The following is a 100329-nucleotide window of genomic DNA, read 5'->3' as shown; positions in this document are numbered from 1 at the left end:
GGCGTCCAGGTCAAGTCCGGCTCAGCGAGCGGGTCGAGCGACTACTTCCGGTCCCCTTGTAAGAACCCTGACGGGGTTGTGGAGGGGTGGTGGCACCGGGAGAGGGAATCGAAGCATTTCGACGCTTGGATCCGCCATGGCCTTGCCGTGATCTTGGTGCTCCATGACTTGGACACGAGCACGTCGTACTGGGCGCAGGTCACGCCCGAGGACGTCCGCAGCACCGGCAAGGGTTTCAAGATCTGCGTTCCCGCCTCCCAGGTTATCGACGAGGAGCACTTGCCCGCGCTCCTCGAGGTCGCGGCCAGCAAACGTGCCCCGGCGTCATGGGAGGGCTCGGCGTGGTTGCGCAGTGGAGCCGCCGTCAGTCCGGGCGACCGCCTGCGACACGCCCTGCTGGTTCCGCGGTTGGTCGCGGCCGCATCGCAACGTGGGCTTCGCGCATGCGATCGGCCCGGAGGAAGCGCTGGCGCTGCTGGCTCAGGTCCGGATCGCCGATCTGGACCATTTTGCCTCCAGGCACTCCAGCGTTCCCTCGCTGGAGGAGGCCGGCAGGTCAGGGAGCTGGCAGTGGCAGCTTGTCGCCGCGTACGGTGCGGTGCTCCTGGATGGCGATACAACCGCCGTGACCGGGCTCATCTCCTCCGCTCCCGGTCCGGCCGAGCGCACTGCCGCCACAGTCGTCGCGGCGTGCGCGCTGCTCGAAGACGAGAAGTACGCGCAGGCTCTCCAGTTGCTTACCGCCGAGATCGATCGCGACGAGGCCGAACCGGCGGACTTCGCCTGGCTTCTGGTCCAGCGCGCCCGCGTGCGAACGGAGTTGGCCGACGACCACGGCGCCGGGGAGGATGCCGCGCTGGCGCGCATCACCGTGCTCCTCGCCCCAAAGGACCCCACCACATCAGCCGTCGCGGCGGCAGCCGCCGAGTCGATCTTCCGAGCCGCGCCTTGGGATGAAGGTGAGCTCGAAGCGTTCATCACCGCCAGCGATACGGCCGCCTCGTGGTGGCGCACCCAGAACCTGGCCAGCGCCTACGAGCAGGCCATGGACCGAACGTTCGACCACTGGGCCCAAACCGGCAGTATCGGTCTCGGCCAAGGCAATCCTGTCTACAACGAACTCGAGGCCGCCCGGTGGACCGCCAACCTTTCTGCCCATGTTGGGGCTTGGCGGGCCTGCACCAGTCTGCTAGCCCGACAAATCCTGCTCGACGCCGAGCAGGATCAGGACGGCCAGGGAGACGAAGAGAGCGGTAACGCCCTGGGCCTGTTGCGGATCAGCGGCGACGTCTCGGCGCTGACCAAGGCGGTGCAGCAACTGCGGCGGCTGGGGCCGGTCGCCCCGGTGGTGCGCACGGTCCGGTCGGTGGTGGCGCAATCATGGTCGGTGCGGGCATTCCGCGCTCATCTTGAACTGTGGGAGCACGCAGGCGACCTTCTTGAGGCTCCGGCTGCCGACGCCGCAGCGGCCCACTGCACGGCCCTGTTCAACGGGGGCGTGCAGATCCCGCCGAGCGTGTCGGCAAACACGGACGTCGCGCACCATGCCCTGCTCGCCCTCGGCGGCGTCCTTGAAGCGGCGACCACCACCGTCCACGAGCAGGTGCGCGACCTGCTCGTAGCACGGGCTCCGTGGGCCCGGCCCGCCTTGGCCCAGCCTGTGGTCCAGCTGATCTTCCGCCTTGCCGACGACGTCTTCCACGCGCCCTCCGCCCGGGACGAGTGGCGCAAGGCCGCCCTACGGCACACCGGCGAGCTGAACGGGATCTGCGTCGCGATGCTCGGCCGGATCGCCCACACGGACTCCGAGGCGCGAACAGCGCTGATTGAGCAGATCAAGGCGGGCGACTTCGCCGCGCTGGCCGCCGTGGGAGAGGTCACCACCCTTGGCGCAGATGTCGGCCAGCATGCAATCTCGCGCCTGACGCAGGAGATCCGCGCACTGCTGACCGGTCTCGACCAGGGCCAGTGGCGGATGCGCACGATCGACGACGCGCGCGCCCTGGCCGTCCTCAACATCGCGTACCCGCAGCACGCCCGCTGGGATGAGATCGTCGAGCTGGTGGGCCATCCCGAGGCACCTGGCGACTACAAACGAGGGGTCTGCCTTCTCCTCTCCCGGAACACCGAACAGATCCCGGATCAGGTACGCGAAGACCTCGCCACCGCACTGCGACGCGCGGTCGACAGCGCTACCCCGCCTGCTGGGCCGCCATCCGGATTCACCGAAGTCGGCGGCGCCGAATCGTGGCTGGCCACCGCACTTGGCCTGCTGACCCCCGAACAGCAAGCGGCCTGGCGCGCCCGGCTGCTAACCGGAAACTGGCAACAACGGGCCGACGCAGTCTTCTTGATTCACCTTTTGCACCGGCCCGAGGACACCCCGCTCCTTCTCGCCCTGCTGTCCGATCCGCACCACAGGGTGCGGATCGAAGCCGCCTACGAGATCGCATCCCGCGCCAAACAAGAGACACCCGATCTGGACGCCCGTGCCGGACTGCGCCGCGCGGCCAGCGACACGTCCGTCGTGATCCCCCAGGCGGTCGCTCAGGCCCTCGCCGACACCACGATCCTCAACGAGGACGTCCAGGACGCCATCGCCACCGTCAAGAATCACCCTTCCGCGACAGTCCGTCGGCTCGCCTGTCGACGGACCAGGTCATCGGCCACCAGCCCGTGAGCGACTGCGGGGAGCGGGCGATGCAGCTGCTGCGCGAACATGCCCTGGCGGCCCGGGTCCCGACCAACGTCGGGACCCGGGCCAGAAAGGCCGGGGACCGCGGGCTCGCCCTACAGGCCCGCGCCCTGCGCAAACCGCCCACGGCCGCCTGGATGGCCAACCAGCTCACCCGCCGGCACCCCGAGCAGATGTCCGCGTTCACCAACCTCGGCCGCTCCCTGCGCCAGGCCCAGGAGCAGCTCTCCGGTGACCAGCTCCGCGAGCTTCTCGCCCAGCGCCGCCAGCTCGTCGCGGCGCTGGTGGCCCAGGCCCGTGAGGACACCCGGGCGGCCGGGCACCAGATCGGCGACGGCCCCGACCAGGAGCTCGCCGAGACGCTCCAGGCCGCCCTCGCCGACGACCAGGCCGCCCGCGACCTCACCGCGGGCGGCTGACCACTACGCTTCACCCCGTCTCCTCCCCCATCTTCCCGGCCGCCCCCGTCGGCCGAACTAGCACGGCGGCCGTGGCCGCCGCCCCGGAGCGGCCCCACCCCCCAGAAGAAGCCGCCCCGGGCGGCCCCAAGGCAGTCCGAGCTACTGGAGCAGCTTCGTCTCGACGCCGACCGGCTGCGGAACGAGACGGCCGACGCCGAGGAAGACGCCTGGACCACCGAAGACCAGGCCTAGGAGCTCGACCGTCATGCCGAGGTCGCCGAACATGACGCGGGCGTTATCTGGGGTTGCCCAGAGGGTTCAGACATGTGAGGGACAAGGCCAGTTTGCCCGCGTGCCTTACGGATATCTGAGGGTTCGTGAGGCAAGTACGGCACGGTGGCCTGCAAACGTTTCGGTCGAAACTCTTGCCCGCTCGCATGGCGTGGACGGCGCTGTCGTAGCGGGCGGCGCCGTCGCCGGGGGGATGCCGGTGGTGGCGAGCGCATTCTTCACGCCCTAGGAGCGTGGGTCAGTAAATGTGTTGACGGGGACGGGCGGCTACCAGCCAAGATCGTTTTCATGCATCCCGAGATTTCCTTCGTTGAGAAGCCGACACTCACCGGCGAGCGCGTGGTTCTGCGTCCGGTCTGCATGGCCGACGCGCTGGCCGCAGTGGCGGCCGATCCTGAAGCGGATCGGCTGACCGGTACCCACGAAACGTTCAGCCTCGAAACGCTGGAACGCTGGTACGGCTCCCGCGCCGAGCATCCCGATCGGCTGGACCTGGCGATGGTTGAGCGAACCACTGGCGTGTGCGTCGGTGAGGTCGTCCTGTCGGACCTTGATGTCCACAACCGTTCCTGTTCATTCCGCATCAGCCTGTTCGACCGCCGGTCCTTCGGCCAGGGACTGGGTACCGAGGCGAGCCGGCTGATCCTCGGCCACGCCTTCGAAAGCGTTGGCCTGCACCGGATCGAGTTGCTGGTCTTCGCCTTCAACCCGCGCGCCCGCCACGTCTACGAGAAGATCGGGTTCATCCACGAGGGAACCCGACGTGACGCACTGTGCTGGAACGGCGAATGGATCGACGGGCATACGATGGCCATCCTCGCCGATGAATGGGTCGCGCATCGCGGCCACCCGCACCCGGCGCGGTGACTCCCAGGCACGCGAAGATGAGCTGTGTCTGTTGGTGAAGATGGTCTGTTCAAGCTGACTCCGGTAGCGCCTCGGCCGAAGCCCCGTCCGGCGGCGGTGGACAAGCGGTTTCGGACGTTCGACCCGCACCAGGTGTTGCTGCTGCCGCCGTCGCTGGACGACTGGCTGCCCGAGGACCACCTGGCCCGGTTCGTCGCCGACCTGGTCGACCAGGCGCTCGACCTCTCGCCGATCCTGGCCGACTACACCGAAAAGCGCGGCTACCCGCCCTACGACCCGCGCCTGATGGTGCGCCTGCTGATCTACGGCTACACCACCGGCGTCCGCTCCTCCCGGGCGATCGAGCGCCGTTGCGTGGACGACGTTGCGTTTCGGTTCCTGGCCGCCGACCAGGCCCCCGACTTCCGCTCGATCGCCCGGTTCCGCCGCCGCCACCTCGATGCGCTCGCCGACCTGTTCCTCCAGTCTCTGCATCTGGCGCAGAGGCCCGGCATGGTCAAGATGGGCCGCGTCGCCCTGGACGGCACGAAACTGGAGGCCAACGCCTCCAAGCACAAGGCCATGAGCTACGGGCGCCTCGTCGACAAAGAGGAGCGTATCGAGGCCGAGATCGCCCACCTGGAGGCCAAGGCCGCCGCGCTGCTGGCCGACGCCGAGGCCACCGACACCGCGGAGGACGAGCGGTTCGGCCCCGACGGCAAGGAGGTCGACCTGCCCGCCGAGCTGGACCGGCGCGAGAAGCGCCTCGCACGGCTGCAGGCCGCCCGCGCGCAGATCGAGGCCGAGGCCGCCGACAAGGCTCGCAAGCACGCCGAGGCCAAGGAACGCCGCCGCCAGGCACGTGCCGGCACCAGCGACGAGCAGGCCGCCGCCGACGCCGGCGAGAAGGCCGCCAAGGCGGCCCGCCCGAAGCCGAAGGCCCAGGCCAACTTCACCGACCCCGACTCGCGGATCATGAAGAACAGCGACGGTGCCTACATCCAGGCCTACAACGCCCAGGCCGTCGTGGACGAGGCGCATCAGGTGGTCACCGCCGCCGACGTGACGACCAACGCCTCGGACGCGCTGAACTACACTGCCATGCTCGACCAGTCCGCCACCAACACCGGCCTCCACCCCAAAGCAGGCCCTCGTCGACGCCGGATACTGCTCCGAGACCAACCTCGAAGCCGCGAAAGACCGCCAACTTGCCTGCGGCACCGAAACGTTCATGGCCACCGGCCGGCTCGGCCGCGACGAGCAGGTCCCACCCGCGCCCCGCGGACGCATCCCCAAGAACGCCACGCCCGAGGAGCGCATGGCCCGCAAGCTGCGGACCAAGCCCGGACGGAAGGCCTACAGCCGCCGCAAGGCCATCGTCGAACCCGTCTTCGGGCAGATCATGACCTGCCAGAACGGCCGCCAGCTCCTCCTACGCGGCGAGGACGGCGCCCGAGGAGAGTGGCGTTTGCTCGCCGCCTGCCACAACTTCCGCAAGGCCTTCCGACACGTCGGCACCGCCGGACTCGCCGCGGCGACCGCCTGACCGGCCCGGGCCACCGACCCCCTCGGGCCACTTCCCCGGCAGACAGGACCGGCCACCCGCGCGGCAGGCACAGGCCGGGCGACCACAACCGACCTCGGCGACCACGATCACCCGGTCAGTTTCCGGTTACTGGGACACGCTCCTAGGCGAGCGTGGCCGGTGGATGTGTGTGGGTCCACCAGATCGCCAGGCTCTGCTGGAGCAGGTGCTTGTGGATCGCGCTCTGCTCCAGGCCGGCAGCCTGCAGCGCGTTTGTGACCTCGGGCAGCTCGTCCTCGGTCACCACGAGGTCACCCATGACAGGCCGATGGGCAGCATGTAGATCGGGCGGGGCAGGATGGTGTGGTCGCTGTGGGTGATCAGCTCCTTCATCTGCGGTCCCACCCGGCGAGCTGGCCCGGGTCTCCGTGTTCGCGCGGGTGCGCATCAGGGGCCGAGTGATGTTGGCGAGGCGCGCGAGTGGAGAGGCTGTAACTGCCCCAAGAAGGAGCGGGAGCTAAGGTTGGCGCGTGAATGCATACGTACCGTTGATGCAGACTCTCGCGTGGGTGCTGCTCATCGTCGGTGTCATGGTCGCGTTCCGTAAGCAGCTCACGGTCGTCGCTCACGAGATTGCGCGGCGTCTGCAAAAGGGCGGCGGCTTCGAGTTCGGAGTCGGTGTGTTGTCGGTCAAGCTGGCCGAGCTGCGCGATGAACTTCCTCACTACCAGTCAGAAATGGCCCGTGAGGCGGCACCCGTTCCTGTACCCGAGGTCAACCATAATATCGAGGGCCTTCCTGATCCCGAATCCCCTGGGGCTTCGGCTGTGTGGGAGCAGTACCGCCTCCAGTTGAATGAGAAATCGCGCGGGATCCAGCTCGCTCACGTCATCAGTCCGTCAAAGGTGCCGAGGCAGCGCTTCGACGTGTTCGTCTATCTCGTTACATCCCGGACTGGCAGCCTTGACGAGGTGGAACGAGCGCAGTTCTTCCTTGGGAGGCGCTGGGGGAACCGTGTCTTCGATGTGCTGAACGAGGGCGGGCGGATCGGCTTCTCCACAGCCGCGTACGGATCCCCGCTGTGCGCCTGCCGGGTCGTGTTCAAAGACGGGAGCGACGTGGTCCTGAGCAGATTCCTCGACTTCGAGATGGCGTCCGTGTTTGAGACGAACGATCAGATCGCACCTGGAGAACGTCCTCGATCGTGATGAGTCGGGCATTAGCGTCTGCTCTCTCACAGCCAGAGGCCGAGATCTGGGCGAACGGGAGAGCTGATCGCGTGGCTGAGTTCTGGGTTGGGGAGCGCCGGTACCCGTCGCATGACGACATACCGCAACACGGAGGCGTAGCCGGTAGTCGCAGGAGATTTCGCGGGCCGGCGGGGACTTCTGGACCCGCAGGTCCTCCAGCACCATCCCGCCTCCCGCAAACCATCCAACGTACTTGCCAGATGATCCCGGGCAGTCGGCCAAAGCTGCCGGGAGGAGCCTTACATTCGCCCTGATGAACCATCAGGTTGCGTCATTGGTGGTCAGTAAACTGAAGCTTCAACAGGTGGTGCTCCATGCTCTCCGCGGGCGCGCACGGTGAACCGCCGACCAGGCCCAGCCGCACCCGAGGTCGTCCAGCCGTCCACGTCCGGCGTACAACGCGGTGAACGCCCACCCTCCCCCTCTCCCCGGACCGGCCCAGCAGGGTCGGTCAGCTGCCGCCGATGCCGTCCAGCCGCCCCGTGTACGCCACCGCCGCGGGCTTCTTCGCCCCGGCCACCGGGCCCGCCGCCTTGGCCGGGCGGCCCAGGGCGAAAGCGGCGTACCCGCCCACGGACAGGCCGGGCTTGATCGTGACGCCCTGCGATACGACGGTCAGGTCCTTTCTGGGTAGCGGTACCCGGGAGATGACACCACCCTGAAGGACGTCGGTAAGCGAGACCTGAACGTGCCTCATGTGACAGAACGTCTGATTCTGCGCTGACCTGCGAGATCAGGTTGACAACCCCAGATAACAGTGGAGGCCAAGGCCGTCGTCAAACGCGCCCGCGCGGCCCTCGAGACGGCCGAAGCCGACTTCGAAGCCGCTGCGGCCACCGCCCGGACGGCACGCGAGCAGGCGAAAGCCGCAGCGCGGTAAGGCCCAGCCCGGCGCAAGCTGGCACAGTTGGACGCCCGGGCCGCGAAGAGTCTCGAGTAGCAGCGTTCGCGCACCCTCAAGGCCAGGCCGGCCGTACGCGAGCTGCAGGCCGCCGCGTGGGCGAGGGCGTACGGCACCAGGTGCTGCTCGGCGCGCTCGCCAAAGGCGGATTGGAGGTGCGGCACCTGCCAGCCGCCGGGTGGGAGCCGGCGCTGCTGGAGGCACTCGACCTGGCGGCCCGGTACGGGCGCGGCGCATACGTCGACGAGGGCCAGGCGCCCGACGGGGAGCCGCCCGTCCGAACGGCACCGGGGTGAGGTTCGGGCCATCGTCGGCCAGCAAGAGCCCCCGCTGCTACGGTTGAACCGTCAGCGGCACCCAGCCTAGCCGGGTCGACGGGCGGTGCTCACCAACGGTGAGACCGCGGAGGCCGCCAAAAGACGAAGTGCCCCGACCAATTGGGAGTTGGTCGGGGCCTTCTTCGTGTCGGGATCTCTGCTCAGCGGTCTCCCGCCCTGTCCCTCTCGGGGCCGCCCGACGCCGGTGGCACCGTCAGCGGACGATCCCGATGATCACCCCCACCACCGTCGCCACGCCGCTGATGACCCCCATATTGCGGCGGAGCCACCGGCCTAGCATCTGGTACCAGTTCGGATTGTTGCGCCCCATAAAGCGGGCCCCTCCCCACTCGGTTCGGCCGGACCTTCCGGCCTGGTGTGGAAGTGGTGGAGCCTGCCGCAGGAGCGACGAGAAGAACGTTAGGCCATCCGAGCGGAAGAAGCCCGACTCCGGCCAAAGTGGTCCCCCGATGGGTGCATACCGGCCGCAAAGGTGGGTATGACGCACGACATTTTCGCCTTGGGTTGGGTGACCATCCCGCCCGCTGATCTCCGTCGGACCGGTACCGCGCCGGGCGGAGCCGACACCGGCGGAGGCGCCCGATCGATCGTGCCGTTTCGGCGCCATGACGGCGGGTCATGCGGTCACGGTGGCAACCAGCTCGGCCGTGCGGCGGAGATCTCCTGGTCGACGTACCGGCTCCGCCGCGTCATCTCGCTGTCGCTCATGCCATTCCAACTGGTGGACAGCGGTGCAGGTCAGGCGGTGTCGGCGATCCGCTGGACCTGGAGGTCGCGCACTCCGCACTCGGGGCCGCAGTCGAACGCGACGACGTACGGGCACGGGGTCGGGCAGCGGCGCACCAGCGTGACGACGCCCTTGGTGCCGGCCGGAAGGTTGGCCCAGGCGCGGGCGTCCTTCGTAGTACTCCTCGTCGGCCAGGTCCTCGCGGGTCCAGGACGCGCGGTGGCCCGGACCCGGTGGTGGTCCGTTGCTGGTCAGCTGCCGGTGGCGTCGGTGGTGATGGTCTGCAGGGTGTCCAGGAGGGCGGTCTGCTGGACTGTCAGCTTGCCGTCGGTGCGCGCCTTATCCTGCTTGCGCAGCCACGCACCGGGCCTGAACGCCGGGTCCGCCTCGCCGCCGGTGGGTCGTGTCCCGCTTGGTGGTGTAGCCGATCATTCGGTGGGCGTGTTGGTGGTGTTGGGTAGTGCGGGGGCGCTTTCGGGGAGCTTGGCTGGGTAGAGCGGCCTGACTCCCGGCCCGCCCTTCCCCGGCAGCGCCATGCTTCAGCCGCACCCACCCGTACCGGTACGCCGGTCCGGGGTGCATGCTCGGCATCGGCCCGGGCGTGCCCGGCGGGAGAACGGGGCGGCAGCAGCCGGGGAACTGATCAACCACCAGCCGAATGGGCCCGGAGGACGAGCGGGACGTGGCCTCCAAAGATGCTGACGGTTACCGGCAGCGAGGCCCACCACGAATCTGACATGCGGGCCGGGGTCAAGGCGCACGGCGTACCTGCCGAGCCCTACTGCAAGGAGTCGGAAGGACCTTGACCGCGGGACGGGATCGCCGCCGGTGCACCGGGCGAAACCCGGTGGCGTCGCAGCGATGAGTTTGCGGGTTCCCGCACGTCCAACCCTCCGACCGAGCCAACCAATCATCGGGAGCAAGGCATGGGCCTCATCCACATCGAGCTGTTCGCAACCCTCGACCTCGTCGGGCAGGCGCCCGGCGGCCCCGACGAGGACCCGGTGGGGTTCCCGTTCGGCGGCTGGCAGGCACCCCTGCTGGACGATGTCGCCGGGGCGCAGATCGGCGCCGCGTACGAGGGCACCGACGCCCTCCTGCTCGGCCGGCGCACATATGACATCTTCGCCGCCTACTGGCCGCACCAGGAGGGCGGCCAGGACAACCGGATCGCCACGCTCTTCAACAGCGTCCCGAAGTACGTGGCCTCCCGCGGCAGGCCCGACCTCTCCTGGGCCCCATCCGTGCAGCTCGGCCCGGATCTGGCCGGCGCGGTGCGCGAGATCCGTGACCGGCACGAGCACGTGAAGGTCGTCGGGAGCCTGAACCTGGTGCAGACCCTCCTGCGCGAGAAGCTCTTCGACCGTCTCGACCTCTGGGTGCACCCGATCGTGCTCGGCGTCGGAAAGAAGGTGTTCGACACTGGCGCGGTACCCACGAACGTCACACTCCTCGAACCGCCGGCAGCCAGCCCCAAGGGCACCGTGTACCTGCGCTACGGGCTCGCCGACGGCACACCCCGGACCGGCGACATGAGCGCACCCGATCGCGGTACCGGGCGCAACGACTGAACCCGCCCCCACGCCAGACGGATCCGTATCGCCGCCAGCGCATCCGCCAGGCCGGTATTCCCGTCGCGGCGTCGGCAGTTCGAGGAGCCAACGCCGCGACGCCAGAGAGGTCACCGCCGTCATGCAATGGTCCGCGAGATCCCGCCGGCATGTCGCAGGCGGCCGAGCGGATCCGTATCCCCGTCCTGGAGGCCGACGCCCCACGCAACCCGGAGGGTGCCCGGCGGCGCGTCATCGGCAGCCTCGCTCCACAGGTTGAAGGCAGCCACGACGGGTGAGCGGTCGCAGGGCCGGTCCTGCGGGGCGGCCGGGCGGGCGCCGGCCACGGACCGCGCCGGGAGGCGGGAACACGGACGTCGGCCGCCCTCTGCGGTACGGCCTCACTCGCGACCCCGCCGCGCAGCCCCCCGCCCGCGCGCGAGCCACTCATCGGCCTCCTCGCGCTGCGCCGGGGTCACCCGCTGGCCTGCGGACTTCACCGTCATGGACAGCGATTCCACCAGGCCCCGCACGCCGCGGGTCGGCAGCTCGTTCCCCAGCCGCCGCAGAGCACCGATGATGTCCCGCATCCGCCGATGCGCGACCCCCGGCGGATCGGAGACCTTCGGTGCGCGGGTCGTGGCGCAGTTGACGCGCTTTCCTCGCGTCGGCCTCATAAGCCCTCTCGGCCTCGCGGTCCCATGAAGCCCTGAGCCGCTGGTGCTCGAGGAACTCCTCCGCGCACGTGGCGATGACGTGCTCCGCCCGGTCCCGCTCCCGGGTGGCCTGCGTGTCGGCGCGTGCCGGCCAGGTGCGCACCGCCCCGACCTCACGGTCCCGCACAGCCTCCCACAGCTGCCCGAACACCCCGTCGCGGACATCCGGCGGGCGCGCCAGCCGGGCCGCAGCCCGGCCAACAGCACAGCTCGCCCGCCAAGACGCGAGCGGATCGCCGGCGCCAACCCCGCACAACGCATGACACACCTCTTGGACCAACTTCCCTCCTCCAGGACTGCACCGGGAGCGGGACGCCGCCGCCGCGCCCATCGTCGCGCGAATCCCGTAGGGTCGGCCAATGGCGAAGTACTTCGACGTGCACCCGCAGACCCCCCAGCCGCGCACCATCAGCACCGTGGCCGACAGCCTCCGCTCCGGGGCCCTCATCGCGTACCCGACCGACTCCTGTTTCGCCCTGGGCTGCCGCATGGGCAACCACGACGGCCTCGAACGGATCCGGTCGATCCGGCGTCTCGACGACCGCCACCACTTCACCCTGATGTGCGAGAACTTCGCCCAGCTGGGGCAGTTCGTCCACATCGACAACAACGTCTTCCGCGCCATCAAGGCCGCGACGCCGGGCAGCTACACCTTCATCCTCCCCGCCACCAAAGAGGTCCCACGCCGCCTGATGCACCCCAAGAAGAAGACAGTAGGAGTCAGGATCCCCGACCACACCGTCACCAAGGCCCTGCTCGCCGAACTCGGCGAGCCCCTCGTCTCCAGCACCCTGCTCCTCCCCGGCGAGGACGAACCGATGACCCAGGGGTGGGAGATCAAGGAGCGACTCGACCACGTACTGGACGCCGTCGTGGATTCCGGCGACTGCGGCACGGAACCGACAACGGTCGTCGACTTCTCCAGCGGCAGAGCGGACATCATCCGCCACGGGGCCGGCAACCCCACGCGCTTCGAGTGACGGGCCGGGCCGGCTGAGAAAGCTGTCAGGGTCAGGGTGCCGCCGAGGCCGGAGTCTGCGGCGGCGACCTTGAGGACGCCGAGCGCGCCGAGGACATCGGCGCGCAGCGCAGTCGTGAACCGTTCGGATAGTTGACCCCATGCCGGAACACGACCCGATGGTGGTGTCCGGTGTGGCTCATCGTTTGGCAGCGGCACTACGCCCCGCCGGCCCCGTCCGGCCTCGTAGGTGCTCGGTCAGAGACCGGATCAGTGCGGCGGCGAAGCCGACAGACATGGAATCCCGGGCTGACGCGCAAATTGATGAAATTGGGGACCTCGGGGCCGTCAAAAACGGTGTCGTACGCGGCTTCGCCGGGCCCGTGGCAGCGATCCGGCGCCAGTTTGCGACCTCGGGATCGACCGTCTCCAGGCAGGCTCTCACCCGCCCGTCTACGCACTCGGCAAACATGGTCTGACCTGGTGTTTTCCAGAGATTCGCCTAGGCTGAGGAGTTCTGCTGGACAGCATCGGAGGGGACATCATGAGCGAGGAAGCCAGCAAGTACGACGCCAGCCAGATCCAGGTGCTGGAGGGGTGGGAAGCCATCCGGAAGCGGCCTGGGATGTACATCGGCTCGACCGGTGAACGCGGCCTGCGCCACCTGGTGTTCGAGGTCGCCAACCGGGCTGTGAACGAGGTCCTCGCCGGCCACGCCAGCTGCGTCGCCGTCACTCTCACATCCGACAGCGGCGTGTGTGTCGCCAACGATGGGCGGGGCGTCCGCATCGGCGAAGCGGGGGACACGGGCATCTCCAGCCTCGAAGCCCTGCTGACCCGCATGCAGACCGGGGCGGGGCCCTGCGGCCGCCACGACGTGACGCTCGGCTTCTGCGGGGTGGGACCCTTCGTCGTAAATGCCCTGTCGAGCCGGATGACGGCCGAAGTACGGCGTGGGGGAGCCCGCTGGGTTCAGGAGTACGCGCGTGGGGTGGCCGTCACCCCGCTCACCGAGGCGGGCACGTCGACCGGTAGCGGGACCACCATCACCTTCTGGCCCGACGCTGACATCTTCGGAACCGCGGAGTACTCGTTCGACGGACTGGCCGAGCGTTTCCGGGAACTGGCTTTGCTGAACCGGGGCTTGGAGATCTCTCTGACCGATCAGCGCCGACCGGGCGAGGCCCGGTCGGCGCGGTTCCGGTACCCCGACGGCGCGCGGGACTTCGTGGCCATCCTTGACGAGCAGAAGGAGGAACCCGTTCATCCGCACATCATCGGCTTCGAGCGGGAGGAACCGCGGATGGCGGGGACGGTGGAGGTGGCCCTGCGTTGGCGTGCCTCCCACGACGAGCGGGTCCGGAGCTTCGCCAACAGCCGGCCCACTGAGGGCGGCACACACGAGCGCGGCTTCCGCGACGGGGTAGCGGCCGCAGTCACCGCATACGCACGGGAGCGGCGGCTGCTGACTGCGACGGATCCCGACCTTGACGCCGATCGGATCGGCGAAGGTCTGACAGCAGTCGTGTCGGTGAAGCTGGACCATCCCGAGTTCGAGGGCTCCACGCGCGGCTGGCTGGGTAACGCCGCAGTGGGCGCCTGCGTCGAAGAGGCCGTCCAGGAACACCTCGGCAAGTGGCTGGGAGGTCACTCGGAACAGGCCGCAGCCGTCATCGACCGGATCATCCAGGGCGCCCGGCGGGACTGACCAGGAACAGGCCGCCCTGCCGGTCCCCTGGAATCGGGGCCGGCAGGGCGGCCTGCAGCACACGGCGGTCGACCCTGGGCTCGAAACCGTCCAGCGGGTCCTATCCATCGACATGTCACACCTGGTGTGCCGCTGATAGCTCAGAAGCCGTTGTCGTACCGATCAAGGAACTTGTCGATCGAACGGAAGTCCCGATTGGGTGATCGTCGAGCGGTTGGCGCATGAAGGTAGGGCCTCCTGCACAGCTCAAGGGTGTCGAGTCCGTGAGCAAAAAGCAGGAGGCCCTGGTGTTGCAGTCTGTCGTGCGCGTGCTGGTTGCGTCCAACTCCCGCGTGTCGTTGTGTGATTGCCTCGCGCATGTGTACGGGAACGCGGCTGATCGGCCAGAGCGCCGGCCGCGGTATCCGTCGGACATGACGGACACGGAGTGGGCCGTGGTCCGGGCATCGCTGCCGGTGCCGGGGTGGCTGGAGGGGCGGGGCGGCCAGCCGGAGGGCTATTGCCACCGACAGATGCTGGATGCCGTGCGGTATCTGGTCGACAACGGCATCAAATGGCGGGCGATGCCGGCGGACTTCCCCGCTTGGGACCGGGTCTACGCCTTCTACCGACGCTGGCGCGACAAGGGCCTGATCAAGGAGCTGCACGACCGGCTGCGCGACAAGGTTCGGCGGGCCGAGGGCCGGGATCCGGAGCCGACGGCGGGGATCATCGACTCGCAGTCGGTGCGGGCCGCCGCGTCGGTGCCGGCCGCAACGCGCGGATACGACGGCGGGAAGATGGTGCCGGGCCGCAAGAGGCACATCGTGGTGGACTGCCTCGGGCTGCTGCTGGCCGTGCTGGTCACCGCCGCGAACGTCACCGACCGAGAGGCGGGTGCGAGCCTGCTGGCCCGGCTGCGGGCACGGTACTTCCGGCTGACGCTCGTGTGGGCCGACGGCGGCTACACCGGAAGCCTGGTCGACATCGCCGCGAAGGCTTGGCGCATCGCGTTGACGGTGGTCAAACGCAACCACGACACTGCGGGCTTCAAGGTGCTGCCGAAGAGGTGGCTGGTGGAACGGACATTCGCGTGGCTGATGCGCTCACGCCGCCTGGCCCGGGACTACGAAACCCGCACCGACACCGCCGAGGCGATGCTGCTGTGGTCGATGACCATGGTCATGAGCCGCCGCCTGGCCCGCCGGTCCAGCTGAACCGGCCCGGCGTGTCCTCGGCCAGCCAACCCCTGGCCACCAGGCGTTTGGCGCGAGACCGCACCGCACCCTCGATCTTTGCCGGGGCCAGCTCCAGCCCCAGCGCGGCCGCGATCTCCTGACAGCTCATCGATCCGCCTTCGCCGGCATGCTGCCGATCAGCCAGCAGATTGACGATGCGCTGATACTCCACCGCCAGCACGCTCGGCGCGAGCCCGGACCGCCACACCGGCACGACCGAACGGCCCGGCGCCGCCCCGGACGCGGGAGCTGTCTCCGCGGCCTGCTGCCCCTGCGATTCCGCCAGGACCCGGTCGACCCTTTCCCGGGCGATCGTCCATCGCTCCCAGTCCGTCTCCGCGTCCCGCAACTCGGCCACGATCCGGTCCACTTCCTCGCGCAACGACTCCACCCGCTGCCGAGCGGCCAACTCCCGCTCCTCCAGCAATCCCATCACCGACGCCACCCCGGCACCTCCACCGCGAGACAACCCGATGGACCAACCCTGCCGCGCCGCCACGGACTCTATGCCTGGCCTGCGGAAACAAGCCGATCACGCCCGATAAGACAACGGCTTCTCAGTCCTGTTTTGATGGGCCGGGCGCGGAGCACCGCGCCAAGTCTCTTCCCGTCCACCCTGCCCCCGCATGATCGTCCTGCCTGTCCTTGGCGAGTACACCACAGGGCGGCTTCTGCGGAAACTGCCGATGTTTCTGCCAGCGCCTTCTGCCTGGTCATCAAAGCCACGCTCACTGAAGGATGAGCCACGCCTCAACGCCCTTACCTACAGCCATCACGTGGCGGACGGGGGCTGGGCACCGACCTGGGCGGGGTGCGTCTCGCGCTTTCCCGCTCGTGGAGAAGGGGTGAGCCATTGTCTGCGCCGACTGGCTTCGTGCCGGGCCTCACAGCCCGGCCCGTGGCCACGCATGGGAGGACCGAGTCGGGCTACGACGGCCCCCAGTCATCCGCACGTGCCTCGCCGACCACCACCACTACCGCTACATCACCGCCACTGACCTCCCTCTCGGCACTCCCGACTTCAGAAAGCGATTCAACATGGCGATCAGTAACAAGCTGAAGGCTGCTCTGGCGGCGCTCCCCCTGCTCGCCGGCGTCGTCGTCCTGGGCCCGGTGTCATCGGCCCAGGCCAGTGACTGCCCCGAGTACGACTTCGGCGGGCTTAACGTCTGGGGCCCGATGCCGGGGCAGAGCGGAAACGTCGGGCTCGGCGGCGGCAGGGTGAGCTACCTCGGCGGTACGTGCCGGTTCTTCCAGGCGTACATGAACGTCCAGGTCGGCGGCTACGGCGGGAGCGGCTGGAACGTCTCTCTGGATACCTGGGACGAGATCGGCCAACACCGCGATTCCATCTCCGGCGTCCCGAACGGGAACACCCCCTACATCCAGACCCGCGCGATCAATATCGACTGGCCCGCGGCCAGCCCGAAGGGGTTCTCGATCTACCTGAAGTTCGACTACAACGGCTGCCACGTCAACCAACTGTTCGACTACCACGAGTACAGCAACGGATACGACTCCGGCAACCACACCGTCTTCTGCACCCCGTGACGTTCAGGGCAACGCTGTTGTTCGCCGCGGTCTGCACCTGTAGCCCTCTTGGGACAGCGCTCGATCACCCGCACGATGGCAGCGTCCCATCCGCGCTACGGGTCGCGCGGTGAGGGCCCGCACAGACCAACAACCGGAAGCAAGGTGGTCATGAACGGACCCAGCTACCGGCCGAACAAACGCTCCAAGAACCCTGGCGACAAGCCGCCGTGCGCCTAGCGATCCCGCTCGGTCACGTTCCACCGCCGCGGCAGGTCCTCGCCGCAGAAAACGCAGATGAAGTCCTCCTCCCGCACGATGTTGAGCTCCCGGCAGGAGCGGCAGCCGCGGAAGACCACCTCGTGCGTGAAGCCGGACGGGCGCGCGATCCCGATCCGGTCCAGGGCCTTGGCCACGGCCGGCCACGAGCTGACGTCCGGGCAGTAGCCGGTCGACTGGTTGCTGACCTCCTCGACCGTCCACTGCCCGGGCTCCTCACGGAAGCTCATCTCGCCGGCACTCAGCACCGCTTCGCCGCCGGCGCACACCACGTGCTCGCTGCGGCGCGGAGCCAGTCGCAGCACCCCGTCGGCATCGACGACGAACGTGAACGGCTCGGCCATCGCGCAGCCGCGGGGTGGCCTCGGCCTGCATGCGCACCCGGCCGCTGCCCGCCGCGCTGCCCCCGGACCGGCTCACCGGGCTGCTCAACCGCCTGCCCGACCCGCGCACCCGCCTGTCCGCGGCGCTGGCCGCCGTCCACGCACTCGGCTCCCACACCCAGCGCCACCTGCTGACCGAGCACCTCGACCCCACCCGCGGCCGGCTCACGATCCGACGCCCCGGCCGGCTCGACCACACCGTCTACCTCGACGAGGCCCGCCACAGCGCCGACCCCCTCGACCTGGTCCGCCTCTTCGACATCTCCCCCGGCACGGCCATGCGCTACATCAACACCGCCCACCCTGCTGGACCGCCACCGTGACCGACGGGATCAAGGACCGCAGCTGCGGGAGCGGCGCGGGCCAGCGTGATCATGTCCGGTAACAGCCTGATGCCACCAGGTGATGGTGCGTCATGACCTTGGATTCGCGGGCGGGCCCGGAATCGACGCCTTTCGCCCCCGAGTGCGAAGGGCGCCGCCCATGCCGGGTCTTCGAACTTAACCGTGCCCGGTGGCCACGGTCCGCTGTCAGGGTCTTGACGGGTGCAGAACGCCCGTGACGCTCTGTGATTCTTCGAGTTGCGACGCTTGAAGGATCACGTGAAGGGCCACGGGCTTGTCCAACGATACGACGCGGCTGTTCGGCTTGGTCGGGGTGGAGGTGGTCGGCGTCGAGGTCGGCGCCGACGACATTCCGATGCAGGCCCTGGTCACCTGCGATGAGCAGGCCCGATGCTGCCCCGACTGTGGGGTGCGGTCCGGGCGGCCGCACTCCTGGGTACGCACTCGTCCGCGGGACCTGCCCGTGGCCGGGCGGCGAACCGGTCTGACCTGGACCAAGCGCCGATGCCGGTGCGTCAACGAGCAGTGCCGGCGCAAGACGTTCACCGAGGCGCTGCCGTCGATCCCACCGCGGTCGCGGTTGACGTCGCGGCTGCGTACCTCGGTCGGGGAAGCGGTCGCCGACCGCGGAAGAAGGGTGGTGCAGGCCGCGCGCGACTTCGAGGTGTCGTGGCCGGTGGCGAACACCGCGTTCACGGCCGCGGCCGAGGCTGCGCTGCCGAAGGACACGCCGCCGGTGACGCACCTGGGGATCGACGAGACCCGACGCGGGAAGGCGAAGTTCCGCCTGGTCGAGGCGCCCGACGGCGGTGAGATCTGGGAAGTCGTCGCCGACCGGTGGCATGTCGGGCTGGTTGACCTGGTCGGCGGTGCCGGGCTGCTGGAGCAGGTCGAGGGCCGCACCGCGGCCGAACCCTGATCGGGAGATGCATAAATGGTTCATATAAAGCTGCTATGCTTCAGGCGTGAGTCGCCGAGACGCCGCGCACGGCGCTTCCGATGCCATCGGGTCAGCCCTCTACGGTCTGGCCACCAGGGCCGTGAGACGCCTTCCCCGCGACATGAGCCTGACGTCCGCCGCCACCTTGGCCACCCTGGACAAGACCGGCCCGCGACGGATCACCGATCTGGCGGTGGTCGAGGGCGTCACCCAGCCCGCGATGACCGTCCTGGTCCGGGTGATGGAGGAATCCGGGCTGGTCGAGCGGAAGGGCGATCCGTCCGACAAGCGGGTCACGCTGGTGTGCCTGACCGAGGCCGGCGCGTCGTACGTCCGGACGCGACGCCAGGCGGGCGTCGACGCGTACGCGCGGTTGATCGACGAACTCACCGGTGACGAGGTCGAGGCCTTGGCAGCAGCCCTTCCGGCGCTGCTGCATCTGGCGGAGCTCGAAAGCCACGCCCGAGAGGAGTCGGACCGGTGACCGCGGCCCAGGCTCATGACCAGCCCATGAGCACTGCCCTGATACGTTCCGAGGCACGTCTGCTGGTCCCCGCCCTGATGTTCATCGCCCTGGTCGTGGCGGCGGTCGCCAGCCTCGGGACGCCGCTCATCACCAGCGTGGCGACCACGTTCCACGTCTCCCTCGACAGCGCGCAGTGGACGCTGACCGTCGCGCTACTCAGCGGCGCCGTCGCCACGCCGGTCCTGGGCCGGCTCGGAGCCGGTCCGCACCGGCGGGCCACGATTCTCGCCACGCCGGCGGTCGTCGTCGTCGGCAGCGCGCTCACCGTGCTGCCGCTGCCGTTCGCCTGGCTGCTCGTGGGCAGAGCGGCCCAAGGCGTCGGACTCGGTCTCACGGCGCTGATGATGGGCGTGGCCCGCGACCATCTTCCCGAGGAGCGCAGCGCGGCCACGATCGCCCTGATCTCAGTGGTCTCCATCATCGGAGCCGGAGTCGGCTACCCGCTGGCCGCACTGCTCGCCGAGCTCGGCGGACTGCGGGCCGCCTACGGCCTCGGCCTGCTCGTCACCGCCATCGCCTTCGTGACCGCGTGGCGCTCCATGCCCGAAGCCCCCGAAGGCCGCTCCGCCCACGTGAACGTGGCCGGTGCGCTCGTCCTGGCGGGTGGACTGCTCCTCGTCCTGTTCCTGGCCGGCGAGAGGAGCCTGTGGAGCCGACACCTCGCCGTGGCGGTGACCCTTGCCGTCGCCGCCGTACTCCTGCTCTGCGTCTGGACCGTTTCCGAACTGCGAACCACGACGCCCCTGGTCGATGTGCGGGCGGTGCGGCACCCGGCGGTCGCCGGGGCGAACCTCGCCATGTTCGTCGGCGGGATCGGCATGTACCTCCTGCTCACGCTCATCACCCGGTACGCGCAGACGCCGCACGGCGCCGGCTACGGCTTCGGGCTGACGACCTTCGTCGCCGGGCTGGTCCTCATCCCGTTCTCGGTGCTGGGGTTCGTCGCCGGCAAGCTCACGCCGCGGGTCCGCGAACGGATCGACGGCCCCCTGCTCCTGGCCGGCAGCGCCGCCATCGTCGGCGGCGGGTTCGTCCTGTTCGCCACCGCCCGGTCCAACCTGGCCGAACTGCTCGCGGCCATGGGCGTGCTGGGCTTCGGCGTCGGCGGCTTCTCGGCCGCCATGCCCGGTGTCATCCTGGCCGTCACCCCCAAGAGCGAGACGTCGAGCGCCATGAGCTTCAACTACGTCGTCCGCAGCGTCGGGTACTCCCTGGGCAGCGCCATCGGCGGCCTGATCCTCGCCGCGGGCACCGGCCCCGGCCACCTCTTCCCCGACGACAGCGCCTACACCACCGCGGCGCTGGTCGGCATCGGCGCCATGGCGATCACGACGCCGACAAGCCTCGCTCTCGCCCTCCGACGCTCGTCCGAGACCAACCCGTAAGTCAGATGCACTCATCCCAACACTGGAGGTTCCATGCCCAAGGGCTACTGGGTCAGCGTCTACCGCACCATTTCAGACCCTGAGAAGCTGGCTGCTTACAACAAGCTGGCCGGTCCGGCCGTCAAGGCCGGGGGCGGCCGGACCTTCGCCCGTGGCGGTCGGGTCGTGGCGCATGACGCCGGACTTGCCGAGCGCACTGTCCTGATCGAGTTCGACAGCTTCGAGCAGGCCGTCGCGGCGCGCGAGAGTGCGGCCTACCAGGAGGCGCTGGTCGCCCTCTCCGACGGCGTCGAGCGCGACTTCCGCATCGTCGAAGGCATCGACTGACCGAGGTCCAGTCGGATCCTCACTGAGGGCTCACAGAGCTCCAAGAGGCTCGACTCGCCGAGGTGCTGTGCAACGGCAGCTACACCCTCACCCCGCTCGGCCACGACACCCGCGAGGCCCTGAGTTCGGGTCACCGAGTGGTCGCAGCGGTGGGCTGCCGAGCTTGCCGACGCCCCGCCCACTGCCGCCGAGGGTGCCGGCTACGGCCGGCGCAACCGGTTCTGACAGCGGTCCGCGCGCGGGACACCTCAGATGTTCGGCCCGTAACCACAGGACTGGAGACCACGGACCATGACAGAGTTCCCCTCACAGGCGGCGCGAACCGCCGTCGCCGCTGCCCTGGCCGAGGACGAGTCGGGCCAGGACATCACCACCGCGTGGAGCGTTCCCGAAGGCCTGGCGGCCGTGGCCGAGATCCGCGCCCGGCAATGCGGCATCGCCGGCGGTCTCCCCGTGGTCGCCGAGGTCTTCGCCCAGGTCGACCCCGAGGTCACAGTGGAAGCGCTCGTCCCCGACGGCGCCCGGCTGACCGGCGACGATGTCCTGGTGCGCCTGTCCGGCTCGGCGCGCAGCCTGATCACCGGGGAGCGTACGGCGCTGAACTTCCTGCAGCGCATGTGCGGCATCGCGACGCTCACCGACCGCTACGTCCAGGCCGTGGCCGGGACCCAGGCGCGCATCCTGGACACCCGCAAGACGGCGCCGGGCCTGCGCGCCCTGGACAAGTACGCGGTGACCGTCGGCGGCGGCCGCAACCACCGGCTCAACCTCGCGGCGATGGTGCTGCTCAAGGAGAACCACATCGCCGCGGCAGGCGGCGTGACCACCGCGATCGACGCGGTCCGGCGCGGGATGGCGCGCACCGGGCAGAAGGTGGAGACCGATGTCGAGGTGCAGACCGTGGCGCAGGCCGTTGAGGCCCTCGATGCCGGGGCCCGCTGGATCATGCTCGACAACATGCCGGTGGCCGACATCGAAATGGTCGTGAAATTCCGGGCCGAGCGTGCCGAGGCCTCCCGGATCCTGCTGGAGGCCTCGGGCACCGTCCGTCTGGACAGCGTCCGCGCCATCGCCGAGACGGGAGTCGACCTCATCTCGGTCGGCGCGTTGACGCACAGCGCGCCCGCGCTGGACCTGACGATGCTGCTGACGACCGACCCGGTGCCATGCCCGAGGTAGTGGTCATCGACGCGTGTCAGCGGCAGGGCCGGGGCGGCAGCCCGACCGCTGTTCTCGACGAAGCGTCGTTCACCGACGAGGAGCGATGCCGCATTCCCGGGGAACTGGGCACTTCGCACGCCGTCTTCATCCGCGCCACCGGAGTTGAGCGCGGCCGTCCCTCGTACTCGCTCCGGTTCTTCACCGCCGAAGGCGAACTGCCTGCCTGCGGCCACGGCACCGTCGCGGCCCTGGCGCTGCTCGCGATACGCGAAGGCGGCAGCGACCACCACGCCGTGCTGTGTACGACGAGCCGCAGCTTCGAAGGCCGGGCCATCCGAAACCGCGACAGCGTGACAGCGTCGTTCGACCCGGGCCCGGTGAACCTGCGCGTCGTCCAGGCACCCGAGCTAAGGGCGGTCACAGCCGGCCTCGGCCTGGCTGACGAAGCCGTCGTCGGCAACGCCTGCGTGGCCTCGAACGGGCGGCCGAGGCTTCTCCTGCCAGTCCGATCGCGCGCCGCGTTGGCCGACCTCTCCCCAGACTTCGCCCTGCTACGTGCCGCCTGCGACCGCTACGGCCTGTTGGGCTGCTACGCCTACTCGATCCCGGACCGGCACGGCCGGGCAGCCGCTCGGATGTTCGCCCCGTCGATCGGCGTCCCCGAGGACATCGCCAACGCCAACAGCACAGCCTGCCTGGCCGCGCACATGGCCCGATTCGGCACGGACCGCCTCACCGTCGACATGGGCGATCTCCTCGGCAACCCATCCACCATCACGGCAACAATCGACAACACCCACCTGGAACACCCAGTCCGAGTTGGGGGCCAAGCAACTCTCGCACGAACAGTCGTGCGTCAAGCTTGACGTTTGACGTCCACCTAGTTCGACCGGCAACTGGAGCAGGGCGGCCCGCACCACCGGGCCGTCGAGCTCGTCCCGGTCGAAGCGGTGGCGCACCGACGCGCTCGCCGGAAGGTCCGCCGGCACCACCCGGCGCATGTCCAGCCCGCAGGCGCGCTCCGTCGCCACCCGGCCCGCTTTCCGCCCCAGGATCCGCTCGACCGTCGCCGACGGAGTCGCCGCCAGCTGCCCGACGGTGGTTAGCCCGAACCGTTCCAACGTGGCCGCATGCTTCGGGCCGATCCCATCCAGCGCCCCTACCGGGAGCGGTTCCATGAACCACCGCTCATGGCCGGGCTCCACCAGCAGCACGCCGCCGGAGCCGGGCACCCGGGCCGAGGCCATCGCCGCGGCCGCCCGCGTGCCCGCCACGCCGATCCGCACGTCCCGGCCCAGGAGCGCGACCACCCGCAGACGCAGCAGCTCCGCCAACTCCTCAGGCGACCGGTTGAAGTAGCCCTGTGCTCCCCGCAAATCCACCAGGGCCGCTCCCGGCGGCAGGGCCTGCACCACCGGCGAGATCCCACCAGTGCACCGAGGAAGCACCCGTACTCGTCCGGGCCGGGGAAGCCGCAGCAGCGGACATGAAGCACCTGCTGCCCACGCCACCCCGTCACCACGGCCACCCCCCGACTCCAGCGTCCACGGATCGGCCATGCGACCGACCCGGTGCTGACCTCCGAGGCCGGGAGCACCCCCTGCCGCGAACCCGACGCTTGAACCCCACTTCCGGATGCAACTGGCCATCGGGTCTCTGCTCAATCTGCTGCGGGAATCGACGAACCCACTGGCTTCGTGTGGGCCCGGCGCCGATCGCGGCGGTCAGGCCGTAGCGGGCGAGCAGGCGGGTGGCGAGCAGGTCGGCGATGCCGGCGGCGTCGCGCTGGAAGTAGGCGAGGGCACCGGTGACATCGAGGACCGCGGCCTCCGGGGGCAGGGCCTGTACGACGGGGGTGATGTCTGCGAGCACGCCGAAGAGCTCCCCGTACAGCGCCAGCGGCGGCCGGTTCAGACGCAGGTGGAGGATCGTGCGGCCGGTCATCCTGCGCTCCCGGGGTTCTCCTGACACGGGAATGTGTCTCAGCGGTGACGCGGGGATGACCTACCTGGCTCCGCAGCCGCCCGCTGGGCTCAGCCGGCGGAACCGTCGCCGCACCGTCTGAGTACGAGCACCCATGTACCCATGCCGCCCTGAGTACGCGGGCCGATGCCCGCTGGGCGCGGTGCCGGAAGGCTGGACGCATGACACGCCGACTGCTCCTGCTCGCCTCGCTGCTGCTGTTCACCGCCGGCTGTGGGGTGGTGCCGTCCTCCGAGGACGAGGCGACGGACGCCGCACGGGAGGTGGCCAGGAAGGCGGGCCAGCAGCTCTACGGCCAGCGCCCGCGCACGGCGGAGGAGGTCGGCCGCGCCGCTACTGGCATCAACGGGGTGGAGGTACTGCGGCTGACGGGTACCTCGACACACGACGGGGACGGCATCGACGTGGTCGTCCGCACGTCCGGTTCGGCGACCAGCGGGGGGCTCGACCCCAAGGAGGTCACCGTGCGGCGCTGTTTCGCGGTCCGGGTGTCGCCGAAGTCGGAGTGGCGCGAAAATCCCCGCGACGTGGACTGCCCGGACAGCCCTCCGCTGGCCTTCGCCCCACCACCCGAACCGCCCCGGCTGCCGTACGAGGAGCTGCGCGCAAAGCTTCCATGGGTACCGGAGGGCGGCCGGGTGGACGAGGCCGAGGTACGCCGTACGCTCGCCGCCCTGGACCTGCACCCGGCGATCCATGCCGAGGTGAAGGCGGACGGCGGACGGGTCGGCGTTCTCCTGGCGGTAGAGGGCAACGGCTTCGACCCGCAGGACTGCCTTCTTGCCCGCGTGAGCCCCGGCGTCAACGACGTCTGGGCACCGCCCCGGATGCAGCGGATGCCCGGAGAGGGCGGCTGCACCGTCAACAATGCGCTGAACCCGCAACCGGCGCCGCACTGAAATCCGCCCGCGGAGCCGTCCTGGACCGCCTTTCCGCCGGAGCTGCGCGTGCGGCCCGAGCGGAGCCCGGCGTCCTGCGGTCGGCTACTCCCCCGTCGGGCCAGTGGGGATCGCCGTGGTGCGGTGCTGGCGGTGGAGCTCGTCGATCTGCAGGAGCAGCTCGCGGGGGGTGGGTGTCGGGGGCGAGGGTGTCGAGGGCGCCGATGCGGGCGAGGCGTTCGGCGATCGGGTGGGTGGGGCGGGCGCGCGTCCAGAAGTCGGGGATGTCGCTGTAGGGGGCCTCGGCGGCGGTGCGTTCGGCGATCTCGGTGGTGATGCCGTGGACGTCGGCGAGTGAGACACGGAGTCCGAGGCGGCCGTCGGGCAGTTGCTCGGTGCGGTAGGTGGCGGCGGAGTGCTGGACGTCGACGGGGAGGATGGGCACGCCGCGACGCCGAGGCCTGGGACGACGCCGCCAGGCTCGGGTAGGTTCGGGGTGGCCGAGCTCGGCCACCCGGTCCCTGGTCTCGAAGGAGTCGTCGTTGCGGTGTCGGCCAGCAAAGGCGCCCGCACACGTCTGGCCCCAGAGGGCCGGTCCGTCTCGGGTCGGCTGCCCGGTACGCCGCACGCCACCAGACCAACAGCTGAGCCTCAGTGGACCGGCTGTACCGGCGCGTCGAGGGCAGCCTCGTTGGCGTGCGGCAGAGTTGGAGTGTGCACCCTAAAACTTGGTCTCGGGTTGCTGCTGGCTACAGCTCCCGGGATCGGGCGTAGTGGGCCTGCCCGATCTCCTTGCCGGACCACGCATGCTCGAACAGGTCGGTCCCACACTGGCTGGCGAAGCGAGCGCATGACGAGTGATGGCGACACGACCGGGCCTTGTAGCGGTCTGTACGTACCGCTACGCTGCCTCCATGAAGCAGCTGAACGTCCGACTCGATGACGAGGCCCACGAAGCGCTAGAGCAGCGCGCCGAGGCCGCTGGCATGACCCTTCCGGACTACGCGCGCAAGGTCCTCGCCGAGGAAGCCGATGAGCGCCGCGCGCGGTTCCTCACCGCAGCCGCCCACTTCTCCCAGGCCTGGGGTCCTGCATTCGAGGCTGAGTTCGGTCCGTATCCGCAGAGCAACAGCAAGCCGGCGAACGCGGCATGATCCTGCGCGTCGACCGGGCATGGCTACTGGACATCGCCCACCAGTTCCTGCCCCGGGATCCTGACATCACCGATTTTGGCTCGCTGGCAGCAGCCGTTGCCCGGCATGTCGATGAGGTCATGGACGTGCCGGTGTACGGAGGCGTCAACCAGCGTGCGGCCGCTCTCATGCATCAGCTGGTTCGGGTGCCGGCGCTGGAGTTTGGCAACGAGCACTTCGCCGCCGTTGTCGCGGCCTCCTACCTGAGCGCCTCCGGGGTGATCGTCACTGCGGAACCGAAGCAGGCCGTTGAGCTGGCCGGCCGCATCCGGAACGGACAGGCAGACGTACGCGACGTCGCCGAGGCAATCCGGTCCTGGTACCGCTGACGGTCAAGGAGCGAATCCTGCCGCTGCCGACCATGGTCGCCGAGCTCCTCGACACCCACACCGCCAACCGCACCGAGCACCACCTGCTGCTCGACCGTCCGGGCGTCCCACTGGACCGGCACGACATGGCCCGGGCCGTGGCACGGATGGGCCGCTGATGACGCTGCTTGAAATTCCTCAGGTGCTGCTGGTGAGTGGGCTAAACGTGCTGGTGTTGGTTCCCCACCCTTCGGGTGGTGTGGGTCGGCGTGTCGGGATGAGCAGGGTGGTGGGCGGCAAGTCTGCGTGAGCAAGGGTTGGGCCTCGTCGGAGGGGCTGGGTGTTCACGGTGGAGCGGGCAGTCCTCGCCCAGGTCAGCGACCGGGCACCGTGCAAGACCAAGACCCGCCGCCCGCTGTCGCCCGCAGCACTCGCGGAGGCCGAGCGACTGCGTGCACAAGCGGTCACCCGGGGCAGCACGGCCGAGCGGGTCGTGATCAACCTCGACACCTATGCTGCCGTGGCCGACCGGCTGCGGACCGCACCCACACCCGAGGAGGAACCCGGCAAGTGAGCACGTCACCAGCCCAGATGAGTGAAGCACGCCGCTATGCGCAGCTGCGGGCCCACCTTTCCTACCTGAAGCTCAACGACGCGTTCGAGGCCCTGCCGCGGGTGCTGGACCAGGCCCGCGGCGAGAACCTGTCGATGACGGCCGCACTGGAGCGGCTGCTGGAGATCGAAGTCGAGGCCACCGAGGCCCGCCGCCTGGCCGCGCGGGAGCGGTTCGCCTGCCTGCCCGAGCCCTGGACATTGTCGGACTTCGACTTCTCCGCCCAGCCCGGCGTCGACGAGAAGCTGATCCGCGACCTGGCCACCCTGCGGTTCCTGGACGACGCGTCAAACGCACTGTTCGTCGGCCCGCCCGGCGTCGGCAAGACGATGCTGTCGGTCGCGCTCGGCCGGGCCGCGGTCGACGCCGGCCACCGGGTCTACTTCACCACCGCGGCCGAGCTCGCGGCCAAGTGCCACAAGGCCGCACTTGAGGGCCGCTGGAAGTCGTGCATGAATTTCTTCGCAGGTCCCAGGCTTTTGATCGTGGACGAGCTGGGCTATCTGCCGTTGCCCGAGGACGGTGCCTCGGCACTGTTCCAGGTGATCAACCAGAGGTATCTGAAGTCCTCGACGATCTTGAGCACCAACGTCGGCATCGCCGACTGGGCCTCGGCGTTCGGGGACGCGACGGTCGCCGCGGCGATGCTGGACCGCCTCCTGCACCGGGCCACCGTCGTCGGCATCGACGGCCCGTCCTACCGGCTCCGCCACCACCAGTCCCACGCCGAGACGCTTCGCCAGGGAGTGAACGCCCGTGTCTCTTGAACCCACTATCCCCGCAGGCGAGTTGGACCGGACCTGCCCCGAGTGCGGCGCCGGCTTCGCGGTCGACTCGGTGACCAGCCGCCGCAAATACTGCTCGCCGGCCTGCCGCGAGAAGGGATGCGCGCACCTGCCCAAGCAACGGGTCTGCCCGCAGTGCGACAAGGAGTTCACCACCGACGTGAGCCGGAAGAGGAAGTTCTGCTCGGCCGAGTGCCTGGTCGCGTTCCGTCGCAGCAAGGAACAGCAGGAGGCCCGCCTCTGCCCGGTCTGCGACAACCCCTTCCAGGCCGCGAAGACCGTCCGCACCGTCTACTGCTCGATGCTCTGCCGCCAGGAGGCCGAACGCGCCCGTGACCAGGCCCTCAACGAGGAACGGGACCGCCGCCTCGCCCAGACGGCACCGCCCGCACTACCGGCCCGGATCGAGTTGCCTCCACCTCCGTCGCCACCGGGCCGCGCGAGCACGCGGCAGCAGGCACCGGCCCGGGACCCGCTGGAGCCGACCGCGACCCGGAACTGCCCGCACTGCCAGCAGCCGATCACGATCGTCGCGCTGCTGGCCACCCCGGAGGCCGCCCGGCCGACCATGCCCCATCACCGCACCGACGTTGTCCCTCTGCGGCGGACTCCCTGAGCAGGCCTTCCGTCTGTCCCCGGCTCACACGTCGAGCTGGGGACAGGCCCGAGGGTCCTACCCGTCAGCTGGCAGTGTGGACCGCAAGCGCTTGATCGTCCGCAGGATCTCGGTCCGGTTCTTGGCTGCTTTCAACCACGTGGGCAGTCGCTCGACCAAGCTGGCCGGGGCCCAGGGCATGACTTCTCCGCGCTCGCGCAGCTTGGCTGCCACATAGGCATCCAGCAGGTCGAGATGGCGCACGTTATAGGCCCAGAGCACATGGCCGCTGCAGTCCGCCTGCAACCACACCGGACGCTGGAAATAGGGATCGATGGGGGCACCAACGACAGCGGAGTCGACGATCTGATCCTTGAAGAAGCTGCACTCCTTGCAGCGCAGCCGTCGATGAAGGTTCTGGGTTTCGGAGGCAGTGGCTTCCCCATCGGCGAGAGGCCCAGGGTGAGGCGTGACGGCAGCACAGCCATCGCACCGAGGACAGCGAACCAGCACCTCATCGAGGAAGTCATACCCGAATTTGCGCTCGCGCCGATCTCGAAACCGGCCACCGGACGCCGCTGCATTCCCAGTCACCCGACCAGCCTGCCAGAAGGAGATCTCCGCGCAGGGCAGACACCTGTCTCCCCGGCGGCAGGCCCAAACGTGCTCCATACAGATCACCAGGGCCCGGCGACCTTCGGCCGCCGGGCCCTGCCGCTGATGCTGGTCGCTCCCGATCAATCCCCACACCGTTGAAGCCCGAACGAACTGAGGCGGGCAGCACCCCTGGCCGTTTTCGACCATCCTCATCACCGCCACGCCGGCGTGCTGACCCCTTACGTCTTCCGCGGCAGCCGGATCACCCACCTGCTCGACGCCAAGGTGAGCTGGGCGCGGGACGTCGATCTACATGCCGGGCGCCGACGGTGACATCCTCCCCATCGCGCTCGACCAGATCGCGCCCGGGGTGGAGGGGTCGGCGAGCGCCGGCGTTCATGCCGACGGTCCTGCGGAGCAGAGACTCCTCCATCTCGCGGGCCCGGGCCTGTCGTATCGCCTCCTCCCGCCGTGCCGTATCGGCCTCGGCGGCGGCGGTGGCCTGTGCAGGTGCCGGCCGTGGGTCAGCGCGGCGGTGACGGCGAGGATCGAGGCGAGCATGGTCGCCATGGCGACGATCTGGGTACGCGGTTCGTAGGCCCTGGCGGAGGTGGCGGCCACTTGGCCGCCAGCCAGCGGGTCATCAGCAGCCAGGACGGAGCGTCGGCCACGGCGGCAACACACGCGGCCATCCGGGCGGAAGCCTCTTCCGGGCACGCGCCGTACTCGGTGTGGACCAGCTCAGCCCGCTCCAACTCCGCCTGGCAGGTGCCGCAGATGATCGGGCCGCCGTCCAGCAGACCATGGGTGGCCTGGATACGGCGCGGGCCTTCCTCATCGCGCTGGCCACCGTGCGCGTCGCGCAACAGGTGGGTAAGGCACCGGCAAACGGCGGCCACCAAGTGCGGCTGCCACCGCCACCCCGGAAACTGGGTTGGTGATCATCGTCGTACTCCTCGAACCCGAACTCGTCCGCGCTTCTGCGATGGGTGACACCACGGACTACGTCGAGCGCGTGCGTGCCGTACATGCGGCGCCGGCCGACCCCGCCGCACCCGGGGATCCTGGCGACCTGACGTTCTGCGGCATGGACACCGGCCGGATGCAGAGGAACCCCTACAAGGCGCCTCGGCCCGGTGCGACGTGGTACCCGCCCAAGTGGCAAAGCAAGGTGTGCTCGGCCTGCGACAGAGTCCTCGCCGCATCCTGAGGCCACACGGCGCCCGGGCCACCAGAACGGGAAGCGGCCGGGCCCGACACCAATAGGCTCCGAGCCCGCTCAGGGGACCATCCTGACCGCCGGGCACCCGGTGTACGACACCTACGTCGGCAAGCCATCTTGCTCCTGACGACCTGTGGGAGCGGATAGCCCCCTTGCTGCCGCCACGTCCCGTGAGGCGGCACCGCTATCCGGGCCGGTCGCCGGTGTCGGACCGGGCGGCCCTGGCCGGCATCGAATACGTGCTGCGCGAGGGCGTCGCCTGGCGGGACGTGCCGACCCGGCTGGTCGGGTGCCGGTGTGACCAGCTGGCGTCGGCTGCGGGACTGGACCGAGGCCGGCCTTTGGCCACGCCTGCACGAGGTCCTGCTCACCGAGCTGAGGGCGAGCGGCAGCCTGGACATGGACGACTGCGCGATCGACGGCCCCCACATCAGGACGCTGAAAGCGGGGACCAATGTCGGCCCTTCGCCCGTCGACCGTGCACGTCCAGGCTCCAAGCACCACGTGATAGTGGACCGGCACGGCACCCCGCTGGCCGTGTCGCTCACCGGCGGAAACCGCCACGACGTCACGCAGTTGATCCCGCTCCTGAACGCGATACCCCGCATCCGGGGCCTGCGCGGACGGCCCCGCAACAGGCCGCAGATCGCACGTCGCGGCACCGCTCACGGCTCCGGACTCGGCAAGACCCGCTGGGTGGTCGAGCGAACCTTCGCCTGGCTCCACCAGTTCAAACGGCTCCGCACCCGCTACGAGCGCCGAGCCGACCTCCAACAGGGCCTGCTGGAACTGGCGGCCAGCATCATCTGCCTCCGCCGACTCCGGAGATCATTCTGAAATGATCAGTCGGTGAAGCGGCCGAGGACCTGGATATTCTCCGGGCGCACCCAGCGGGCCTCCTGAAGGTTGACGCGGCCGCGCAGGTGACCGAGGTTGTCCCGGGTGGGTGGGCCGGCGGCGAACAGCGCGGCGGTGTCGTCGTCGGCGGGAAACACACAGGCAGCCGAGACGTCGGCGAAAGGCATCGACGGGTCCAGGTTGACCACCGGAATGCTGCCACCCTCGGCCGCCGCACGCTCTTCGACCGGGATCACGGTGTCGTGAACGCCCTCGTAGAACCATCGCAGCGGTGAGGGGACCCGCATCACGATGAACCGCGGCTGCACGTCCGCGGGCACTGTGAGCTTGGTCGTCCCCTCATCGTCGAACCCGGTGAGACCGCCCCACTCGACGTCCTGCAGGATTGCTCGGCCGACGGCAAAGGTGGCCAGCGCGGCCCTGGGAAACGGCCTGGCCATCGCCGCCGGGCCGGCCTGCTGTACCGGCGGGATCCACATCTCCTCCTGCCGCACACGGCCGCCGGCCGCCCTCAGCTGCGGTGTTCGCTGCCAGTCCCGGCGGGCCTCGTCCTTGGTCACCCCGCTGCCCGTCTCCAGGTGGCTGAACACCGGCCCTGGCTGGATCAGGCTCTCGCTCGGCGCTTCGACCTGGCTGTAGACGAGGACCACCAGCGTGAAAGCGTTCGGATGGGCAGCACGGTTCCGTGCCACCTCCGGTGCGATCGCGTCCAGCGCCTGCTGTGCCCGCTTGCCCTGGATGTGATCGTTGATCAGGTTCGACACGAAGTTGATTCCTTGGAACGCGACGAAGATACCCCCGATGGCGGCCGTACCCTTCGGTGACGGCCCGGCCTCGATCGGCGGCTCACTCGGGGTGCCCACCCTGGCGTCGGTACTCGACCTGCCGCCGGAGCCCGCCTCGCCTTCTGCCGAGCGCGTTCCACCCTGTGGGGTTCCCGTCGACCGGGTGCCAGCCGCGGGCGGGGCTGTGGGAGCCGGGCGCGGTGCGGGCTGGTTGAGGTCGCGGAACTCCACCCCCTGGTTGGCAAGGGTGCCTGTCACACCGGTGGACCTGCCACCCGCGTTGGTGACGATCAGCCTGACGGAGCCCGGCAGGCGCTGGCCGGTCTGCAACGCCGTACGCGCGGCGGACAGGGCTGTGCGAATCTCGCCGATGCGCGGCACATCGTCGAATCGGGGCTCGGCCACCAGGGTGGTCAGGTCGCCGATGTTGCGCTGCAGGTTCGTCGTCAGCGCGGTGGCACTGGACACGTTCCCCTGCCGGGCCAAGGACTTGTTGTCCAGCAGGTGAATCTCCAACGGTCCGCCGGTGCGCACCGCCACACCGTCGAAACCGCTCGTGGTCACCCCGTGTCCGGCCGCACCACTAGGACCGCCGAGAAAGATCCACTCCTCCTGCGGATAGGCGAAACCCATAGCCTGCTCGCCGCCGAATCCCCGGGCGTGCGCCGGCCGCATACCACCGGACGGCGGCGTCTGCCGCCGCAGCGCCGCCCCGTGGACACCAGCCGTCAGGTCGACCGTCGCCCCACCGTTCGCCAGCCCGGCGTTGGTCTCGGCTTCCCGCTCGGCAGGGTCGGTCGGTGCACCCACAGGCAGGCTCGCCGAGGTCGCCGCCGGACCGGCCAGTGGCTGCTGCAGCGTGTGGATGAGCTCGTGGGCGAGAAGGTGGCTGCCCTGCTCTGTCTGCGGGGCGTAGGCGCCGTCGGCGAACACGATGTGATTGCCCACCGTGTAGGCACGGGCGCCGACCGCATCGGCGGACTCCCCGGCCCTGGCATCGGCGTGCACGCGGACCTGGCTGAAATCCCTGCCGTACCGCGCGCCCATGGTGGCCGCGGTCTCCTCGTCCAGCCGCTCACCGGCGGCTGCAAGCACCTCGTGCACGACCGGTGGTGCCATTTCGGGCTCCGTGTCGGTCGCCGGGCTGCGCAGCACCGCCTCCGACTGCGGCTGCCACACTCGACGCGTGCGGCTCCTTTCATGTTCGAACATAGTTGACCTCTCCTGGGGCAGTAGGTAGGACAACTCGAATTCCTTGCCTGTGGTCACGACCACTCGGCCCAGCACGATCTGGGAACCGCGCAGCGAAGAGCCGACCATCGGCTGCGGGACTGGACCGAGGCCGGGGTCTGGCCGCGGCTGCACGAGGTCATGCTCACCGAGTTGAGGGCGAACGGCGGCCTGGCCCCCGACGATTGCGCGATCGACGGCCCGCACGTCCAGGCTCCAAGCACCACTTGATCGTGGACCGGCACTGCGCCCCACTGACCGGCGGGCGGCCGCTCTGTCCGTAGCCGAGTGGGATGTCGACCGGCGGGAACCACAGGTCGCACTGGGCCAGCTCGCCGGGCCGGTAGGTGGAAGACGAAGAAGTCCAACAACCCTCGCCCCCGCCGCACAGGTTAAAGATCAAGCTAAGGCCTGTTGCGAAAGCGGATCGTCTGTCAGACCTGCCTGGGATGCTCCGAGCATGGAGATGACAGTGCAGCTGACGATCGACTGCTCCGATCCGCAGAGAATGGTGACTTTCTGGGCCGAGGCCCTGGGCTACGTGCCTGAGCCTCCGCCGGGCGGGCACGCCACGTGGCGTGCTTACTGGGCGGCGGTGGGGGTGCCCGAGGCAGAATTGCCGGCCGGTGCCGGGGATATTCCGGAGTCGATCATCGATCCCGCGGGACGTGGACCGAGGGTGTGGTTCCAGCAGGTTCCAGAGCCGAAGGTCGCCAAGAACCGGTGGCACTTCGACCTGAAGGTTGGTGGAGGCCGTGACGTCCCACTGGACGTCCGCACACAGCGGGTCAAGGCTACGGTGGAACGGCTGGTTAAAGCTGGTGCCACCGTGCTGCGGATCAAGGATGAGCCGGACACGGGGCTCTACGCCGCCGCCATGCAGGACCCCGAGGGCAACGAATTCGACGTCGTCTGAGGGCCGTTGCGACGGTGCTGGTCACAGCCACTCGTTCACGGCTGCGACCAGCACAGTCGCCTCGTAGCGGACGGAGAGCTTGTCGCATCTCGTGGCCACTGCCCTGTGCCTTTTAAGTCGGTTGATGCCGCACTCGACCGCATGCCGAGCCTTGTAGTCCTCGGCGTCGAATCTGGGCGGCCGGCCGCCGCGAGAGCCCAGCTTCTTGCGGTTACGTGCCTGGTCGGCCTTGACCGGGATGGTGCAGCGGATGCCGCGTCGGCGCAGGTAGGCACGGACCGGCTGGCTCACTCGCCACCCCGCCGCCCTCACTCTCGATGAAGAAGTCCAGCGCAAGGCCGTCCTCGCCCACTGCCCCGAACTGGACACCGCCGCCCGCCTGGTCACCTCCTTCGCCGAGATGCTCACCCTCCTGGACGGCGAACGCCTCACCGACTGGATCACCGAAGCCATCACCTCGGGCCTGCCCGGGATCAGCACCTTCGCGGCCGGCCTGAACAGCGACTACGACGCCGTCGAAGCCGGACTGACCAGCCACTGGAACTCTGGCCCCGTAGAAGGAGCCGTCAACAGGATCAAGATGCTGAAACGACAAATGTTCGGACGTGCTGGCTTCCCGCTCTTGCGAAAGCGAGTCCTTCTCGCCTGACGCTCCGTGACCGCGCCGCGGCAGGTGTGCCACCCCCCAACACCCTGTCAGAAACAATCAGCCGGTTCAGAAGGCGGTTTCTCCCAGGCCACCGAGTACCGGCGGAGCACATGCCGGCGGTAACGCATGCCGGGCAGCAGCCGACGCGCGGCGGCCCGCACCTCCCCGTAGCTCATCTGTGGGTCGGCGACGGGCATCCCCTCTGGGCCGCGCGCACGACGTAGCACCTTCGTGATCCGTACGACCGGGGCCGCCGCGATCACCGCTGCCCAGTCCGCCACGCTCGCCTCGCGGGCCAGGCCGACCACAACCAACGTGCCGCCGGGCCGCAGCAGCTCGCTCATGCGAGTGAGCGCCGCCTCGAAGTCCATGTGATGGACCGTGGTCACCGAGCAGATGAAGTCGAAGCTCCCGGCGGGGAGGTCGGCTGTGAGGAAGTCTCCCTCGATGAAAGCGAGGGTCGGGTGGCCCGCGGCAAGCTTGCGTGAGCAGGCGATCATCTCAGGTGACTTGTCGATCCCGGTCACCCGCTTCGCTCGCCCGGCCAGTTTCCGCGCCAGCAGTCCGTCCCCGGAGCCGACATCCAGCGCATCGCCGCACACCTCGGGAACAGCTCGGAGGATGTCGGGGTGCCGGGCGACGTTCGTGTTCCAGTACGGCTTCGGATCGGGCTCGCGCATCGATCTCCCCATGACTCTTCGGGCACCCAATCACACAGGTTCTACAGCACCCAGCGTGACCGTTCCACAAGACTGATGCCGTTGGCGATCTTTAAATAGTGCGGGTTCGAGGCCCGTCGCTCAGTTGCAGGGGCCTTCGCCCTGACTGGTGGACACGCTGATACTGGATCTGCTTGATTCGGAGGAAGCGAGAACACCGCCGATGGCGATGAAGGACTACTCGGACGAGTTCAAGGCCGATGCCGTGGCCCTGTACGAGTCCACGCCCGGGGCGACCTACAAGAGCATCGCCGCTGACCTGGGTATCAACAGGGCGACGATTCGGAGTGGGTGCTGCGGGACCGCGAACGCCGTGGCGTCGCCCCCACCGCCTCTCGGGCAGGCGAGGCAGCACCGGCCGGGACGGGACAGCCGGCACCGACCGCCGACCCGGACGAGCGGATCCGGCAGTTGGAGGCCCGGGTGGCCGAGCTTGAGGCGAGCGAGCGGAAGCTGGCCACCGAGCGGGACATACTCCGCAAGGCGGCCAAGTATTTCGCCGGCGAGACGAACTGGTGAGCCGCTTCCAGTTCGTCCACGACCACCGGGACGCCTACGAGGTGAAGCGGCTGTGCCAGGTCCTGGACGTCAACCGGTCCAGCTACTACAAGTGGCTGAGCGGTGCCCAGGCCAGGGCGGTCCGGCAACGCGAGGACCGGCTCCTGGCCGAGGAGATACGCCGCATCCACGCCGTCTCCGGCGGCGCCTACGGCTCGCCCCGGGTGACCGCGGAACTGCGCGAGTCCGGCGCGCGGGTCAACCACAAACGAGTCGCCCGCGTCATGCGGATGTACTCCATCGCCGGTGTCCGCCTGCGCAAAAGGGTCCGCACCACGATCCCGGATCCGGCCGCGCAGACGGTTCCGGACTTGTTCCAGCGGGACTTCACCGCGCCGGAGCCGGGACGCAAGTACATGGGCGACATCACGTATCTGCCGTTGGCGGACGGGGAGTTCCTCTACCTGGCGACCGTGCTGGACTGCTTCAGCCGGAAGGTCGTGGGCTGGTCCATCGCCGATCACATGCGCACCGGCCTGGTCGCCGACGCGCTTGGGATGGCGGCCGCGACCCGCGGCGGTCTGGACGGGGCGGTGTTCCACACCGATCACGGGGCGCAATACGTATCCCGGGCCTTCGCCGACCTGTGCTCGGACTTCGGCGTCACCCAGTCGATGGGCTCGGTCGGCAGCAGCGCGGACAACGCGGCCTGCGAGAGCTTCCACGCCTCCCTCAAACGCGAGACGCTCCAGGGCGCCCGCGACTACGGCGACCCCGTCACCTGCAGAAGGACCGTCTTCGCCTGGCTGACGCGCTACAACACCCGCCGCCGCCACTCCGCCAACGGCCACCTCAGCCCCAACGAATACGAACGACGACACCACACGGCTAAGCTCACGCTCGCCGCGTGACACACGAACGCGTGTCCACCTTCAAGGGCGAAGGCCCCAGGTCCTGGAGGCGGGCGTCGAGCATGGCCTGCGGCCAGCATCCCGCGTTCACTCCGGAGGCCAGCACCGTCTGCTCGACGAACTCCCACCCCGCCCGGCGGTCCCCTTCGGTGATCTGCAGGTACTGGAGTGTCAGGCCGGGGGCGGCTCCGGTGACGTGCCAGCGGTCCCTGCCGCCATCGTGCTCGACGGCCCATAGCCGAGCGGTGCCTCCCAGACCGGCGTGGTCGGTGCCTGCGGTGTAGTTGTTGTGGAACCACGTGTCGTATTGCTCATACGCCTTGCCGTCCGGAGCGAGGCCGGCCAGCTCCTCGGCGCGGAACTGCTCGTCCTCGTCGTCGTGGCCCGCCGGTGGCATGGGATAGGTCGTCACTGCTGTCCTCCTCTGGTTGTTCACGAGCGGTGCCACCAGCAGGGTATGAGGGCCCTGGGAGTTCGTTTCCCGCCATCGAGCTGCGCCGCTCCGCCTCACAATCCGTTCGACTCGGCGTGACAGGATGTCGCCATCGGCTGGGAGGGACGGCGATGGGCATGCCCGAGTGGTGGCGGAACGTGGTGGCGGTCAGCGATGCGCTGGATGTGGTTGTCGATGACGACCTCTCGCTGATCTTTCGGGCAGCCCAGCTGGCCGACGCCTTCGTCGGGACCGCCTCGGAGTTGACGCAGGACCAACGGCGGCAAGTGCTGGGAACTCTGGAAGAGGCGCTCTGCCAGGGCAGCGAGGACGATGCCGCAGCGGTCGCCACTGGCTTCCTCGAGGCCCTCCTGAACGCATGGGACAACGGCTTCGATCTCCGCCTGGTCTGGGATGACCTGGGACCGGAGTCGCAGTCCTACTGCCTGGCCTGGAACAAGTTCTGGGGCATCAAATCACCGGAGTGGATGCGCTCTTCCTGACTCGCGGCTTCCGTCGTTCACTGCCCGCAGCCACGGCACGAGTTCGACTGACAGGCTGATCCGGCGCCGTTCCCGGTCGACGGCGAGGATCCGCACGCAGATGCCCTGGCCTTGATGGAGGTGCTGCAGGGGAGCTCATCCGGCTAGACACTGTGCCGACGGGCCTAGGCAGTGTCGTCAAAGTGATCTTGAGTAGTGGATCATGGTCGGGTGATACGTCGCCATGAGTTGTCCGATGCCGATTGGGATCTCCTGCGGCCTTTGCTACCCAAGTCCTCGACGGGCCGTCCCCGATTGGATGACCGCACGGTTCTGAACGGGATCGTGTGGAAGTTCCGGACCGGGGTGGCTTGGCGGGACGTGCCCTAGCGGTATGGGTCGTGGGCCACCCTGCACACCCGGTTCCGCCGGTCGGCCAGGGACGGCACCTTCGAGCAAATGCTGCGGGCCACGCAGGCGAAGGCGGACGCGGCCGGTGACATCGACTGGCTCACCTCGGTCGACTCCACCATCGTCCGCGCCCACCAGCACGCCGCCGGGGCTCGAAAACGGGGGTGCCGGGGTTGGCCCGCCGCCGGTCGATCGCCGCAAATCGGGCAGCAAACACCACCTCATCTGCGACGGCAACGGCACCCCGCTGAAGGTCATCACCACCGGCGGCAACGTCCCCGACATCACCCAGGCCCTGGCCGTCGTGGATGGCGTCCAACCGGTCGCCGGACGCCCCGGACGACCGCGCAAGCGCCCCAAATCCCTGCTCGGTGACAAGGGTTACGACAGTCGCCACGTCCGCCGGGAGCTTCTCCGACGCCGGATCCTGCCCGTCATCTCCCGACGTGGAGAACCCGACATCCGCGGCCTGGGCAAGCTCCGCTACGTGGTGGAACAGACCTTCGCCCTGCTTCACCAGTTCAAGCGCCTCGCCGTTCGCTGGGAACGACGCCTCGATCTCCACGACTCGCTCATCTCACTTGCCTGCGCGCTCATCTGCTGGAGACGCCTCAACAAGCCAACCCTGTGATCCTGCTATGAGTGCAACCAGTGGCACGATCCTAACGTTGGGTCATGAGCAGGGTGCGGGTGGACCGTTCGAGTCCCGACGTGGTCGACGTGGTGCTTCGCGAGGGAGTCGGGCCGCTCGTGTTCGCCGCCAAGCGCTGGCCCGGGGAGGTGCTCGGGTCGCTCGTGGCCGGCGCCCTCTGCGGTATCCCGGTCTATGTGGTCATGGCGCTGATCTTCAGTCTCGAACCCGGCCGGATCTGGGCTCTGGTCGGGATCGCCGCCGTGCTGGGACTCGTCGTCAACACGTTCGTGATCCTGTACGGGGCCTTCCGGGACGTGAACCGCTTGCGGTTCTCCCCCGCCGCCTCCCCCGACACCATGACCGTCATCCGGGGCTCCCGCACGGACCGGCCGGGCCGCTCACCGGCGTCCGGCAGATCTGGATCGACCACGCCATCACGGAGTCGCACGAGGAGGATCGGAAGCCCATCAACGCCAAGATCACCCTGTACGTGCTGCTGAAGAACGGCCACCTGATCCGGCCCACGTCACTGCCCCGGTGGACGACCGATACCACGGCCATGTGCCAAGAGCTGCAACAGATACTCGCCCCCTCCGCCGTCCAGGTGGACCTGGTCGTCCGACGCCGGGTGCAGTACCCGTCGATGGGCGGTCACGGCGGCTCCACCGGCGGAGGCTCCTGAGATCCGTCTGCTCGGCTCCCTCCGTTACCTCATGGGTACCGAAGCCGGGGTATCGCTACCCGTTGCCCGGTTGAGCGACCACGCTGCTTCGTGCACCAGTCGGCGCCTGGGCCAGGCGTGGCAGCTGCCCCGGAAGCGTGAAGCCTGCGCGATCGCCTCCGTGGGCGTCCGGAGACCGCACTCTGACCGACGCGGCCCTCGAGATCGTCCGATGCGCTCTCCGGTCGGAGCAGCGGATCGGGCCGAGGGCCGCGTCGGTGTCCGGCGGACGCCCAGGTGGGTGACCGTGTATGGGGCTCCTTGGTCACCGCCGGGGTCCGATGGACAGGATCAGAGCATGTTCGTGTAGATGTTCCAGCCGCTGCCGAACTTCACCCGGGCGGCGAAGGTCGCGGTGCCGGCGTTGCCCGTCGAGGTGTACAGGTACATGTCGCCGTTCTTGGCGCGGGCGAGCACATCGCCCTTGCTGTCCCCGTCGATGTCACCCGGCACGACGAGCATGTCGTAGACGTCCCAGCCGGTGGCGATCTGTTCCCGGGCGGCGAACGGCGCGGTGGACGTCCCCGTGCCCTTGAAGAGGAACAGCCGGCCGGAGGTGTCCCGGGCGAGCAGGTCGGGCCGTCCGTCGCCGGAGTAGTCGCCCGCGCCGACCAGCGCGTTGTAGGCGTTCCAGCCGCTGCTGACCTTGATGGGTGTGCCGAGCTTGGTGTCCACCGCCCCGTCGCCGGGGTGCAGCCACAGAACTCCCGCTGAGTCGCGGCTGAGCAGGTCGCCCTTGCCGTCGCCGGTGAGGTCGCCGGGGCCGACCATCGCGTTGTAGTTCCACGTCGAGCTGACCTTCTTGCCGCGGATGTACAGGTCGCTGCCGATGTTCTCCACATAGCTGGCGTGGTTGTGGCTGTTGAGCGCGGTGGCGTACGTGTTGCGGGACCCCGGCTTCTCCTTGCCGACTCCGGTCGGCGGCGTCAGGTAGGTGCCGTTGGCGAGGGCGTAGTACTTGGCCAGGGTGCCGTCGGTCTGGGTCATGAGGTTCTGGGCCTTGCCGTAGAGCTGCGTGGTGCCGGCACCGACGATGAACTTGTTGTTTTCGTAGCCGCTGCCGAAGTACGCCGGCGCGGCGAAGCGCCCGCCGCCGATCGACTTGAACCAGTACTCCACGCCGTCGCGGTCGCGGGCGAGCAGGTCGCTCAGACCGTCGCCGTCGCCGTCGTCCGAGCCACTGATCACGTTGTACGCGTTCCAGCCGGTGCCGACCTTGACGCGGGCCTTGAGCGGGGCCGTGGCGCTGCCGGCCCCCTTGTGGAACCACAGCTCGCCGGTCAGGGTGCGGGTGAGAACATCGCCGAGGCCGTCGCCGTCGACGTCACTGGCACCGACGATCTGGTCGTAGATCCCCCAGCCGGTGCCGACCTTGACCCGCGCGTTGAAGGGCTTGGTGACGGTGCCCGTCCCCGTGTAGAGCCACAGGTCACCGGCGAAGTCGCGGGCCAGCAGGTCGGGGTGGCGGTCTCCGGTGACGTCCCCGGTGGCGATGAGGCGGTTGTACTTCTGCCAGCCGCCGCCCGACCACAGGGGCGCCGACGTGGCGTTCAAGCCGGCCTCGTAGAGCGTCAGGACGCCGTCGAAGGAGAGGGAGAGCAGTTCCGGCTTGGTCGTGCCGCCGACATCGCCCACCGGCAGCAGGTCCTTGAACGAGGCGTCGGGGTCGGTCTTGGCGATCGTGTAGTCGCTCCAGGCCTGGATCGACGACAGGTAGACGGCCGTGGCCTGGTCGTACTGCATGACGATCATGTCACTGCGGCCGTCGCCGTCGACGTCGTGCCGCGGCTTGGCGGCGGCAGTCACCTGCTCGGACGGCCCGGACAGAGCGGGCATGACGACGGTCGGGTACTCGCCGACGCCGCGCGGCGCGGCGTCGGGGTCCGACACCGGTGCGGAGTCGGTCACGGACTGCGCGACGACGGAGTCGGGCGCGCGGTGCTGCGGGGCGGCCGTGCTCGGGGTGGTAGCGAGAGCGCCGACAGCCAGGGCAAGGACGCCCCCGGCGGCCAGGGCCCTCAGGTTTCCGCGGTACGGTGCGGTCAAGATCCCCCCTCAGGATCGAACGTGTGGACCCACCCGGGCGCCTCGTGCCCACGACCGGGTCACGCGTCGGCGCGTGAACGGTCCCCACTTCCTTCCCGCAGCGTACGGATCGATCCTGTGGATTCCTTGTGAAGCTGCTCCCCCTCCGCCTCTCCGACGATGCGCTGTGATCGCCGCCACCCGTGCCGGCGGCGCGGCGCGGTCGCACAGGTGGGCTTTGGCAACGTGTCAGCCGCTTCTCATGGTTCGAACCTCCGTGGGCGACTGTGCGGCTACGCTGCGGGAATGCCGTACGAGCTCAACGCCGTCATTGAGTGCTGTGCATCGTGAAGGTGCAGGTCCCGGGCCTGGTGTGATTCCGTGGCGGGATGCTCGTGCTGGTCGCGGGCGGCAGTCTGCCGGGTAGATCGTCTGGCAGGGAGGTCTTCGCGGGTTCTGGTCCGTTCCCGCCCGCGCGGCTCGTACGCTCCCGGGCATGGTGGACCCCGAGGTGCTGGAACGGATCGCCGCGCGCCGCGCGGAACTGGATGGACTTGAAGAACAGCTAGGTGTGGTGCTCGGGACCTTGGTCACGCGAAGTCCTCGAAGGTGAGCTGCTGCGAGATGTCCGCGAGTGGTTCGGGCGGCTGGTCGAAGACGATCCGGTAGTCGCTCCCGGCGGTCCGGCTGATGGGCGATCGGCCGCCGAGCGCGGCGTGCGGCCGCTCGTGGTTGTAGTAGTTCACGAACTCCGCGAGTGCGACGCGGCGTTCATGCTCGGTTGTAAAGTCGCGGACGTACGCCCACTCGCGGGAGAGCGTCCCGTTATACCTCTCCACCTTCCCGTTCGTGCGCGGCGTGTACGGCCTGGTCCGCTTGTGCTTCGTACCGGTCGCGGCGAGCGCGTCAGCCCAGGTCGTAGACCGGTAGCACGCGCCGTTGTCGGTGAGGCAGCGGCGGATCGGTGTGATGCCGTGGGCGGCGAAGAAGGCAACGGCCCGGTGCCAGAAGGCGACCGCGGTGACGGCCTTCTCATCGTTCAGGGCCTCGGTGTAGGCGAGCCGGGCGTGGTCGTCGAGCGCCGAATGCAGGTACGTGTATCCGACCTTGCCCGGTGCCGGGACCGGTGCGTTTGGAGGCGCGGGCGGACTCGGTGCCGACGCCGTGCATCCGCCAGCCGCCGCCGGTCGGGATGCGTCCGAGCTTCTTGACGTCGACGTGGACCAGGTCGCCGACCCGGCCGTGCTCGTAGCGGATGACCTCGCGCAGCTGCTCGCCGGTCGGTGGATCCAGGTCCCGGAGCCGGTTGAGTCCTCGCCTCACCAGGATGCGGTGCACGGTCGCCGGCGCGAGTGTGACGCCGTGCAGCCGCTGTAGGTCGGCGGCGAGCCGGGCTGGCCCGTGCTTGGTCTGCCGCCGCAGCGCCTCCACCAGGTCAGCGATGTCCTCGGGGGGTGCGGGCGGGACTGGTGGCGGGGCGGGAGGAGTGGTCGAGCAGGCCGTTCTCGCCGTGCGCGCGCCAGCGGGCGTACCACTTGGCCAGGCAGCGGCGGGAGATCCCGGCTCCCGCAGCGACGTGCGCGATCGGACGTCCGGCGTCGACCGGTAGACACAGGCGCAGATGTCCTTCGGGGGTCAGCGGTGCGTTCCGGTGTCCCCTGCTGGTGGCGGCTCCTGGATTCGGCGGCCGCGTTCGCCGGGAGCCCTGGGATCTCAGAGGACGTTAAGTCCCTTATCTCTCGGTTCGTGATCGCTCGTTCGTGGTACTGATCGTCGTACCGGCCGGACATTCGGCATGTGCATGCTGGGATCAGAGGTATGGAGCGAGAGCCGTATCCCAGCGACTTATCGGATGAGCAGTGGGTGTTGATCGAGCCGATGATCACGGCCTGGAAACAGGACCGTGTGAGGCGGTCGGCGACCGGAGACCCCGGGGCCTGTAATCTCCGGGAGGTCGTGAACGCGATCTTCTACCAGAACCGGACGGGCTGTCAGTGGCGTTACCTGCCCCACGATCTGCCGGTCTGGTCGGCGGTGTTCTACTACTTCACGCTGTGGCGCCAGGACGGGCTTGACCAGCGAATCCAGGAACTTCTGCGCTGCCAGGTGAGGGAGAAGGCCCGCCGATTAGAGGACCCGTCCCTCGTGGTCATCGACACCCAGTCCGTGCGCGCGGCCGCGGGTGTCCCCAAGACCACGACGGGACTGGACGCGAACAAGAGGACACCGGGGCGCAAGCGGGGACTGGCCGTCGACGTGCTGGGGCTGATCATCGGCGTCGTGGTCCTGGCCGCGTCGGCGCACGACAACGCCGCCGGCACGGCCCTGCTCGACCAGGCGGCCGAGCGGTGCGGCAACCGCCTGGAGAAAGCCCTGGTGGACCAGGGCTTCAAGGACGAGGTGATCATCCACGGCGCACTGCTGGACGTCACCGTCGAGGTCGTCCGCCGCAACCCGGCCGACCAGGGCAGGGGCTTCGTCCCGCAGCCCAAGCGGTGGGTGGTTGAGCAGGTCAACGGCACGCTGATGCTGCACCGGCGCCTGGCCCGCGAGTACGACCACAGGCCCGACAACTCCGCCTCGCGCGTCTACTGGGCTTCCACCGCGAACATGGCCCGCCGCCTCACCACACCCGCACCGGCCTGGCGCGACACCCTCCAGGCGGCCGCATGAACGTCACCGAATTCCTGGCGGACCTCCAGGCCCGGCACGACGAGGCCACTGCCCGCGCCGACGAACTACGCGACCAGATCGAGCACCTCACCGCCGCCCTCACCGATACCGAAGCACGCCTCGCGGACCTGGCCACCACCCGGAAGGTCATCACCGAACTCGCGCCGACCGGGATCGCACCGGATCCGGCCGGCTCGAGCGCCGCCTACCAGGCCATCGTGAACGCCTTCAACCAGCACCCCGACCAGACATTCCGAGTCCGCGAACTACACGAACTCATCGGCATGCCCACCGACGACCCAGCCCTGAACGTCACCCGCAGTCGCCTGGGACGCCTCACCCGCCAAGGCTTCCTCACCCAGCCCGGACGAGGCCGCTACCAGAAACGGACTTAACGTCCTCTCAGGGCTCCCGGTGAGCGGCTGTGCGTGGCGTCAGCGTGCGAACTTTTCGGTGGCCGCCGGGGTGACGGGGGTGAAGAAGTTGACGAGGTTGCCGTCGGGGTCGCGGAACAGTAGCGACCGGTTGCCCCAGGGCATCGTGGTGGGCTCGGTGACGAAGTCGGTGACGAAGCCGGTCAGGTTCTGGTGAACGCGGTCCACGTCGTCGACGAGGAACTCGGTGATCACGCTGTGGTTGTCCGCCGGGCGGGCAGAGCCCGGGGCGAACAGCGGGACGGTGCGGGTGCCGGCGATCGCGAGGGTGGCGCCCGCGGTCCTGAGTTCGGCGAAGTCCTCGGTGGCCCACGTCGCCCGCGCCCCTGAGGCTCGCTCGTAGAACTCGACGAGGCGCGCCACGTCGCTGGTGATGATGCGGATCGAGACGAAGTCCATGGGAATCTCCTTGGCTGTGCTGGAGGCGTGCACGTCGCAGGCTAGGAGAAATAGTGGACAGAATCAGTCCTGTATTCGCGTTAGGCTGCGGACATGCCTCGACCCACCGGCCGCGTCCTCACACTCCTGGAGCTGCTGCAGTCGGGCGGCACCCGGACGGTGGCCGAACTCGCCGACCGGCTCGGCGTCGAAGGGCGCACCGTGCGCCGGTATGTGGACCAGCTGATCGACCTCGACGTGCCCGTGGAATCGGTGCGCGGCCGCTACGGCGGGTACCGGCTCGCCCCCGGGTACCGCTTGCCACCGCTCATGCTCAGCGACGACGAGGCGCTGGCCGTACTGCTCGGCCTGATCGCCGGCCGCCGAGCAGGGCTGACGACGACGCAGCACACGGCAAACGAGACGGCATCGGCGAAGATCCGGCGGGTGCTGCCCAAGCACATCGCCCGCCGGCTCGACACACTCCTGGAATCCCTCGCCTTCACGGAACAGTCCAGCGAGTTCGACACCCCGGACGCCGAGGTCCTGCTCACCATCGCCGATGCGGTGCGCCACCACCGACCGGTCTCGATCCGCTACACCGACCGCGACGGACGGCGCAGCGAACGCACACTGCACGCGTACGGGATCGTCGCCCATTCGGGCCGGTGGTACGTCACGGGCAAGGACGCCCAGATCGACCAGGACCGAACCTTCCGGCTCGATCGCATCGCAGACGCACGGACCCTGCCCGGCTCATTCGAAACGCCCATGGGTCCCGGTCCGGCACAGCGCGTATTGTCAGGATTCGCCACGGCCGAGTACCGGCATAAGGTGACCTTGCGGATCCACGGGACAGTTGAGCAGATCCGCGCCCACCTTCCCAACAGCGTCGCGAACCTGGAGGAGCACGAGTCCGCAGCCGGCGAGGACCGCGCGACCGAGCGCTGGCTGCGCGTCCAGCTACGGGCGGAGCGACTCGACTGGTTGCCTCCAGTACTCGCCTCACTCAACCGGCCGTTCGTCATCGAGCGCCCCGATGAACTCCGCGACCTCGTCATCGAGCTCGCCGATCGCCTCACGTCCTACGCCGCCGAGCCTGACAGCGAGGAACCAATGTCATGAGATGGCACAGCTAGTCAAGTAGCTGGACCAGGTGCGGGCCGAGCGGGACGAACTCTCGGTCACCGAGCGGGTCCTGGCGAGGATGAGCGAGCAGATCGCCGAGGAGCGGGCTGCCGACGCGCCGACGTCGGCGCAGGTCGGCGGGCGTACGGTGCTGCTGGTCCCGCACCGGAGCGACGGCGTGAACGAGGCCGCGCTTCCCGGTGACTACCGCCGGATCCTGTCGATCGTGCGGGCTGCCGGCGGTCCGGTGCAGGTGAGGGCGGTGGGCGAGGAGCTGGGCCTGGAGGTGGAGGTGCGCGGGAAGCTCGAGCCGCTGCGGGCGAAGCTGGTCAAGCTCGCGGACCGCGGCTGGCTGCACAAGGGCGGCGACGGGACGTTCACCGCACGCCTGTAGCCGCGCCGGATGCAGGCACCCGTGAGGCGTAACCAGCGGGCCCTCGACGGCAGTTGAGTTTGGTGTGAAGAAAAACAACGGTCTCGCCGAGGGCCCTGACGGTCTTGTCTACACCGCCCGCCTGCCGCTGTCGAGTGCCACCTTGAACTGGCTCACGGACCAACGACCGACTCCCGACGGGAACACCCGAGTTCGAACACCACCTTGACCAAGCCCCCACAACGCAGAGATCCCGTCCGATCAGAACGATCGGACGGGATCTCATGACCACTTACGAGTCTGACTCGTGAGTGGTCGGGGCCGGGCCCTGGACACGGCGGGACTCGTGGCCGGTGGCGCCGGTGACGGGGTGGCCCGGCCGTGGTGAGGTCTGCGGGCGTTGTCGTGGTGGGTGCAAGCGGCGTGGATCGAGGTCGCCGTCGAGGCGAGCGGGTCAATCGAGATCGGCCAGCACGCAACGGCAGGTGACGGCGACCAGGTCGTCGACGAGGGCCGGCGGCGCATCACCGGCGAGGAGATGGCGGCGGCCGGCCGCGTAGGGCACGTCCAACACCGCGAAGGTCACCCGCTGGACGTGCTCCGGATCCACACTTCCGTACCGGCGCGACGCGTAGTCGCGCAGTGCGTCGAAGACGGCCGCGTTGACCGTGGCGACCTCGTCGCCGAGTTCGGCTGGCCAGCGGGCTGCCAGGTCCTCACGGCGGTAGAGCAGCAGCGCGCGTGCCTCGTCGAGATGCCCACGCGCCCATGTGTTCACGTGCAACGCCGCGCCCAGGGCCGCCTCGTCCAGATCATCGCTCGCGAGTGCCTGCAGAAACCCCGACTGGAACCGTCGAACCGTCCGCAGCCACAGCTTCGCCAGGAGCAGGTCACGGGAGTCGAACCGGTGGTAGACCGAGCCCACCGGCGCCCCGAGGGCCTCGGCGACAGCTGCGACCGTCGCCGCGTCGGGCCCTCCGGCGGAGACCAACCGCAGTGCGGCGTCCAGGAACTGATCCTCGGTGAACTTCGACGGGCGACCCATGCCACCAATTATAGGCGACATGTTCTAGAATCCAGATTCTAGAACTCTTCCTCGCATACAGGGGGCGCAGAGACACCATGCCCAATCCGCCGGCACCGACGAAGCCCGATCGAGACGACCTCCGCACCCGAGCCCTCGCAGCGGCCGGCGCACTGAGCCTGGCCGTCGGCGTACTGCACCTCGCACTGCCGCTCTACGGCGGCGCCGGATTCCGGTACTTCGGCGCTGGCGAATACCTCGCCCGCCTGGCGGACCATCAGTCGCCGATCCCGACCGTGACTGTGGTCGGCATAGCCGCGCTGCTCGCCGTCGCGGCGGCATACGCGTGGTCGGCGGCCGGGCTGCTCCGCCCGTTGCCCAGACTCGCGCCGGCACTGACGGTGATCACCGCGATCTATCTGCTCCGCGGGCTCGCCCTCCTCCCCGAGATCCCGACCAGAGCACTCTCCCCCACGTCTCTTCCGCTGCGAGAGCTCGCCTTCTCCGGCTTCGCACTGACAACCGGACTGCTCCATCTCGCAGGACTTCGCGCCGCCCCGTCGCTGCTGCCCGTACGGATACGCCGACGGCTCACCCCTGGAGAGCCACTCGTCTGCGCGGACCGAGTGCCACGGCCGACAGACGCCGGCCAGATCCCACCACTTCTGGAGACCCTCATGCCCGACACCAGCACTGCGACCTCCCGCCGATGGCCGCTATGGACGGCGGCCACCATCGCCGCGGCGATCACCGCACTCCACCTGTTCGGCGGCACCCCGGAGTTCGTCGGCCCCTTGGTCCACGCGAACCTCGACGCCCCGGTCAAACAACTCTTCCGCGTGCTCTGGCACCTATGCACCCTGCTACTGGCCTCGCTCCCCGTGGCTCTGGCCTGGGCCGCACGTGCCGACCGCCGAACCGCGCGGCCGGTTCTGGCTTATGTCTGGTTCATCGCCGCCGCGTTCACCGGCGTGTTCTTCGCCATCGACCTGGACGCCTTCGGCGCGGCGGTCTTCACCCTGCCGCAATGGACCTTGTTCATCCCGCTCCTCATACTGATCCCGCTGGCCACCTGAGTGTCCGTGAACAAGCTGGTCCACAGCTTTCGGCGGGGTGGGCCGGTTCAGCGATAACTGCATGCAGAAGCAGGGCCTCTTGGTAGTCCAGGGGTGACGAAACCATCCGGACGCACAAGAGGCCCTGCCATGCCGTTGTACCCCCTGTCTGCGCCTGCCGTCATGCCGTCGACGGAATCGTCCTGTACCTGCGTGGCCTGCCGCTGGGGGCACGGAAGGCGCCACCCGGTCCGGCCCCACAGCTACGGAGGCCCTGTCCACCGAGGCTCTTGCCGAACTGCGCGAGAGCCCGGCGATGGGCGGGCAGTGGGGCAAGGACCTGCACGGCGTCCACCGGGCGGTCGCGGCGCTCGGCCATGCGGACCCGCCGCGGTTGGGCCCTGAGGCCGGGCCGGCGGCGTTGGAGGGAGTGCCGAGCGAATGGGCGGGGTGGGTCGAGCGGTGGTACGCGACATCGACGCTGACGCCGAAGATCCGCAGGAGCTACCGCAGCGTGCTCGCGAAGATCGGCCGGTGGCTGGCCGCCGAGCACCCCGAGGTCACCGAGCCAGGCCAGTGGACCCGCCAGACCTGCGCGTCCTGGGTTGCGGCGGTGGACCGGATGTCCGTCGGCGACTTCTCCCAGTGGACCCACGGCATGCACTCGCAAGGACGCCTGGGCAAACCGCTCACCGCGCAGTCGAAGTCCGGCTACCTCAAGGTGCCCCGCGCGTTCTTCCGCGACCTGCACGAATGGGAGTGGACCCCGCGGCGCTTCGACCCCGCTCACGCCTTGCGGACACCGCGAAGCGTCCGCGCGTTGATGGGTCCGGACCCGCGGGTGATCGCCGACGACATCTGGGCGAAGCTGCTGTGGGCCGGTCTGAACGTCGAACCAGGTGACCTGCCGACCTCGGACAGTCGCACCTACCCGGTCGAGCTGATCCGGGGCATCACCTTGACCTGGCTCTTCGCAGGCCAGCGCAGTGATGAGATTGCCCGGCTGCGGGTGGGCTGCATCCGCTGGCAGCACGACGGCCTGCCCATCCCCGGTGACTCGGGCGAGGTCCTGGCCTGCGACGCGGTCTGCCTGTTGGACGTCCCGACCCACAAGACAGGCACCGTGTTCACCAAGCCCGTTGACCCGCTCCTGGGCAAGGCCATCGAGGCATGGCAGGCCGTCAGACCCGCCCAACCGCAGATGCTCGACCACAAGACCGGCGAGTTGGCCGACTTCCTGTTCGCCCACCGCGCCCGCCGGGTCGCCAAGCACTACATCAACACGGCGATCATCCCGATGCTCTGCCGCAAGGCCGGCGTCCCCACGGCCGACGTCCGCGGCAACATCACCAGCCACCGGGCCCGATCCACCATCGCCAGCCAGCTCTACAACGCCAAGGAGCCCATGACGCTCTTCGAACTGCAGGAATGGCTTGGCCACCGCACTCCGGAAGCGACCGCCCAACTACGCGAAGATCACTCCGAACACCTTGGCCAGGGCCTACAACGGCGCCGGATACTTCGCCCGGAACGTCCGCACCATCGAGGTCCTCGTCGACCGCGACGCCGTCGCCTCCGGCGCCGCCGCCAGCGGCGAACCCTGGCAGTACTACGACCTGGGCCACGGCTGGTGCACCTACACCTTCTTCGAACAGTGCCAGCACCGGATGGCCTGCGCGCGCTGCGACTTCTGCACCCCGAAGAACTCCAGCAGGGGCCAACTGCTGGAGGCGAAGGAGAACCTCCAGAAGATGCTGGCCAACATCCCCCTCACCGATCTTGAAGCCCTGGCCGGGCCGGAAGCGCGGCACCGTGGACTTCCTCACCCGCACACGTTCGCCGGTCTGCGGGTTGCGCGCGTAACGGGCCGAGCGCTGCACCTTCTCCAGCGTGCCGAACCCCGTGACCGACACCCGCTCCCCGGCCACGACCGCGCGCACCATCACATCGAGCACCGCATCCACGGCGTCCTCCGCGGCGCCGCGGCTGCCGAGCTGCCCGGCGACCGCTTCGACGAGCTGTCCCTTGTTCATGACGACGACTCCCTGACCAATCTAAGTCCGGTTTGTGGCAATTTGTCTTCACCGTAGGAGGCGGTCCCACATCTCGCTTGCCGGTGCGGTCTGTTCGGGGCAACCCGTCAGGGTTACCGGCATGCCCGCCCAACCCGCATATCAGGCGGTAGACCGGGCAGTTGACAGCGACGGTGATGTTGTGACCTGCAGACCGACCGAGGTGGCAGAGTGAGAGCCGTGTGCTTCCCCAATGGCTCCTCCCGGCGGCTCCACCCGCAGACTCGGTGCCTGGTCGCCGCCAGCTGGTGAGCACTCAGGTCGAGGCCTATCTCGGCTGGCATCCAGACGCTGAGATCATTCGGTCCCAACCCGGGCTGGGACCGATGCTCAGCGCCCGGGTACTCGCAGAATTCGGCGACGACCCTCACCGTTACGCCAGCGCCAAGGCCCGCAAGAACTACGCCGGAACCAGCCCGATCGCCCGCGCCTCCGGCAGGAAGAAGGTCGTGACCGCGCGGTTCGTCCGCAACGACCGTCTCATCGACGCCCTGATCGCCCAGGCCTTCTCAGCACTGCGGGTCTCCTCCGGCACTACTACACCAACAAGTGGTGGACCCAGGGCGAGGACCCCTCGACCACCGGTCAGTGGGCTGTGTGGAACGACCTCGGTCCGTGCTGACCCGAGGTGACAGACGGCGGTGGCGGTCGACCCGGTCGGAGGGTCGGCCGCCACCGCCGCGTTGCGCCGCCGGCGGGGAACCCCGTTGGCCGGTGTGGTCGTCCGTGAGAGCCTGGCGGCCGTGACGATATTCGGATTCGCGTTGGTGACACCGGAGCTCGTTCGGCCGTCGGAGGAGGAGCCCGATCCGGAGGTGGAGATCGGTGAGGAGTACTGGACCGTGGTACTGCACGGCTCCGGGCTGCTGGACGTGGCCGGGTTCGCCTTTCGGATCGGCGGGTTCGGCCACGCGGACTGGAAGTTCGACGTCGGGTACGACATGTCGACGTTCATGGAGGAACTGCCGGGGCTGATCGAGCTGTTGGAGCGCGGCGAGGGGCGAGCCGAGATCGACCTCTACTCGCAGGGGGTGGAGCGGACGCTGCTGTTCGAGGCGGACGGTCCGGTGGTGCGGATCGAGGCCCTGTCACGGACCGACTGGCGGCCGGATCCTGCCGTGGAGATCCTGCCGATGGCTGAACTCGACCGAATGGTCGGCGAGCTGACGCGGGCCTTTGCGCAGGGGTTGGCGGTGGTGGACCCGGAGTTCGCCGCGCAGGAGCCGTTCACGACGTGGCTGCGGTGAGGATGTGAGCGGGGAGCGCAACCCGGGGGCCGGAGTGCTGCTGTCGGCGCTGCTGGGGGTGGCGGAAGGACGCACGCGGACGGCGGAGTTGGTGGAGGGAGTGCTCGCGTACGGCTCCGAGACGCCGTGCAACCTGGCTGCGGCCGGGCGGTTGGTGGTGACGCGGGAGCGGCCGGTGATCGCGCTGCGGGAGTCTGGGTTGCCGGTGGCCGAGGTGCTGCGCAGGGCGGCGGGCTCCCCGGCGCCGGCCGGATGGGGGGACGTGCAGCCGGAGGTGGCGGCGGAGGAGTGGGCGGCGACCCTCCTGGTGGCCTCGCTGGTCCTGGCGGCGTTCGGCGCCGAGCCGGAGGGTGCCGTCCGGGCGGCGGACGGGTCGACCGCGCGGGAGCGGCTGGTCGCGGCGCTGCTGGCGGTCGGGGAGCGGCCGCGACCGCCGTCGCCGCGGGCGCTGCGGAGCGAGTTGGCGGCGCGGCTGCGGACTTTCGGCGGCCGTACCCCGGAGGTGGACCGGGCGGCCGGGATGGTCGACGTGGCGGTGGCGGTGGACCGGCGGGGGATGCAGTTCGTCGGGCTGTGCCTGGAGGAGCCCTGGCTCTGGCTGGACAGCCTGGTGAACTGGGCCGAGGGGTGCGAGGTGCCGGTGCCCGGGGTGTCCCAGCCGGAGTGGGACGCGGCCCTGCGGCTGACCACCTTGGTGTTCGGCGCGCTCGGGTCGCGGCGGATCCGACTGGGACGACGGCGGTAGCGCTGGGGCGGTCAGTGCTCGAGGTCGGCGCGCATGGCGGCAAAGAGGCGGGCGGCGTCAGCCGGGGTGGTGCGGGGGAAGAGCGCGACGGCAGCGGCGGAGGAGTCGACCCAGCCGCACAGTACGTCGGTCGCGTTGGCGGACTCCGGCAGGCTCAGGCACTCGAGGTCGCCGCCGAGCGGGCCGGCCGGGTACGGCTTGGCGGTGGTCGGGCTGCCGGTGGAGCCGTTGCCGAGGGCGTAGTCGATCAGGCCGCGCCAGAGGTGCTCGCGGCGCTTGCTCGGCTCCTCGGGGACGTTGTCGACGCCGATGAAGAGGATCCGGCGGCCGCTGGTCTGACCGGCCCGGTTGTAGTTGGCGGCCACCAGGTGCATGCCGTCGCGCATCTCGCCCGGGTCGACCGGGACGTCGGTGAGCTCGCCGTTGCCGGTGGCCTTGGTGAGCCCGCCGGCGGTGCGGGCCTCGACGAGCGTGCGCTTGCCGCCGGCGGCTGGCGCGGTGGAGGCGCTGGAGGCCTTGGGGGCCGACGTGGTGGCGGCCGCGGAGGCGGCGGCGGTGGTCGTGGCGGGGGAGGCGTCGGCGCCGGACACGTCGTCAGGGTCGCAGGCGGCGAGGGTGATCGTCGCGGCCAGGGCGACGGAGGCGAGCAGGGCGCGGGTGGTGAGCGGCTGGCGGCTGGGCACGGTCGGGCTCCCCCTGGTGTGGTGGTCGGGCGGACGGGCTGCTGGACCCGATGCCCAGACCTTACGGGCCGTCGGAAGCCGTGGGGCGGCACCTGCCGAATCCGGACGCCGTCGGGACAGCACGGTGACAGGCGGACACCGGGTGGGACCGCCCCGGCGCTGCCGCACCGTCGTGACCTGGAAGAATCGAACGCAGACGGGCACGGATGACGGGGGTGTGACAGCGGATCGGTGTGGTCCTGCCGGACGAACTGGCCTGGGCCCTGGACCTGATCGGCGTCAACTGGCCGAACGTGGACGAGGACGACTACCGCGAGATGGCCGACGCGCTGCGGTCGTTCGCGGAGGAGATGGACAGCGGCGTCGCCGACATGCACTCCGCCGTCCAGGACATGCTGGGCGGCAACGCCGGGCTGGCGGCCGAGGCCTTCGAGGCGCACTGGGGGAAGCTCTCCGGCACCCATCTGCACCAGCTCGCCGAGGGCGGGCGGCTGGTGGCCACCTGCCTGGACGGGGTGGCGGTCGTCATCGAGGGGGCGAAGAACGCGGCGATCGTCCAACTCGGCATCATGGCAGCCGAGGTGATCGCCGCGCAGGCGACCGCACCCTTCACCTTCGGCCTGTCGGAGGCGGGTGCGCTGGCGGCGACCCAGACCACCCGGGTGATCGTCAGGCGTCTGCTGAAGGAGGCGGAGCAGCAGCTCATCGACCAGTTGGTCTCGATGGCCACAGGTCCGGTGATCGAGGCGCTCTCCAACATGGCAGGCAACGTGGTTCTGCAGCTCGGCGAGCAGGCGCTCGGGATGAGTGACGGGGTCGACCGGAAGCAGGTCGGCAAGGCCGGTGAGGACGGCCTGAAGGACGGGGTCGAGGGCAGCAAGGCGCAGCTGGGTCTCAGCGGGAGCGAGCAGGGGGTCATGGCATGAGCGACGGGTTCGAGCACGATCACGACGCGACGGAGAACCTGCAGGCGCCCGCCGACATTCGGCGCGTGGCACTTCTCCAGCTGCTCATTACGCTCTGCAGTTCGGTCGGATCCGGCAGCGGCCGTCTGACGGCTGCGCAGACCGTGGCGCTGATCCGCCGTTCCGCCCCGCCGCACGGACAGCCCATGGACCGAGCACACCACCGCCGGCCCTAGGCCCTCTCTTTCGGATCTTGCCGGATCGGCGCGCGGTGTTGGGCGCCCGGCAAGATCCGAAGGAGAGCGCATCAGCGACGTCCCGTCAGGAGCGGCCGAACCAGCGGCGCTTGGCCCGGGGCGGGGGCGCGGCGCCATTCGCCGGGGCCACCGACGGGTCGTCGTACTCGCGGGAGATCACCTGGACCTGGCCCGACTCGACGTCGTGGCGCACCGTGTCCAGGCCCTGGCGGTCCAGTTGGGCGATGGTGTCGGCGTGGGTGGTGGTGTTCAGGGCGAGCATCCCGACCTTCGGGTGCCTCCGGCCGAGCTTCACCTCCTCGCCGAGCAGGATCTGCATCAGGCGGTCGGCGGAGGCCGAGGGCAGGTCCTCGTCCACGGCGACGTGCAGCATCAGGTGTTCCTCGCCGCTGGCCCGCCACCGGACCTGCGCCACCCACACCGAGCGGACGGCAGGGAACTCGCGGACCCGCCGAACCAGTGCGTCGCGCAGGGCGACCGCCACAGGGTCGGTGGACCAGTCGAGCGGTGCATCAACCGCCTGAAGAACTGGCGCGGCCTGGCCACCCGCTCCGAGAAGACCGCCACCGTCTTCCGCGCCGGACTCCACATCGCGGGCATCTTCATCTGGTCCGCTCGCTGATCCGAAAGAAAGGACCTAGGTGCCGGGGGGCGAGGCGAGCGGCGTTGCCCTGGCCCGGCCGCCCTTGCAGCGGTGTCAATCCACCGAGAAGTCGGCCCAGGCCAGGCTGTTCAGAGTGACGTCCAGGCCGCGGGCACGGCGGCCCCCGTCCTGGAAGTAGGCGTCGCGCAAGCCTCGGGCGAGGATGTCCTCCTGCTCGCCCTGGGTGGCGCCGTGGTGGCGGGCCGCAGCAGCTATCGACACAAGGTCGAGGCTCTGGAGCGGCTGCTGGCCGCCGAGGAAGGTGGGAAAGTCCGGGAGGTCGGGCGCATTGAGCCGGCGCGGCGGAGAAGCATCGTGAGCATGGTGATCGAGCGGGCGGGCTTTCGGTGCGAGAGCCCCGAGTGCGCGAACCCGGGCTTCTATGCGGAGAGCCACAAGGGTGGGCCGGTGCTGGAAGTCGATCACGTCGACGACTTGCAGTTCAAGGGTCCCGACCATCCGGCGAACATGATCGCCCTGTGTCCGAACTGCCATGCGGTGAAGACGCACGCCGTGGACGGCGACAGGCTTCGACGGCTGTTCGCGGTCGTGGTTCGCGAGCAGCACGCGAACGCAATGCTGGACGACTGCCCCGGCAGCAGCCCGCCTTCCGCGCCCTGACCGGGCGGAGTGGACGGCCCGGACGGGGCATGCCGACCGGGTTTCGACAAACACCGCCGACTGCTATGGAACCCGCTGGGTGGTAAAGAGCACGGCAGCCGGCTCGGTCCTGCAGGTCTCCACCGACGGCAGGGCCAAGCGCTACGACCCGAACGCCCACCACGCCCGCCGGCACCTGGTCTGCTCCGGCTGCGGGGACATCCGCGACGTCCACCCCCAGGGTGACCAGCTCTCCGCCCTCCCGGCTGCCGAACGCTTCGGGTTTGTCATCTCCAGCGCCGAGATCACCTACCGGGGCCTGTGCCCGGACTGCGCGGCCCGGACCCCGGTGTAGCCGGTCAGCTGTCGTACAGGCCGCGGCCTCCGCCGTCGGCGGCGCGCTCCAGCACGTCCGCCAGCTCCAGCGGCGCGGACAGCATCGGGTAGTGACCGGTCGACAGCTCGAAGAAGGTCACCCCGGGCTCGGCTAGCTTCGCGAACCGGGGCATCCCGGTGGCGTGCAGCGAACGGGCGAACACCACGTTCAACCCGCTCGCCAGGCAGAACACCCCGGTGGTCGGCACCCGCAGCCAGTCGCCGCTCAGCTCGACCGGCTCGGTGACCGTCCGCACCGGCTGCGGGGTGGCCAGCCGGAGCCAGCGATCGTGCTCCGCCTCCGGCACCCCGTGCACCGCCGGGATCTCCTTCGGCACCGGGACCACGTCCCCCGCAACCCCCGCCAGCAGGTCCAACTGCGGCATCGTCAGCACCATCGACTCGCCCGCCTCCGGGTAGCCGGTGTCCACGAACACCAGCCGCGACACCAGCTCCGGCCGCCGGTCCACCGCCGCGACGCACGGGAACGCGCCGTAGCTGTGCGCCACCAGCACCGTCCCCGGGCCCGCGGCGGCGAGCACCTCCGCCACCGCGTCCGCATGCGACGCCAGCCCGATCCCCGCCGCATCCTCCCCCGCGCGCTCCGCCAGCCCGGGCAGCGTCACCGCCACCGCCCGGTGTCCCTTGGCCTCCAGCTCGGCGGCCACCGCCTCCCACGCCCACGCGCCCATGAACAGGCCGGGCACCAGCACGAACGTCGCCATGACACACACCCCTCTCGGTAGCCGCACCCTGCGACCCGAGAGGGACGCTATAAGCTCCCCCAGGGGGAGATTCCAGCCCGCGCCGTGGGCAACTGCTGCGCGCCGAGCTCCGAGTGCAGCGCACCGAGCAGCCTCGCCGCCCGCTCCGCCGCCTCCGACCGTCCCCTTTGAGCGAGGATCGCGGCAGAAGTCCGGGGGTGCGAGGGTTGATGTCCCGGCCGGCCCGCGCGTACTCCGGTTGGTGCGCAGGAGAGCTGTGGCGGGTGCGGTGCTTCCCCGCTACGCCGGTGCGTCCAGGCCGAAATCGCCCTCGATGAAGCCGAGGCACAGGTGCCGCTCGCCCTGCTCGTGGGTGTAGCCGGTGCCAGCGCACACGCAGTCGCTGGGGTGGGCGGGGAGCGGCGCGCCACGGTGACAGGGCATCGGCTCCTCGTGCAGGGGGACGCCGTCGTCCTGCTGCGAGATGAGATCTGGATGGTCTCGCCGGTGCCGCCGCAGCCGCCCGAGCAGTCGAGTTCGTGCGGCCGGTCCGCGTACGCGCCTCGCAGCCAATACCGGGCCGCCTCCTCGTCTGCGGGCGGCGCCAGAGCGTCCAGGGTGCGTAGCCGGTTGGCTGCCTTCGCGCACTGGGCGACGCTGTGGATGTCGATGGGGCTCTGCAGAGCGACGATGTCGAGGGCGACGGCGTGCGGCAGGAGGTGGGCGCACTCGTACTCGCGCAGCTGCTCGTCGGAGACGATGCCTGGGGTCCGACGGTTGGTGGTGACCGCCTGCTGCCGCTGGAAGTAGCCGGTGGAGGCTTCCCGCATGAGGCGGCCGACGGACGGGGCGTCCGGGCAGGCGTTACGCATGGCAATGCCACGCTACTGCTTGAGCCTGCCGATGCATCGATCGACTGTGTTCCGAATCTTGCTACGTGGCGTGGTTGAACCTCGGTGGGCGTCCGCCCATGTAACGGAACCTACGCGCTGAGCAGTGCTGGTCGTTCGTCAGGCGGTGCTGGAGCGTTCCACCCGCCGGGGCGTGGTGAGCGGGGCCGGCCTCCGCAGGAGCGACCGGGGTGAGCGCGGCCGCCGGTGGGCACCGACAGGCTTGCAGGGGATGATCCGCAGCAGGTGGTACGCGGCGAGCTGGGTGAGCGCCCCGGCGGCCATTGCCACCCACACGCCGTTGACGCCGATCAGCCGGGAAAGTCCGTACCCGGCCGGGAGTTGGACCGCGAAGCCCAGTGCGGTGGCCAGGACCAGGGCCCGGCCGCGCCCCACCGCTTGGAGTACGCCGCCGAGGCCGACCACCAGCGCGTACGGCAGCAGGTAGAGGCACATCAGGCGGAGGAACGCGAGAGACTGCGCCGCCACCGCCGGGTCCCGGGTGAAGAGTGCGGTGAGCGGCGCGGCCGTGGCGGCGCACAGGGCGGTGGCCACCGCGCCCACCAGGGCGGCCAGGGTGGTCGTGTCCCGGGCCAGTGCGGGCAGTTGGTTCGCCCGGCCGGCTCCCGCGTGCCGCGCGGCCTCGATCCCGGCGGCCTGCCGGACGGCGTAGAACGCCATGGTCGCAACCAGGAGGGTCCGGTAGCCGATGCCGTACCCCGCCACCGCCGCGACGCCGAACGAGGCCACCAGGCCCAGCTGCACCATGCCGACCGCCATCCGAGTGGTGAAGTCGACACCGAAGGAGAGGCCCGCGGCCAGGATCTGACGCGCCGTCCGGAGCGACAGCCGCCCGGACATCCGGACCCGGCGGTGCAGCGCCAGGGCGACGGCTAGTGCCACGGTGCGGGAGGCGACCAGCGCCAGCGCGGCGCCCGGCACCCCGAGAGCGGGCAGCGGTCCGGCGCCGAAGATGAGCAACGGGTCGAGCGCGAACAGCAGCAGGTTGCCAAGCAGTGCGGTCCGCATCGGCGTCCGGGTGTCACCCGATCCCTTGAAGAGGTCGTCGGCCACCTTCTGGGCGAAGAACACCGCCAGGCCCGGGAACGCGACGGCCAGGTAGCCGGCGGCCAGTGCGACCGCCGGTCCATCGAGGAAGAGCCGGGCCACGGGCTCGCGGTACAGCATCCCGGGTACGGCTAGGGCGGCCGAGCCCAGACCGCACAGCCACCAGGCGGTCCGGGCGACCCGGCCCGCCTCGGCGGTGTCCTCGGCGCCGCGGGCCCGGGACAGCTGGAGGCTGGTGCCGGAGCTGACGACCAGGACCAGCCCGAGCAGCAGGTGCTCGATGCCGGTGGCCAGGGTGACCGCGGCGACCGCGGGACCGCCGAGGCGGGCCAGCCAGAACGTGGTGATGATCGACGCGATCACGCCTGACAGCAATTCGACGTAGACCGGCCAGGCGAGCCCGGCCAGCCGCGACACATGTCCCCGCACGACTTACTTCCCCCGAAACATCGTCAATGTGCCTCTGACGAGGGCACATCCACTAGAGGTACCGGTGGCGGGCGAGGGCCGCCAAGGTGCGAAAGTACAAGATCGAAAGTGGTTGCCGGTGGCGGCCTTGGCGATCTCCGCAGCGGCGCCGGTGTCAGGGGCCGACGGGCAGCCGCCGCATGTGGTCCCTGAGGCGATAGCGGTGGACGAGCGGTCGAAGGCCCGCTCGTCCACCCCGGAGGTGTACCGGTCCGGAGCTCGATTTCTGGCACAGGCGTTCTCCCTGCTCACATGCTCCGGACAACCCGAAGGGACTGGCGGCAACAGTCGCACCGGACAAGAAGAAGATCACGGTCTACCAGCGGCAGGCTCTACGGCCTCCGATGTCTCTCCGCACGGGCCGCGGCCCATGCCGGTCACGGGGGGCGGGCGCCCGGAAGCACGGTGGCGGGCCGCACGCAGCCTTCACACACGACCCGCCACCGGACGGACCTGTTGGACCCAATGCCCCTGACTGATAGCCACCCCTGCAGCGGCCACCAGGTGCGGCTGACGCCTTCGCCCCGGAGGGTGGGGTGGTGAGCATCGTCGTACTACTCGAACCCGAACTCGTGCGCGCTTCCGCATTGGGTGACACCACGGACTACGTCGAGGGCGTGCGTGCCGTACATGCAGCGCCGGCCGACCCATCCGTACCCGGGAACCCGGACGACCTGACGTTCTGCGGTATGGACACCGGCCGAATGCGGAGAGACCCGTACCAGGCTCCTCAGCCCGGCGCGACGTGGTACCCGCCCAAGTGGCGGGGGAAGGTGTGCTCAGCCTGCGACAGAGTCCTCCGCGCGTCCTGAGGTCACGCGGAACCCTGCCGGTCCTGACCGTCGAGGTTTCCGGCGTGGCCGACACCGGATGTGCCGGGCGACTCGAGCCATGGATGGGCCCGTTGGACCCAATAGCCCTGACGCACCCCAGCAGTGGTCTACGCAGCGGCGCGCTCCAGCTCGGCGAGCTCGCGTTCGGCGCTGTGGAGCTTCGCGACCAGGTCGGCGAAACCGGGGTTGATGCTGGTCCGGTAGTGTGCGAAATCCCGTGGGTTCCCGTCAGTCGGTGATCACACAGCATCGATCCGACCAGGGGTTTCACGGTCGCTGGCGTGTGGTTCGATGTGGAGATCATGACGGTTCGTCGGGAATCCTGAAGAACCATCATGATCCGTTCGGGCCGTCCGTGCCTTCGCGCCGTACCGACCTGGGACAACACGGTCAATCCGAGGGATGGACACTCACGCGAACCCACGGGATATCGCACAAGGGGCTGCCGCGGTGGTCGATGTGGGCACCGGGGGCCAGGCCAGCGAGGTACGTGTCCGCGTCGGAGTACGGCTCGCCGTTCGGCACCATCGCCGTACGCGCCGCCCCGGACCCGCACCAGGGTGGGCGCGGTCTCCAGCTGCCGGGCGAAAGCGTCGCCGAGCGCGGCCGCGGTGAGCGGGTGCCGGCCGCGCTCCCGGCAGTAGCGGCTCCACACACGGAAGCGCCGGGCGTACGTCCTGCGGGTGTTCGGGCCGCGATGGTGCGCGATCCACGCGCCGACGCCGTCCGGCATCACGTCGTCCTCACCCCAGACCGCCGCCAGGTCCTCCCTCAGCCGACGGGCCTCGACGGGCTCATCCGGGGCGATGTCCTCGGGCCGAACTCGGATCAGGTGCCGCTCCATGTGGGCTGTCGGTTGCGTGTTGCCAGTCGTGGATGATCTGCAGGTTGAGGGTGCAGATCATCAGCGCGATCAGGATGGTCTGGGCGGCCCGGCCGTGAGTGAGGCGCTTCTTCGGCTCGGCGATGTCGATGCGGTGGCTCTTGGCCCCGTTGATGCCCTCGTTGTTCGCGCGGACGGGCTTGAATGCGTCGTGCCAGGCGGGGCTGAGTAGGGGCAGGTCCTACCGGAGCTTGTCGAGTCTGCCCAGGTAGCCGGGGCGGACGGTGATCGTTGGCTTGCGGCAGATCCTCGGCAATTCCTTCTCCGGTGGAGGCCGCATCCGCTCGGTAGGGTCGATCTGGGCGGCCAGTTTCGCCGCCGGGTGAGCGGCGGTCGACCGCGCGTCGGTGAGGTCGATCACCGCAGGCGTCCGGCGGCTGGGCGGGTGGAGCCGGTTGAAGCGCGGGCAGGTGATCGACGGGGAGGACCCGGCGGCCGGGCATTGCTGCCGGATGGTGGGACGGGTCGGGGCCCTGTTTGAGCTTGAGGAAGAACGGCTCACGGGCGGCGATCTGCCGGGCGAGATCGTCTGGCATATCGCGGACCCGGGCGTCGTCCAGGCCGGTGGTCGCGGCGGCGGCATGGTTGGGGATGAGCGGGCAGGCAAGGTGACCGTCGACGAGGACGGCGCCCAGATGGGTGCCCTGGATGCCGCGCTGGTCCTGCTTGTAGTCCAGGGCGACTGCTGACCGACAATCCGGAAGCCTGGCCAGGCGACCCCGCCGTCGAGCCCGGGGTGGAGGCAGCGCGGCAGATCTCCGCCCGCCTCGCCGTCGCCCTCACCGAGTGCGGGTGGAGTCTGCGACAGGCCGCCGCCGCGTCCGGGGTGAACCGGCAGGCCATCGCCAAACCTGCTGGCCGGCACATCATGGCCGGACGTGGCCACTGTCGCCCGCCTCGCCTCGGCGCTGGATGCCGGGCTATGGCCGGACGGGAGCAGGGCTGATCGAACCGTGGGGCATTGAGCCTCGATTCCGTCCCGGCCGCGAACGTATGCGACCGGGAGTGGACGTACTCGCGGCACTGCCCGTCCGAGCGTGCGTATCGCCCTGAGCTCGAAGATGCATAAGCCGCTTAGCGGTAGCTGACGCACCATCGGCGCCCGTCGGGGCTGGACCCCCGGCGGCGCCACCTGATCTCTCCTCACCTCAACCCGGGCGCCTCCCCACCGGCCGGTGCCGCAAGGGCGGCCTGCGGGGCGATCTGGAAGGCCCCGGGCTCCACCTCGATGGCTTTGCCCTCCTTGACCAGACGCTTGCACCGGCCCCGAGTCGTCTCGATCCGCGCGGGAGAGACGTCCTCGCCGATGACCGACGCGATCTCCCGAGCCCGCATCACCCGCCCCGAGGTGGCCAGCAACGCGAGGATCCGCTCCAGCCCCTCCGCCCACTCCAGCCGTCCCGCAACCATCACTGGCTGGGTCCGCCGAGCAACTGGCGGTCCCAGAGCAACGGGTTGAGCGTTGAACCGGGAAGTGAGGACGGCAAGCCTCGCCTCCAGCTCATCCAGCTACGAACTCGCTCCCAGGGAGCAAGCCCCTGCTGTTAGGCTCCGCCACCGAATCGTCGCTGACCCTTTGGGGGGAACATATGAATGACCGACACATGGACAAGCTCAGAACGGCAGCCCTGGCAGGAGCTGTGATCCTTCTCGGCTCAGGTTGTTCCTCGGCGCACGGCAGCACCCACACGGCCGACGCCTCGGTCCGGCCGACGGCGCCGACTACAACGTCGCCGAGCGCAGCGGACGCCAATTCCAGCCCCGCAGAGGCACTTTGCCATGCGCTCATTACTGATCAGGACCTTCCGCCAGGCTTCGGAAGCACCTCAACGGCAGCTCCATGCAGTGACGATTCCAAGCTCCAGGCCACCGGTTTCGTAGGGCAGCACGGCGGCTTGGAAATGATCAATGAGGAGCTCGAGCGCACGGACAGCGCCGAGAACGCCGCCTCCCGACTCCCGCAGCTCGTCGCCGAGCTCAACCTGCTGGCCCATAACCCTTCAGAGCAGGACCCGGCCCAGTTCCGCGACCTCGGGGACGAGGCCCGTTACTTCACACAGCACTACGAGCAGACCTACTGGAACACCCTCTACATCAGGCGCGGGAAGCTCCTCGTGTACCTGAGTGTCACCAAGTACGGCCCCTTCACACCAGCAGACATGCACCTTTTGGCGTCCAAAGCCGTCAAGCGGGCCGAGTCCTTGAGGTGAGATCGGGACGTCCGGTGCTCGCGAAGTCGAGCAGGCCCAAGTCGGGAAAGGATCACTTCACGGCCGGGAAACGATCTTCGGCAGCCTCGTTCACCGCCGGTCAGGCCGACTCGTGAACAGACCTCCAGGGTCGGAGCCCGGGATTAGCATCCGCTCATGAACCCTGAGCTCCTGTCTGCTGAACCCTGAGCTCCTGTCTGCCGTCGAGATCCCATTTCCGTCAGGCCGGATGATCACATCAGACGAAGGCGATGGAGACGTTCAGGCCCTCTGGATGAGCGACGGACCAGCCACCGCCGATCTGTGGGCACGGATGCACGCAGATCGCACCCGCACGGGCCTGTGGCCTCTGCTGCTTGACTCCAGAGACCCTCACGACAGCGAGTTCAGGCCTTGGTGTCGGCGTACAGGGAAAACACGCGTACGCCGACATGGGGTGTCGGGCGGCCGAGCGACGGAAGCCACAAGCGGCAGAACCTTGAAAGCCACACCCTCCACCCCTGGGTGGGCCAACCATACGAAGGGCTTGCCCGTCCCGGTCAACAACGTAGGGAACCTTGACCGGTTGTCGCTGTACCTTGACCCCTGTCGCCGGCCCGTGAGGACGGTCACGACAGTTGCCATGGGCGGAGCTTGTCCGGATTGCGCACCGCCCAGATGTGCGTGATCCGGTCGTCGTCGGCGACCTCGAACGCGAACACCGTCTCGATCCGGCCCTCGGACTCAACCGCAAGGCCCGGCAGCCCGTTGACGGTGCGCTCGAGGATCGTGCGGGGCGGCGCGAACCGGGCGATCGTGAGGTAGAGGTGGGCGATCTGCTCTGCGCCCTCGATCGGCAGCAGGTGGGCGATGGCGCGGCCACCGCCGTCGGAGATCGCGGTGGCGCCTGGGTCGAGCAGGCTCAGCAGGGCCTCGATGTCCTGCGCCTCCCAGGCCGCCTTGAATCGCCGGACGACGCTCGCCTGCCGGGCCGCGTTCGGGCTCGCCTCGGTCCGGGCGGCGGTGATGCGACGGCGGGCCGAGGACGCCAGTTGACGGCACGCCGCCGGGCTGCGGCCGACGATCTCGGCCACCTCGGCGAACGGGTAGCGGAAGATGTCGTGCAGCACAAACGCGACCCGCTCGGCTGGGGTCATCGACTCGAAGACGACCAGGAAGGCCATGGTCACCGACTCGTCGAGGGTGATCCGGTCAGCCGGGTCTGCCCCGGGGCCGCCTGCCGCCCCGGCGATCCACTCGGCCGGGTCGGGCAGCGGCTCTGGGATCCATTCGCCGACGTAGGTCTCCCGCCGGGTGCGCGCCGAGCCGAGCAGGGTCAGGCAGATGCGGCTGGCCACCTTCGTCAGCCAGGCGCCCGGGGACTCGACGGCCTCCTGCTGCGCCCGGGACATCGCGTACCAGCGGGTGTAGGTCTCCTGGACGACGTCCTCCGCGTCGGCCAGGGACCCGAGCATCCGGTAGGCGAGATTGAGCAGTTGTCGCCGCTCGCTCATGATCCTGCTCAGTCCCGGGTCCCGCTGCTCGTCTGCCTGCCGCTGTGCCTGTCCCGACGGGGTGGTCATACGCTCTCCGGCTCCCTCGCTCACGTTCCCTCTTCCATTACGACGAATCAGAGCGGCGGAATGTGAGGTCGGCGGCTCGCCTCACATTCGGCGGGGCTGCGTTGTCGGACTGGTGAAGGCGACTGCACCATCCACAGAACAGGTAGATCAGCATGAACGACTTCCAGGAGATCGCTGACCGCGTCGAGATCGAGGCGCTGCGCGGCGAGTTCACCGACGCGGCGATGATGCGCGACCGCGCCCGACTCGCCGCGCTGTTCACCCCCGACGGGGTTCTGCGCATGCCCAACGTCCCGGTCGAGCTCATCGGCCGGGAGGAGATCCGGACCGGTGGCGAACGCCTGCAAAGCCAGTGGGACTTCTTCGTGCAGAACAGCCACCCGGGCACAGTCCGGATCGACGGCGATGCCGCCACGGGTCGCACGTACATACAGGAGATCGCGCGTGTGCTCGACGGCCAATCGGGCCTGAACTTCGCCATCTACCACGACACCTACCGGCGTACTCCGGAGGGATGGAAGTTCGCCGAGCGGGTCTACGAGGTCAGGTACGTCGACACCACCCCGCTGCGGGGTTTTGCGCCCGACCCCGACGCTCAGGCGCACGGCTCCGGCAAGGCCGGAGACACCGGTCGGGCATCGGGTGCCGGTGAGGCGGACGCACCGGCCACCGGGGCGGCCGCCGACTACAGCGCACCGGCGTCCGCCGAACGGCTGGACCGCGCGATCGCCGCGCTGCGGGCGAACGGCTTTACCGCCGAACTGCTCGACGACGCCGCGGCGGCCCGCGCCCGCATCAAGGATCTGATACCGGAGGGCGCGGGCGTGTTCACCGGGGCCAGCGAGACACTTCGGCTCTCCGGCATCGCGCAGGACATCGAGACGGGCGACCGCTACCAGGCCATCCGGCCGCGCGTGCTGAAGATGGACCGCGCCACCGAGTCCGACCAGATCCGCCGACTGGCCGCCACCCCCGACGTCTTCGTCGCCAGCGTCACGGCCGTCACCGAGACCGGCTCACTCGTCCTCGCCTCCGGCAGCGGCAGCCAGCTGCCCGCCTCCGGCGGCGCAGCAAGGGCGATCTGGGTCGTCGGGGCACAGAAGGTGGTGCCCGACCTGAACACCGCACTGCGCCGGGTCGAGGAGCACGCCCTCCCGCTGGAAACCGCCCGCGCCAAGGCGGTCTACGGGCAACCGAGCGCGGTCAACCGTCTGCTCGTCCTCAACGCCGAGCCGCGGCCCGGGCGCGGCACCGTCCTGCTGCTGCGCGAGGCCATCGGATTCTGACATCCCGCGCGGCAAGGACGTCAGAACGCCGCGGGGGCGAACGGCGAACCGCATCGGGCTCGCCGTCCGCCCCGCGCCCTGCCCTATGCGGGTGCTGCCGCGTCGATTCCTCCTTCGGTTGCCCTGGGCCGCGCACCGCACTGCCAGCCTGAGCTGCGGCAATCAAACTTCGCTGGCACAAACCGACGGTGGTCAAAGTTCAGTGGCAACCAATCAAGATTCCATGGCACAGGACACACGAGAACCATGGACGGGTGATGTTCGCGAGTTTCGACGTCACCGGGGTACTTGCCAGGTCAGCATCGGGAGTGCTCCTGGTGAAAGGCTCTGGTCATGTCGCAGATGCCGAACGGTTGCTGCCGGGTGCCGCGCCGCTCAAGCGGCCACGGTCGTCTGCCGCCGTACTGACCCGTAGTCAAAAGATCTTGGTCGCTGCTATCGTGCCTACGGCAGATCGCAGGGATGTACGAAACGGAGACTCATGCGCAAGTCAAAGCGGATAGCGGCCCTCGCGCTCAGCGTTCTGAGCATGGCCGCAGGAATGGTGTCCGTGGCCGCTCCGGCCGAGGCGGCCACGACGCCGAGTGGGGCCTGCGGCAGCGGCTACTACCTGATCGACCAGCACGCCCTCGGCACGGTGGCCGACATCTACCTGTTCTACAACGGGTCGAGCAACTGCGCCGTCACCTGGAAGCGGAACCCGAACGGGACCACCAGGTACGACCTGCGGGTGCACATCGAGCGGCAGAGCGACCTCAAGGAGGCCCCCGACGGGGGCTACTACCTCTACTACGCCGGCCCGGTGAAGCTCAGTGCCGCAGGCACGTGCATCTCGTGGGGCGGCTACGCGGAAGGCATCAGCTGGGCATCTGGCTGGTCGCACTGCGGCTGATCGGTGAACGGGGCCCCGGAGGCCCGGGGCTCGGGAAGCTGCGACCAGAGGCGAAATCACCGCCAGGTGATGTCATCTCTGGTGAACCCCCGCAGCACTCAAGATCGCCAACTCCAGCTCGATGAACGCCCGCAGGTGGATCCGGCCCTCGAGGGTCGAGGCCGTGTAACGCATCAGGGCGTCGGCGCGCAGTGCGTCCCTACGCCGGTCGGAGAGACGGTGGTAGACCTCCGGCACCCAGTCCAGCGGACCGTATTCGTCACGGCGCTTGCGGGCGTCGCGCAGGAACAGCAGGTGGGCCCGGAACACGTCCTCGGTGTGCGCCGCGTTGAGCAGAGCCCGGTCGGCGTCCAGTCTCGGGACGGGGCTGTCCAGGCCTGCCAGTTCGGGGAACTCGCCCGCGATCTCTCGGCCGGCGTCGGTGAGGAACCAGGTCCGCAGGCGGCCGGGGAAGTACTGCCGGATCACGTGATTGAACCGCCCCGGGTTCGGTAGAGAGCTCAGGTTGTGGTTGTGACCTGGGGTTTTGTGGCTGTGAGGTAGTAGGCGGTCTCGTATTCGGCGGGTGGGACGTGGCCTATCTCACCGTGGAGTCGCCGGTGGCAGTACCAGTCGGTCCACTCGGCTGTGGCGAGCTCGACCTGGGCGAGGGTCTTCCAGGGCCGGCCGGGCTTGATCAGCTCCGTTTTGTAGAGGCCGATGGTGGATTCCATCAGGGCGTTGTCGTAGGCGTCGCCGACGGATCCGATCGAGGCCGCGATGCCGACGGCGTCCAGGTGCTCGGCGAGCCGGAAACTCGTGTACTGCGACCCGGCATCCGAGTGATGTATCAACTCGCCTCTCTGGTGGGGGAACCCGTCACGGTCGCGCTGCCACAGCGCCATGTCCAGCGCGTCCAGGACGAGCCGGGTCTCCTTGGACGTTGACGCGGCCCAGCCGACGATCCGGCGGGAGAAGGTGTCCACGACGAAGGCGACGTAGACGACGCCGGACCACGTGGCGATGTGCGTGAAGTCGGCGACCCAGCAGCGGTTCGGCGCGCCGGCGACGAACTGACGGTCCACCAGGTCCGGGGCGCGAACGGCGGCCGGGTCGGGGATGGTGGTGATCACCTTCTTGCCACGCACGGCGCCGGCGATGCCGAGTTCACGCATCAGGCGTTCGACGGTGCAGCGGGCCACCTCGTGGCCTTGGCGTTGCAGCTCGCGCCAGACTTTCCGGGCCCCGTAGACGCGGTAGTTGGTGTCATGGACCTCCTTGATCAGCGGCTTGAGTTCCTCGTCGCGCAGAGTGCGAGCACACGGCGAGACCAGGCGCTTGTGCTGGGCGTAGTAGGTGGAGGGGGCGATGCTGCAGCCGTGCTCGGTGAGAACGCGGCAGATCGGCTCGACGCCGCCGAAGCGGCCCCGGTGCTCGTCGATGAACGCTACGAGCGAAGGTGTGGCCGGTCGAGCTCGGCCGCGAAGAAACTCGCCGCGGCCTTCAAGATGTCGTTGGCGCGCTTGAGTTCGGCGATCTCCTTCTTCATCGCCTTGATCTGCGCGGACTCCTCCGTGGTCGTGCCCGGGCGCTGACCGGAGTCGACCTGGTCGCGTCGCACCCAGTTGCGCAGGGTCTCGGCCGAGCCGATGCCCAGCTTCTCCGCGACGGCCCGCAGCGCGGCCGACTCGTTCGGGTAGTCACCGAGGACCTCGGCAACCATGCGCACCGCACGACGGCGCAGCTCAGGCGGGTAGGAAGAGGGACGTGCCATGACTCGAATCCTTACACGAAATCGAGTCCCCACCGAACCCGGGGCGGTTCACGCCCAACGACTTCACCGACCTCACCGAGGCCAGAGACCGGCTCCGAGCCTTCGAAGACCGCTACAACGCCACGGCACAGCCGTTCCAGTGGAGGTTCACCACCTCCGACCTGGACGATCTGCTGGCCAGGCTCGACCGGCACACCGCCGATCACCACGAAGAATCCTCTGTCGCACCGGCAGCGTGAACAACCCCCGAAGGATTTACGACGCCGACCACTAACGGTGGTTTGTTGACATGGGATCAGTTCGGCAGTATCGGTGAGGAGAGTCTTTCGGGGGTGCTGCCATGACCGCGCGCGTACCGTGTCCACCGGCTCCCGGGCCCCTCGAGGGGTACGCGGCCAGGTTCGACGACCTGTTCAGCTCGCTGGCTCAATGGCGGGGTTTCCGGGAGTACCTGACCGGCCTGTTGCTGCCGAGGGACAGGAACAAGACGCTCACGGCGCTGGCCGGGGCCGAGCCGGTGGTCGGGGCTCAGCATCCGGCGGTGCAGCGGCTGCAGTTCTTCCTCTCGGAGTCGACCTGGCAGTTCGAGCAGGTCAACGCCCGTCGGCTTGAGCTGTTGCTGGCGGATCCGGCCACCGCGCCGCACGGCCAGGGCGTGCTGGTGATCGACGATTCCGGGGACCGCAAGGACGGCACGGCGACCGCCCACGTGGGGCGGCAGTGGCTGGGCCGGTACGGGAAGACGGACAACGGCGTCGTCACGGTGACCACGCTCTGGGCCGACGAACGTCTCTACTACCCACTGCACGCGGTGCCCTACACCCCGGCCCACCACTTCCCAAGGAAACGCAACGACCCCGACTTCCGCACCAAGCCCCAGCTCGCCACCGACCTCGCCGGCCAGGCCCACCAGGCTGGGGTCACGTTCCGGGCGGTGGTGGCGGACTGCGGCTACGGCGACCACGACGAGTTCCGGCACACCCTGCGCGAAGCCGGCCTGCCGTTCGTCATGGCCCTCAAGCCCCGCCGCGGCACCTGGGCCTACAGGGACGAAGCGCACACCCCGGTCGACGCCGCCCGCGCCCTGACCTGGACAGATCCCGAGCACCCCGGTGACTGGACGCCGGTTGTCCGCACCTTCCGCGACGGGCACACCGAGACCTGGTGGGCCGCCGACGCCCGCCTCGGCGCCTGGGGACCGGACGGATTCACGCGCCTGGTCGTGGCCACCGCCGACCCGGCCGCCCTGCCGGACAAGGCCACCTGGTATCTGGCCACCGACCTGCCCCGCCCCGGCTCACCCGCACCGCCGACAGCCCCCACCCGGCCGCCGACCTGTCCGAGCTCGTCCGCCTCTACGGCCTGCGGCACTGGATCGAGCAGAGCTACAAGCAGATCAAGGACGAACTCGGCTGGGCCGACTTCCAGGTCCGCTCCGACACCGCGATCCGCCGCCACCAGACCCTCGTGAACTGCGCGTTCTCGTTCTGCTGGGACGCCTGGTTCGCCGATGAGCCCCAAACTCAGGACCAGGATCAGGCCCAGCCGCCCGAGACCGCCAACGGGCCAGAGAGGGGGCACCCCCGTGTCCCACCAGCCCCAACCGCCCAGCTGGCCCCGAGCCATCCGAGCGATCCGGGCCTGGCTCGACCCCTGGCACACCCTGCAACGCTACTGGCACGCCTGGTCCAACACGCCCCCGCCACCCGAACTCCAAGCGCTCATCGCCTCGTTGGCAACCGGCCGAGCCCTTGATCTCTACTTACGGGTTTAACAAACCACCGCTAAGCCGGCCCGCGCGACCTGCTGAACCAGCCCCCGACCGCCTTCTCCGCGGTCGGGGGCTGAGACGTGATACAGGGCGCTGGATCCCGGGCAGCCTCACCCAAGGCGGTCAGTGGTCAACGTCAAACAGCGTTCACAACCTCGCCTACCAGAACATCTGGCTCCACCGACCCAACACCGCCGTCGACGTCCTCGCCCACGCTCTCGTGCGCACCGAGGACCCCACCGCCCGCTCCCTGCTGCTCCCGCGCAAGGCCCGCGCCCACGCCACGCTCGGCGAGGGTCTCGCCTGCTACCGCGACCTGGGGGCGGCGGAGCGGGCGCTGGACGCCGCGACCGGCGCGCCACCAGCTTGGTGCTCCTGGATGGGCCCGGCCGACCTGGCCGTGGACGCGGGGCGCTGTCTCATCGACCTCGGCCAGCCCGACCAGGGTCACCAGCAGATCAGCCAGGGCATCGCGCTGCTGCCCGCGGCCCGGGACAAGACGAAGGCGGTGTTCCTGGCGTACGAGACGGACAGCCTCCTCGGCCAGGGTGAGGTCGACCAAGCCGCCGCCACAGCCAGCCAGCCCTGCAGCTCGCCGAGCGGATCGGCGCCTCCCGCTGTGTCCAGCAGATCCGCGACCTCGCCCCCGGCTTCCGGCAACACCAGAACGTCGCCGGCGTCGAGGAGTTCCTCGACGCTGTCGCTGTCGTGCGCTGAGCTACCGGGCCGTCAGCAGGCGTGGCCCGACGCCCGTCCAGCGCGGCACCGGACGGTCGAAGGGCGGCACGCATGTCGGGCTCAGCCCCACCGGCAGTGGATGTTGTGGCTCTTGCCGGCTTCACGGGCCAAAGCCGCCAGTCCTGTCAGGAGCTCCCTGGCCTCTTCGGCGGTTACCGGGTCGTGGTACCCGTCGCGAGCCTCAAGGTCGGCCCACTGGTGGGCCAGTCGCTGGAGCCGCTCGTGGTCAGCCTCGGCGAGTGCGGTCCTCAGCGCCGATGAAAGTGCGAATTCCTCGTCGCCGCATTGCCTGGCGCGCACGATCCGGGGCTCTCCTCGGTGCCGGAGCTCCTCTAGGGTGACTCCGGTGAGCAAGCTCTCCCATGCAAGAACAGCAGTATCAGCGTCAAAGATGTAGTCGACCGACACCGACTCGGTTCGCCGTCCCGGCCCCGAGGTGAAGAACATGACACGCATCCCGGCATGATCTCAGAAGCCGTTGTCTTATCGGGCGTGATCGGCTTGTTTCCGCAGGCCAGGCATAGAGTCCGTGGCGGCGCGGCAGGGTTGGTCCATCGGGTTGTCTCGCGGTGGAGGTGCCGGGGTGGCGTCGGTGATGGGATTGCTGGAGGAGCGGGAGTTGGCCGCTCGGCAGCGGGTGGAGTCGTTGCGCGAGGAAGTGGACCGGATCGTGGCCGAGTTGCGGGACGCGGAGACGGACTGGGAGCGATGGACGATCGCCCGGGAAAGGGTCGACCGGGTCCTGGCGGAATCGCAGGGGCAGCAGGCCGCGGAGACAGCTCCCGCGTCCGGGGCGGCGCCGGGCCGTTCGGTCGTGCCGGTGTGGCGGTCCGGGCTCGCGCCGAGCGTGCTGGCGGTGGAGTATCAGCGCATCGTCAATCTGCTGGCTGATCGGCAGCATGCCGGCGAAGGCGGATCGATGAGCTGTCAGGAGATCGCGGCCGCGCTGGGGCTGGAGCTGGCCCCGGCAAAGATCGAGGGTGCGGTGCGGTCTCGCGCCAAACGCCTGGTGGCCAGGGGTTGGCTGGCCGAGGACACGCCGGGCCGGTTCAGCTGGACCGGCGGGCCAGGCGGCGGCTCATGACCATGGTCATCGACCACAGCAGCATCGCCTCGGCGGTGTCGGTGCGGGTTTCGTAGTCCCGGGCCAGGCGGCGTGAGCGCATCAGCCACGCGAATGTCCGTTCCACCAGCCACCTCTTCGGCAGCACCTTGAAGCCCGCAGTGTCGTGGTTGCGTTTGACCACCGTCAACGCGATGCGCCAAGCCTTCGCGGCGATGTCGACCAGGCTTCCGGTGTAGCCGCCGTCGGCCCACACGAGCGTCAGCCGGAAGTACCGTGCCCGCAGCCGGGCCAGCAGGCTCGCACCCGCCTCTCGGTCGGTGACGTTCGCGGCGGTGACCAGCACGGCCAGCAGCAGCCCGAGGCAGTCCACCACGATGTGCCTCTTGCGGCCCGGCACCATCTTCCCGCCGTCGTATCCGCGCGTTGCGGCCGGCACCGACGCGGCGGCCCGCACCGACTGCGAGTCGATGATCCCCGCCGTCGGCTCCGGATCCCGGCCCTCGGCCCGCCGAACCTTGTCGCGCAGCCGGTCGTGCAGCTCCTTGATCAGGCCCTTGTCGCGCCAGCGTCGGTAGAAGGCGTAGACCCGGTCCCAAGCGGGGAAGTCCGCCGGCATCGCCCGCCATTTGATGCCGTTGTCGACCAGATACCGCACGGCATCCAGCATCTGTCGGTGGCAATAGCCCTCCGGCTGGCCGCCCCGCCCCTCCAGCCACCCCGGCACCGGCAGCGATGCCCGGACCACGGCCCACTCCGTGTCCGTCATGTCCGACGGATACCGCGGCCGGCGCTCTGGCCGATCAGCCGCGTTCCCGTACACATGCGCGAGGCAATCACACAACGACACGCGGGAGTTGGACGCAACCAGCACGCGCACGACAGACTGCAACACCAGGGCCTCCTGCTTTTTGCTCACGGACTCGACACCCTTGAGCTGTGCAGGAGGCCCTACCTTCATGCGCCAACCGCTCGACGATCACCCAATCGGGACTTCCGTTCGATCGACAAGTTCCTTGATCGGTACGACAACGGCTTCTCAGAGTCCGGTGGGCGCCAGGCGCTACGTTGCTGTGCCGTCCATTGCCGGGAGAGCGACCGGCGAGTTCCCCCTGACGTAGGCGTCATCCGGCTCCCCGAACGAACCGGTCCGCTGACGTGTGCCATCCCGTAGAGCCCCCGCAGCCGAGGCTCCGCGGCTGCGGCCTCCAGCAAGGGGACGATGCCTGGGTATGCCATCCCGGGCCTGCGGATCTCGTGCGCCTCGCGCATCCACTGCCAGCGCAGCCTCAGTCTCAGCAGCCGCTGCTGTTCTCCCAGTTCAGCAGTGGCTGCAGGCAGCAGCCGCGGTCCGCGCGCGACCTGCTGGTGGCGCTGCTGCACAGCCGGTACGTCCGGGTGATCTCGCACCCGGCCTTCACCATCCCGCTGTTCGTGGCCCGCCTCTACGGTCCGCTACGGCCTGTACGTCACCCCGCTGTTCGACTTCCTGATTCAGTAGCGGATCGCGCACATCGCGATGATGGTGCACCTCCTGGCGGTCGGCATGCTGTTCTTCCAGCCGATCACGGGCGTGGACCCGAGCCCGCACCGGCCCGGCTTCGTACTGCGGATCATCGAGCTGTTCATGGGCATGCCGTTCCACGCCTTCTTCGGCGTGGCCGTGATGATGGCCGGCAGCCGACAGGTCACCACCTTCACCCCGGCGATGGCACCGGCCGGGAACCGGCCTGCTGAGCGACCAGAGGATGGCCTGTGGCATCACCTGGGCCCTCGGCGAGATCCGGACCGCGACCGTGCTGATCGCGCTGACCCTGCAGTGGGCCAAGCCAGAGGAGCGCCACCCCGCCTGCCGCGACCGCGCCGCGGATCGCCACCCCGCCTGCCGCGACCGCGCCGCGGATCGCCACCCCGCCTGCCGTGACCGCGCCGCGGATCGCGACAGCAACGCCGAGCCGGCCGCGTACAACACGTATCCGGCCTCGCTCGACAAGCGCGGCCAGCGGATCGCCGACGCCGGCTGAGTACGAGCCGAGCACGACCGGAAGCCCCGTCCCAAGCCTAGAGCGCGTGTGGGGCGGGGCTCCGTCATGCCCCGAACGGACGTGTCGACCGCGTGGCTGACGGCATGCCAGGCAGCCCCGTGGTGCGCTGGACCCCTGGGACCCCGTCGAAAGGACTTCCATGCGTATTGCTCTGCTGAGGCGCGGTCTGGGAGCGGCAGCGGCCGTCGCCCTCACCTGCGCCACCACGCTGACCGGCGTCGGCACGGCCCAAGCCGCGACGCCGAAGGGCCACCACGAGGCCAAGGGCCACCACGAGGCCGTCGACGTCAAGCTCACCGCGCACGGCATCGAGGCACCCGACGCCGCCGAAGACGGACTCGTCCACTTCCACATCAGCACCGACAACCCGCAGGGCCGCCAGCTCCAGGTCTTCCGCCCGCACGAGGGCGTGACGCTGGACACCGTGCTCGCCGACCTGACCAAGGCGATCAACGAGACCGACCCGGCGACATCGGCGGCCGGCATCAACGCGTTCAACGCCGACGCGGAGGCACTGGGCGGCGGCTTCGCGTCACCGAACATCCCGGTCGACGTCACCGAGCCGATCACGCCGGGCACCGTGTACCTGCTCGACTTCAGTGCCTTCCTCGCCGACCCCGCCCACCCCGTGGTGAAGGCCCTCCAGCTCTGCCCCGATGACGGCGACAAGGATCTGGCCCCCTTCCCCAGGGGCATCGTGATCCAGGAGGAGCAGGCGGCCGGCCCGCGCTTCCGGACCGAGGACGTGGACAAGGCGGACGCCCCGATCCTGGTGCACAACGCGGCCGACGAGATCCACGAGATGGCGATCCAGCCGGTCAAGCCGGGCACCACGGACGACGACGTCCAGGCGTTCTTCGACGCCCTCGCCCACGGCCAGCAGCCCCCGCCGCCGCCCTTCACCGGCCCGCCCAGCGGTCTGGGTGCCATCTCCCCCGACCACACCGCTCTTGTCCAGGCGAAGCACCTGCCGGCCGGAACCTACGTCCTGCTCTGCTTCATCCCGGACGACCAGACCGGCATCCCGCACGCCTTCGAGGGCATGCACAAGGTGGTCGTCCTGAGCTGATCCGCTCAGCCGACGTGCTCCGCGACCGCCCACTCCAGCGGGTCCCGTTGGACCAGCAGGGGCGGGCGGCGCTCGTCGCCGACACCTCGGGCCACGCCCGTAGTGCTCAGGTCGCCACGCGGGTACAGGAGCCGACGGAGGGTCAGCGCGTCCGGGGCGAGCGCGGTGAGGAGGGTGGCGCCCGTACCGGGGAGGGTGAGGAGGACCGCGTTGGCCTCGGGCGGGGACGGGGTGACGGGGTGGCCGACCTCGGCGGCGGCCCGGGCGCGCTGCCGCTCCCGCCACAGCCGGGGTACCCGCCGCGGACCTATACGCGCGGACCGCCCTCGGCGTCCCACTCGATCACGTCAGGGCCCATGCCACCGAGCTGGCTGCCGTGGGCCTGGTCGTGCTGCAGAAGCAGAAAGGCGGTCCTCGCCGCGCTTACGAGGGTTCATCTGTACCTGACTGAGCACTCCAACGAGTACGCGGGACACAGGCCCGGGCCCGTGATCAGCGTCTGTGCCAAGCCGGTGACTTGCACCGCAGAACCGACACCCCTGCCCTACCCACGTGCATAGCGGGTTGGTTTGACCACCTGTTAGCGTGCGCGGATGGAAGATCTGGGACCCGTGGCTTGGCCGCCTGAGCCGATCAGGACCGAGAGGCTCGTGCTCCGTGAGCCCGAGGCCCGGGACCGTGCGGCGTTCATCGAGCTGCTCGCCTCGCCAGAGGTGCACACCTACCTCGGCGGCCCCCGGCCGCGTGACGAGCTTGAGCGCGAGGTGTCCGGGGCACCCGAGCGGTGGCCCGGGAGCTTCGTCGTTGATCTCGACGGGTCGATGATCGGCCAGATCCTGCTCAGGAGAGCAACGGGGCACCGTCGCCCGGCTGCCGCAGGGAAGGCCGATCTCGGCTACCTGTTCCTGCCGCGGGCGTGGGGATTCGGGTATGCCGCCGAGGCGTGCGCGGCGGCACTCGGCTGGCTCGCCGGCGCGCTTCCCGGCGAGCCGGTGGTGCTCACCACCCAGAGCGCCAACGTCGGCTCGATGCGTCTCGCGGCGAAGCTGGGGTTCACTGAGGTAGAGCGGTTCGAGGCCTGGGGAGCCGAGCAGTGGCTCGGCATGTGGTCCCCGGTCACGCCGTCCAGTTGAGTCTGCGACGGAACCGCCGGGGAGTACCCGCCCATCCACGCGCGAGCGGCCTGCACCCGCGACGTACCTGCGCACATGCCGGGCGTCACCTCTAGATGCTGTTTGTGGGCTTGATCCGCTTTGACGGACACTCCTGATCAGGGGCTTCGACCCCGGAAGGATGATGTCCATCATGGAGAGCATGGGGAAGAAGAAGCCGCGCCCTCGCCGCTCGTTCACACCGGAGTTCAAGGCCGAGATCGTCGAGCTGTGCCGACGCGGAGACCGCTCGGTCGGCCAGGTGGCCAAGGACTTCGACCTGACCGAGACCGCAGTACGTGACTGGATCAAGCAGGCCGAGGTCGACGCAGGCGAACGCGACGGCTTGACCAGCAACGAGCGCGAGGAACTGGCCAGGCTGCGGCGGGAGAACCGCCGCCTGCGCGAGGACGTGGACATCCTCCGCCGGGCGACAGCTTTCTTCGCGTCAATGCCAAAGTAGGGGACACCGGCGCCCGGGTGGTGGCAGAGTGGCAGGACCGGCGGGGTTGGCTCTCTTTTTCGCTGCCCCGTTCACGGTGGCTTGTCCTTGATGTGCCGCCCCGCCGGCCCTGGCGTCCCCGTGGAGTGGCTTGATAGGAGCGTGCTCTCGGCCCGATTGAGGCGTGCCCCCGCGGCGGACCCGGCACCGGATCCCCGCGCTCCCTGCTGGAGGCACCTTCATGATCGTGGTCGGCGTCGACGCGCACAAGAAGACCCACACCCTGGTCGCTGTCGACCCGCTCGGACGGCGACTGGACCAGCTCACGATCGCCGCGACACCCACAGGCCACCAACAAGCATGCGAGTGGATAGGGAAGTTCGGCCAGGTCCTGGTCGCCGTGGAGGACTGCCGACATCTGACCCGACGCTTCGAGGTCGACCTGCTGAACGCCCGCCACTCCGTCGTCCGCGTGCACACGAGGCTGATGGCCGGCGCCCGCCGCTCCGCCCGCGAGCGCGGCAAATCCGACCCGATCGACGCCGAGGCGGTGGCCCGGGTCGCCCTGCGCGAACCCGACCTACCGAAGGCCTGCCTGGACGGCCCGTCCCGCGACACGAAGCTGATCGTCGACCACCGCCGCCTCCTGGTTCGCCAGCGGACAGCCGCAGCCAACAAGCTCCGCTGGTTCCTCCACGAGATCGACCCCGAACTGCCCGTCCCCTCACGAGGCCTTCGCCGCTTGTGCGTCTTCGACACGCTAGAGGCAACTCTCACTGGACGTCCGGGAGTTGTCGTCGAGATCGCCCTCGACATGATCGCCGAGTGTCGACGGCTCACCTTGCGGATCAATGCCCTGGAAAGCCGGCTGCGACGTCTGGTGCGCGAGCTCGCGCCCGCTCTGCTGGAGGTGCCAGGCTGTGGGGTGATCGGCGCCGCCGCGATCCTCGGCGAGACCGCAGGTGCCGCCCGGTTCAAGTCGAAGGACGCGTTCGCGCACTTCAACGGCACCGCACCGATCCCGGTCTGGTCCTCGAACAAGGTCAGAGTTCGGCTCAACCGCGGCGGCAACCGGACGATCAACAACGCCCTCCACATGGTCGCGGTCACACAGGTTCGCGGCAGCGGCGAGGGAGCCGCCTACTACGCCAAGCAGATTGCGGCCGGGAAGACCGTCAAAGAGGCTCTCCGCCTGCTCAAACGCCGTATCTCGGACAGGGTCTTCCGGGCCCTGCTCGCCGACGAGACCGCACGAAGTCGACACGACCAACCTGCCGAAGGGTCAGTCGAGTTGGCTGCTTGACATAGGAGCATCAAGGAGACCCGGTGACGGTGCACCCGTTCATCGAGGCGGAGAAGCAGAGCGGCCACAACGTCAAACGGGCGTGTGAGCTGCTGAAGGTCTCCCGTGCCGCCTTCTACGCCCGCCGCACCGCCATGCCCGGTCCCCGCGCGGTGCGCGACGCGGAGCTGACCGAGAAGATCACCGAGGTCCACCAGGCCTCGCGAGGCAGCTACGGATCCCCGCGCGTCCATGCCGTGCTCCAGCGCGAGGGCGAGCGGTGCGGCCGCCGCCGGATCGCCCGGTTGATGCGCCGATCCGGCCTGCAGGGCCGCCACCGCCGGCGACGACAGCGCACCACGATCCCCGATCCGCATGCCGGCACTCGTCCGGACCTGGTCCTGCGAGACTTCCAGCCCGACCCGGCGGCGGTCGACACGCGTTGGTGCGGCGACATCACCTACATACCGACCCAGGAGGGCTGGCTCTACCTGGCCACCGTCATCGACATCGCCTCGCGCCGCGTCGTCGGTTGGGCCACCGCAGACCACCTGCGGACCGAACTGGTCGCCGATGCGCTTCGGGCTGCCTGCCGGACCCGCCGCCCATCCGGTCCGGTGGTGTTCCATTCGGATCGCGGCTGTCAATATACGAGTCGCGAATTCTCCATCCTGGCAAGGGATTTCGATGTCAGATTGTCGGTCGGCCGCACCGGTCAGTGCTGGGACAATGCGCTCGCCGAGTCGTTCTTCGCCACGCTGAAGCGGGAGTTGCTCGGCGACCGGCCGTGGCCGAGCCGGGCGGTGGCCCGCACCGCGATCTTCGAGTGGATCGAGAGCTGGTACAACATACGCAGGCTGCACAGCAGCCTCGGCTACCGCAGTCCCGCCGAGTACGAGACCGTTCTCGCGGCCTGACCACCACAACAATGGTGTCCGTCAAAGCGGAGCAAGCTCATTGGGTTCGGATCTCGGTGAGGCTCGGTGGCGTGCTGGCTGGGGCTGGGGCTGGGGCTGGGCCCCGGAAGGAACGGAACGGAAAGCCGGGACCCCGCCCTCTGCATACCCCGGATGCCTCAAAGGACGCTGACGATGATGAGTAGCGGGGCGCCGGGATGGCAGGTGCGGAGGAAGAGTCAGAAGGTATTGACGAGGGCGACGTAGACGGCGGTGCCGATGCCGACGCTCAGGATCGTGCGGCGGCCGAAGGCAAGATGGACGCCGGCGGTGACGGCGACCGCAAGCGGCGCGTACCAGGTGGCGTGCCGGTCCGCGGCCAAGGTGCCGTGCAGGGCGGCCACGGCGAGGATGGCGAGAATGCCCACCGGCATCCACGCCGACAACTGCTGCACGATCGCCGAGCCGCGCAGCCTGCCGAGCACCGCGAACGGCATTGCCCGAAGGGCGAAGGTGATGGTGAAGGCGATCGCGAGGACGGCGAGGAGATAGGCGGTGCTAGGCATCGGTGGCCTCCTGAGCGAGGTGGTGACGGGCGGTGAGCGTGTGGCGGGCCAGCAGCAGGGCGACGAACAGCAGCAACGCGGTGAACATCGCGACGCCCGGGGTCAGCACGAGCGCGACCGTGACGCCGGCCCCGGCGAGCAGAAGCGAGGGGATCTCGCTCCGCGAGCGGAACGCGTCCAGGGTGAGCACGGTGAACAGGGCGCACAGCGCGAACTCCAGACCCTTGATGGGCGCAGGCAGGGCCGCGCCGAGGGCGACACCGACGAGTCCGCCACCGACCCAGTACGTCTCGCAGGCGATCTGCATCGCCAGCAGGCGGGGCGCCGAGCGTTCCCTCTCGGGCAGGGAGGCGTTGACGGCGTACGCCTCGTCGATCATCGCGTAGACGGCGTACGCCTTCGCGACCGGGTTCTTGACCAGGTGGAGGGGAAACGAGAAGGCGTAGAAGACGTGTCGGAAGTTGACCACCAGCACGGTCAGCGCGACCGCTGCCAGCGACGTGCTGGTGGCCATCATGCCCACCAGCAGCAGCTCCAGTGAGCCGGCGAAGACGGACAGGGACAGGGCAGGGGCAAGCCACCACGGAAGGCCGGCCTGGATCACCAACAGGCCGAGCGCGATCCCGAGCGGGAAGATCCCCAGTCCTGCGGAGAAGGAGTCCCGGACTCCCGCGGCGATCTGCTGCCGCCGGGTGGCCGGGGTCTGCGCCGGAGCGGGATCCGGCGCGGTTATCTGAGTCGGGGCGTCATGTTGCACCGGTCCATCGTCTCGCGAATCCCGCGCCATGTGGTTGCAAATATTGCCCTCATAGCTGCTCGTGGTGCAATGTTCTTGCTATGGATGCGACCGACAGAGCAATCATTGCCGAGCTGCAGCGGGATGGTCGGCTGACGAACGTCGAGCTGGCCCATCGCGTCGGGCTCACCACCGGGCCCTGCCTCAGGCGTGTACAGCGCCTGGAGGCCGACGGGGTCATCCGCGGCTACCGGGCCGTCATCGACCTTGCCGCTGTCGGACGATCTTTCGAGGTCCTGGTCGACCTCACTCTCGACGCCCAGGACGCGGAGACCGTCGCGCGCTTCGAGCAGACCCTGACACAGGCCGAGGAGGTGATCGAGCTTCACCGGCTGTTCGGCAGCCCCGACTACTTCGTGCGCGTGGCCGTCGCCGATCTGGCCGCCTACGAGGCCTTCCTCAGTCAGCGCGTCATGACCATCCCCCGCGTCAAGAACGTCACCTCGCACTTCACGATGAAGAACGTGAAACCGGCCTCGTAGCGGGCGGGCGCAGCTCGATCGCCTCTGCCGCCGAGATGCGTGGCGTCTGCCCGGGTCCCCTCTGCAACCACGTCCGCGACCTGCGCGGGTCTCCCGAACCTCATGCCGGGACCTGAGAGCCGGCATGCCCTCGACGGGGAGTTGCAGGTGCGCGGGCGCCGCGTAGCGGTGAGCCCCGCCGATCGGCGGGTGGCGGTTCGGCAGGGCGTCTGATGTGCGGCGGGCGTGGCGCGGCCAGAGTGGTAGGCATGCCAGAGATCATCGGGGCGACGCCCTCCGCCGAGCGAGAACCGGCCGGGCAGCGAGCGGCAGGACGGGAGCGGCCGGGGGTGGACGGGCCTGGAACCGGTGGAGCGAAGCGGAGCGGGCTGGAGTCGTCCGGGGTGGGACCCCATGGGCCGGGGGCGGTGGGGCGGCTGGTGGCTGTGGATGCGGCGCGTGGGCTGGCGGTGTTCGGGATGTTCGCCGCGCACGTGGGGCCGGATCCGGAGGTGGGCGGCGCGGTGGGTGCAGCGATGCAGCTGGCGCACGGGCGGGCGTCGGCGCTGTTCGCGCTGCTGGCCGGGCTGGCGCTGGTGCTGATCGCCGGTCGGCGGCCGAAGGCCGGCCGGGATGGGCGGCAGGCGCTGGCCAGGATAGTGATCCGCGCCGTCGTGCTCCTGGCGATGGGCCTGGCACTGAGCAGGATCGGCTCGCCCGTCGAACCGATCCTCGCCGCCTACGGCGTCTACTTCCTGCTCGCGCTGCCGCTGCTCCGGCTGCCCGCGCAGTGGCTGGCGGGGACGGCGGCGGCTTGGGCAGTGCTCGGGCCGCAGCTCTCCTTCGCGGCCCGGGTGGCCGGCGTGGGAGAGGACGGGACCTGGCTGTCGGAGCTGCTGCTCACGGGCCTGTACCCGGCCGCGACCTGGATGCCGTACGTCCTGGCGGGCATGGCGCTCGGGCGGCTCGACCTGGCGGCAGGCGCGGTCCGGCGCCGACTGGCGGCGGTCGGCGCCGGGCTGGCAGTGCTGGGGTACGGCACGTCCTGGATCGCCCTTCGCGTGCTGGGCGCGGAGCAGCCGAGCGAAGGGGAGGGCACGGTCGCCATCGACGACCCGGTGGGGCTGTTGGGTGCCGCTCCGCACACGGGGTCGACCTTCGAGATCCTCGGCAACCTCGGATGCGCGGGGCTGGTGCTGGTGGCCTGTGGCGCGCTCGCGGAGCGCTTCGGGCCGCGGGCCGCGGCGCCACTGGCCACCGTGGGCGCCGTCTCCCTATCCGCCTACGTCGGGCACATCGCGCTGATCGTACTGCTCGACATCGAGCTGGTGCCCGGCCCGCCGCTGCGGGTGCTGGCGGCCTTCGTCGCGGGCACGTTGCTGTCGGCGTGGCTCTGGGCCGGCCGCTTCCGCCGCGGCCCGCTGGAGACCCTGGTGCACCGCGCCACCCTGGCGGCCCGCTACGTGCGGTGAGTGTTCACCGGACGAGGCCGGCACTCCAACCCGTCGCGGGACAGGCGGTGACCGCCTGGCTCGGCGGGTTCGGTGGCCACTCTGCGCCCCTGCGATCGAGTTCCGTGTATCCGAGTTCGTCGATGCAGAGCAGGTCGACGCGGCCGTGCTGAGGGTGTGTTGAGTTCAGATTGCGTTGATCGCTGCCGGCGCAGGGTGTCATCTTGTCTCGATGGCCGGGTCGTCTTTCGGGTTGCCGTCGTTCAGTTGTGCACTCGGACTCAGCCGGCCGGATCGATGGTGATCGCTCGCGCAGGTGGCAGCAACACCGGTGCCGAGGTAGGCGATCCTGAACTTCGATGCTGTCGTGGAAGTTTGGCTGCGATCTGGATCCATGGGGAGAAGTCGCGGGCCTCGATCCGGGTCGCCGCGTTCCAGGGCACGTCGACCGCCCAAGGAAGCGGAACCAGCGCAGCAGACCCATGCCGTACCAGCGCTGGGTCGCGGCAGGCGGTCCCGCTGCCTGCAGATCCGTCAGATACGCGACCACCGGCGCCACCGGCTCACCAGCGTGCCCAGCGTGCTGCGCCGGTGCACTCCTGAGGACGTCAACCCTGATGCAGCAGTTCCGTGCCGCTCAGCGGGCACAGGGCGTCAGCGGCCTTCACTCCGATGCGCCGGCAGCCTCGGCTCAGGGAGATCCGGAGGGTGGGACGGGGTCCGTTCAGGGAGATCCCGGATGGGCGGGCGGCTCGTGCCTCGACAGACTCGAGGGCATCCGAACAAGCCGACGAGACGTCAGGAAAAGTCATCGTGAAGACCGTTGTGACCGGTACCCGTTGGACCACCCTCGCCGCAGCCGGAGCGCTGCTGGCCGCACTGGCCGTCGGGGGCGGCACCCCGGCGCTGGCCGCCTCGCCGGCCGCCCCTGCCGCGACCGCCTCCGCGACCGCCTCCCCGCTGCCGCCGCTTGATGCGGCGGCTGTCCGGCAGTCCATCGCCGGCCTGCCGAATGCCGACGTCAATGGTGCGTTGGTTCAGGTGAAGGGGCGCGCCGGGGAGTTCGAGGGGGCCTCGGGGGAAGCGCTCTCGGTCGACGGCCGGTTCCGGGTCGGCTCGATCTCCAAGGTGTTCACTGCCACCGTGGTGCTCCAGCTTGCCGCCGAGCACCGGCTCGACCTGGACGGCACCGTCCAGCGCTATCTGCCGGGAGTGCTGCCCGCCGAGTTCCCGCCGATCAAGGTGGGTCAACTGCTCGATCACACCAGCGGGTTGCCGCGCGGGACGGGCGGGGCGTGGGGTGACGGCACCGCCGCGTCGTTCGCCGCGCACCGGTTCGTGAGCTGGACGCCGCAGCAGGTCGTCGCCACCCTGGCCGGGCAGACGATGAGCTTCGAGCCCGGCACCGCGCAGCAGTACAACGGCATGAACACCTTCGTCGCCGGGATGCTGATCGAGAAGGTCACCGGGCACAGCTACGCGCACGAGGTCCGCCACCGGATCATTCAGCCGCTCGGCCTGCACGACACCTCCGTCCCGGACGCCCGCGACCCGCGGCTGGCCGACCCGGCCGCCCGTGCGATGCTCACCGTGACCGACCCGGACGGGACCTCCCATCGCGTCGACGTCACCGAGCAGAGCCCGTGGCCGTGGGCCGAGGGCGGGCTGATCTCCAGCGCACCCGACCTGGACCGGTTCATCACCGCGCTGTTCCGGGGCCGGCTGCTGCCGCCGGCCCAGCAGGAGAAGCTGTTCACCGTTCCGGACGTCCCGAACCACCAGAGCAGCCACTGCAACACCGGCCCCACCGCTGGTCGGGCCTGCATGAGCATGGGTCTGGAGAGCGTACAGATCAACGGCGTGACCGTCTGGGGGAAGACCGGCTCCCGCCCCGGCTGGACCAATGGCGTGTTCGCCACCCGCGACCTGAGCCGCCGCGTCGTCTACTCCCTCAACCCGACCGGCCTCGACGGCGCCGAGTCCGCGTACATCTTGCGCATCGCCAACGCCGTCTTCGCCCCCGCCCGGCAGCCCTGACGTGCAGCCCTGACGCCGAGTATCCGATGCTGCCCGAGCCAATTGCCCGCCCCGGGATGCACTGCTCACGTCCCGTCACCGAGCCCGGGCGCCCGCAGGCCCCCGGTGCTGTCCTTCTCCGCCGTGTGGGCCTGCTCATCCTGTTCCGTACCTCGCCGATCGCGCTGCCCGGCTTCATGAGCGCCGTGGGCAACCGCATCGGCGTCAACCCCAGGTGCCGCGCGCGCAAACCGCATGTTGGTGTCGTTCGACAGCACCCTCACGCCGTACTCCGGGTTCAGCTGGTGGAGCTCCTCGGCGCGCCGCAGGATCTGCCCGTCGGCGTCCCGTCCGATGCGGTGGCCGGCCGGGTCGATCCGTACCTCCGACGTCGCGCGGCGCCGCAGACGACCGGCTCCCCAGGCACAGCGTGACCGAGCAGCCGCTCCAGCGCGATGATCGCCGCGGACGCCCGATCAGCCGGCCTCCCCACGCCGTAGTTCTGAGCGTCCAACCCTGCGAGGACGACCAACGGCACGACCAAGCGCGTGGCCGGCACCCTCTGGCCCTCGGCCCGGGAGACGCCCGCCCACACGACCTGGTCCGGGACGGCCACCCCAGCAACGTGTTGGTGTCGTGGACCACCGGCAGACCTGGGCGCTGCGCGTACGAGCGCAGCGCCTTCAGCTCTTCCTTGGCCGCCTCCAGCATCCTGGTGGCGCTCTCCGACTCCCGCGAGACGCCACCGTCGACGGGTGCTGACCGGCCCCATCTGCAGCAGGGACAGCGCGTAGCGGTAAGTTGGCGGGCTGCCGTGAGGAGCTGTACGGAGGGGTGGTGGGGTCGATGGCGTCGCAGGCGGTTGTGGACTGCGCGCTGTACGAGGACGGGCACCGGCTTCCGGGCAAGGTGGACCTGTCGAATGTGCTGCAGCGGATAGGCGAGCGGGAGGGCCGGTTCGTGTGGATCGGCCTGTACCAGCCGACCGCCGAGCAGTTCGCGGAGATCGCGGCGGCGTTCGAGCTGCATCCGCTGGCGGTGGAGGACGCCGTGCGCGCCCACCAGCGGCCGAAGCTGGAGCGCTACGGGGGCACGCTGTTCCTGGTGCTGAAGGCGATCACCTACGTCGAGCACGACAAGGTGACGGCGACCAGCGAGATCGTCGACACCGGGGAGATCATGGTCTTCGCCGGCCCCGGGTTCGCCATCGTGGTCCGGCACGGCAGTGCGCCGGCCCTGACCGGGGTCCGGCGGGAGATGGAGGCCGCCCCGGAGCTGCTGGCGCTGGGGCCGGCGGCGGTGCTGCACGCCGTGGCCGACCACGTGGTCGATCAGTACCTCGAAGTGGCGGACGCCTTCGAGCAGGACGTGGAGGAGCTGGAGACGGAGGTCTTCTCCCCCCAGCGCACGGACGACGCCGGGCGGATCTACCAGCTGAAGCGCGAGCTGCTGGAGTTCAAACGCGCTGTGGTGCCGCTGGGTGTGCCCTTGCAGCGGCTGGCCGACGGGTCTGTGGCGCAGATCCCGGAAGCCGCAGCCGCGTACTTGCGGGACGTGGCCGACCATCACCTCCAGGCGAAGGAGCGAATCCTGGCCCTGGATGAACTGGTCTCCGGCATCCTGGACGCGAGCGTGGCCAGACTGTCCGTGCAGCAGAACACCGACATGCGCAGGATCAGTGCGTGGGCGGCGCTGGCCGCGGTACCCACGATGGCGGCCGGCGTGTACGGGATGAACCTCGACCACATGCCGGAACTGCGGTGGGCCTTCGGGTATCCGGCCGTGCTGCTGGTCATTGTGGTGGTGTGCGTGTTCGTCTTCCGCGCGTTCCGCCGCAACGACTGGCTGTAGAACCGTCCCGGCCCCGCCATCCCACCGGCCCGTTGTCCGACGCTGCGGTGGCGGGATCGGACACCGCGCGGACTACCGGTCGAGGTGGATCCAGGTGGCGACGAAGGCGACCAGGTGAGCAGGGTGCTGAAAGCCAGCACGGGCACGAAGCGGCGCATGGTGGTTCCCTTCGGGACGGGGCGTGATCAACCGAGGCCGATCCAGCCGAGGATCGTCTGCACGAGGAGGATGGTGGACATGGCCGCTACGCCCACCACCACGGTGGTGACCGCGATCCGGTAGCGCGGGCCGTTGGCCGCCGCGCCGAGAACGGAGCGGCGGTTGGTGAGAACCAGGAGGTAGACCAGCACGATGGGGCTGATCAGTCCCTGGAGGACCTGGGTGCCGATCAGCAGCTGGATGACGTCGACCGGGGTGAGGGCCACGAGCGCGCCGAGCGCGATCTGGGCGGTGAACAGCCCGAGGAACAGGGGCGCGTCGCGGAAGCTGCGGGAAACCGAGCGCTCGACGCCCGCGGCCTCGCCGACTGCGTAGCTGGCGGACAACGGGACCACGGCGCCGGCCAGCGCCGAGGCACCGATCAGGCCGAAGGCGAAGAGCAGTTCAGCGCCCTGGCCGGCCACCGGCTTGAGGGCTTCGGCGGCCTGCGCGGCGGACTGCAGGGGCCCGCTGCCGCCGATCGCCGCGGCGGTCGCGATGATGATCGTCAGACTGATCACGCAGGCGAACACCGCCCCCAGCACGGCGTCCGCGCGGATCAGCTTGTAGTCCTCCGGCTTGGCGCCGCGGTCGACGACGCCTGCGGCGGCGTAGAACTGCATGTAGGGGCTGACCGTGGTGCCGATGAGGGCGACGGCGAGCAGGACGAAGTCCTTGCTCGGCTCGAAGTGGGGGACGACCAGGTGCCGGCCGACCTGCCCCCAGTGCGGGTGGCCGAGGATCATGGCGAGAGGGTAGGCGAAGAACGCCAGCGACATGACCAGGAAGATCCGCTCGGCCCACCGGTAGGAGCCGAACAGCACCAGTGACCACAGCAGGATCGCGGCTGGAGGAATGACCGCCCACTTCGGGACACCGAGGAGCTCGAACGCGGCGCCGATGCCGGCGAACTCACTCACGACGAGGCCGGTGTTGGCAAGGAGCAGGCAGAACACGGCCAGCGCGGTCAGGCGCAGGCTGAACTGCTCGCGGATCAGTGCGCCCAGGCCCTTGCCGGTGTGCGCGCCGAGCCGCACCGCCATCTCCTGGACCATCACCAGGGCGATGGTGACCAGCACCATGAAGAACAGCGTGCCGTACGTGAACTGGGAGCCCGCCCCGGCGTAGGTCGCGATGCCGGCGGCGTCGTTGCCCGCGTTCGCGGCGACCAGCCCGGGGCCTGCCACCATGGCGACCGCGCTCAGACGCCGCAGCCCTCTGCGACGGGCGAGCGCCGGACCAGCGGCCGGGGTGGCGGCGGTCGGCTCTGTTGCCGCGCCCGAACCGGTGTTCGTCGCACCGATCGTGGCAGCTGTCGCACCGGGTGAAGCGGCGCGGGTGGTGTCGAGGTCGCGGGTCACTTGAGGAGCCTCCGGAAGTGCAGGCGCCCGCGCTCGGGCAGCAGGGCGTCGAGGATGTCGTCGGCGAGGATCCGCCCCAACGGGCGCCCGGTGTCGTCGACGACGAGCAGCGAGGTGGCGCGGGCGGCGACCAGGTGGTCGGCCGCCTCGGCCAGCCGGATTTCGGGGTGGACGGTGACCGGCGGGCCGAACTGCGCCAGCCACTCCGACAGATCGGCCACCAGGGCGGTGTCCTCGGCCACCGCAAGGTCGAACAGGGCGATGTCGCCGAGCAGGCGTCCCTCGCCGTCCAGGACCGCCACCGCCGGGATGTCACCGCGGTGCTCGGCCTGGGCCGCGAGTTCGGCCCTGACCTGGGCGACGGTCTGCTCGGGGCGCGCGGTGAGGGGCAGCGTCGTCATCGCCCCACCTGCGGTGCCCTCCCGGTGCGCCAGCAGGCTCCGCAACTCGGCCGCCTCCGCGGACGGCATGCCCTGCAGCAGGCGCTCGCGCTCACCCGCCGTGAGATCACGCAGCGCCTCGGCGGCCTCGTCCGGCTCCATCTCGTCGACCAGGCGCGCGGCGTGCTCGGGCGGCGCCTCGCGCAGCAGGTTCTCCAGCTCCCCCGGCTCCATCTCCTCCAGCGCGTCGGCGGCGTGCTCCGGCTCCAGCCAGCCCAGCAACTGCTGGCGCTCGGTCCGGCCGAGGTCCTCCAGGATGTCGGCGAGATCGGCCGGCCGCAGCCGGTGCAGCGCGGACCGCGAAGCCCGCAGGCGCACCTCCGCAGGTCCGTGGGTGGCCTGCTCACCGAACGGGGCGACGGCCTGCCAGTCCAGCACCCGCTCCGGAGTGGGCCGCACCTGCCAGCGGCGCGGTCCGAGCCGGCGCAGCAGGGTGGGCAAGGAGACGTCCACGCCGACCAGCACGGTGCGGTCGGCCAGCGGCGCGAGGTAGAGGTCGGCTGCGCGGGTGACCTGGATGCCGTCGACGTCGACGAGTTGGTGGTCCATCACGTCCCGGGCCAGCAGGACCTCGCCCGGACGGCGGGTGAAGTCGCGTAGGTCGAGGCGGGCGGTGCGCAGCCGGACGCGGCCGGCGTGCAGGCTCTCGATGTGGTCGGCGGGCAGGAAGGCGCGTCGTCGGCCGATGCGGATGATCAGGCCGGTCACCGGCGGGTAGTGGTCCGGGCCGTAGAGGCGGGCGACGACGTCCACGACGCGGCCGACCTCTTGGCCGGCCTGGTTGCCGACCGGTCCGCCGACCAGGCCGGCCAGGGAGACCAGCGAGGTGCGGACCGTCCTGGTGGCGCTGACGCGCCGTTCGGCTCCGGCCTTGCGGTCGCGCAGGCGGGCCGTGGTGGACATGAGAAGAGTCTGGGCAGCCAGGATGAACACCCCCTTGCCCCGTCAATGGCGGGGCGGCGGGCGGCCGGCGGGCAGACCGGTGCTCCTGACGTCCGTCCGCCGATGCGGCCGGGGTCACCCGGGCACAGGCACAGATCCCGTCCGAGCGGATCGGCGGGCACGGGCCGGCGGCTGGCCGGCTGGCCGGCTGTCAGGGCAGGAAGGGCTGCCTCGGGCCGCGGAAGAACGGTGAGGACAACGCGGAGAAGGGCCGACTATGGCCCGGACTACTGTCCATCCCGCCTCCTCCCGGTCCCGGCCGTGAAGTGTCTTCGCGGCGGCGCGGCAAGGGGAAGCCAGGACCGCATGACGGCCCGGCACACCCCAACTCGTCAGAGCTTTAGCACTCCACGGCGTGTCTCCGGCGGATGCGGGGAAGCCACTTGGGGTCACCCCTTGAGCCGGGGAGACCTGTCCTGATCCGGAGCGTCTCTCGACGGGTGGGATCAGTGGCCTGTGTCCGTGAAGACGCCTCACCGAACGAGGTGTCTGTCCAAACGAGGCCAAGCCTAGGCCGCCGACGAGCCTGCAGCCTAATCCTTGACCGGACCTTGACCAGCGCCGACTCCGTCCACGCTCAGTCCATCGGGTCGGCGGCACGTTCCGACAGGCCGGGCCCATGTACCCGGAAGGCAGCGGGCCCACGTGAGGAGCCTGGTGGCAGCACGGCTCACGGCCGTGCGGCCGGCCCGGCGCGCACCGGGTGGGCGGCGGCGATGTAGCCGACGGCGGTCGAGGCGCTGAGCCTCCACCACTGTCACCCTTGCCCCTCGTGTCCTGTGTCGTCGAACCTTGAGCACGTGCCACCGCCGACCTGGCCGCGCCCCGGCGCAAAAGACGGCGGCTACCGCCGGGCCGCTTACCGGTCGGCAAGCGGGAGCGCCGGGAACGTGTGGTTCTGCCACAGCAGCCGGGAGGTCTCCTCCGGGTAGGCGGTGACAGCCGGCCGCGTGTCGAAGAGCTGTACGAGGCGTTGTTCGCCGTCGTACGTGGGCCAGCCGGGGTCGCCGTGGGCGGCGAACGCCGTCCACGCGGCGCGGATCTGTGCGGACAGCGCCTCTGCCTCCGGGGAGGGGGTTTCACCGATCAGCATGGCGGGCTGCCCGCTGCTCAGGTTTCCGAAAACGAGCGGCACGTCGAGGCCGTGGCAGGCACCGAGTGCACCGCCCATAACCGGGGCGGGCCAGGTCAGCTCGTAGACGTGGGTCCGGCCGCCGGCAGCGGCGTGCGCCTGCGCAAGATGGAGCGTCGGCATGCGGAACAGCCAGTCGGCGTTGACCAGTTCGTACAGCTCCTCCGGGCCGGCAGCCGGGAAGACCTCGCGGTACCGCTGTGCGCCGTCCGGGCCGGGGGCAAGAACGTGCAGGGCGGTCTCGGCCTGCTCCTGCGTCACCTGGCCGAGCACGCCGTCGATCAGGCTGAACAGCCGGTGCTCGTCACGGACGTGGCCGACGAGGAGCTCGGTGTCCCGGCCGACGCCGTCGGCCAGCGCCTGCCAGGGAGTGGTCGGCAGGACATCACCGTCGACGACCGGCGCGAACGGGATCGGCCGGTGCGTGATCTGCCCCCAGTGCTCCCTCCACCGGTCGATCTTCGCGGAGATCGCGTCGCCTACGGCGGGCAGCCGGGACGGGGCCACCGTGGAAAAGTCTGCCACCGTGGGCCGCAGCCCCAGCTCGGCGGCGCAGGCGGCGGCGATGTCGGCCGCCAGCTCGGGCGAGAAGAACGTACCCGGCATGCTCTGCACGACGGCCCGGCGAAAGAGCCCGGCCGCGCGCGGCATGGCCAGCAGCGCGGCGACCGATCCGCCGCCCGCCGACTGGCCGAAGACCGTCACCCGGTCCGGGTCGCCGCCGAACGCCCGGATGTTGTCGTGCACCCACTGCAGAGCGGCGACCTGGTCGAGCAGGCCCCGGTTGGCGGGGGCACCTTCGATCTGCGCGAAACCCTCGATGCCCAGCCGGTAGTTGAGCGTCACAACGACGACGCCGCCTCCGGCCAGGCGGGCGGCGTCGAATTCCGGGAGGCTGGATGTCCCGATCACGTAGGCGCCACCGGGGATCCACACCATGACGGGGAGACCCGCTCCTGGGGCCGGCTCGGGCGACCAGACGTTGACCGTTAACCAGTCATCACCTGCCGTGTCCTGTGACAGCGCATCCATGCCGAACACTCCGGACTGCGGGGGCGGCGGGCCGTACGACACTGCCGCTCGCACACCGTCCCAGCTTCGTACCGGCCGCGGCGCGGCGAAACGGAGCGCACCGACCGGCGGTTCGGCGAACGGGATGCCGCGGAAGACTGCCAGGCCCGCCTCGCGGCTGCCGCGCAGGGCTCCGGTCGCCGTACGGACTTCGGGCTCGGACTCGGACGGCCTGGACGCGGTGACGGTCACTGCAGCTTCCTCTCGGCAGGTCGAGCGTGGTCAGCTGATTCCTCCGGCAAGGCGCGACGCCACCACATGACCGGGATCAGCGGTACGCCTCACAACCCCCGGTGCGGGCACCGACGGCCCGGCTCCGCGGATCATTTCACCGCATCAGGATGAGGGCCAGCCGTTTACGGCCGACCCGGACTTCACATCGACAGGAGCGCCCGCCGTCCTGAATCGTCCCCATGTCCCCCCGGCGAGCGGCGGTGACAGCCGACCCTGCGGCTCGGCGCGTCTCCTCCGTCGCCTCGAACGCCTTGGCGGAGACCTGCGGAGGTTCGCGGACATGTGGAGCTCGCGATCCACGGCAGACCGGGACCGGGCGTCGCTGGGTCCGTGACCAGCCCGGAGCGCCGAGGATGCCGCCGCACCCCACCGCCGTGGTCGGTCGCGTTCCCGTACACGTGCGCGAGTCAATCACACGACCAGGAGGGCGAGTTGGACTTCACGGGCGCGGATGCGTACATGTGGGGCGACGGAGCCTCCCTGCTGCTCGGACGGATTCGCATCCACGAGCAAGAAGGCCCCGCCTTCATGTCCGGACCACCCGGATGTCGCCCGGCCGGGATGACCCCGGGAACCCTCGTTCGACCGCCGGACGGACTTCTCGGCACGACAACGGCTTCTCACCACGGGTTCAGGCCGTAGCGGCCGCCCGCCCCGAAGAGATACAGCTCAAGTTGCTCCCCGACGATGCCCTCCTTCTTGGCGGTGTACTCGGCCAGCAGCCGCATCTGGTAGATCAGGCCGTCGGTCATCTCAATGCGGGGCTGCCCGGAGGGCAACGCGCCTGGGCCGATCTCCAGCAGGACGAACATCGCCATGAGCTCCGGCTGAAGATGCGTCAGCTCTGCCGGGTAGGTCCGTTTGAGGTCTTCCAGGTAGGTCTGAACCTGCTCGACGCTCTCATGGCCGCTGAACGCGAACTCCATGACATTGCAGAAGAACGCGCAAGCCACGCCCAGAAAGGCATTCCCCGCGGCAGCGATGTCGGCCATGCACTCCCGGGCCTGCTTGCCGTGCACGAAGAGCTCCCGCAACGCTCGGTGCGCTGCGTCGATCTGCTGTTGGTTCGTCATCCAGACCCCTGACGTGAGTGGCGGTCAATCCAGCTGTCCTCACACCGTCATCATCGCAATTGCCGAGGCCCGTGAACAGGGTGCGCTACGGCCACGACGGTCTCCACCGCCTGAGCGATGTCCATGCCCCCAGAACCGCCCCGGCGACGAGTCAGCCGACCGCCGAACAGGCTCAACAACCCCTACTGCCAGGAGGACACCTCGGCGTCCGGTGCCAGCCGCGCGCCGGCCATGGCGAGGAAGTCGGAGAGTTCGATGCGGCCGCCGCTGGTTCCGTCGTCCCACAACGTCCAGAGACCGGATCCCTCGCCGTCCCACGTGTCGGGTTCCTCGCTCGGATGCTGCTCGACGCTCCCGCACGCCTACTCATCGACTTGTTGGCATCGAATCGGTGAGCAGGCGTCGGGCCGACCGGCCATCCGTCGCTACCCGGCCTGTGTGTGTCCGGCTACTCAAAGCGAGGTGAGTACGTGCGCTCTGCCCCGGGGCCGGGGCGGGCCGGGACACTTGGACCATGCGCCAGAGGCCACTGAAACTCGCTCCCTTCCTATTGCTGATTCTCGTGCCGGTTGCGGCATGGGCCGCCTGGCTGGGCTGGGACCAGCATCGTGACGTGCACCCCGACGGCTCGGTGACCGGCCCGTACGAGGCCTGGCAGGTGATCGGGCTGGTGCTGACCCTGCTGGCACCCGTGTACTGGGCGGCGTCCCGCCGCCACATCGCAGGTGCCGTGCTCGGCACCACGGCCGGTCTGACCGCCGCCGCCTGGTACGACTGGTCGGACGACTCCAGCGGCCTCTTCCTGATCGGCGTGGGCATGGTCATGACGGCAAGCCTCGTGGCGGCCTTCGTCCTCTCCGCCCTGATCGCCTCCGTGACACGGGAGCCGTCGTAGACGACCACCTCGGAGGCGTGGGCTGGCTCCCGGCTGGTCGACCTGGCCCCGCGCGACGCGGACGGCGTGGTCCAGCCGTTGGTCACGATCGTCACCCGACAACGGCGGCCCGTTCCGCTCGTTCCGCTTCGAGGCCTTCATCGCCACCCGCCCCGAGCTGCGGCACGTGCGCACCAGGGTCCGCACCCCGGGCCAGAACGGCTCACGCGAGCGCGGCTTCGGCTCCCTGAAGTACGAGAAGCTGTTCCTCGAGGAGATCCCCGACGCACTCGACCTGGTCCGCCACGCCGAGGACTACCGGCTCGAGTACAACACGCTGCGGCCCCACGAGGCACTCGCCTGGAACCGCCCCCACGACGTGCACACCGGCCTCGCCGACCCGCTCGTCCCTGACTTTCCCGAGCCCCAAAGCCTGCCAATTACTTGACTCGGGACACTCACGACCCCAGGGGTAGCGGAACTGTCCAGCAGCTGTCAGGCGATCGGCTCCGACATCACGCTTTCAGGTTCAGCAGCCGGGCGACCTGTCGCGGGCCGGTGGGACGTGTTCGGGACGTAGTTGCTGCTGCTTGCCGTGTTGGCGGAGAAGGCAGGATTCGAACCTGCGTGGGTTTTCACCCGATCGGAGCCATAGCCCCGGTCCCCGATAAACCACTCCGGGCACCTCTCCCAGCGGAACAGCCTGCGCACCGGCGTGCCGTCCAATTCGTGCAGTGAACCCGGTCTCTCTGTGGGCCCCTGTGCACAGGAATGACTATGGCCCACCACCCTGACACGATCCTGACGCTGTGCTGACGTCGCGTCTGAGACCGCATTTGAGATCTCGGTGGGGACGGCGCAGGAATGCCGAAAACCGGTTGACCTGTGGTGAAGGATGAGATCGTGATCTCCAAGGAACGTGCCGTCGAGCTCGTCGAGTCCTTCCTGGCAACAGAGCGGCTGACGTGGCCATGGAGGGGGCCGGTGCCCGAGCTGGCCGTCTACTGCGTGGAGGAACACTCGGTCGGCTGGCTCGTCTTCTGGAACACGGCGGAGTTCGCCCGCAGCGGTGGCGTGCGCAACAACCTCATGGGCGGCGGCCATTGCCTGGTGGACCGGCACGACGGGAGCATCCATTACGTCCCCGACGCCTGGTGGTCCGAGGAGGACTGGGAGGAGCACTACCTCCTGCAGACCAAAGGCATCAGACCGCCTGATCCACTGGCCTCCGCCGTCCGCGCGCTCGTGCACTCCGCCGGCGTCGTGGCCGCGATGAGCCACCTGCGCAAGCAAGCCCCGCGACTGAGCCTGCAGGAAGCAAAGGCCTACGTCACGACCGTTCAGGACGGCGCCGAACCACCGGAAGAGCTGGCGAGCCTTACCCGGAGGGAGCCGAAATGGCCGCTTCTGCCCATCGAAACGCTGGCTGGTCCGGTCCAGTAGAGGTCTGGTGAGGGGCCCAGGCCGAGACAGTATCGCTGGTCCACGTCGGGTAAGTCAGCCCCGGGACCGGTGGGTTCGCATGCTGAAACAGTCACCGACGGTCCCACGAAGGTGCCGATGGTGGCAGCCGCGCAGCAGCTCCTGGACGAGTGGCTGCTCTGCCGGCCAGCGGTTCGCGGACATCGCGTTTGCCCCGTTCGCCATGGAGGTCGACGTCGACGACACACTGTTCGGCCTGGTCCGCGAGTGCCATGGGGAGTATCCCGACGGCGAGGAGCGGTGGGCCCACCCGGCGCGGAAGACCGGACCGCCAGCCCGCACTCGTCCGGTGCGACAGTGCCCGCGGCTCCAAGCCACAGTGGGCACAACACCACGTGTGGAGCGGCCCTGACGACCCGTCGCGGGGTGTTGGTGGGCGGTGTCCCGGGCTCCGCCAATACCCGCGAAGCGTCGTGCCCGACGCATCCCGCCACGCACGGAACGCCGGCGACGGTACCGGGTGGGTGGCGCAGCCCACGCTGTCGCACCCGCAAGCGAACCCCGCTCGGAACGTCGGCGGCGGTGCCCGACAAGTCGCGTAGCCCTTGGTGTACCAATGGGCGAAGCCCGCACCGCTCGAGTCATCGGCGAATTGACCAGCGCCACCTTCCTATAGCGCCCTAACGCCCTGCCAGGGGATACCGTCGCTCGTCATGAACGACATGCGACGGATCGTCAACTACCCCACCGGCCAGCAGAAGCCGCAGACCACTCCCCGGCCGCAGCCTTTGGTCGAGGCGGCAGGGGGCCGCGGTCTGGTCTGGTACGCGGCCTACGGCTCCAACATGCACGCCGACCGGCTGGCCTACTACATCGCCGGCGGCCGCCCGCCGGGTGGCGCTCGAACCTACCCCGGTTGCCGGAACGACCGGCTCCCCGAGCGGGCCGTCCCGGTGATGCTGCCCGGCCTCCTGTACTTCGCGCTGGAGTCGCTGGTGTGGACCGGCGGCATTGGCTTCTACGATCCCGAGCAGGACGGCGAGATGCCCGCCCGCGCCTACCTGGTCACCACCGAGCAGTTCAGCGACATCGCCGCCCAGGAGATGAACCAGGAGCCGGGAGCGGACCTCGACCTTGCCAAAGTGCTCGCGACGGGCCGCGACCAGCTCGGGCCCGGCCGGTACGAGACGCTGGTCTGCCCCGGCGCCATCGACAACATCCCCGTGCTGACCTTCACCGCCCCCTGGCGCCTGCCCGACGCCGACCTCAACGCTCCCTCGGCCGCTTACCTGCGCAGCTTCGCCTTTGGACTCGCCGAAGCCCACGGCTGGAGCCTGGCGCAGGCCGCCGACTACCTTGCGACCCGCCCCGGAGCCGCCAGGCACTGGACCGCGGCTGCCGCCCTCGAGGCCCTCCACGAGACCGCACAGCCCCACCGAACACACCCCGCAAGGACACGCAACCACCCTGACGAGACTCGTTGAAAATGGCGGTGGCACATAGCAGGGTGCTATCGCGTTCAGCACCAGCGGCGGCGACAGCGTCGAAGCAGCCAAGCGGTGGCTGTAACCCGAGGTAGGGCCCGTCTGGCGGCTTCGCCGCTGCCCCCGTTGGCACAGCAGGTCGCCTTGGCGACTCTGTCCGGCTCTTCTGCAATGAGGCCGTGCCGCAGGAGGAGAACTTGAACGGGGCAGGCGCCAGATCGGTGCGGGCCGGCGCGAACGGCTTGTCCGGCAACGGCAGCAGGGCCTCCGCCTCGACAGCCTCGAACACCGCGGCCGGGGCAGCCCCGTCCAGAGGCCGGCAGTGCCGATGGCCGGTGTACGACCTTTTCGACCGTGTGGGCCGACTGGAACCCTCAAGGGGTACTCAACGTGTGGCGGGCGACCCTCGCCACCGCACGGGACACCGACCAAGGCTGGAGCGGCCCCGACCTGACCGACGGAACGACCGCCGTCCGCCTGGCTCGGGCAAGCATCACGCTGGGAGGTCGTCAGGTACCGATCAGCCGCCCGCTGACGGCCCCTGTACAGGGCCGGCGCCGACCGCCCGATCACCGACCGCGGGCGCAGCAGCGTGGGTGCGCGTCGGGTCCGCGCCCGTGGTGACAGGGGCTGAGAACGCGAGCAGGCCGGCAGCGGCCTGGCGCCACCCACGAGAAGTGATCACGCCCAGGAGACACGGCGCCCTCCGGCGGGCACTACGGGCGGGCGATGCCCACCCGGAACCCATGAGCGGCAGCAACCGACCGTTCGACGGCGTACGCGTCCACGTCGTCCGGCAGATCACGACCCATCGACCGACCACCCCGCTCCGCCGTCCCGGAAGTCCAGCCGGCCGAGCAGCGACGCCGCGCAGGTAGGCGAAGCGCCGTAGTGGCCGGGTCCGTGTCAGCGGTGTTGATCAACTATGACGGAACGACTCCGGTCCGTCTCCGATCCGAAGGACCATCAGTGGGAGCTCATCGAGCTGATGTTGCTCCAGTGGCGGGCAGCCCGTACCGAGGGTCGGGGATACCAACGAGAGGGAACAAGCCGCGGACGTCAAGTGACACGGGCATCACCTCCGCGCCTGTCACTCCTCGTCTTCGTCGTCCTCATCGTCGTTGCCCAGCACGTGCCGAAGATGCCACTCAATCGGGTCGTCCCACTCGTCCATCGTGCAGTACAACTCGTTCAGCGCGCCCATCGGATACAGCCACTCACCGTCCACCGAGCCCGGCTGACCCACGAACGGGGTGTCGATCACCGTGCGCGTACCCGGATCGAAGAACGCCGACGGCTTGTGACGGGTGGGAGGGGTCGGGTCGTACCCCCACGCCACCCTTTCGCCGGACCGGCGGATGACCTCCCCGATGTACCAGGTCGCGCCGTGGACGAACGGGCTGCCCTTCGCCGCCAGGACCTCCTCCTCGTCGGCGAACACCTCCCGCACGAGGTCTTCCAGCGCATCCAGTGACTCCGGGCTGAAATCCCAGCGCTGCGGCGTCCCGGTCTCCTCGGCCCACCGGGCAAACCCCGCGGATCTCTCGTCAAGCCACGCAAGCAGCTCCGGGGCCGCCTTACAGTCTTCAATCGGTACGTTCATGCTCGCCACTGTAGGCAACGCCGCTGACAAACGTCCCGAACTGGCAGGTGCTTCACGCCAGTTGAAACGCACCACTTCAACAACCCGCTGCATCTGCCCAGGACATCTCGCTGGGAATTGCGCAGCGGCCACCACCGTCGGGTCAAAGGCCCGCTGTCGCACGGTGGGGCGTCCCGGCGATCAGGCAGCGGTGGCCACCTCCAGGATGGGGGCGGGGAGCCATTCGCGCCGGTGGAGCCAGTTGGCTCCCCGGCCGCGCCGGCGGGTGAGCTCTGGGCCGAGCTGTCCCCGTACACCGCCGCGCCGCTTCCTGGATCGGGAGATGTCGGCGGGCCTCAAGCGGCGGCGCGCCCGCTCCAGCCCGGCCGCCGCCGTCGTCGCCATCCCCTCGCTCCTGGCCACGCCCACGCACCCCTTCGCACGTCGGGGGCATCCGCCCCGACGGGTGACTATGGCCGAGCACCCACCGCGCAGGAAGCAGGCACCGCCCCCTTGTAGCCCGACCGACGAGAATTTGTGCAGGGTCGGCGTGCGCGAGGTCAGAACCAGTGCAGGCAGTGCGGGGAGCGCTCGGCGCGGAAGAGGGCGTCAGCGAGGGCGGCCGCGCCCGGGCGGTGGGCCCGGATGTGTCCGGCACGTACGAGCGTGCTCGGGGCGGTGCCGCCGAGGTAGACCGAGCCCAGGTCGCTGACGTCCAGGGACAGGTCGGGCTCCCGGTCCGTCGGGACGCAGTCGGCCTTCCCGTCCCGCACGGTCAGCAGGTAGCGGCCGTGCTCGCCGAGGAACGGGTCGTCGACGTCGAGGACGAGCTCGCCGTCCGTGAACCAGCCTCGCGCGGTCAGCGCACGCGGGACGTCCAGCAGCCGCACCCAGAGCCAGTCGGTGTCGCCGCTTACCTGGCCGGCGCGGAAGTCCTCAAACTGCCAGCGCAGCGGGTGCCCGGTCGGGACGTGCTTGAACACGACCTGAGAGACCAGGTCGTGTCCGAGTGCGAACCGGGCCAGGGCCGTGTAGACGGCGTCGTCGGTGGCGATGATCTCGTCGACCGTCAAGGTTTCGGACTCGCCGAGCGAGTAGCTGGCGTACCCGTCCGGGACGCCGTCGGCGTCACGGTGGACGGCGACGTAGCGCGGCGCAGGAGAGATCGGGGGCTGTCCTGCACCCAAGGCCCACCAGCGGCGCGGCCGGGACAGCGCGCCGGGCTGTGCGCGGCGGTACCGGTCGTAGACCTCTTCCAGGATCTCGCCGCACTCGGCACGTCGCATCACCTCGACCGAGCCGGTGTCCGAGCCGGTCGCCGGGGCGTCAGCCGCTCCGCGCGCCCGCGGGAGGGCGAGGGCGGCCTGGTGGCGCGGCACCGTGAGTCGGGCCGTGTAGGTCGCCGGTCCGTAGCCGAACCTGCGGTAGATCAGGGCCTCGGAGGCCAGCAGTACGGAGAGGCACTCCCCTCGGGCCCGCAGCGCTGTGAGCTGATGCCGCATCATAGCGGTGAGCACACCCTGACGTCGGTGCGAGGGCAGGACTCCGACGGCGGTGACCCCGGAGGTCGGGACGAGGATCTCACCGGGCAGGGTGAGCTCGAAGGAGTACGCACCGGCGGTGCCGACGGGCCGCCCGTCGGCCGTTATGGCGAGAAGGCTGCGGTCCATTTCGTACGCCGACCAAAAGACCCCGCCGCCGTCCTCGGTCGGGGTTTCCGGGAAGCGCCCGAACGCGGCATGGATTGTGTCGACGAAGACGTCGAGGTCCTGATCGGTCGTGGGACGGATTTCCATTACTGCCGCTGCCTCCCCTGGATTCGACACCACGACTCGTGGTGTCCCGCCACAGTGCAGCGTTGACCCGTGACCAGGTCAAGCGAATTACGGCCGGGCCCGCGGCCGGTCACAGCACAGCCCGGCCCCGGGGGTGAGTTGCGGTGGTCGGGCTCGCAGCGTGGTCCCCTTCGCGTCGAAGGTCACGCACTGATAGGTGACGGCCTGCTCGACCGGGTCATGGAGCAGGAACTCCATGTTCACGGCGTCCTGGGACAGTCCCCGCGTGGCCACCCGCTGGTGGCGGTCGAACTCCGCCACGTCCTGGATGAAGCACTCGACCACGAACAGCCCGCCCGGTTCCAGGACCTTCGCGACATTGCGAAAGCAGTCGACCTGCCGGGCCTGGCTGGACAGGTTGTACAGGGTGTTGAAAACCAGGTACGACAGAGAGTCACGGTGAGGGAGTCAACCGACTCCCGCCGAACCGCGCCAACGAATTTCCCGGGAGAAGGAACATACGGTGGCGGCAGCCACAGGTCGGCCGGATGCATCCGA

At 69.6% G+C, this 100329-nt stretch carries 103 protein-coding genes, 1 tRNA gene, 16 pseudogenes and 1 riboswitch; of the genes and pseudogenes, 75 read left to right on the top strand and 45 right to left on the bottom strand.

Annotated features, from left to right (window positions below):
* The 3 genes and pseudogenes from FB465_RS38070 to FB465_RS35430 all read left to right on the top strand — a co-directional run.
* Positions 1 to 288 (top strand): annotated as a pseudogene (locus FB465_RS38070) (DUF4365 domain-containing protein); the annotation flags it as partial.
* Between the two features lie 142 nt (positions 289 to 430).
* Entirely contained in the window at positions 431 to 2680 is a 2250-nt protein-coding gene (locus FB465_RS37355; RefSeq protein ID WP_170290777.1) for a hypothetical protein, read from the top strand.
* Between the two features lie 20 nt (positions 2681 to 2700).
* The gene (locus FB465_RS35430; protein ID WP_145786521.1) at positions 2701 to 3114 is read left to right on the top strand and encodes a hypothetical protein; all 414 of its coding nucleotides are present in this window, start codon (positions 2701 to 2703) and stop codon (positions 3112 to 3114) included.
* A 141-nt stretch (positions 3115 to 3255) separates the two neighbouring features.
* Here FB465_RS35430 and FB465_RS37640 read toward each other — a convergent pair whose 3' ends face one another.
* Positions 3256 to 3381 (bottom strand): hypothetical protein, encoded by a 126-nt coding sequence (locus FB465_RS37640; protein WP_281292310.1) that lies wholly within the window; start codon positions 3379 to 3381, stop codon positions 3256 to 3258.
* 294 nt (positions 3382 to 3675) lie between these two features.
* On the opposite strand from FB465_RS37640, the gene FB465_RS35425 reads away from it, so the two are divergent.
* Together FB465_RS35425 and FB465_RS35420 are read left to right on the top strand one after the other, a co-directional pair.
* Positions 3676 to 4254: a GNAT family N-acetyltransferase gene (locus tag FB465_RS35425; protein WP_145786522.1), complete on the top strand. Its 579-nt coding sequence runs from the start codon at positions 3676 to 3678 to the stop codon at positions 4252 to 4254.
* A 96-nt stretch (positions 4255 to 4350) separates the two neighbouring features.
* Positions 4351 to 5779, top strand: a pseudogene (locus tag FB465_RS35420) (IS1182 family transposase).
* Positions 5780 to 5921: 142 nt separating this feature from the next.
* On the opposite strand, the gene FB465_RS37350 reads toward FB465_RS35420, so the two are convergent.
* The gene (locus tag FB465_RS37350) at positions 5922 to 6077 is read right to left on the bottom strand and encodes a DUF1259 domain-containing protein (RefSeq protein ID WP_246192418.1); all 156 of its coding nucleotides are present in this window, start codon (positions 6075 to 6077) and stop codon (positions 5922 to 5924) included.
* Positions 6078 to 6327: 250 nt separating this feature from the next.
* Here FB465_RS37350 and FB465_RS35410 point away from each other — a divergent pair, with 250 nt between their 5' ends.
* Entirely contained in the window at positions 6328 to 6966 is a 639-nt protein-coding gene (locus FB465_RS35410; protein WP_145786524.1) for a pYEATS domain-containing protein, read from the top strand.
* A 493-nt stretch (positions 6967 to 7459) separates the two neighbouring features.
* Here the strand turns inward: FB465_RS35410 and FB465_RS35405 are convergent, their stop codons facing one another.
* Positions 7460 to 7705 carry a hypothetical protein gene (locus tag FB465_RS35405; RefSeq protein ID WP_145786525.1) on the bottom strand — a complete coding sequence of 82 codons (246 nt, stop codon included), beginning with the start codon at positions 7703 to 7705 and terminating at the stop codon, positions 7460 to 7462.
* Positions 7706 to 8004: 299 nt separating this feature from the next.
* Between FB465_RS35405 and FB465_RS35400 the strand changes: the two genes are divergently transcribed.
* Both FB465_RS35400 and FB465_RS35395 read left to right on the top strand, forming a co-directional pair.
* Positions 8005 to 8205 (top strand): hypothetical protein, encoded by a 201-nt coding sequence (locus tag FB465_RS35400; RefSeq protein ID WP_145786526.1) that lies wholly within the window; start codon positions 8005 to 8007, stop codon positions 8203 to 8205.
* Between the two features lie 1695 nt (positions 8206 to 9900).
* Positions 9901 to 10545 carry a dihydrofolate reductase family protein gene (locus tag FB465_RS35395; RefSeq protein ID WP_145786527.1) on the top strand — a complete coding sequence of 215 codons (645 nt, stop codon included), beginning with the start codon at positions 9901 to 9903 and terminating at the stop codon, positions 10543 to 10545.
* Between the two features lie 380 nt (positions 10546 to 10925).
* Here FB465_RS35395 and FB465_RS35390 read toward each other — a convergent pair whose 3' ends face one another.
* Positions 10926 to 11114, bottom strand: a complete 189-nt coding sequence (locus tag FB465_RS35390; RefSeq protein WP_145786528.1) for a hypothetical protein — start codon at positions 11112 to 11114, stop codon at positions 10926 to 10928.
* Between the two features lie 485 nt (positions 11115 to 11599).
* Between FB465_RS35390 and FB465_RS35385 the strand changes: the two genes are divergently transcribed.
* The 3 genes from FB465_RS35385 (at position 11600) to FB465_RS35375 (ending at position 15102) form a co-directional block, all read left to right on the top strand.
* Positions 11600 to 12220 carry an L-threonylcarbamoyladenylate synthase gene (locus FB465_RS35385; RefSeq protein WP_145786529.1) on the top strand — a complete coding sequence of 207 codons (621 nt, stop codon included), beginning with the start codon at positions 11600 to 11602 and terminating at the stop codon, positions 12218 to 12220.
* A 522-nt stretch (positions 12221 to 12742) separates the two neighbouring features.
* Entirely contained in the window at positions 12743 to 13906 is a 1164-nt protein-coding gene (locus FB465_RS35380; RefSeq protein WP_145797034.1) for a DNA topoisomerase subunit B, read from the top strand.
* 413 nt (positions 13907 to 14319) lie between these two features.
* Complete coding sequence (locus FB465_RS35375) at positions 14320 to 15102, top strand: IS5 family transposase (protein WP_145796936.1); 783 nt, start codon at positions 14320 to 14322, stop codon at positions 15100 to 15102.
* Here FB465_RS35375 and FB465_RS35370 read toward each other — a convergent pair.
* Positions 15068 to 15568 carry a hypothetical protein gene (locus FB465_RS35370; protein ID WP_145796937.1) on the bottom strand — a complete coding sequence of 167 codons (501 nt, stop codon included), beginning with the start codon at positions 15566 to 15568 and terminating at the stop codon, positions 15068 to 15070. The two genes, FB465_RS35375 and FB465_RS35370, sit on opposite strands and share 35 nt — an antisense overlap.
* 593 nt (positions 15569 to 16161) lie before the next feature.
* On the opposite strand from FB465_RS35370, the gene FB465_RS35365 reads away from it, so the two are divergent.
* Complete coding sequence (locus tag FB465_RS35365; RefSeq protein WP_145797033.1) at positions 16162 to 16674, top strand: hypothetical protein; 513 nt, start codon at positions 16162 to 16164, stop codon at positions 16672 to 16674.
* A 215-nt stretch (positions 16675 to 16889) separates the two neighbouring features.
* On the opposite strand, the pseudogene FB465_RS35360 reads toward FB465_RS35365, so the two are convergent.
* A pseudogene (locus FB465_RS35360) lies at positions 16890 to 17276 on the bottom strand (hypothetical protein); the annotation flags it as partial.
* 29 nt (positions 17277 to 17305) lie between these two features.
* Between FB465_RS35360 and FB465_RS35355 the strand changes: the two are divergent.
* From FB465_RS35355 to FB465_RS35320, 8 genes are all read left to right on the top strand, one after another.
* Positions 17306 to 17638, top strand: coding sequence for a hypothetical protein (locus FB465_RS35355; protein ID WP_145797031.1), 333 nt, complete (start codon positions 17306 to 17308; stop codon positions 17636 to 17638).
* A gap of 295 nt (positions 17639 to 17933) precedes the next feature.
* Positions 17934 to 18578 (top strand): transposase family protein, encoded by a 645-nt coding sequence (locus FB465_RS37635; protein ID WP_145797030.1) that lies wholly within the window; start codon positions 17934 to 17936, stop codon positions 18576 to 18578.
* A 46-nt stretch (positions 18579 to 18624) separates the two neighbouring features.
* On the top strand, positions 18625 to 19083 hold the full coding sequence (locus FB465_RS35345; RefSeq protein WP_246193097.1) for a MarR family winged helix-turn-helix transcriptional regulator: 459 nt from the start codon (positions 18625 to 18627) through the stop codon (positions 19081 to 19083).
* A gap of 26 nt (positions 19084 to 19109) precedes the next feature.
* Complete coding sequence (locus tag FB465_RS35340; RefSeq protein WP_145797029.1) at positions 19110 to 20510, top strand: MFS transporter; 1401 nt, start codon at positions 19110 to 19112, stop codon at positions 20508 to 20510.
* Positions 20511 to 20543: 33 nt separating this feature from the next.
* Positions 20544 to 20837 carry a DUF1330 domain-containing protein gene (locus FB465_RS35335; RefSeq protein ID WP_145797028.1) on the top strand — a complete coding sequence of 98 codons (294 nt, stop codon included), beginning with the start codon at positions 20544 to 20546 and terminating at the stop codon, positions 20835 to 20837.
* 291 nt (positions 20838 to 21128) lie between these two features.
* Positions 21129 to 22016 (top strand): carboxylating nicotinate-nucleotide diphosphorylase, encoded by an 888-nt coding sequence (gene nadC, locus FB465_RS35330; RefSeq protein WP_145797027.1) that lies wholly within the window; start codon positions 21129 to 21131, stop codon positions 22014 to 22016.
* A complete protein-coding gene (locus tag FB465_RS35325; protein WP_246193096.1) occupies positions 22016 to 22864 on the top strand; it encodes a PhzF family phenazine biosynthesis protein in 849 nt (282 codons plus the stop codon). The genes nadC and FB465_RS35325 overlap by 1 nt, the downstream gene beginning before the upstream one ends.
* A gap of 310 nt (positions 22865 to 23174) precedes the next feature.
* Positions 23175 to 23357 carry a hypothetical protein gene (locus tag FB465_RS35320; RefSeq protein WP_145797025.1) on the top strand — a complete coding sequence of 61 codons (183 nt, stop codon included), beginning with the start codon at positions 23175 to 23177 and terminating at the stop codon, positions 23355 to 23357.
* 156 nt (positions 23358 to 23513) lie between these two features.
* Here the strand turns inward: FB465_RS35320 and FB465_RS35315 are convergent, their stop codons facing one another.
* Positions 23514 to 23942: a hypothetical protein gene (locus FB465_RS35315; RefSeq protein ID WP_145797024.1), complete on the bottom strand. Its 429-nt coding sequence runs from the start codon at positions 23940 to 23942 to the stop codon at positions 23514 to 23516.
* Positions 23943 to 24142: 200 nt separating this feature from the next.
* Between FB465_RS35315 and FB465_RS35310 the strand changes: the two genes are divergently transcribed.
* Positions 24143 to 24880: a translation initiation factor IF-2 gene (locus FB465_RS35310; protein ID WP_145797023.1), complete on the top strand. Its 738-nt coding sequence runs from the start codon at positions 24143 to 24145 to the stop codon at positions 24878 to 24880.
* Here the strand turns inward: FB465_RS35310 and FB465_RS35305 are convergent.
* Entirely contained in the window at positions 24843 to 25304 is a 462-nt protein-coding gene (locus FB465_RS35305; RefSeq protein WP_170290776.1) for a helix-hairpin-helix domain-containing protein, read from the bottom strand. The two genes, FB465_RS35310 and FB465_RS35305, sit on opposite strands and share 38 nt — an antisense overlap.
* Before the next feature lie 469 nt (positions 25305 to 25773).
* Here FB465_RS35305 and FB465_RS35300 point away from each other — a divergent pair, with 469 nt between their 5' ends.
* From FB465_RS35300 to FB465_RS35280, 6 genes are all read left to right on the top strand, one after another.
* A complete protein-coding gene (locus FB465_RS35300) occupies positions 25774 to 26013 on the top strand; it encodes a plasmid mobilization protein (protein ID WP_145797021.1) in 240 nt (79 codons plus the stop codon).
* Positions 26010 to 26381 carry a fic family toxin-antitoxin system, toxin component gene (locus FB465_RS35295; RefSeq protein WP_145797020.1) on the top strand — a complete coding sequence of 124 codons (372 nt, stop codon included), beginning with the start codon at positions 26010 to 26012 and terminating at the stop codon, positions 26379 to 26381. Before FB465_RS35300 ends, FB465_RS35295 begins: the two co-directional genes overlap by 4 nt.
* 32 nt (positions 26382 to 26413) lie before the next feature.
* Positions 26414 to 26539 (top strand): hypothetical protein, encoded by a 126-nt coding sequence (locus FB465_RS37630; RefSeq protein ID WP_281292375.1) that lies wholly within the window; start codon positions 26414 to 26416, stop codon positions 26537 to 26539.
* 161 nt (positions 26540 to 26700) lie between these two features.
* The gene (locus FB465_RS35290; RefSeq protein ID WP_246193094.1) at positions 26701 to 26934 is read left to right on the top strand and encodes a hypothetical protein; all 234 of its coding nucleotides are present in this window, start codon (positions 26701 to 26703) and stop codon (positions 26932 to 26934) included.
* Positions 26935 to 26951: 17 nt separating this feature from the next.
* Positions 26952 to 27740 carry an IS21-like element helper ATPase IstB gene (gene istB, locus FB465_RS35285; RefSeq protein ID WP_145797019.1) on the top strand — a complete coding sequence of 263 codons (789 nt, stop codon included), beginning with the start codon at positions 26952 to 26954 and terminating at the stop codon, positions 27738 to 27740.
* Positions 27730 to 28374 (top strand): hypothetical protein, encoded by a 645-nt coding sequence (locus tag FB465_RS35280; protein ID WP_145797018.1) that lies wholly within the window; start codon positions 27730 to 27732, stop codon positions 28372 to 28374. Before istB ends, FB465_RS35280 begins: the two co-directional genes overlap by 11 nt.
* Positions 28375 to 28431: 57 nt before the next feature.
* Here the strand turns inward: FB465_RS35280 and FB465_RS35275 are convergent, their stop codons facing one another.
* Positions 28432 to 28947: a hypothetical protein gene (locus FB465_RS35275; protein WP_211785926.1), complete on the bottom strand. Its 516-nt coding sequence runs from the start codon at positions 28945 to 28947 to the stop codon at positions 28432 to 28434.
* A 316-nt stretch (positions 28948 to 29263) separates the two neighbouring features.
* Here FB465_RS35275 and FB465_RS35270 point away from each other — a divergent pair, with 316 nt between their 5' ends.
* The 3 genes and pseudogenes from FB465_RS35270 to FB465_RS35260 all read left to right on the top strand — a co-directional run bounded on the left by FB465_RS35270 (position 29264) and on the right by FB465_RS35260 (position 31009).
* Positions 29264 to 29548, top strand: coding sequence for a hypothetical protein (locus FB465_RS35270; RefSeq protein WP_145797017.1), 285 nt, complete (start codon positions 29264 to 29266; stop codon positions 29546 to 29548).
* A 339-nt stretch (positions 29549 to 29887) separates the two neighbouring features.
* The gene (locus tag FB465_RS35265; RefSeq protein ID WP_145797016.1) at positions 29888 to 30160 is read left to right on the top strand and encodes a hypothetical protein; all 273 of its coding nucleotides are present in this window, start codon (positions 29888 to 29890) and stop codon (positions 30158 to 30160) included.
* Between the two features lie 143 nt (positions 30161 to 30303).
* Positions 30304 to 31009: pseudogene (locus tag FB465_RS35260) on the top strand (IS5 family transposase).
* A 5-nt stretch (positions 31010 to 31014) separates the two neighbouring features.
* On the opposite strand, the gene FB465_RS35255 reads toward FB465_RS35260, so the two are convergent.
* Positions 31015 to 32934, bottom strand: a complete 1920-nt coding sequence (locus tag FB465_RS35255; protein ID WP_281292396.1) for an eCIS core domain-containing protein — start codon at positions 32932 to 32934, stop codon at positions 31015 to 31017.
* A gap of 201 nt (positions 32935 to 33135) precedes the next feature.
* Here FB465_RS35255 and FB465_RS35250 point away from each other — a divergent pair.
* Positions 33136 to 33261 (top strand): annotated as a pseudogene (locus FB465_RS35250) (IS5/IS1182 family transposase); the annotation flags it as partial.
* 244 nt (positions 33262 to 33505) lie between these two features.
* Positions 33506 to 33961, top strand: coding sequence for a VOC family protein (locus tag FB465_RS35245; protein ID WP_145797015.1), 456 nt, complete (start codon positions 33506 to 33508; stop codon positions 33959 to 33961).
* Between the two features lie 21 nt (positions 33962 to 33982).
* Here the strand turns inward: FB465_RS35245 and FB465_RS35240 are convergent.
* Positions 33983 to 34276 (bottom strand): annotated as a pseudogene (locus FB465_RS35240) (IS5 family transposase); the annotation flags it as partial.
* 31 nt (positions 34277 to 34307) lie between these two features.
* Here FB465_RS35240 and FB465_RS35235 point away from each other — a divergent pair.
* Positions 34308 to 34610, top strand: a pseudogene (locus tag FB465_RS35235) (transposase); the annotation flags it as partial.
* 47 nt (positions 34611 to 34657) lie between these two features.
* On the opposite strand, the gene FB465_RS35230 reads toward FB465_RS35235, so the two are convergent.
* Complete coding sequence (locus FB465_RS35230; RefSeq protein ID WP_145797013.1) at positions 34658 to 35290, bottom strand: class I SAM-dependent methyltransferase; 633 nt, start codon at positions 35288 to 35290, stop codon at positions 34658 to 34660.
* Positions 35291 to 35492: 202 nt separating this feature from the next.
* Here FB465_RS35230 and FB465_RS35225 point away from each other — a divergent pair.
* Positions 35493 to 36738, top strand: a pseudogene (locus tag FB465_RS35225) (IS3 family transposase).
* Here the strand turns inward: FB465_RS35225 and FB465_RS35220 are convergent.
* Entirely contained in the window at positions 36722 to 37150 is a 429-nt protein-coding gene (locus FB465_RS35220) for a hypothetical protein (RefSeq protein ID WP_145797012.1), read from the bottom strand. The pseudogene FB465_RS35225 and the gene FB465_RS35220 sit on opposite strands and share 17 nt — an antisense overlap.
* A gap of 152 nt (positions 37151 to 37302) precedes the next feature.
* Here FB465_RS35220 and FB465_RS35215 point away from each other — a divergent pair, with 152 nt between their 5' ends.
* From FB465_RS35215 to FB465_RS35195, 5 genes are all read left to right on the top strand, one after another.
* Positions 37303 to 37674 carry a DUF7674 family protein gene (locus FB465_RS35215; protein ID WP_145797011.1) on the top strand — a complete coding sequence of 124 codons (372 nt, stop codon included), beginning with the start codon at positions 37303 to 37305 and terminating at the stop codon, positions 37672 to 37674.
* A gap of 195 nt (positions 37675 to 37869) precedes the next feature.
* Positions 37870 to 38043: a transposase gene (locus FB465_RS38065; RefSeq protein WP_145797010.1), complete on the top strand. Its 174-nt coding sequence runs from the start codon at positions 37870 to 37872 to the stop codon at positions 38041 to 38043.
* A 106-nt stretch (positions 38044 to 38149) separates the two neighbouring features.
* A complete protein-coding gene (locus FB465_RS35205) occupies positions 38150 to 38695 on the top strand; it encodes an IS5 family transposase (protein ID WP_170290774.1) in 546 nt (181 codons plus the stop codon).
* Between the two features lie 80 nt (positions 38696 to 38775).
* Positions 38776 to 39198, top strand: a complete 423-nt coding sequence (locus FB465_RS35200) for a hypothetical protein (RefSeq protein WP_145797008.1) — start codon at positions 38776 to 38778, stop codon at positions 39196 to 39198.
* On the top strand, positions 39189 to 39380 hold the full coding sequence (locus FB465_RS35195) for a hypothetical protein (protein WP_145797007.1): 192 nt from the start codon (positions 39189 to 39191) through the stop codon (positions 39378 to 39380). Before FB465_RS35200 ends, FB465_RS35195 begins: the two co-directional genes overlap by 10 nt.
* Positions 39381 to 39710: 330 nt before the next feature.
* Here FB465_RS35195 and FB465_RS35190 read toward each other — a convergent pair whose 3' ends face one another.
* Both FB465_RS35190 and FB465_RS35185 read right to left on the bottom strand, forming a co-directional pair.
* The gene (locus FB465_RS35190; protein WP_145797006.1) at positions 39711 to 41465 is read right to left on the bottom strand and encodes an FG-GAP repeat domain-containing protein; all 1755 of its coding nucleotides are present in this window, start codon (positions 41463 to 41465) and stop codon (positions 39711 to 39713) included.
* 569 nt (positions 41466 to 42034) lie between these two features.
* A pseudogene (locus FB465_RS35185) lies at positions 42035 to 43083 on the bottom strand (IS481 family transposase).
* 179 nt (positions 43084 to 43262) lie between these two features.
* On the opposite strand from FB465_RS35185, the gene FB465_RS35180 reads away from it, so the two are divergent.
* Together FB465_RS35180 and FB465_RS35175 are read left to right on the top strand one after the other, a co-directional pair.
* Positions 43263 to 44117: an IS5 family transposase gene (locus tag FB465_RS35180; RefSeq protein ID WP_145796943.1), complete on the top strand. Its 855-nt coding sequence runs from the start codon at positions 43263 to 43265 to the stop codon at positions 44115 to 44117.
* Positions 44114 to 44512 carry a hypothetical protein gene (locus tag FB465_RS35175; protein ID WP_170290769.1) on the top strand — a complete coding sequence of 133 codons (399 nt, stop codon included), beginning with the start codon at positions 44114 to 44116 and terminating at the stop codon, positions 44510 to 44512. Before FB465_RS35180 ends, FB465_RS35175 begins: the two co-directional genes overlap by 4 nt.
* A gap of 39 nt (positions 44513 to 44551) precedes the next feature.
* Here the strand turns inward: FB465_RS35175 and FB465_RS35170 are convergent, their stop codons facing one another.
* On the bottom strand, positions 44552 to 44950 hold the full coding sequence (locus FB465_RS35170; RefSeq protein ID WP_145797005.1) for a VOC family protein: 399 nt from the start codon (positions 44948 to 44950) through the stop codon (positions 44552 to 44554).
* A gap of 93 nt (positions 44951 to 45043) precedes the next feature.
* Here FB465_RS35170 and FB465_RS35165 point away from each other — a divergent pair, with 93 nt between their 5' ends.
* Positions 45044 to 46054 carry a helix-turn-helix transcriptional regulator gene (locus FB465_RS35165; protein ID WP_145797004.1) on the top strand — a complete coding sequence of 337 codons (1011 nt, stop codon included), beginning with the start codon at positions 45044 to 45046 and terminating at the stop codon, positions 46052 to 46054.
* A gap of 31 nt (positions 46055 to 46085) precedes the next feature.
* Positions 46086 to 46451: a hypothetical protein gene (locus tag FB465_RS35160; protein ID WP_246193092.1), complete on the top strand. Its 366-nt coding sequence runs from the start codon at positions 46086 to 46088 to the stop codon at positions 46449 to 46451.
* Between the two features lie 433 nt (positions 46452 to 46884).
* On the opposite strand, the gene FB465_RS35150 is transcribed toward FB465_RS35160, so the two are convergent.
* Positions 46885 to 47475 carry a TetR/AcrR family transcriptional regulator gene (locus tag FB465_RS35150; RefSeq protein WP_170290773.1) on the bottom strand — a complete coding sequence of 197 codons (591 nt, stop codon included), beginning with the start codon at positions 47473 to 47475 and terminating at the stop codon, positions 46885 to 46887.
* 77 nt (positions 47476 to 47552) lie between these two features.
* Between FB465_RS35150 and FB465_RS35145 the strand changes: the two genes are divergently transcribed.
* Complete coding sequence (locus FB465_RS35145) at positions 47553 to 48530, top strand: hypothetical protein (RefSeq protein WP_145797002.1); 978 nt, start codon at positions 47553 to 47555, stop codon at positions 48528 to 48530.
* Between the two features lie 295 nt (positions 48531 to 48825).
* A complete protein-coding gene (locus FB465_RS37340; protein ID WP_342791875.1) occupies positions 48826 to 50292 on the top strand; it encodes a tyrosine-type recombinase/integrase in 1467 nt (488 codons plus the stop codon).
* On the opposite strand, the pseudogene FB465_RS35135 reads toward FB465_RS37340, so the two are convergent.
* A pseudogene (locus FB465_RS35135) lies at positions 50288 to 50542 on the bottom strand (HU family DNA-binding protein); the annotation flags it as partial. The gene FB465_RS37340 and the pseudogene FB465_RS35135 overlap by 5 nt on opposite strands.
* A 317-nt stretch (positions 50543 to 50859) precedes the next feature.
* Here FB465_RS35135 and FB465_RS37335 point away from each other — a divergent pair.
* The 3 genes and pseudogenes from FB465_RS37335 to FB465_RS35120 all read left to right on the top strand — a co-directional run.
* Positions 50860 to 51114: pseudogene (locus tag FB465_RS37335) on the top strand (transposase); the annotation flags it as partial.
* Between the two features lie 210 nt (positions 51115 to 51324).
* On the top strand, positions 51325 to 51828 hold the full coding sequence (locus FB465_RS35125) for a hypothetical protein (protein ID WP_145797001.1): 504 nt from the start codon (positions 51325 to 51327) through the stop codon (positions 51826 to 51828).
* A gap of 4 nt (positions 51829 to 51832) precedes the next feature.
* Positions 51833 to 52573, top strand: a complete 741-nt coding sequence (locus FB465_RS35120) for a hypothetical protein (RefSeq protein ID WP_145797000.1) — start codon at positions 51833 to 51835, stop codon at positions 52571 to 52573.
* 11 nt (positions 52574 to 52584) lie between these two features.
* Here FB465_RS35120 and FB465_RS35115 read toward each other — a convergent pair whose 3' ends face one another.
* Complete coding sequence (locus FB465_RS35115; RefSeq protein WP_145796999.1) at positions 52585 to 53256, bottom strand: hypothetical protein; 672 nt, start codon at positions 53254 to 53256, stop codon at positions 52585 to 52587.
* 233 nt (positions 53257 to 53489) lie between these two features.
* On the opposite strand from FB465_RS35115, the gene FB465_RS35110 reads away from it, so the two are divergent.
* Together FB465_RS35110 and FB465_RS35105 are read left to right on the top strand one after the other, a co-directional pair.
* The gene (locus tag FB465_RS35110) at positions 53490 to 54182 is read left to right on the top strand and encodes a WXG100-like domain-containing protein (protein WP_246193090.1); all 693 of its coding nucleotides are present in this window, start codon (positions 53490 to 53492) and stop codon (positions 54180 to 54182) included.
* A complete protein-coding gene (locus FB465_RS35105; protein WP_145796997.1) occupies positions 54179 to 54397 on the top strand; it encodes a hypothetical protein in 219 nt (72 codons plus the stop codon). Before FB465_RS35110 ends, FB465_RS35105 begins: the two co-directional genes overlap by 4 nt.
* Before the next feature lie 85 nt (positions 54398 to 54482).
* Here FB465_RS35105 and FB465_RS35100 read toward each other — a convergent pair whose 3' ends face one another.
* Positions 54483 to 54791 (bottom strand): hypothetical protein, encoded by a 309-nt coding sequence (locus FB465_RS35100; protein ID WP_145796996.1) that lies wholly within the window; start codon positions 54789 to 54791, stop codon positions 54483 to 54485.
* 3 nt (positions 54792 to 54794) lie between these two features.
* Between FB465_RS35100 and FB465_RS38060 the strand changes: the two genes are divergently transcribed.
* Positions 54795 to 55040 (top strand): hypothetical protein, encoded by a 246-nt coding sequence (locus FB465_RS38060; RefSeq protein ID WP_145796995.1) that lies wholly within the window; start codon positions 54795 to 54797, stop codon positions 55038 to 55040.
* A gap of 75 nt (positions 55041 to 55115) precedes the next feature.
* On the opposite strand, the gene FB465_RS35090 is transcribed toward FB465_RS38060, so the two are convergent.
* Positions 55116 to 55283 carry a terminal protein Tpg-like protein gene (locus tag FB465_RS35090; protein ID WP_145796994.1) on the bottom strand — a complete coding sequence of 56 codons (168 nt, stop codon included), beginning with the start codon at positions 55281 to 55283 and terminating at the stop codon, positions 55116 to 55118.
* A gap of 99 nt (positions 55284 to 55382) precedes the next feature.
* Here FB465_RS35090 and FB465_RS35085 point away from each other — a divergent pair, with 99 nt between their 5' ends.
* Both FB465_RS35085 and FB465_RS35080 read left to right on the top strand, forming a co-directional pair.
* Positions 55383 to 55682 carry an HNH endonuclease signature motif containing protein gene (locus FB465_RS35085; RefSeq protein ID WP_246193389.1) on the top strand — a complete coding sequence of 100 codons (300 nt, stop codon included), beginning with the start codon at positions 55383 to 55385 and terminating at the stop codon, positions 55680 to 55682.
* Between the two features lie 106 nt (positions 55683 to 55788).
* Positions 55789 to 56016: pseudogene (locus FB465_RS35080) on the top strand (transcriptional repressor); the annotation flags it as partial.
* A 4-nt stretch (positions 56017 to 56020) separates the two neighbouring features.
* Here the strand turns inward: FB465_RS35080 and FB465_RS35075 are convergent.
* The 4 genes from FB465_RS35075 to FB465_RS35065 form a co-directional block, all read right to left on the bottom strand.
* Positions 56021 to 56761 (bottom strand): alpha/beta fold hydrolase, encoded by a 741-nt coding sequence (locus FB465_RS35075; protein WP_145796991.1) that lies wholly within the window; start codon positions 56759 to 56761, stop codon positions 56021 to 56023.
* A 279-nt stretch (positions 56762 to 57040) separates the two neighbouring features.
* On the bottom strand, positions 57041 to 57184 hold the full coding sequence (locus FB465_RS36165; RefSeq protein WP_170290772.1) for a hypothetical protein: 144 nt from the start codon (positions 57182 to 57184) through the stop codon (positions 57041 to 57043).
* 566 nt (positions 57185 to 57750) lie between these two features.
* Complete coding sequence (locus tag FB465_RS35070) at positions 57751 to 59127, bottom strand: MATE family efflux transporter (RefSeq protein WP_145796990.1); 1377 nt, start codon at positions 59125 to 59127, stop codon at positions 57751 to 57753.
* Positions 59128 to 61063: 1936 nt separating this feature from the next.
* Positions 61064 to 61243, bottom strand: a complete 180-nt coding sequence (locus FB465_RS35065) for a hypothetical protein (protein ID WP_145796989.1) — start codon at positions 61241 to 61243, stop codon at positions 61064 to 61066.
* A 34-nt stretch (positions 61244 to 61277) separates the two neighbouring features.
* On the opposite strand from FB465_RS35065, the gene FB465_RS35060 reads away from it, so the two are divergent.
* Positions 61278 to 61571 (top strand): hypothetical protein, encoded by a 294-nt coding sequence (locus FB465_RS35060; RefSeq protein WP_145796988.1) that lies wholly within the window; start codon positions 61278 to 61280, stop codon positions 61569 to 61571.
* A gap of 454 nt (positions 61572 to 62025) precedes the next feature.
* Here the strand turns inward: FB465_RS35060 and FB465_RS35050 are convergent, their stop codons facing one another.
* A complete protein-coding gene (locus FB465_RS35050; RefSeq protein WP_145796987.1) occupies positions 62026 to 62292 on the bottom strand; it encodes a hypothetical protein in 267 nt (88 codons plus the stop codon).
* A gap of 194 nt (positions 62293 to 62486) precedes the next feature.
* Between FB465_RS35050 and FB465_RS35045 the strand changes: the two genes are divergently transcribed.
* Positions 62487 to 63092 (top strand): hypothetical protein, encoded by a 606-nt coding sequence (locus tag FB465_RS35045; RefSeq protein WP_145796986.1) that lies wholly within the window; start codon positions 62487 to 62489, stop codon positions 63090 to 63092.
* A gap of 608 nt (positions 63093 to 63700) precedes the next feature.
* Here the strand turns inward: FB465_RS35045 and sigJ are convergent.
* Entirely contained in the window at positions 63701 to 64654 is a 954-nt protein-coding gene (gene sigJ / locus FB465_RS35040; protein WP_145796985.1) for an RNA polymerase sigma factor SigJ, read from the bottom strand.
* A gap of 152 nt (positions 64655 to 64806) precedes the next feature.
* Between sigJ and FB465_RS35035 the strand changes: the two genes are divergently transcribed.
* Positions 64807 to 65940: an LUD domain-containing protein gene (locus FB465_RS35035; protein WP_145796984.1), complete on the top strand. Its 1134-nt coding sequence runs from the start codon at positions 64807 to 64809 to the stop codon at positions 65938 to 65940.
* Between the two features lie 481 nt (positions 65941 to 66421).
* Positions 66422 to 66832: a hypothetical protein gene (locus FB465_RS35030; protein ID WP_145796983.1), complete on the top strand. Its 411-nt coding sequence runs from the start codon at positions 66422 to 66424 to the stop codon at positions 66830 to 66832.
* Between the two features lie 72 nt (positions 66833 to 66904).
* On the opposite strand, the gene FB465_RS35025 is transcribed toward FB465_RS35030, so the two are convergent.
* On the bottom strand, positions 66905 to 67300 hold the full coding sequence (locus FB465_RS35025; RefSeq protein WP_145796982.1) for a hypothetical protein: 396 nt from the start codon (positions 67298 to 67300) through the stop codon (positions 66905 to 66907).
* 32 nt (positions 67301 to 67332) lie between these two features.
* Positions 67333 to 68585, bottom strand: a protein-coding gene (locus tag FB465_RS35020; protein WP_246193060.1) for an IS3 family transposase whose coding sequence is annotated in 2 segments (ribosomal slippage) — positions 67333 to 68303 and positions 68303 to 68585 — 1254 coding nt in all. Because the reading frame shifts where the segments join, the coding sequence is not laid out codon by codon here.
* A gap of 340 nt (positions 68586 to 68925) precedes the next feature.
* Here FB465_RS35020 and FB465_RS35010 point away from each other — a divergent pair.
* Both FB465_RS35010 and FB465_RS38075 read left to right on the top strand, forming a co-directional pair.
* Positions 68926 to 70340, top strand: a pseudogene (locus tag FB465_RS35010) (IS701 family transposase).
* A pseudogene (locus FB465_RS38075) lies at positions 70337 to 70879 on the top strand (NsdA family TPR-like regulatory protein); the annotation flags it as partial. The pseudogenes FB465_RS35010 and FB465_RS38075, both read left to right, overlap by 4 nt.
* Here the strand turns inward: FB465_RS38075 and FB465_RS35005 are convergent.
* The gene (locus tag FB465_RS35005; RefSeq protein ID WP_145796981.1) at positions 70804 to 71016 is read right to left on the bottom strand and encodes a hypothetical protein; all 213 of its coding nucleotides are present in this window, start codon (positions 71014 to 71016) and stop codon (positions 70804 to 70806) included. The pseudogene FB465_RS38075 and the gene FB465_RS35005 overlap by 76 nt on opposite strands.
* Positions 71017 to 71154: 138 nt before the next feature.
* On the bottom strand, positions 71155 to 71550 hold the full coding sequence (locus FB465_RS35000) for a hypothetical protein (protein ID WP_145796980.1): 396 nt from the start codon (positions 71548 to 71550) through the stop codon (positions 71155 to 71157).
* A 127-nt stretch (positions 71551 to 71677) separates the two neighbouring features.
* Between FB465_RS35000 and FB465_RS34995 the strand changes: the two genes are divergently transcribed.
* Positions 71678 to 72178 carry a hypothetical protein gene (locus FB465_RS34995; RefSeq protein ID WP_145796937.1) on the top strand — a complete coding sequence of 167 codons (501 nt, stop codon included), beginning with the start codon at positions 71678 to 71680 and terminating at the stop codon, positions 72176 to 72178.
* On the opposite strand, the gene FB465_RS34990 is transcribed toward FB465_RS34995, so the two are convergent.
* Positions 72144 to 72926 carry an IS5 family transposase gene (locus tag FB465_RS34990; RefSeq protein ID WP_145796936.1) on the bottom strand — a complete coding sequence of 261 codons (783 nt, stop codon included), beginning with the start codon at positions 72924 to 72926 and terminating at the stop codon, positions 72144 to 72146. The two genes, FB465_RS34995 and FB465_RS34990, sit on opposite strands and share 35 nt — an antisense overlap.
* A gap of 188 nt (positions 72927 to 73114) precedes the next feature.
* Positions 73115 to 73540, bottom strand: coding sequence for a DUF6193 family natural product biosynthesis protein (locus FB465_RS38055; RefSeq protein WP_425461236.1), 426 nt, complete (start codon positions 73538 to 73540; stop codon positions 73115 to 73117).
* Between FB465_RS38055 and FB465_RS34985 the strand changes: the two are divergent.
* Both FB465_RS34985 and FB465_RS34980 read left to right on the top strand, forming a co-directional pair.
* A pseudogene (locus FB465_RS34985) lies at positions 73505 to 74181 on the top strand (cytochrome c oxidase assembly protein); the annotation flags it as partial. The gene FB465_RS38055 and the pseudogene FB465_RS34985 overlap by 36 nt on opposite strands.
* A gap of 160 nt (positions 74182 to 74341) precedes the next feature.
* The gene (locus FB465_RS34980) at positions 74342 to 75271 is read left to right on the top strand and encodes a hypothetical protein (protein ID WP_145796979.1); all 930 of its coding nucleotides are present in this window, start codon (positions 74342 to 74344) and stop codon (positions 75269 to 75271) included.
* A 5-nt stretch (positions 75272 to 75276) separates the two neighbouring features.
* Here the strand turns inward: FB465_RS34980 and FB465_RS34975 are convergent, their stop codons facing one another.
* A complete protein-coding gene (locus FB465_RS34975) occupies positions 75277 to 75609 on the bottom strand; it encodes a hypothetical protein (RefSeq protein WP_145796978.1) in 333 nt (110 codons plus the stop codon).
* 255 nt (positions 75610 to 75864) lie between these two features.
* On the opposite strand from FB465_RS34975, the gene FB465_RS34970 reads away from it, so the two are divergent.
* From FB465_RS34970 to FB465_RS34955, 4 genes are all read left to right on the top strand, one after another.
* Positions 75865 to 76404 carry a GNAT family N-acetyltransferase gene (locus FB465_RS34970; protein ID WP_145796977.1) on the top strand — a complete coding sequence of 180 codons (540 nt, stop codon included), beginning with the start codon at positions 75865 to 75867 and terminating at the stop codon, positions 76402 to 76404.
* A gap of 172 nt (positions 76405 to 76576) precedes the next feature.
* Positions 76577 to 76885, top strand: coding sequence for a transposase (locus FB465_RS34965; RefSeq protein WP_145786666.1), 309 nt, complete (start codon positions 76577 to 76579; stop codon positions 76883 to 76885).
* 220 nt (positions 76886 to 77105) lie between these two features.
* Positions 77106 to 78167, top strand: coding sequence for an IS110 family RNA-guided transposase (locus tag FB465_RS34960; RefSeq protein WP_145786668.1), 1062 nt, complete (start codon positions 77106 to 77108; stop codon positions 78165 to 78167).
* 23 nt (positions 78168 to 78190) lie between these two features.
* Positions 78191 to 79063: an IS3 family transposase gene (locus tag FB465_RS34955; protein WP_145796976.1), complete on the top strand. Its 873-nt coding sequence runs from the start codon at positions 78191 to 78193 to the stop codon at positions 79061 to 79063.
* A gap of 218 nt (positions 79064 to 79281) precedes the next feature.
* Here FB465_RS34955 and FB465_RS34950 read toward each other — a convergent pair whose 3' ends face one another.
* On the bottom strand, positions 79282 to 79608 hold the full coding sequence (locus tag FB465_RS34950) for a branched-chain amino acid transporter permease (RefSeq protein ID WP_145796975.1): 327 nt from the start codon (positions 79606 to 79608) through the stop codon (positions 79282 to 79284).
* Positions 79601 to 80365, bottom strand: coding sequence for an AzlC family ABC transporter permease (locus FB465_RS34945; RefSeq protein ID WP_246193086.1), 765 nt, complete (start codon positions 80363 to 80365; stop codon positions 79601 to 79603). Before FB465_RS34945 ends, FB465_RS34950 begins: the two co-directional genes overlap by 8 nt.
* Positions 80366 to 80445: 80 nt before the next feature.
* Here FB465_RS34945 and FB465_RS34940 point away from each other — a divergent pair, with 80 nt between their 5' ends.
* The 5 genes from FB465_RS34940 (at position 80446) to FB465_RS34910 (ending at position 86183) form a co-directional block, all read left to right on the top strand.
* Complete coding sequence (locus tag FB465_RS34940; protein ID WP_145796973.1) at positions 80446 to 80886, top strand: Lrp/AsnC family transcriptional regulator; 441 nt, start codon at positions 80446 to 80448, stop codon at positions 80884 to 80886.
* Positions 80887 to 81305: 419 nt separating this feature from the next.
* Positions 81306 to 82337, top strand: coding sequence for a heparan-alpha-glucosaminide N-acetyltransferase domain-containing protein (locus FB465_RS34935; RefSeq protein ID WP_246193084.1), 1032 nt, complete (start codon positions 81306 to 81308; stop codon positions 82335 to 82337).
* Positions 82338 to 83129: 792 nt separating this feature from the next.
* Complete coding sequence (locus tag FB465_RS34920; protein WP_246193082.1) at positions 83130 to 84353, top strand: serine hydrolase domain-containing protein; 1224 nt, start codon at positions 83130 to 83132, stop codon at positions 84351 to 84353.
* 125 nt (positions 84354 to 84478) lie between these two features.
* Entirely contained in the window at positions 84479 to 84766 is a 288-nt protein-coding gene (locus FB465_RS34915; RefSeq protein ID WP_145796970.1) for a hypothetical protein, read from the top strand.
* A gap of 412 nt (positions 84767 to 85178) precedes the next feature.
* Positions 85179 to 86183, top strand: coding sequence for a magnesium and cobalt transport protein CorA (locus FB465_RS34910; RefSeq protein ID WP_145796969.1), 1005 nt, complete (start codon positions 85179 to 85181; stop codon positions 86181 to 86183).
* Between the two features lie 185 nt (positions 86184 to 86368).
* Here the strand turns inward: FB465_RS34910 and FB465_RS34905 are convergent, their stop codons facing one another.
* The 4 genes from FB465_RS34905 to FB465_RS34890 form a co-directional block, all read right to left on the bottom strand.
* A complete protein-coding gene (locus tag FB465_RS34905) occupies positions 86369 to 87742 on the bottom strand; it encodes an NRAMP family divalent metal transporter (protein WP_246193080.1) in 1374 nt (457 codons plus the stop codon).
* The gene (locus FB465_RS34900; protein WP_246193078.1) at positions 87739 to 89085 is read right to left on the bottom strand and encodes a magnesium transporter MgtE N-terminal domain-containing protein; all 1347 of its coding nucleotides are present in this window, start codon (positions 89083 to 89085) and stop codon (positions 87739 to 87741) included. Before FB465_RS34900 ends, FB465_RS34905 begins: the two co-directional genes overlap by 4 nt.
* A gap of 355 nt (positions 89086 to 89440) precedes the next feature.
* Positions 89441 to 89616, bottom strand: a riboswitch (M-box (ykoK) riboswitch).
* Positions 89617 to 89983: 367 nt separating this feature from the next.
* Entirely contained in the window at positions 89984 to 91519 is a 1536-nt protein-coding gene (locus FB465_RS34895) for a carboxylesterase/lipase family protein (RefSeq protein WP_145796968.1), read from the bottom strand.
* A gap of 662 nt (positions 91520 to 92181) precedes the next feature.
* Positions 92182 to 92634 (bottom strand): hypothetical protein, encoded by a 453-nt coding sequence (locus FB465_RS34890; RefSeq protein ID WP_145796967.1) that lies wholly within the window; start codon positions 92632 to 92634, stop codon positions 92182 to 92184.
* A gap of 514 nt (positions 92635 to 93148) precedes the next feature.
* Here FB465_RS34890 and FB465_RS34885 point away from each other — a divergent pair.
* Positions 93149 to 93529 carry a hypothetical protein gene (locus FB465_RS34885; RefSeq protein WP_145796966.1) on the top strand — a complete coding sequence of 127 codons (381 nt, stop codon included), beginning with the start codon at positions 93149 to 93151 and terminating at the stop codon, positions 93527 to 93529.
* Between the two features lie 166 nt (positions 93530 to 93695).
* Positions 93696 to 93956, top strand: a complete 261-nt coding sequence (locus FB465_RS34880; protein ID WP_211785924.1) for an integrase core domain-containing protein — start codon at positions 93696 to 93698, stop codon at positions 93954 to 93956.
* A 151-nt stretch (positions 93957 to 94107) separates the two neighbouring features.
* Here the strand turns inward: FB465_RS34880 and FB465_RS36160 are convergent.
* Positions 94108 to 94199, bottom strand: a tRNA-His gene (locus tag FB465_RS36160).
* 212 nt (positions 94200 to 94411) lie between these two features.
* Here FB465_RS36160 and FB465_RS34875 point away from each other — a divergent pair.
* Both FB465_RS34875 and FB465_RS34870 read left to right on the top strand, forming a co-directional pair.
* Positions 94412 to 94951 (top strand): YrhB domain-containing protein, encoded by a 540-nt coding sequence (locus FB465_RS34875; protein WP_145796965.1) that lies wholly within the window; start codon positions 94412 to 94414, stop codon positions 94949 to 94951.
* A 692-nt stretch (positions 94952 to 95643) separates the two neighbouring features.
* Positions 95644 to 96414 (top strand): histone deacetylase, encoded by a 771-nt coding sequence (locus tag FB465_RS34870; protein ID WP_425461235.1) that lies wholly within the window; start codon positions 95644 to 95646, stop codon positions 96412 to 96414.
* Positions 96415 to 97504: 1090 nt separating this feature from the next.
* On the opposite strand, the gene FB465_RS34865 is transcribed toward FB465_RS34870, so the two are convergent.
* The 4 genes and pseudogenes from FB465_RS34865 to FB465_RS34850 all read right to left on the bottom strand — a co-directional run.
* Positions 97505 to 98017 (bottom strand): hypothetical protein, encoded by a 513-nt coding sequence (locus FB465_RS34865; protein ID WP_145796964.1) that lies wholly within the window; start codon positions 98015 to 98017, stop codon positions 97505 to 97507.
* A 180-nt stretch (positions 98018 to 98197) separates the two neighbouring features.
* Positions 98198 to 98401 (bottom strand): hypothetical protein, encoded by a 204-nt coding sequence (locus FB465_RS34860; protein ID WP_145796963.1) that lies wholly within the window; start codon positions 98399 to 98401, stop codon positions 98198 to 98200.
* A 155-nt stretch (positions 98402 to 98556) separates the two neighbouring features.
* Positions 98557 to 99792: a GNAT family N-acetyltransferase gene (locus FB465_RS34855; protein WP_145796962.1), complete on the bottom strand. Its 1236-nt coding sequence runs from the start codon at positions 99790 to 99792 to the stop codon at positions 98557 to 98559.
* A gap of 153 nt (positions 99793 to 99945) precedes the next feature.
* Positions 99946 to 100221 (bottom strand): annotated as a pseudogene (locus FB465_RS34850) (class I SAM-dependent DNA methyltransferase); the annotation flags it as partial.
* Between the last annotated feature and the right edge of the window lie 108 nt (positions 100222 to 100329).

The organism is Kitasatospora atroaurantiaca, from assembly GCF_007828955.1.
Lineage (GTDB): Bacteria > Actinomycetota > Actinomycetes > Streptomycetales > Streptomycetaceae > Kitasatospora > Kitasatospora atroaurantiaca.
Note: the sequence above shows the minus strand (reverse complement) of the source record. Positions and strands in the feature narration are given on the sequence as shown.

Excerpts from the sequence above, each read along its gene's own strand:
- FB465_RS35430 (WP_145786521.1), top strand. The coding sequence starts at position 2,701 with ATGCAGCTGCTGCGCGAACATGCCCTGGCGGCCCGGGTCCCGACCAAC.
- FB465_RS37640 (WP_281292310.1), bottom strand. The coding sequence starts at position 3,381 with ATGTTCGGCGACCTCGGCATGACGGTCGAGCTCCTAGGCCTGGTCTTC.
- FB465_RS35425 (WP_145786522.1), top strand. The coding sequence starts at position 3,676 with ATGCATCCCGAGATTTCCTTCGTTGAGAAGCCGACACTCACCGGCGAG.
- FB465_RS37350 (WP_246192418.1), bottom strand. The coding sequence starts at position 6,077 with ATGGGTGACCTCGTGGTGACCGAGGACGAGCTGCCCGAGGTCACAAAC.
- FB465_RS35405 (WP_145786525.1), bottom strand. The coding sequence starts at position 7,705 with ATGAGGCACGTTCAGGTCTCGCTTACCGACGTCCTTCAGGGTGGTGTC.
- FB465_RS35395 (WP_145786527.1), top strand. The coding sequence starts at position 9,901 with ATGGGCCTCATCCACATCGAGCTGTTCGCAACCCTCGACCTCGTCGGG.
- FB465_RS35390 (WP_145786528.1), bottom strand. The coding sequence starts at position 11,114 with ATGCGGGACATCATCGGTGCTCTGCGGCGGCTGGGGAACGAGCTGCCG.
- FB465_RS35385 (WP_145786529.1), top strand. The coding sequence starts at position 11,600 with ATGGCGAAGTACTTCGACGTGCACCCGCAGACCCCCCAGCCGCGCACC.
- FB465_RS35380 (WP_145797034.1), top strand. The coding sequence starts at position 12,743 with ATGAGCGAGGAAGCCAGCAAGTACGACGCCAGCCAGATCCAGGTGCTG.
- FB465_RS35375 (WP_145796936.1), top strand. The coding sequence starts at position 14,320 with ATGACGGACACGGAGTGGGCCGTGGTCCGGGCATCGCTGCCGGTGCCG.
- FB465_RS35365 (WP_145797033.1), top strand. The coding sequence starts at position 16,162 with ATGGCGATCAGTAACAAGCTGAAGGCTGCTCTGGCGGCGCTCCCCCTG.
- FB465_RS35355 (WP_145797031.1), top strand. The coding sequence starts at position 17,306 with ATGCGCACCCGGCCGCTGCCCGCCGCGCTGCCCCCGGACCGGCTCACC.
- FB465_RS35340 (WP_145797029.1), top strand. The coding sequence starts at position 19,110 with ATGAGCACTGCCCTGATACGTTCCGAGGCACGTCTGCTGGTCCCCGCC.
- FB465_RS35335 (WP_145797028.1), top strand. The coding sequence starts at position 20,544 with ATGCCCAAGGGCTACTGGGTCAGCGTCTACCGCACCATTTCAGACCCT.
- nadC (WP_145797027.1), top strand. The coding sequence starts at position 21,129 with ATGACAGAGTTCCCCTCACAGGCGGCGCGAACCGCCGTCGCCGCTGCC.
- FB465_RS35320 (WP_145797025.1), top strand. The coding sequence starts at position 23,175 with ATGAACCACCGCTCATGGCCGGGCTCCACCAGCAGCACGCCGCCGGAG.
- FB465_RS35315 (WP_145797024.1), bottom strand. The coding sequence starts at position 23,942 with ATGACCGGCCGCACGATCCTCCACCTGCGTCTGAACCGGCCGCCGCTG.
- FB465_RS35310 (WP_145797023.1), top strand. The coding sequence starts at position 24,143 with ATGACACGCCGACTGCTCCTGCTCGCCTCGCTGCTGCTGTTCACCGCC.
- FB465_RS35300 (WP_145797021.1), top strand. The coding sequence starts at position 25,774 with ATGAAGCAGCTGAACGTCCGACTCGATGACGAGGCCCACGAAGCGCTA.
- FB465_RS35295 (WP_145797020.1), top strand. The coding sequence starts at position 26,010 with ATGATCCTGCGCGTCGACCGGGCATGGCTACTGGACATCGCCCACCAG.
- FB465_RS37630 (WP_281292375.1), top strand. The coding sequence starts at position 26,414 with ATGGTCGCCGAGCTCCTCGACACCCACACCGCCAACCGCACCGAGCAC.
- istB (WP_145797019.1), top strand. The coding sequence starts at position 26,952 with ATGAGTGAAGCACGCCGCTATGCGCAGCTGCGGGCCCACCTTTCCTAC.
- FB465_RS35270 (WP_145797017.1), top strand. The coding sequence starts at position 29,264 with ATGCCGGGCGCCGACGGTGACATCCTCCCCATCGCGCTCGACCAGATC.
- FB465_RS35255 (WP_281292396.1), bottom strand. The coding sequence starts at position 32,934 with ATGGCACCACCGGTCGTGCACGAGGTGCTTGCAGCCGCCGGTGAGCGG.
- FB465_RS35245 (WP_145797015.1), top strand. The coding sequence starts at position 33,506 with ATGGAGATGACAGTGCAGCTGACGATCGACTGCTCCGATCCGCAGAGA.
- FB465_RS35230 (WP_145797013.1), bottom strand. The coding sequence starts at position 35,290 with ATGCGCGAGCCCGATCCGAAGCCGTACTGGAACACGAACGTCGCCCGG.
- FB465_RS35215 (WP_145797011.1), top strand. The coding sequence starts at position 37,303 with ATGGGCATGCCCGAGTGGTGGCGGAACGTGGTGGCGGTCAGCGATGCG.
- FB465_RS35180 (WP_145796943.1), top strand. The coding sequence starts at position 43,263 with ATGGAGCGAGAGCCGTATCCCAGCGACTTATCGGATGAGCAGTGGGTG.
- FB465_RS35175 (WP_170290769.1), top strand. The coding sequence starts at position 44,114 with ATGAACGTCACCGAATTCCTGGCGGACCTCCAGGCCCGGCACGACGAG.
- FB465_RS35170 (WP_145797005.1), bottom strand. The coding sequence starts at position 44,950 with ATGGACTTCGTCTCGATCCGCATCATCACCAGCGACGTGGCGCGCCTC.
- FB465_RS35165 (WP_145797004.1), top strand. The coding sequence starts at position 45,044 with ATGCCTCGACCCACCGGCCGCGTCCTCACACTCCTGGAGCTGCTGCAG.
- FB465_RS35150 (WP_170290773.1), bottom strand. The coding sequence starts at position 47,475 with ATGGGTCGCCCGTCGAAGTTCACCGAGGATCAGTTCCTGGACGCCGCA.
- FB465_RS35145 (WP_145797002.1), top strand. The coding sequence starts at position 47,553 with ATGCCCAATCCGCCGGCACCGACGAAGCCCGATCGAGACGACCTCCGC.
- FB465_RS37340 (WP_342791875.1), top strand. The coding sequence starts at position 48,826 with ATGGGCGGGCAGTGGGGCAAGGACCTGCACGGCGTCCACCGGGCGGTC.
- FB465_RS35105 (WP_145796997.1), top strand. The coding sequence starts at position 54,179 with ATGAGCGACGGGTTCGAGCACGATCACGACGCGACGGAGAACCTGCAG.
- FB465_RS35100 (WP_145796996.1), bottom strand. The coding sequence starts at position 54,791 with ATGCTGCACGTCGCCGTGGACGAGGACCTGCCCTCGGCCTCCGCCGAC.
- FB465_RS35085 (WP_246193389.1), top strand. The coding sequence starts at position 55,383 with ATGGTGATCGAGCGGGCGGGCTTTCGGTGCGAGAGCCCCGAGTGCGCG.
- FB465_RS35075 (WP_145796991.1), bottom strand. The coding sequence starts at position 56,761 with ATGGCGACGTTCGTGCTGGTGCCCGGCCTGTTCATGGGCGCGTGGGCG.
- FB465_RS36165 (WP_170290772.1), bottom strand. The coding sequence starts at position 57,184 with ATGCCCTGTCACCGTGGCGCGCCGCTCCCCGCCCACCCCAGCGACTGC.
- FB465_RS35050 (WP_145796987.1), bottom strand. The coding sequence starts at position 62,292 with ATGGTTGCGGGACGGCTGGAGTGGGCGGAGGGGCTGGAGCGGATCCTC.
- FB465_RS35045 (WP_145796986.1), top strand. The coding sequence starts at position 62,487 with ATGGACAAGCTCAGAACGGCAGCCCTGGCAGGAGCTGTGATCCTTCTC.
- sigJ (WP_145796985.1), bottom strand. The coding sequence starts at position 64,654 with ATGACCACCCCGTCGGGACAGGCACAGCGGCAGGCAGACGAGCAGCGG.
- FB465_RS35035 (WP_145796984.1), top strand. The coding sequence starts at position 64,807 with ATGAACGACTTCCAGGAGATCGCTGACCGCGTCGAGATCGAGGCGCTG.
- FB465_RS35030 (WP_145796983.1), top strand. The coding sequence starts at position 66,422 with ATGCGCAAGTCAAAGCGGATAGCGGCCCTCGCGCTCAGCGTTCTGAGC.
- FB465_RS35000 (WP_145796980.1), bottom strand. The coding sequence starts at position 71,550 with ATGCGTGTCATGTTCTTCACCTCGGGGCCGGGACGGCGAACCGAGTCG.
- FB465_RS34990 (WP_145796936.1), bottom strand. The coding sequence starts at position 72,926 with ATGACGGACACGGAGTGGGCCGTGGTCCGGGCATCGCTGCCGGTGCCG.
- FB465_RS34980 (WP_145796979.1), top strand. The coding sequence starts at position 74,342 with ATGCGTATTGCTCTGCTGAGGCGCGGTCTGGGAGCGGCAGCGGCCGTC.
- FB465_RS34970 (WP_145796977.1), top strand. The coding sequence starts at position 75,865 with ATGGAAGATCTGGGACCCGTGGCTTGGCCGCCTGAGCCGATCAGGACC.
- FB465_RS34965 (WP_145786666.1), top strand. The coding sequence starts at position 76,577 with ATGGAGAGCATGGGGAAGAAGAAGCCGCGCCCTCGCCGCTCGTTCACA.
- FB465_RS34960 (WP_145786668.1), top strand. The coding sequence starts at position 77,106 with ATGATCGTGGTCGGCGTCGACGCGCACAAGAAGACCCACACCCTGGTC.
- FB465_RS34950 (WP_145796975.1), bottom strand. The coding sequence starts at position 79,608 with ATGCCTAGCACCGCCTATCTCCTCGCCGTCCTCGCGATCGCCTTCACC.
- FB465_RS34940 (WP_145796973.1), top strand. The coding sequence starts at position 80,446 with ATGGATGCGACCGACAGAGCAATCATTGCCGAGCTGCAGCGGGATGGT.
- FB465_RS34910 (WP_145796969.1), top strand. The coding sequence starts at position 85,179 with ATGGCGTCGCAGGCGGTTGTGGACTGCGCGCTGTACGAGGACGGGCAC.
- FB465_RS34900 (WP_246193078.1), bottom strand. The coding sequence starts at position 89,085 with ATGTCCACCACGGCCCGCCTGCGCGACCGCAAGGCCGGAGCCGAACGG.
- FB465_RS34890 (WP_145796967.1), bottom strand. The coding sequence starts at position 92,634 with ATGACGAACCAACAGCAGATCGACGCAGCGCACCGAGCGTTGCGGGAG.
- FB465_RS34885 (WP_145796966.1), top strand. The coding sequence starts at position 93,149 with ATGCGCCAGAGGCCACTGAAACTCGCTCCCTTCCTATTGCTGATTCTC.
- FB465_RS34870 (WP_425461235.1), top strand. The coding sequence starts at position 95,644 with ATGAACGACATGCGACGGATCGTCAACTACCCCACCGGCCAGCAGAAG.
- FB465_RS34865 (WP_145796964.1), bottom strand. The coding sequence starts at position 98,017 with ATGAACGTACCGATTGAAGACTGTAAGGCGGCCCCGGAGCTGCTTGCG.
- FB465_RS34860 (WP_145796963.1), bottom strand. The coding sequence starts at position 98,401 with ATGGCGACGACGGCGGCGGCCGGGCTGGAGCGGGCGCGCCGCCGCTTG.
- FB465_RS34855 (WP_145796962.1), bottom strand. The coding sequence starts at position 99,792 with ATGGAAATCCGTCCCACGACCGATCAGGACCTCGACGTCTTCGTCGAC.